General features: G+C 60.8%; 144 protein-coding genes. 54 read left to right on the plus strand and 90 right to left on the minus strand.

The genetic code is table 11. The features are described 5' to 3' along the window. Window positions 1-25: 25 nt before the first annotated feature. Genes V2I08_RS05360 through V2I08_RS05375 form a run of 4 tightly spaced genes read left to right on the plus strand, consistent with a single transcriptional unit; the run spans window position 26 to window position 6,886 of the window. A complete protein-coding gene (locus tag V2I08_RS05360; RefSeq protein WP_349634168.1) occupies window positions 26-1,399 on the plus strand; it encodes a TIGR03013 family XrtA/PEP-CTERM system glycosyltransferase in 1,374 nt (457 codons plus the stop codon). A gap of 12 nt (window positions 1,400-1,411) precedes the next feature. Then, window positions 1,412-3,478: an XrtA/PEP-CTERM system histidine kinase PrsK gene (prsK, locus tag V2I08_RS05365; RefSeq protein ID WP_349634169.1), complete on the plus strand. Its 2,067-nt coding sequence runs from the start codon at window positions 1,412-1,414 to the stop codon at window positions 3,476-3,478. Beyond that, on the plus strand, window positions 3,478-4,842 hold the full coding sequence (gene prsR / locus V2I08_RS05370; RefSeq protein ID WP_349634170.1) for a PEP-CTERM-box response regulator transcription factor: 1,365 nt from the start codon (window positions 3,478-3,480) through the stop codon (window positions 4,840-4,842). Before prsK ends, prsR begins: the two co-directional genes overlap by 1 nt. 4 nt (window positions 4,843-4,846) lie before the next feature. Beyond that, window positions 4,847-6,886 (plus strand): tetratricopeptide repeat protein, encoded by a 2,040-nt coding sequence (locus V2I08_RS05375; protein ID WP_349634171.1) that lies wholly within the window; start codon window positions 4,847-4,849, stop codon window positions 6,884-6,886. A 54-nt stretch (window positions 6,887-6,940) separates the two neighbouring features. On the opposite strand, the gene V2I08_RS05380 is transcribed toward V2I08_RS05375, so the two are convergent. Next, a complete protein-coding gene (locus tag V2I08_RS05380; RefSeq protein ID WP_069066382.1) occupies window positions 6,941-7,285 on the minus strand; it encodes a GntR family transcriptional regulator in 345 nt (114 codons plus the stop codon). Between the two features lie 72 nt (window positions 7,286-7,357). Further along, entirely contained in the window at window positions 7,358-7,936 is a 579-nt protein-coding gene (locus tag V2I08_RS05385) for a nitroreductase (RefSeq protein WP_349634172.1), read from the minus strand. A 139-nt stretch (window positions 7,937-8,075) separates the two neighbouring features. Between V2I08_RS05385 and V2I08_RS05390 the strand changes: the two genes are divergently transcribed. From V2I08_RS05390 to V2I08_RS05400, 3 genes are read left to right on the plus strand one after another with little or no spacing between them, the layout of a single operon-like run. Then, window positions 8,076-9,599, plus strand: coding sequence for a peptide MFS transporter (locus V2I08_RS05390; RefSeq protein WP_349634173.1), 1,524 nt, complete (start codon window positions 8,076-8,078; stop codon window positions 9,597-9,599). Beyond that, window positions 9,596-10,993, plus strand: coding sequence for an amidohydrolase (locus V2I08_RS05395; RefSeq protein WP_349634174.1), 1,398 nt, complete (start codon window positions 9,596-9,598; stop codon window positions 10,991-10,993). Before V2I08_RS05390 ends, V2I08_RS05395 begins: the two co-directional genes overlap by 4 nt. Next, on the plus strand, window positions 10,990-12,393 hold the full coding sequence (locus V2I08_RS05400) for an amidohydrolase family protein (RefSeq protein ID WP_349634175.1): 1,404 nt from the start codon (window positions 10,990-10,992) through the stop codon (window positions 12,391-12,393). Before V2I08_RS05395 ends, V2I08_RS05400 begins: the two co-directional genes overlap by 4 nt. A gap of 157 nt (window positions 12,394-12,550) precedes the next feature. Here V2I08_RS05400 and V2I08_RS05405 read toward each other — a convergent pair whose 3' ends face one another. Then, a complete protein-coding gene (locus V2I08_RS05405) occupies window positions 12,551-13,048 on the minus strand; it encodes an SH3 domain-containing protein (RefSeq protein WP_349634176.1) in 498 nt (165 codons plus the stop codon). 90 nt (window positions 13,049-13,138) lie between these two features. On the opposite strand from V2I08_RS05405, the gene V2I08_RS05410 reads away from it, so the two are divergent. The 4 genes from V2I08_RS05410 (at window position 13,139) to V2I08_RS05425 (ending at window position 16,393) form a co-directional block, all read left to right on the plus strand. Beyond that, a complete protein-coding gene (locus V2I08_RS05410) occupies window positions 13,139-14,137 on the plus strand; it encodes a D-glycerate dehydrogenase (protein ID WP_349634177.1) in 999 nt (332 codons plus the stop codon). A 65-nt stretch (window positions 14,138-14,202) separates the two neighbouring features. Continuing rightward, window positions 14,203-14,388, plus strand: coding sequence for a DUF1328 domain-containing protein (locus V2I08_RS05415; RefSeq protein WP_310224681.1), 186 nt, complete (start codon window positions 14,203-14,205; stop codon window positions 14,386-14,388). A 4-nt stretch (window positions 14,389-14,392) separates the two neighbouring features. Further along, entirely contained in the window at window positions 14,393-14,596 is a 204-nt protein-coding gene (locus V2I08_RS05420) for a DUF5818 domain-containing protein (protein WP_349634178.1), read from the plus strand. Window positions 14,597-14,638: 42 nt separating this feature from the next. Beyond that, on the plus strand, window positions 14,639-16,393 hold the full coding sequence (locus V2I08_RS05425) for a DUF885 domain-containing protein (protein WP_349634179.1): 1,755 nt from the start codon (window positions 14,639-14,641) through the stop codon (window positions 16,391-16,393). On the opposite strand, the gene V2I08_RS05430 is transcribed toward V2I08_RS05425, so the two are convergent. Then, on the minus strand, window positions 16,394-16,612 hold the full coding sequence (locus V2I08_RS05430; protein WP_349634180.1) for a hypothetical protein: 219 nt from the start codon (window positions 16,610-16,612) through the stop codon (window positions 16,394-16,396). It abuts the gene before it with no gap. A gap of 297 nt (window positions 16,613-16,909) precedes the next feature. Here V2I08_RS05430 and acnA point away from each other — a divergent pair, with 297 nt between their 5' ends. Then, window positions 16,910-19,579, plus strand: coding sequence for an aconitate hydratase AcnA (gene acnA, locus V2I08_RS05435; RefSeq protein WP_349634181.1), 2,670 nt, complete (start codon window positions 16,910-16,912; stop codon window positions 19,577-19,579). Between the two features lie 227 nt (window positions 19,580-19,806). On the opposite strand, the gene V2I08_RS05440 is transcribed toward acnA, so the two are convergent. Further along, entirely contained in the window at window positions 19,807-21,465 is a 1,659-nt protein-coding gene (locus V2I08_RS05440; RefSeq protein ID WP_349634182.1) for a M28 family metallopeptidase, read from the minus strand. Window positions 21,466-21,507: 42 nt separating this feature from the next. Beyond that, window positions 21,508-22,164, minus strand: coding sequence for a glutathione S-transferase (locus tag V2I08_RS05445; RefSeq protein ID WP_349634183.1), 657 nt, complete (start codon window positions 22,162-22,164; stop codon window positions 21,508-21,510). A gap of 127 nt (window positions 22,165-22,291) precedes the next feature. Between V2I08_RS05445 and V2I08_RS05450 the strand changes: the two genes are divergently transcribed. Then, window positions 22,292-23,515: a polyhydroxyalkanoate depolymerase gene (locus tag V2I08_RS05450; RefSeq protein WP_349634184.1), complete on the plus strand. Its 1,224-nt coding sequence runs from the start codon at window positions 22,292-22,294 to the stop codon at window positions 23,513-23,515. A gap of 52 nt (window positions 23,516-23,567) precedes the next feature. On the opposite strand, the gene hslU is transcribed toward V2I08_RS05450, so the two are convergent. Beyond that, window positions 23,568-24,869, minus strand: a complete 1,302-nt coding sequence (hslU, locus tag V2I08_RS05455) for an ATP-dependent protease ATPase subunit HslU (protein ID WP_349634185.1) — start codon at window positions 24,867-24,869, stop codon at window positions 23,568-23,570. A gap of 81 nt (window positions 24,870-24,950) precedes the next feature. After that, on the minus strand, window positions 24,951-25,517 hold the full coding sequence (gene hslV, locus V2I08_RS05460; protein ID WP_349634186.1) for an ATP-dependent protease subunit HslV: 567 nt from the start codon (window positions 25,515-25,517) through the stop codon (window positions 24,951-24,953). A gap of 173 nt (window positions 25,518-25,690) precedes the next feature. On the opposite strand from hslV, the gene V2I08_RS05465 reads away from it, so the two are divergent. Next, on the plus strand, window positions 25,691-25,879 hold the full coding sequence (locus tag V2I08_RS05465; protein WP_310224660.1) for a hypothetical protein: 189 nt from the start codon (window positions 25,691-25,693) through the stop codon (window positions 25,877-25,879). Between the two features lie 79 nt (window positions 25,880-25,958). Here the strand turns inward: V2I08_RS05465 and ilvC are convergent, their stop codons facing one another. From ilvC to miaA, 5 genes are all read right to left on the minus strand, one after another. Continuing rightward, window positions 25,959-26,978 (minus strand): ketol-acid reductoisomerase, encoded by a 1,020-nt coding sequence (gene ilvC, locus V2I08_RS05470; RefSeq protein WP_043152671.1) that lies wholly within the window; start codon window positions 26,976-26,978, stop codon window positions 25,959-25,961. A gap of 198 nt (window positions 26,979-27,176) precedes the next feature. Beyond that, window positions 27,177-27,692, minus strand: a complete 516-nt coding sequence (gene ilvN, locus V2I08_RS05475; RefSeq protein ID WP_037479805.1) for an acetolactate synthase small subunit — start codon at window positions 27,690-27,692, stop codon at window positions 27,177-27,179. Beyond that, on the minus strand, window positions 27,692-28,051 hold the full coding sequence (locus tag V2I08_RS05480) for a hypothetical protein (RefSeq protein ID WP_349634187.1): 360 nt from the start codon (window positions 28,049-28,051) through the stop codon (window positions 27,692-27,694). The genes ilvN and V2I08_RS05480 overlap by 1 nt, the downstream gene beginning before the upstream one ends. A gap of 10 nt (window positions 28,052-28,061) precedes the next feature. Next, entirely contained in the window at window positions 28,062-29,813 is a 1,752-nt protein-coding gene (locus tag V2I08_RS05485) for an acetolactate synthase 3 large subunit (protein WP_313923756.1), read from the minus strand. 101 nt (window positions 29,814-29,914) lie between these two features. After that, window positions 29,915-30,859: a tRNA (adenosine(37)-N6)-dimethylallyltransferase MiaA gene (gene miaA, locus V2I08_RS05490; protein ID WP_349634188.1), complete on the minus strand. Its 945-nt coding sequence runs from the start codon at window positions 30,857-30,859 to the stop codon at window positions 29,915-29,917. Here miaA and serB point away from each other — a divergent pair. Continuing rightward, window positions 30,858-31,736, plus strand: a complete 879-nt coding sequence (gene serB / locus V2I08_RS05495; RefSeq protein ID WP_349634189.1) for a phosphoserine phosphatase SerB — start codon at window positions 30,858-30,860, stop codon at window positions 31,734-31,736. The genes miaA and serB overlap by 2 nt on opposite strands. 78 nt (window positions 31,737-31,814) lie before the next feature. On the opposite strand, the gene V2I08_RS05500 is transcribed toward serB, so the two are convergent. Next, complete coding sequence (locus tag V2I08_RS05500; RefSeq protein WP_349634190.1) at window positions 31,815-32,558, minus strand: glutaredoxin family protein; 744 nt, start codon at window positions 32,556-32,558, stop codon at window positions 31,815-31,817. A gap of 70 nt (window positions 32,559-32,628) precedes the next feature. Here V2I08_RS05500 and V2I08_RS05505 point away from each other — a divergent pair, with 70 nt between their 5' ends. Beyond that, window positions 32,629-33,012 (plus strand): MerR family transcriptional regulator, encoded by a 384-nt coding sequence (locus tag V2I08_RS05505; protein ID WP_349634191.1) that lies wholly within the window; start codon window positions 32,629-32,631, stop codon window positions 33,010-33,012. Between the two features lies 1 nt (window position 33,013). Here V2I08_RS05505 and ruvX read toward each other — a convergent pair whose 3' ends face one another. Together ruvX and V2I08_RS05515 are read right to left on the minus strand one after the other, a co-directional pair. Beyond that, window positions 33,014-33,487, minus strand: a complete 474-nt coding sequence (ruvX, locus tag V2I08_RS05510; protein ID WP_405053623.1) for a Holliday junction resolvase RuvX — start codon at window positions 33,485-33,487, stop codon at window positions 33,014-33,016. Window positions 33,488-33,499: 12 nt separating this feature from the next. Further along, on the minus strand, window positions 33,500-34,618 hold the full coding sequence (locus tag V2I08_RS05515; RefSeq protein ID WP_349634192.1) for a DUF3089 domain-containing protein: 1,119 nt from the start codon (window positions 34,616-34,618) through the stop codon (window positions 33,500-33,502). Window positions 34,619-34,749: 131 nt separating this feature from the next. Here V2I08_RS05515 and gatC point away from each other — a divergent pair, with 131 nt between their 5' ends. From gatC to V2I08_RS05550, 7 genes are all read left to right on the plus strand, one after another. Next, window positions 34,750-35,037 carry an Asp-tRNA(Asn)/Glu-tRNA(Gln) amidotransferase subunit GatC gene (gatC, locus tag V2I08_RS05520; protein WP_349634193.1) on the plus strand — a complete coding sequence of 96 codons (288 nt, stop codon included), beginning with the start codon at window positions 34,750-34,752 and terminating at the stop codon, window positions 35,035-35,037. A 100-nt stretch (window positions 35,038-35,137) separates the two neighbouring features. Then, the gene (gatA, locus tag V2I08_RS05525; RefSeq protein WP_349634194.1) at window positions 35,138-36,619 is read left to right on the plus strand and encodes an Asp-tRNA(Asn)/Glu-tRNA(Gln) amidotransferase subunit GatA; all 1,482 of its coding nucleotides are present in this window, start codon (window positions 35,138-35,140) and stop codon (window positions 36,617-36,619) included. Window positions 36,620-36,683: 64 nt separating this feature from the next. Then, window positions 36,684-36,962 (plus strand): hypothetical protein, encoded by a 279-nt coding sequence (locus V2I08_RS05530; RefSeq protein ID WP_349634195.1) that lies wholly within the window; start codon window positions 36,684-36,686, stop codon window positions 36,960-36,962. A 64-nt stretch (window positions 36,963-37,026) separates the two neighbouring features. Next, window positions 37,027-37,167 (plus strand): AbrB/MazE/SpoVT family DNA-binding domain-containing protein, encoded by a 141-nt coding sequence (locus V2I08_RS05535; RefSeq protein WP_349634196.1) that lies wholly within the window; start codon window positions 37,027-37,029, stop codon window positions 37,165-37,167. Window positions 37,168-37,171: 4 nt separating this feature from the next. After that, complete coding sequence (gatB, locus tag V2I08_RS05540) at window positions 37,172-38,677, plus strand: Asp-tRNA(Asn)/Glu-tRNA(Gln) amidotransferase subunit GatB (RefSeq protein ID WP_349634197.1); 1,506 nt, start codon at window positions 37,172-37,174, stop codon at window positions 38,675-38,677. Window positions 38,678-38,770: 93 nt separating this feature from the next. Then, a complete protein-coding gene (locus V2I08_RS05545) occupies window positions 38,771-39,316 on the plus strand; it encodes a hypothetical protein (protein WP_349634198.1) in 546 nt (181 codons plus the stop codon). Between the two features lie 23 nt (window positions 39,317-39,339). Beyond that, the gene (locus tag V2I08_RS05550) at window positions 39,340-39,804 is read left to right on the plus strand and encodes a DUF2846 domain-containing protein (protein ID WP_349634199.1); all 465 of its coding nucleotides are present in this window, start codon (window positions 39,340-39,342) and stop codon (window positions 39,802-39,804) included. Window positions 39,805-39,958: 154 nt separating this feature from the next. Here V2I08_RS05550 and V2I08_RS05555 read toward each other — a convergent pair whose 3' ends face one another. The 4 genes from V2I08_RS05555 to V2I08_RS05570 all read right to left on the minus strand — a co-directional run bounded on the left by V2I08_RS05555 (window position 39,959) and on the right by V2I08_RS05570 (window position 47,172). After that, on the minus strand, window positions 39,959-43,162 hold the full coding sequence (locus V2I08_RS05555) for an autotransporter domain-containing protein (protein ID WP_349634200.1): 3,204 nt from the start codon (window positions 43,160-43,162) through the stop codon (window positions 39,959-39,961). Between the two features lie 99 nt (window positions 43,163-43,261). Then, entirely contained in the window at window positions 43,262-45,691 is a 2,430-nt protein-coding gene (locus V2I08_RS05560; RefSeq protein ID WP_349634201.1) for a TonB-dependent receptor, read from the minus strand. Continuing rightward, window positions 45,675-46,604: a FecR domain-containing protein gene (locus V2I08_RS05565; protein ID WP_349634334.1), complete on the minus strand. Its 930-nt coding sequence runs from the start codon at window positions 46,602-46,604 to the stop codon at window positions 45,675-45,677. The genes V2I08_RS05560 and V2I08_RS05565 overlap by 17 nt, the downstream gene beginning before the upstream one ends. Before the next feature lie 55 nt (window positions 46,605-46,659). After that, window positions 46,660-47,172, minus strand: coding sequence for an RNA polymerase sigma factor (locus V2I08_RS05570; protein ID WP_349634335.1), 513 nt, complete (start codon window positions 47,170-47,172; stop codon window positions 46,660-46,662). Between the two features lie 147 nt (window positions 47,173-47,319). Between V2I08_RS05570 and V2I08_RS05575 the strand changes: the two genes are divergently transcribed. The 6 genes from V2I08_RS05575 (at window position 47,320) to glgX (ending at window position 57,917) form a co-directional block, all read left to right on the plus strand. Further along, complete coding sequence (locus V2I08_RS05575; protein ID WP_349634202.1) at window positions 47,320-48,513, plus strand: serine hydrolase domain-containing protein; 1,194 nt, start codon at window positions 47,320-47,322, stop codon at window positions 48,511-48,513. 113 nt (window positions 48,514-48,626) lie between these two features. Further along, window positions 48,627-51,092 carry a glycogen/starch/alpha-glucan phosphorylase gene (locus tag V2I08_RS05580; protein ID WP_349634203.1) on the plus strand — a complete coding sequence of 822 codons (2,466 nt, stop codon included), beginning with the start codon at window positions 48,627-48,629 and terminating at the stop codon, window positions 51,090-51,092. A 25-nt stretch (window positions 51,093-51,117) separates the two neighbouring features. Continuing rightward, the gene (gene glgB / locus V2I08_RS05585; RefSeq protein ID WP_349634204.1) at window positions 51,118-53,277 is read left to right on the plus strand and encodes a 1,4-alpha-glucan branching protein GlgB; all 2,160 of its coding nucleotides are present in this window, start codon (window positions 51,118-51,120) and stop codon (window positions 53,275-53,277) included. Window positions 53,278-53,332: 55 nt separating this feature from the next. Beyond that, on the plus strand, window positions 53,333-54,592 hold the full coding sequence (gene glgC, locus V2I08_RS05590) for a glucose-1-phosphate adenylyltransferase (RefSeq protein WP_349634205.1): 1,260 nt from the start codon (window positions 53,333-53,335) through the stop codon (window positions 54,590-54,592). Further along, window positions 54,592-56,040 carry a glycogen synthase GlgA gene (gene glgA, locus V2I08_RS05595; RefSeq protein ID WP_349634336.1) on the plus strand — a complete coding sequence of 483 codons (1,449 nt, stop codon included), beginning with the start codon at window positions 54,592-54,594 and terminating at the stop codon, window positions 56,038-56,040. The genes glgC and glgA overlap by 1 nt, the downstream gene beginning before the upstream one ends. Continuing rightward, window positions 56,037-57,917, plus strand: coding sequence for a glycogen debranching protein GlgX (gene glgX, locus V2I08_RS05600; RefSeq protein WP_349634206.1), 1,881 nt, complete (start codon window positions 56,037-56,039; stop codon window positions 57,915-57,917). Before glgA ends, glgX begins: the two co-directional genes overlap by 4 nt. Here the strand turns inward: glgX and V2I08_RS05605 are convergent. Beyond that, window positions 57,898-58,467: an NUDIX domain-containing protein gene (locus V2I08_RS05605; protein WP_349634207.1), complete on the minus strand. Its 570-nt coding sequence runs from the start codon at window positions 58,465-58,467 to the stop codon at window positions 57,898-57,900. The genes glgX and V2I08_RS05605 overlap by 20 nt on opposite strands. Before the next feature lie 223 nt (window positions 58,468-58,690). Here V2I08_RS05605 and V2I08_RS05610 point away from each other — a divergent pair, with 223 nt between their 5' ends. Further along, window positions 58,691-59,020, plus strand: coding sequence for a hypothetical protein (locus V2I08_RS05610; RefSeq protein ID WP_349634208.1), 330 nt, complete (start codon window positions 58,691-58,693; stop codon window positions 59,018-59,020). Between the two features lie 693 nt (window positions 59,021-59,713). Then, window positions 59,714-61,027 carry a tyrosine-type recombinase/integrase gene (locus tag V2I08_RS05615; protein ID WP_349634209.1) on the plus strand — a complete coding sequence of 438 codons (1,314 nt, stop codon included), beginning with the start codon at window positions 59,714-59,716 and terminating at the stop codon, window positions 61,025-61,027. On the opposite strand, the gene V2I08_RS05620 is transcribed toward V2I08_RS05615, so the two are convergent. The 51 genes from V2I08_RS05620 to V2I08_RS05870 all read right to left on the minus strand — a co-directional run bounded on the left by V2I08_RS05620 (window position 61,015) and on the right by V2I08_RS05870 (window position 85,522). Further along, window positions 61,015-61,332: a hypothetical protein gene (locus tag V2I08_RS05620; RefSeq protein WP_349634210.1), complete on the minus strand. Its 318-nt coding sequence runs from the start codon at window positions 61,330-61,332 to the stop codon at window positions 61,015-61,017. The two genes, V2I08_RS05615 and V2I08_RS05620, sit on opposite strands and share 13 nt — an antisense overlap. 66 nt (window positions 61,333-61,398) lie before the next feature. Beyond that, complete coding sequence (locus tag V2I08_RS05625) at window positions 61,399-61,689, minus strand: hypothetical protein (protein WP_349634211.1); 291 nt, start codon at window positions 61,687-61,689, stop codon at window positions 61,399-61,401. Then, on the minus strand, window positions 61,686-62,033 hold the full coding sequence (locus tag V2I08_RS05630) for a hypothetical protein (RefSeq protein WP_349634212.1): 348 nt from the start codon (window positions 62,031-62,033) through the stop codon (window positions 61,686-61,688). Before V2I08_RS05630 ends, V2I08_RS05625 begins: the two co-directional genes overlap by 4 nt. Continuing rightward, window positions 62,033-62,242, minus strand: coding sequence for a hypothetical protein (locus V2I08_RS05635; RefSeq protein ID WP_349634213.1), 210 nt, complete (start codon window positions 62,240-62,242; stop codon window positions 62,033-62,035). Before V2I08_RS05635 ends, V2I08_RS05630 begins: the two co-directional genes overlap by 1 nt. Further along, a complete protein-coding gene (locus tag V2I08_RS05640; protein ID WP_349634214.1) occupies window positions 62,239-62,451 on the minus strand; it encodes a hypothetical protein in 213 nt (70 codons plus the stop codon). The genes V2I08_RS05635 and V2I08_RS05640 overlap by 4 nt, the downstream gene beginning before the upstream one ends. A 58-nt stretch (window positions 62,452-62,509) precedes the next feature. Continuing rightward, on the minus strand, window positions 62,510-62,803 hold the full coding sequence (locus V2I08_RS05645; RefSeq protein ID WP_349634215.1) for a hypothetical protein: 294 nt from the start codon (window positions 62,801-62,803) through the stop codon (window positions 62,510-62,512). After that, the gene (locus tag V2I08_RS05650; protein WP_349634216.1) at window positions 62,797-63,615 is read right to left on the minus strand and encodes a DUF6011 domain-containing protein; all 819 of its coding nucleotides are present in this window, start codon (window positions 63,613-63,615) and stop codon (window positions 62,797-62,799) included. Before V2I08_RS05650 ends, V2I08_RS05645 begins: the two co-directional genes overlap by 7 nt. Window positions 63,616-63,801: 186 nt before the next feature. Further along, on the minus strand, window positions 63,802-64,263 hold the full coding sequence (locus V2I08_RS05655; protein ID WP_349634217.1) for a hypothetical protein: 462 nt from the start codon (window positions 64,261-64,263) through the stop codon (window positions 63,802-63,804). 34 nt (window positions 64,264-64,297) lie between these two features. After that, window positions 64,298-65,746, minus strand: coding sequence for a nicotinate phosphoribosyltransferase (locus V2I08_RS05660; RefSeq protein ID WP_349634218.1), 1,449 nt, complete (start codon window positions 65,744-65,746; stop codon window positions 64,298-64,300). 14 nt (window positions 65,747-65,760) lie between these two features. Then, entirely contained in the window at window positions 65,761-66,885 is a 1,125-nt protein-coding gene (locus V2I08_RS05665; protein ID WP_349634219.1) for an NUDIX domain-containing protein, read from the minus strand. Window positions 66,886-66,932: 47 nt separating this feature from the next. After that, the gene (locus tag V2I08_RS05670; RefSeq protein WP_349634220.1) at window positions 66,933-67,364 is read right to left on the minus strand and encodes a membrane protease subunit; all 432 of its coding nucleotides are present in this window, start codon (window positions 67,362-67,364) and stop codon (window positions 66,933-66,935) included. A gap of 97 nt (window positions 67,365-67,461) precedes the next feature. Then, on the minus strand, window positions 67,462-67,842 hold the full coding sequence (locus V2I08_RS05675) for a hypothetical protein (protein ID WP_349634221.1): 381 nt from the start codon (window positions 67,840-67,842) through the stop codon (window positions 67,462-67,464). Next, window positions 67,842-68,237, minus strand: coding sequence for a DUF2958 domain-containing protein (locus tag V2I08_RS05680; protein WP_349634222.1), 396 nt, complete (start codon window positions 68,235-68,237; stop codon window positions 67,842-67,844). The genes V2I08_RS05675 and V2I08_RS05680 overlap by 1 nt, the downstream gene beginning before the upstream one ends. Next, entirely contained in the window at window positions 68,237-68,413 is a 177-nt protein-coding gene (locus tag V2I08_RS05685; RefSeq protein ID WP_349634223.1) for a hypothetical protein, read from the minus strand. Before V2I08_RS05685 ends, V2I08_RS05680 begins: the two co-directional genes overlap by 1 nt. Before the next feature lie 77 nt (window positions 68,414-68,490). Next, window positions 68,491-68,790, minus strand: a complete 300-nt coding sequence (locus tag V2I08_RS05690; protein WP_349634224.1) for a hypothetical protein — start codon at window positions 68,788-68,790, stop codon at window positions 68,491-68,493. 31 nt (window positions 68,791-68,821) lie between these two features. Beyond that, window positions 68,822-69,109 (minus strand): hypothetical protein, encoded by a 288-nt coding sequence (locus V2I08_RS05695; RefSeq protein WP_349634225.1) that lies wholly within the window; start codon window positions 69,107-69,109, stop codon window positions 68,822-68,824. Continuing rightward, on the minus strand, window positions 69,106-69,432 hold the full coding sequence (locus V2I08_RS05700) for a hypothetical protein (RefSeq protein ID WP_349634226.1): 327 nt from the start codon (window positions 69,430-69,432) through the stop codon (window positions 69,106-69,108). Before V2I08_RS05700 ends, V2I08_RS05695 begins: the two co-directional genes overlap by 4 nt. Window position 69,433: 1 nt before the next feature. Next, window positions 69,434-69,625 (minus strand): hypothetical protein, encoded by a 192-nt coding sequence (locus tag V2I08_RS05705; RefSeq protein WP_349634227.1) that lies wholly within the window; start codon window positions 69,623-69,625, stop codon window positions 69,434-69,436. Continuing rightward, entirely contained in the window at window positions 69,622-70,059 is a 438-nt protein-coding gene (locus V2I08_RS05710) for a hypothetical protein (protein WP_349634228.1), read from the minus strand. The genes V2I08_RS05705 and V2I08_RS05710 overlap by 4 nt, the downstream gene beginning before the upstream one ends. Before the next feature lie 70 nt (window positions 70,060-70,129). Next, the gene (locus V2I08_RS05715; RefSeq protein ID WP_349634229.1) at window positions 70,130-71,056 is read right to left on the minus strand and encodes a hypothetical protein; all 927 of its coding nucleotides are present in this window, start codon (window positions 71,054-71,056) and stop codon (window positions 70,130-70,132) included. Between the two features lie 57 nt (window positions 71,057-71,113). Beyond that, window positions 71,114-71,551 carry a hypothetical protein gene (locus V2I08_RS05720; protein ID WP_349634230.1) on the minus strand — a complete coding sequence of 146 codons (438 nt, stop codon included), beginning with the start codon at window positions 71,549-71,551 and terminating at the stop codon, window positions 71,114-71,116. Next, window positions 71,548-71,868 carry a hypothetical protein gene (locus V2I08_RS05725; RefSeq protein ID WP_349634231.1) on the minus strand — a complete coding sequence of 107 codons (321 nt, stop codon included), beginning with the start codon at window positions 71,866-71,868 and terminating at the stop codon, window positions 71,548-71,550. Before V2I08_RS05725 ends, V2I08_RS05720 begins: the two co-directional genes overlap by 4 nt. Then, entirely contained in the window at window positions 71,861-73,918 is a 2,058-nt protein-coding gene (locus V2I08_RS05730) for a hypothetical protein (protein WP_349634232.1), read from the minus strand. Before V2I08_RS05730 ends, V2I08_RS05725 begins: the two co-directional genes overlap by 8 nt. A gap of 1 nt (window position 73,919) precedes the next feature. Continuing rightward, window positions 73,920-74,141 carry a hypothetical protein gene (locus V2I08_RS05735; protein ID WP_349634233.1) on the minus strand — a complete coding sequence of 74 codons (222 nt, stop codon included), beginning with the start codon at window positions 74,139-74,141 and terminating at the stop codon, window positions 73,920-73,922. Then, entirely contained in the window at window positions 74,138-74,296 is a 159-nt protein-coding gene (locus V2I08_RS05740; protein WP_349634234.1) for a hypothetical protein, read from the minus strand. The genes V2I08_RS05735 and V2I08_RS05740 overlap by 4 nt, the downstream gene beginning before the upstream one ends. A gap of 409 nt (window positions 74,297-74,705) precedes the next feature. Beyond that, window positions 74,706-75,107, minus strand: coding sequence for a DUF2493 domain-containing protein (locus tag V2I08_RS05745; RefSeq protein ID WP_349634337.1), 402 nt, complete (start codon window positions 75,105-75,107; stop codon window positions 74,706-74,708). A 226-nt stretch (window positions 75,108-75,333) separates the two neighbouring features. Next, a complete protein-coding gene (locus tag V2I08_RS05750; protein ID WP_349634235.1) occupies window positions 75,334-75,597 on the minus strand; it encodes a hypothetical protein in 264 nt (87 codons plus the stop codon). A 58-nt stretch (window positions 75,598-75,655) separates the two neighbouring features. Next, the gene (locus tag V2I08_RS05755) at window positions 75,656-76,279 is read right to left on the minus strand and encodes a hypothetical protein (RefSeq protein ID WP_349634236.1); all 624 of its coding nucleotides are present in this window, start codon (window positions 76,277-76,279) and stop codon (window positions 75,656-75,658) included. Window positions 76,280-76,287: 8 nt separating this feature from the next. Beyond that, window positions 76,288-76,662, minus strand: coding sequence for a DUF1653 domain-containing protein (locus V2I08_RS05760; protein ID WP_349634237.1), 375 nt, complete (start codon window positions 76,660-76,662; stop codon window positions 76,288-76,290). 52 nt (window positions 76,663-76,714) lie between these two features. Further along, entirely contained in the window at window positions 76,715-76,936 is a 222-nt protein-coding gene (locus V2I08_RS05765) for a hypothetical protein (protein WP_349634238.1), read from the minus strand. Between the two features lie 67 nt (window positions 76,937-77,003). After that, window positions 77,004-77,264, minus strand: coding sequence for a hypothetical protein (locus V2I08_RS05770; RefSeq protein WP_349634239.1), 261 nt, complete (start codon window positions 77,262-77,264; stop codon window positions 77,004-77,006). Window positions 77,265-77,268: 4 nt separating this feature from the next. After that, complete coding sequence (locus V2I08_RS05775; protein ID WP_349634240.1) at window positions 77,269-77,448, minus strand: hypothetical protein; 180 nt, start codon at window positions 77,446-77,448, stop codon at window positions 77,269-77,271. After that, window positions 77,441-78,136, minus strand: coding sequence for a hypothetical protein (locus V2I08_RS05780; RefSeq protein WP_349634241.1), 696 nt, complete (start codon window positions 78,134-78,136; stop codon window positions 77,441-77,443). Before V2I08_RS05780 ends, V2I08_RS05775 begins: the two co-directional genes overlap by 8 nt. A 3-nt stretch (window positions 78,137-78,139) precedes the next feature. Beyond that, window positions 78,140-78,310, minus strand: coding sequence for a hypothetical protein (locus V2I08_RS05785; protein ID WP_349634242.1), 171 nt, complete (start codon window positions 78,308-78,310; stop codon window positions 78,140-78,142). After that, the gene (locus V2I08_RS05790) at window positions 78,310-78,558 is read right to left on the minus strand and encodes a hypothetical protein (protein WP_349634243.1); all 249 of its coding nucleotides are present in this window, start codon (window positions 78,556-78,558) and stop codon (window positions 78,310-78,312) included. The genes V2I08_RS05785 and V2I08_RS05790 overlap by 1 nt, the downstream gene beginning before the upstream one ends. A gap of 404 nt (window positions 78,559-78,962) precedes the next feature. Continuing rightward, the gene (locus V2I08_RS05795; RefSeq protein WP_349634244.1) at window positions 78,963-79,304 is read right to left on the minus strand and encodes a hypothetical protein; all 342 of its coding nucleotides are present in this window, start codon (window positions 79,302-79,304) and stop codon (window positions 78,963-78,965) included. Then, a complete protein-coding gene (locus tag V2I08_RS05800) occupies window positions 79,301-79,462 on the minus strand; it encodes a hypothetical protein (protein WP_349634245.1) in 162 nt (53 codons plus the stop codon). Before V2I08_RS05800 ends, V2I08_RS05795 begins: the two co-directional genes overlap by 4 nt. Continuing rightward, window positions 79,459-79,653, minus strand: coding sequence for a hypothetical protein (locus V2I08_RS05805; protein ID WP_349634246.1), 195 nt, complete (start codon window positions 79,651-79,653; stop codon window positions 79,459-79,461). Before V2I08_RS05805 ends, V2I08_RS05800 begins: the two co-directional genes overlap by 4 nt. Beyond that, window positions 79,653-79,889: a hypothetical protein gene (locus V2I08_RS05810; RefSeq protein WP_349634247.1), complete on the minus strand. Its 237-nt coding sequence runs from the start codon at window positions 79,887-79,889 to the stop codon at window positions 79,653-79,655. Before V2I08_RS05810 ends, V2I08_RS05805 begins: the two co-directional genes overlap by 1 nt. Then, complete coding sequence (locus V2I08_RS05815) at window positions 79,889-80,188, minus strand: hypothetical protein (RefSeq protein ID WP_349634248.1); 300 nt, start codon at window positions 80,186-80,188, stop codon at window positions 79,889-79,891. The genes V2I08_RS05810 and V2I08_RS05815 overlap by 1 nt, the downstream gene beginning before the upstream one ends. A 207-nt stretch (window positions 80,189-80,395) precedes the next feature. Next, a complete protein-coding gene (locus tag V2I08_RS05820; protein WP_349634249.1) occupies window positions 80,396-80,719 on the minus strand; it encodes a hypothetical protein in 324 nt (107 codons plus the stop codon). 27 nt (window positions 80,720-80,746) lie between these two features. Further along, window positions 80,747-81,484, minus strand: coding sequence for a hypothetical protein (locus V2I08_RS05825; protein ID WP_349634250.1), 738 nt, complete (start codon window positions 81,482-81,484; stop codon window positions 80,747-80,749). 78 nt (window positions 81,485-81,562) lie between these two features. After that, window positions 81,563-81,913: a hypothetical protein gene (locus V2I08_RS05830; RefSeq protein ID WP_349634251.1), complete on the minus strand. Its 351-nt coding sequence runs from the start codon at window positions 81,911-81,913 to the stop codon at window positions 81,563-81,565. Next, a complete protein-coding gene (locus tag V2I08_RS05835; protein WP_349634252.1) occupies window positions 81,904-82,071 on the minus strand; it encodes a hypothetical protein in 168 nt (55 codons plus the stop codon). Before V2I08_RS05835 ends, V2I08_RS05830 begins: the two co-directional genes overlap by 10 nt. Before the next feature lie 2 nt (window positions 82,072-82,073). Then, the gene (locus tag V2I08_RS05840; protein ID WP_349634253.1) at window positions 82,074-82,508 is read right to left on the minus strand and encodes a hypothetical protein; all 435 of its coding nucleotides are present in this window, start codon (window positions 82,506-82,508) and stop codon (window positions 82,074-82,076) included. Continuing rightward, entirely contained in the window at window positions 82,505-83,146 is a 642-nt protein-coding gene (locus V2I08_RS05845; protein WP_349634254.1) for a hypothetical protein, read from the minus strand. Before V2I08_RS05845 ends, V2I08_RS05840 begins: the two co-directional genes overlap by 4 nt. A gap of 26 nt (window positions 83,147-83,172) precedes the next feature. Continuing rightward, complete coding sequence (locus V2I08_RS05850; protein ID WP_349634255.1) at window positions 83,173-83,490, minus strand: hypothetical protein; 318 nt, start codon at window positions 83,488-83,490, stop codon at window positions 83,173-83,175. A gap of 76 nt (window positions 83,491-83,566) precedes the next feature. Next, entirely contained in the window at window positions 83,567-84,274 is a 708-nt protein-coding gene (locus V2I08_RS05855) for a hypothetical protein (RefSeq protein ID WP_349634256.1), read from the minus strand. A gap of 8 nt (window positions 84,275-84,282) precedes the next feature. Continuing rightward, complete coding sequence (locus V2I08_RS05860; RefSeq protein WP_349634257.1) at window positions 84,283-84,624, minus strand: hypothetical protein; 342 nt, start codon at window positions 84,622-84,624, stop codon at window positions 84,283-84,285. After that, window positions 84,621-85,208 carry a hypothetical protein gene (locus tag V2I08_RS05865; protein WP_349634258.1) on the minus strand — a complete coding sequence of 196 codons (588 nt, stop codon included), beginning with the start codon at window positions 85,206-85,208 and terminating at the stop codon, window positions 84,621-84,623. The genes V2I08_RS05860 and V2I08_RS05865 overlap by 4 nt, the downstream gene beginning before the upstream one ends. Then, window positions 85,208-85,522 (minus strand): hypothetical protein, encoded by a 315-nt coding sequence (locus tag V2I08_RS05870; protein WP_349634259.1) that lies wholly within the window; start codon window positions 85,520-85,522, stop codon window positions 85,208-85,210. The genes V2I08_RS05865 and V2I08_RS05870 overlap by 1 nt, the downstream gene beginning before the upstream one ends. Window positions 85,523-85,531: 9 nt before the next feature. Here V2I08_RS05870 and V2I08_RS05875 point away from each other — a divergent pair, with 9 nt between their 5' ends. After that, the gene (locus tag V2I08_RS05875) at window positions 85,532-85,657 is read left to right on the plus strand and encodes a hypothetical protein (protein WP_349634260.1); all 126 of its coding nucleotides are present in this window, start codon (window positions 85,532-85,534) and stop codon (window positions 85,655-85,657) included. A gap of 70 nt (window positions 85,658-85,727) precedes the next feature. On the opposite strand, the gene V2I08_RS05880 is transcribed toward V2I08_RS05875, so the two are convergent. From V2I08_RS05880 to V2I08_RS05965, 18 genes are all read right to left on the minus strand, one after another. Next, a complete protein-coding gene (locus V2I08_RS05880; RefSeq protein WP_349634261.1) occupies window positions 85,728-86,165 on the minus strand; it encodes a hypothetical protein in 438 nt (145 codons plus the stop codon). Further along, window positions 86,162-86,398: a hypothetical protein gene (locus tag V2I08_RS05885; protein WP_349634262.1), complete on the minus strand. Its 237-nt coding sequence runs from the start codon at window positions 86,396-86,398 to the stop codon at window positions 86,162-86,164. Before V2I08_RS05885 ends, V2I08_RS05880 begins: the two co-directional genes overlap by 4 nt. Before the next feature lie 93 nt (window positions 86,399-86,491). After that, entirely contained in the window at window positions 86,492-86,827 is a 336-nt protein-coding gene (locus V2I08_RS05890; protein ID WP_349634263.1) for a hypothetical protein, read from the minus strand. Further along, the gene (locus V2I08_RS05895) at window positions 86,824-87,132 is read right to left on the minus strand and encodes a hypothetical protein (protein WP_349634264.1); all 309 of its coding nucleotides are present in this window, start codon (window positions 87,130-87,132) and stop codon (window positions 86,824-86,826) included. The genes V2I08_RS05890 and V2I08_RS05895 overlap by 4 nt, the downstream gene beginning before the upstream one ends. Further along, window positions 87,129-87,440, minus strand: a complete 312-nt coding sequence (locus V2I08_RS05900) for a hypothetical protein (RefSeq protein WP_349634265.1) — start codon at window positions 87,438-87,440, stop codon at window positions 87,129-87,131. Before V2I08_RS05900 ends, V2I08_RS05895 begins: the two co-directional genes overlap by 4 nt. Beyond that, window positions 87,437-87,613: a hypothetical protein gene (locus V2I08_RS05905; RefSeq protein ID WP_349634266.1), complete on the minus strand. Its 177-nt coding sequence runs from the start codon at window positions 87,611-87,613 to the stop codon at window positions 87,437-87,439. Before V2I08_RS05905 ends, V2I08_RS05900 begins: the two co-directional genes overlap by 4 nt. Next, the gene (locus tag V2I08_RS05910) at window positions 87,610-87,861 is read right to left on the minus strand and encodes a hypothetical protein (protein WP_349634267.1); all 252 of its coding nucleotides are present in this window, start codon (window positions 87,859-87,861) and stop codon (window positions 87,610-87,612) included. The genes V2I08_RS05905 and V2I08_RS05910 overlap by 4 nt, the downstream gene beginning before the upstream one ends. Before the next feature lie 109 nt (window positions 87,862-87,970). Beyond that, window positions 87,971-88,576 carry an NUDIX domain-containing protein gene (locus V2I08_RS05915; RefSeq protein ID WP_349634268.1) on the minus strand — a complete coding sequence of 202 codons (606 nt, stop codon included), beginning with the start codon at window positions 88,574-88,576 and terminating at the stop codon, window positions 87,971-87,973. Next, complete coding sequence (locus V2I08_RS05920; RefSeq protein ID WP_349634269.1) at window positions 88,573-88,746, minus strand: hypothetical protein; 174 nt, start codon at window positions 88,744-88,746, stop codon at window positions 88,573-88,575. The genes V2I08_RS05915 and V2I08_RS05920 overlap by 4 nt, the downstream gene beginning before the upstream one ends. Further along, on the minus strand, window positions 88,743-89,192 hold the full coding sequence (locus V2I08_RS05925; RefSeq protein ID WP_349634270.1) for a hypothetical protein: 450 nt from the start codon (window positions 89,190-89,192) through the stop codon (window positions 88,743-88,745). Before V2I08_RS05925 ends, V2I08_RS05920 begins: the two co-directional genes overlap by 4 nt. After that, window positions 89,182-89,346 carry a hypothetical protein gene (locus V2I08_RS05930; RefSeq protein ID WP_349634271.1) on the minus strand — a complete coding sequence of 55 codons (165 nt, stop codon included), beginning with the start codon at window positions 89,344-89,346 and terminating at the stop codon, window positions 89,182-89,184. The genes V2I08_RS05925 and V2I08_RS05930 overlap by 11 nt, the downstream gene beginning before the upstream one ends. Further along, entirely contained in the window at window positions 89,343-89,735 is a 393-nt protein-coding gene (locus V2I08_RS05935) for a hypothetical protein (protein WP_349634272.1), read from the minus strand. Before V2I08_RS05935 ends, V2I08_RS05930 begins: the two co-directional genes overlap by 4 nt. Further along, entirely contained in the window at window positions 89,732-89,950 is a 219-nt protein-coding gene (locus V2I08_RS05940; RefSeq protein WP_349634273.1) for a hypothetical protein, read from the minus strand. The genes V2I08_RS05935 and V2I08_RS05940 overlap by 4 nt, the downstream gene beginning before the upstream one ends. Beyond that, entirely contained in the window at window positions 89,947-90,333 is a 387-nt protein-coding gene (locus tag V2I08_RS05945) for a hypothetical protein (RefSeq protein WP_349634274.1), read from the minus strand. Before V2I08_RS05945 ends, V2I08_RS05940 begins: the two co-directional genes overlap by 4 nt. Beyond that, a complete protein-coding gene (locus V2I08_RS05950; protein WP_349634275.1) occupies window positions 90,330-91,022 on the minus strand; it encodes a hypothetical protein in 693 nt (230 codons plus the stop codon). The genes V2I08_RS05945 and V2I08_RS05950 overlap by 4 nt, the downstream gene beginning before the upstream one ends. After that, window positions 91,019-91,699, minus strand: a complete 681-nt coding sequence (locus V2I08_RS05955) for a hypothetical protein (protein WP_349634276.1) — start codon at window positions 91,697-91,699, stop codon at window positions 91,019-91,021. Before V2I08_RS05955 ends, V2I08_RS05950 begins: the two co-directional genes overlap by 4 nt. Beyond that, window positions 91,696-92,262, minus strand: coding sequence for a hypothetical protein (locus tag V2I08_RS05960; protein ID WP_349634277.1), 567 nt, complete (start codon window positions 92,260-92,262; stop codon window positions 91,696-91,698). Before V2I08_RS05960 ends, V2I08_RS05955 begins: the two co-directional genes overlap by 4 nt. Further along, a complete protein-coding gene (locus tag V2I08_RS05965; protein WP_349634278.1) occupies window positions 92,259-93,122 on the minus strand; it encodes a hypothetical protein in 864 nt (287 codons plus the stop codon). The genes V2I08_RS05960 and V2I08_RS05965 overlap by 4 nt, the downstream gene beginning before the upstream one ends. 784 nt (window positions 93,123-93,906) lie before the next feature. On the opposite strand from V2I08_RS05965, the gene V2I08_RS05970 reads away from it, so the two are divergent. From V2I08_RS05970 to V2I08_RS06075, 22 genes are all read left to right on the plus strand, one after another. Further along, on the plus strand, window positions 93,907-94,266 hold the full coding sequence (locus V2I08_RS05970) for a hypothetical protein (protein ID WP_349634279.1): 360 nt from the start codon (window positions 93,907-93,909) through the stop codon (window positions 94,264-94,266). A gap of 3 nt (window positions 94,267-94,269) precedes the next feature. Further along, window positions 94,270-94,590 carry a hypothetical protein gene (locus V2I08_RS05975; RefSeq protein WP_349634280.1) on the plus strand — a complete coding sequence of 107 codons (321 nt, stop codon included), beginning with the start codon at window positions 94,270-94,272 and terminating at the stop codon, window positions 94,588-94,590. A gap of 85 nt (window positions 94,591-94,675) precedes the next feature. Continuing rightward, window positions 94,676-94,876, plus strand: a complete 201-nt coding sequence (locus V2I08_RS05980) for a hypothetical protein (protein WP_349634281.1) — start codon at window positions 94,676-94,678, stop codon at window positions 94,874-94,876. A gap of 9 nt (window positions 94,877-94,885) precedes the next feature. Next, complete coding sequence (locus V2I08_RS05985) at window positions 94,886-95,275, plus strand: hypothetical protein (protein WP_349634282.1); 390 nt, start codon at window positions 94,886-94,888, stop codon at window positions 95,273-95,275. Window positions 95,276-95,322: 47 nt separating this feature from the next. Then, on the plus strand, window positions 95,323-95,775 hold the full coding sequence (locus V2I08_RS05990; RefSeq protein ID WP_349634283.1) for a hypothetical protein: 453 nt from the start codon (window positions 95,323-95,325) through the stop codon (window positions 95,773-95,775). Further along, window positions 95,765-96,352: a hypothetical protein gene (locus V2I08_RS05995; RefSeq protein ID WP_349634284.1), complete on the plus strand. Its 588-nt coding sequence runs from the start codon at window positions 95,765-95,767 to the stop codon at window positions 96,350-96,352. The genes V2I08_RS05990 and V2I08_RS05995 overlap by 11 nt, the downstream gene beginning before the upstream one ends. Then, window positions 96,240-98,015, plus strand: a complete 1,776-nt coding sequence (gene terL / locus V2I08_RS06000) for a phage terminase large subunit (protein WP_349634338.1) — start codon at window positions 96,240-96,242, stop codon at window positions 98,013-98,015. The genes V2I08_RS05995 and terL overlap by 113 nt, the downstream gene beginning before the upstream one ends. 1,265 nt (window positions 98,016-99,280) lie before the next feature. Beyond that, a complete protein-coding gene (locus tag V2I08_RS06005) occupies window positions 99,281-99,592 on the plus strand; it encodes a hypothetical protein (RefSeq protein ID WP_349634285.1) in 312 nt (103 codons plus the stop codon). Further along, a complete protein-coding gene (locus tag V2I08_RS06010) occupies window positions 99,589-100,110 on the plus strand; it encodes a hypothetical protein (RefSeq protein ID WP_349634286.1) in 522 nt (173 codons plus the stop codon). Before V2I08_RS06005 ends, V2I08_RS06010 begins: the two co-directional genes overlap by 4 nt. Before the next feature lie 351 nt (window positions 100,111-100,461). Further along, entirely contained in the window at window positions 100,462-100,803 is a 342-nt protein-coding gene (locus V2I08_RS06015; protein ID WP_349634287.1) for a hypothetical protein, read from the plus strand. Then, window positions 100,803-101,078 carry a hypothetical protein gene (locus V2I08_RS06020; RefSeq protein ID WP_349634288.1) on the plus strand — a complete coding sequence of 92 codons (276 nt, stop codon included), beginning with the start codon at window positions 100,803-100,805 and terminating at the stop codon, window positions 101,076-101,078. The genes V2I08_RS06015 and V2I08_RS06020 overlap by 1 nt, the downstream gene beginning before the upstream one ends. A 146-nt stretch (window positions 101,079-101,224) precedes the next feature. Next, entirely contained in the window at window positions 101,225-101,503 is a 279-nt protein-coding gene (locus V2I08_RS06025; RefSeq protein ID WP_349634289.1) for a hypothetical protein, read from the plus strand. A gap of 3 nt (window positions 101,504-101,506) precedes the next feature. Then, complete coding sequence (locus V2I08_RS06030) at window positions 101,507-101,797, plus strand: hypothetical protein (RefSeq protein WP_349634290.1); 291 nt, start codon at window positions 101,507-101,509, stop codon at window positions 101,795-101,797. Window positions 101,798-101,946: 149 nt separating this feature from the next. Next, window positions 101,947-102,069 carry a hypothetical protein gene (locus V2I08_RS06035; protein ID WP_349634291.1) on the plus strand — a complete coding sequence of 41 codons (123 nt, stop codon included), beginning with the start codon at window positions 101,947-101,949 and terminating at the stop codon, window positions 102,067-102,069. A gap of 69 nt (window positions 102,070-102,138) precedes the next feature. After that, the gene (locus V2I08_RS06040) at window positions 102,139-102,651 is read left to right on the plus strand and encodes a hypothetical protein (RefSeq protein WP_349634292.1); all 513 of its coding nucleotides are present in this window, start codon (window positions 102,139-102,141) and stop codon (window positions 102,649-102,651) included. A gap of 162 nt (window positions 102,652-102,813) precedes the next feature. Continuing rightward, the gene (locus V2I08_RS06045) at window positions 102,814-102,996 is read left to right on the plus strand and encodes a hypothetical protein (RefSeq protein ID WP_349634293.1); all 183 of its coding nucleotides are present in this window, start codon (window positions 102,814-102,816) and stop codon (window positions 102,994-102,996) included. A 165-nt stretch (window positions 102,997-103,161) separates the two neighbouring features. Next, window positions 103,162-103,380 carry a hypothetical protein gene (locus V2I08_RS06050; RefSeq protein ID WP_349634294.1) on the plus strand — a complete coding sequence of 73 codons (219 nt, stop codon included), beginning with the start codon at window positions 103,162-103,164 and terminating at the stop codon, window positions 103,378-103,380. Further along, complete coding sequence (locus tag V2I08_RS06055) at window positions 103,377-103,904, plus strand: hypothetical protein (protein ID WP_349634295.1); 528 nt, start codon at window positions 103,377-103,379, stop codon at window positions 103,902-103,904. The genes V2I08_RS06050 and V2I08_RS06055 overlap by 4 nt, the downstream gene beginning before the upstream one ends. Before the next feature lie 77 nt (window positions 103,905-103,981). Beyond that, window positions 103,982-104,146, plus strand: a complete 165-nt coding sequence (locus V2I08_RS06060; RefSeq protein ID WP_349634296.1) for a hypothetical protein — start codon at window positions 103,982-103,984, stop codon at window positions 104,144-104,146. Window positions 104,147-104,415: 269 nt separating this feature from the next. Then, window positions 104,416-105,000 carry a hypothetical protein gene (locus V2I08_RS06065; RefSeq protein ID WP_349634297.1) on the plus strand — a complete coding sequence of 195 codons (585 nt, stop codon included), beginning with the start codon at window positions 104,416-104,418 and terminating at the stop codon, window positions 104,998-105,000. A gap of 307 nt (window positions 105,001-105,307) precedes the next feature. Further along, window positions 105,308-105,940 (plus strand): antitoxin of toxin-antitoxin stability system, encoded by a 633-nt coding sequence (locus tag V2I08_RS06070; protein ID WP_349634298.1) that lies wholly within the window; start codon window positions 105,308-105,310, stop codon window positions 105,938-105,940. Between the two features lie 167 nt (window positions 105,941-106,107). Beyond that, window positions 106,108-106,509, plus strand: coding sequence for a hypothetical protein (locus tag V2I08_RS06075; protein WP_349634299.1), 402 nt, complete (start codon window positions 106,108-106,110; stop codon window positions 106,507-106,509). The last annotated feature ends 289 nt before the right edge of the window (window positions 106,510-106,798 follow it).

Raw genomic sequence — 106,798 nt, forward strand, 5'->3', positions numbered from 1 at the left:
GTAGTGGTAACACTCGCGCCGGTGCATGCATCTCATTGAATCACAATGCCTTTTCCAAAAGCACTGTTCAAGTTGGGTCTTGCTTTTTGCGGCGGAAGGCGGCTGGATATTGCGGGCGCGCCAGATCGGCATGGACATCGACCATGTGATGACGCGCATGGGACCGTTGGTCAGCTTTGCCCTAGCCATTCAAACCGCCATGATCGCGGTTGGCGTCTATGGCACGGAAGCGCTTCAATCGATCCGATTTGCCTTTGCCCGCCTACTGGTGGCCGTGTCCTTGGGCGTAATCTTCCTGTCAGTTCTCTATTTTCTGTTGCCGGGCATGACGCTTTGGCGCTCCAATTCCCTTTATGCCATGGGCTTCGCCATAGCCCTGCTGGTTATTGTCCGCATCTTGTTGGGGTCGATGTTGGGTGGGGAAGCGTTCAAGCGGCGACTGGTGGTCCTTGGTGCAGGTAATCGCGCGGACCGCATCCGCGAATTGGAGAAAAAGCGGGGGGCGGGATATCTCGTCGTCGGCTATATCGCGATGAATGACGGGCCGCAGGTGGTGCAGGAAGCCATCAACCGCAGCGCCATCTACAATCTTTCCGACTTCGTCGTCCGGCTGAACGCCAGCGAAGTGGTGCTGGCGCTGGAGGAAAGGCGCAACGCCATTCCCATGTCCGATCTGCTGCGGATCAAGACCACTGGTGTCCATGTCAACGACCTGTCCACCTTTTTGGAACGCGAAACGGGTCGGGTTGATCTTGATAGCGTCAATCCTAGTTGGCTGATTTTCTCCGACGGCTTCTCGGCGGGCCGCCGCTTGTCCAGCATCGCCAAAAGACTGTTCGATATTCTTGCCAGCTCGCTGTTGTTGCTGCTGACGGGCCCGATCATCCTGCTTGCCGCCTTGCTGGTGAAGCTGGATAGCAAGGGACCGGCCTTTTACCGGCAACAGCGCGTCGGCCTCTACGGTCAGGAATTTTGGATCGTCAAGCTGCGGACCATGCGCCAGGATGCGGAAGTCGCGGGCAAGGCGGTCTGGGCTGAGAAAGACGATCCGCGCATCACACGCCTTGGCTATTGGCTGCGCAAGCTTCGTATCGACGAACTGCCCCAGACCTGGACAGTGTTGAAAGGCGAGATGAGCTTCGTCGGCCCCCGTCCCGAACGGCGTCAGTTCGTGGAAGATCTGGAACAGCATCTGCGCTATTATGCCGAACGGCACATGGTCAAGCCGGGCATCACCGGCTGGGCGCAGATCAATTACCCCTATGGCGCGTCGATCGAGGACAGCCGTCACAAGCTCGAATATGATCTTTATTATGCCAAAAATTACACGCCCTTTCTCGACCTGTTGATCCTTATCCAGACGGTGCGGGTCATCCTGTGGCCCGACGGCGCGCGTTAAGAGCGGCGGGCGATGGGTGTCCTGCTTCAATTTGTCGGCGACTGGGGCCATGCCCTGGCGGCGGTGCTGTTCGCGGCGCTGGGTATCTTCCTGTTTCGTCGGCGGAACGAAGCTGCGGAAATGCGGATGCTGGCGGTGGCGCTGCTGCTTACCTCCTGCTGGGCGCTCTATGTCTCGTTCGGCGGCGTCGCCAAGCCTTTGTCTGGCCTGGGCGAAAATATGCGCAACGCTGCCTGGCTGCTGACGATGTTCGTCATGTTGCGGCGTGGCCCGGTCGGGCGCAGCGGGAGGATCAAGGCTGTGGTCACCGTCTATGCCGCAGTCGCAGGCCTCATCCTGCTCCAGACCTTCACCGATCTCGCCTGGCATCAGCTTTCTCCGGACAGCGAGTTCCATCAGGCGCTCGTAACCGTGTCGCTGATCCTGCGCATGATGACGGCGATCGGCAGTTTGCTGCTGCTCCATCACCTCTACACGGCATGGCCGTTGCGGGAGCGGGGCGGCGTGACCTTGCTGTTCGGCGCACTGGCGGCGATGTGGACCTACGACCTAAATCTCTATGCCATCGGCTATCTCTTGCCGCATCGCGCCAGCGAACTCTATGCGTTGCGAGGCCTGCTGATGGCTTTGCTCGCACCCACCATTGCCATTGGCCTGCGCAAGGGGATGGCGGAACGGCTCACCTTGTCGCGCACACTGACGTTCCAATCGCTCTCGGTTTTTGCCGTCGCGCTCTACGTGGTCGTGCTGACCGCCGCGGCGGTCCTGATCGAACTGATTGCCGGACCCTATGCGCGGATGGTGGAAATCGGGGCCGTGTTCTTCACCGCCGTTACGGCGCTGGTCCTCTTGCCGTCGCCCCGCCTGCGCGCGCTGTGGAAAGTGCAGGTCGCCAAGCATTTCTTCCAGCATCGCTACGATTATCGGACCGAATGGATGCGCTTTGGCGAGACGATTGGTCGCCCCGGCCAAAATCCCGCGCCGCTGGGCGAGCGCGTGGCCAAGGCGATTGCCGACATCACCGATTCGTCCGCCGCTTTGCTGCTTTTGCGTGACGATCAGGGCGGGCTGGTGCTGGAAACCGACTGGAACTGGAGTGGCGATCTGCCCGAAGGCGCGACCGTTCCGCCTGCCTCCGTCGCGCGACTGGAACAAAGCGGCTGGATCATAGATCTCGGCAAGCGCCGCTCCGCGGACGCAACACTGCCGCTTCCAGAATGGATCACGTACGATCCGCGCCTTTGGGCGCTAGTGCCGCTCATTCATTTCGATCGTCTGACCGGCGCGATACTGTTAGGCCGCCCACCGATCGACCGTCGGCTCGACTGGGAGGATTTCGATATGTTGCGCGCCGCCGGGCGGCAGGTTGCCACCTATCTCAGCGAAGCGCAGGGGCAACAGGCGCTCGACGATGCCGCTCGCTTCGACGAATTTAACCGCCGTTTCGCCTTCATCATCCATGATATCAAGAATCTGGTGAGCCAACTCTCGCTGCTCGCGCGCAATGCTGCCCGCCATGCCGACAACCCCGATTTTCGCGCCGACATGATCCTGACCCTTCAGGAATCGGTGGGCAGGATGAATGATCTGCTCGCGCGCCTGTCCCAGCATAACAAGGGCCGTGCCGAAGATCCGCACCCTGTCGCGTTGCGCGGCCTGCTTGACCATGTGGCCCATGGCCGTGCGCGCCAGCACCCTATTCAGGTTAGCGGTGAAGCACCGCTCGCGCTCGCCGACCCTGGGCGGGTTGAACAGATCATCACCCATCTGCTCCAAAACGCCATTGATGCCAGTGCGGCTGATGTGCCCGTCGAACTGCGCCTGTCGGCCGATGCCAGCGATGTGCTGGTGGAGGTCGTTGACAGGGGGCGGGGCATGAGCGCCGAATATGTCCGCCGCGAACTGTTCAAGCCCTTTTCGTCGAGCAAGGTCGGCGGTTTTGGGATCGGCGCATTTGAAGCACGCGCCTTGGCGCAGGCAATGGGCGGACGGATCGATGTCGACAGCCGCCCTGGCGTCGGTAGCCGCTTCACTTTGCGCCTTCCATTGGCACCCCAGACACAGGAAAGGGCCGCCTGATGAGCGACATCCGTCCCAAATTGTTGATTGTGGAGGATGATCCGGGCCTGCAGCGGCAATTGCGCTGGGCCTATGAGGATTACCAACTCTTCATCGCGGGTGACCGGGAAGAAGCGGTCGAATTGCTGCGCGCTCACGCGCCTGACGTTGTGACGCTAGACCTTGGTCTCCCGCCTGACCCGGACGGCACGAGCGAAGGCTTCGCGACGCTCGCAGACATCCTCCAGATCAAGCCCGATACGAAGGTGATCGTCGCGTCCGGCCATGGCGCCCGCGAAAGTGCGCTCGACGCGATATCCGGGGGAGCCTATGACTTCTACCATAAGCCTGTCGATATCGATGAGCTTGGCCTCATCGTCCGGCGCGCCTTTCACGTCCATGCGCTGGAACGGGAAAATGCGCGCCTCGCTGAAATCGCGCCGACCGATCGGCGGGTGCTGGGCCGCGTGTTGACCGGCGCGCCTGAAATGATGAAGGTCGCCCGCACGATAGAGCGCGTCGCCAGCGCGCAGGTGTCGGTGCTGTTGCTGGGCGCGAGTGGCACCGGCAAGGAATTGCTGGCTCAGGGGCTGCACGACGCCAGTCCGCGTCGCCATGGCGCGTTCGTGGCGATCAACTGCGCCGCCATCCCCGAAACCTTGCTCGAATCCGAACTGTTCGGCCATGAAAAGGGTGCGTTTACGGGGGCCATCAAGACGACGCCGGGCAAAATCGAGCAGGCGCAGGGCGGCACGCTGTTCCTGGATGAAGTCGGCGACATTCCGCTTGCGCTTCAGGTCAAGCTGCTGCGCTTTCTGCAGGAGCGAGTGATCGAACGCATTGGCGGCCGTACGCCCATCGCCGTCGACACGCGCATCGTCTGCGCCACGCATCAGGATCTTGATGCCATGATCGGCGCGGGCAGCTTCCGCGAGGATCTCTATTATCGCCTTGCCGAAATCGTCATCCGCATTCCCGCGCTCAAGGACCGGCCGGGCGATCCGGCGCTGCTGGCGCGCCATTTCCTGACCCGCTTCGCCGCCGAGATGAATCCAGCGGTCAAGGGCCTCGCCCCCGATGCGCTCGCCGCGCTCGACGCCTGGCCATGGCCCGGCAATGTGCGCGAACTGGAAAACCGCATGAAGCGCGCCGTCATCATGGCCGATGGCAAGCTGGTGACGGCCGCTGATCTTGATCTGGACAAGGAGCGGGAAGAGGGCGGCGAACTGGTCAATCTCAAGGCTGCGCGCGAGATGGCCGATCGCCGGGCGATCAGGCGCGCCATCGCCCGCACCGACGGTAATATTTCTGGTGCTGCCAAGATGTTGGGGATCAGCCGCCCCACGCTTTACGATCTTCTCAAACAATATCAGATGCAGGGATGATGTCATGAGCCGTGCCCGCATCGTCCTGATCGTCGCAATCCTATCACTGCTTCTGGGCGCGGCTGCCCTGTGGCAATGGCGCGCGCATGAACGGGACGGCAGCGCCGCGCTCGCCCGTGGCCTTACCGCGCTCGATAAGGGGGATGCCCGTACCGCCCGCGTAGAGTTGATGAATGCAATCAAGGCGGACCCCCGCTCAGCCGTGGCGCGGGCGGCACAGGCACGGGCGCTGGTCGAGCTAGGCGATGGCGCAGGTGCGCAGGCCGAAATCGAGCGCGCGCGCAAGCTGGGCGCGGCGGCGGCTGAGACGCGCGAGTTGATGGCGCAGGCGCTGTTGCTACAGGGTGAAGCCGATGCCGCGCTACGAGAGGCTCGCGCGCCGGACGTTCCCGCCGCCCAAAGCTTGGCCGCTGCACGGACCATCGCGCGCGCTGCCATGGCGCAGGGAGATGTGGGCACAGCGCAATCCGTGCTGGCGCGCGCTCTTGATGGCAGCCCCAATGATGTTGAGAGCTGGGTCATTCTTGGTCGCTTGCGCCTCACGACAGGGGATCAGGCTGGCGCGATCGGTGCAGCCGATCGGGCGGTCGCTTTGGCCCCCACCAATGGAAAGGCGCTGACCCTGCGCGCGGAACTCACGCGCGGCCAATATGGTCTTACGGCGTCGCGCCCCTGGTTCGAACGCGCACTGGCCGCCAATCCTGAATCGGTGCCGACGCTCGAACAATATGCCGCCACGCTCGCCGATGCGGGTGAAGCCGGTGCGATGCTGTCGCTCACCCGCCGCATTCTCGCCCTCGAACCCGACAATCCGCGTGCATGGATGATGCAGGCCGTTATGGCGGCCCGCGCAGGCAAGGCCGATCTCGCCCGCGCGCTGCTGGCGCGGACGCAGGGGCGATTGGATGGTGAGCCAGCAACCATGTTGGTGCGCGGCGTGTTGCATCTGCAGGAGGGTAACGCCGTTCTGGCGGCAGAGGCGCTCGCACCGCTCGTTGCGATGCAACCGGACAATCGGCCTGGTCGGGTCTTGCTCGCCCGCGCCTATCAAATGGGCGGTGACATGCAAGCGGCCGCGATGACGCTCGCCCCCATCGTCGCTCAGCGGGATGCTGACCCTTATGTGCTGACTCTTGCTGGGCGAGTGCAGGAGGCGCTGGGCAATCGCGCCATGGCAGCCGACATGCTGGCCCGCGCCGCCTGGCCTGTGCGCGCATCTGCCGACCCGTTCGCTGGGCCTCGCGACAGGCAACTGGCCGATGGTCCGGCACCCGCCAACACGGGAACGGCGCGCGACAATATTCCCTATATCCGCGCCCTGCTCAGCACCAACCGTATCGACGCGGCGCTTGAGCGCGCGCGCTTGCTCAGTCGCGCCAATGCTGGCGCGCCCGATGCCTGGATTGCCCTTGGCGATACGCTGGGCGAAGCCGGGCGAGCGGGGGAGGCTGCGCGCGCCTATGAAAGCGCCGCCAATATCCGTTTCGATCGAGCGGTGGCACTGCGCCTCGTCGCAGCATGGAACCGTGCGGACGATCCGGCCCGTGCGACCCAGATCGTGCAATTATTCCTCACGCAAAATCCGGCCGACAGCGCGATGCGCCGCCTTGCCGCCGCTGTTGCAATGAACGCGCGAGACTGGCGTGGTGCCCGGCGAATGTTGCAGGCCGTGCGCACTCAACTGGGCGACAATGACGCGCTGCTGATGGCGGACCTTGCCCGCGCTGCAGTCGAAACGGGGGATCGGGCAGCGGCCCGCGCCTATGCTGCCCACGCCTATCGCCTGATGCCTGCCAACCCGATGATCGCGGACATATACGGCTGGACGCTGCTACAAACCGGCGAAAAGGGTCCGGCTGCGGTCGATCTGCTGGAAAAGGCGGTCGCCCGCGCCCCCGGCCATCCCATGCTCAACCTGCATCTGGGCCAGGCCTATGCCGCCGCAGGTCGGAAGAATGAAGCCAAGCTGGCGCTGGGTAGAGCGGTTGCAGTGAGAAATTTTGCAGGCCGTCAGGATGCCGTCAATGCGCTGGCTGCGCTTTAGCTAAGAACAGGATGAAGCAGCTCAATGGAGAGGGCAGGCCCGCAGGCTAAACCCTCAGGCCTTCTGCAAGTCCAGATCGTCCATCCGTATCCCCAGCCGCCTGATCTGCGCCGCCACCGGAGGCCATACCGTTTCCAGAAAATGCGCGCGTTCCGCTATGCGGAGCCGCCGGGTCGCGCCATCGGCCACGAACATACCGACCCCGCGCCGCACGACGACCAGCCCATCATCCTGAAAGCTCTGATAGGCCTTGGCGACCGTCAGCGGATTGGCCCCCTGCGTCGCGGCAAAGGCGCGCACCGATGGCAGCAAGTCGCCATCGCTATAGTCTCCGTCCAATATGGAAGCGGCAATGATCTCGCGCAGGCGGAGATAGACGGGTTTTGAGTCGTCAGCCATAGTGCATCACTGCCATAATACAGCCATGCGGGTCAAGTCAGACCATTGCGCGAATCATGGTTAAAGCGGCAATTATCGGTCCCAAACCGATACGATGGCGTCATAATCTGGCCGCGGACGCTCTTCCTGCGGCTTGCTCGGCGTACCGACGAAGACGAAGCCCGCAATCGTCTCGTCCCCCTGCGCAAAGGCCGCGCGCACATCGTCATTATAGGTCGGCCACCCCGTCAGCCAGCCACCGGCAAAGCCCAGCGCATGGGTGGCGTGCAGCAGGTTCATGATCGCCGCGCCCACCGACAATTGCTGTTCCCACACCGGAATCTTGCTGCCTGCAACCGGAGCGGAAAGCGCGACCACCAAGGTCGGTGCCTGATGCGCGAACTGGTGCATCGCCTCAATTTCCAGCCGCCCGGCATCGGGCTTCTCGGCGCGATAGGCGCTCTCCAGCAGCTCGGCCAACGCCGCCCGCTGCGCCGATGGCACGACGACGAATCGCCATGGTGCCAACTTGCCATGATCGGGCGTCCGCAGCGCCGCTTCCAATATCTGCCGCAACTGTGCGTCATCGGGACCGGGCGCGATCAGGTCGCGGGGTTTGCCGGACCGGCGGGTCTGGAGGAGGGCGAGCGGGGAGGAAAGGTCGTTGAACATCGCTGCGACAAATGACTCGCCTGCCGCCGCGACGCAAGGGCCTCCTGCGCTTTTGACAGACGCGAATTTGGCTCTACTCTCTGGCCATCATTCGGCCTCCGTTCGGCGGGCCGGTCAAACCATATGACAAGGGTTCCCGATGGCGACCTCGATTTCTGGTGTGGAGGCGGCGGGCAAGACCTGGCTCGGCCATCCGCGCGGCCTGTTTCTGTTATTCTTTGCCGAGATGTGGGAGCGTTTTTCCTACTATGGCATGCGTGCCATCCTGATTTTCTACCTCACCAAACATTTCCTCTTCGGCGAGGACCGCGCCTATCTTCTCTATGGGGCCTATACCTCGCTGGTCTATATCACCCCGGTTATCGGCGGCTATCTGGCCGATCGATTCCTCGGCCCGCGCAAGGCGGTGCTGGTGGGCGGCGTGTTCATCGCCATCGGCCATTTCCTGATCGCCATCACAGAGGGGCCGGGGGGACAGGACAGCTTCTTCCTCAATGGTTTCTACCTCGCCCTTGCCAGCATCATCGTTGGGACCGGCTTCCTCAAGGCCAATATTTCGGTGCTCGTGGGCGAACTCTATTCCCGCAATGATCCACGCCGTGATCCGGCTTTCTCCATCTTCTACATGGGCATCAACATGGGGGGCATGCTGGGGCCGATCATCTGCGGCCTGCTTGGCGAACTCTATGGCTGGAGTTGGGGATTCGGCGCGGCGGGCGTTGGCATGTTGCTCGGCCTCGTCATGTTCGTCTGGCTCAAGCCATGGCTGATGGGCAGGGGCGAACCACCCGCTCCCGTGCAGTTGCGCACCCCGGTTGCGGCGGGTCTAAGCCAGGAATGGCTCATCTATCTGGGCGCGGTGTTGGGTGTCGTGGCCATCTGGCTGGTGATCCGCTATGCCGAATTGCTGGGCTATGCGCTGATTGCCTTTGCCGCGCTGACGGTTCTCTACATCGTCTGGCGCACAGCAAGCACGTTGGGCAAGGTCGACCGTGATCGCATGTTCGCCGCGCTCTTCCTCATTGCCCTGAATCCCCTTTTCTGGGGCTTGTTCGAACAGACGGGGTCATCGCTCAACATTTTCACCGATCGTAATGTTGATCGCAATATTCTCGGCTGGGAAGTGCCAGCCTCGATGTTCCAGTCGGTCAACTCCTTCTTCATCATCATGCTTGCGCCGCTGTTCGCGCTGCTATGGACCATGCTTGACAAGCGTCGTCTGGAACCGTCTTCGCCAGCCAAATTTGGCGTCGGCCTGATCTTGTGCGGCGTGGGCTTTCTGGTGCTTGTCGCGGGTGCAGCCATGGCTGGCGAAGACCTCACCCCGGTTCTCTTCGTCTTCCTGATCTACCTGTTCCACACGATGGCGGAACTCTGTTTCTCACCCGTTGGCCTTTCGGCGATGACGCGGCTGTCCGTGCCCAGCATGGTCGGCCTCGTCATGGGCACCTGGTTTCTCGCCACGGCGGCGGGCAATTTCATCGCGGGCCTTATTGCTCGCGCAACAGGCAGCGGCGATGCGGCCGGCGTGTCCCAGGTGCTTGATGTGTACAGCCGCATCGGCTGGTTCTCGATCGTGGTCGGCGGACTTGTCCTGCTCGTCGCACCCTATGTGAAACGGATGATGCATCTCGACCTGATCGCTACGGAGGACAAGCCATGAGAAAAAGCGTTTCTACGCTGCTGGTTGCGGCTCTGCTGGCCGGAGTCGCTGGCCCGGTCGGTGCCAAGAAGAACAAGGATGCCCCCGCCCCAACGCAGGGCAGTTCGGCCGAACCGGACAATCCCTATCCGTCCACCTACAAAGCCTATCCCGGCACCGCCACCGCCATTCGCGGCGCGACGATCTTCGACGGGGAGGGCGGGCGCATCGACAATGGCGTGATCTTCCTGTCGGACGGCAAGGTCACGGCGATCGGCGGCCCGAACACGCCGATCCCTGCCGACATTGCGGTGTTCGACGGCACCGGCAAATATGTCACCCCCGGCGTCATCGACATCCACAGCCATTTGGGCAACTATCCCTCGCCCGGCGTCGATGCCCATTCCGACGGCAATGAAGCGACCGCGCCCGTCACCGCCCATGTCTGGGCCGAACATAGCATCTGGCCGCAGGATGCAGGCTTCAGCCGCGCGCTCGCCAATGGCGGCGTGACTAGCCTGCAAATCCTCCCCGGTTCGGCCAACCTGTTCGGCGGCCGCAGCGTCACGCTGAAGAACGTCCCCGCCCGCACCATGCAGGGCATGAAGTTCCCCGGCGCGCCCCATGGTCTCAAAATGGCGTGCGGCGAAAATCCCAAGCGCGTCTATGGCAGCAAGGGGCGCGAACCGTCGACCCGCATGGGCAATATGGCGGTCAACCGCGCCACCTGGATCAAGGCGCGCGACTATCAGAAGAAGCGCGCCGCCGGCAAAGACCAGCCCCGCGACCTCGGCATGGAAACGCTGGCCGACGTGCTGGAGGGCAAGATCCTCGTCCACAATCACTGCTACCGCGCCGACGAAATGGCCAATGTCATCGATATGGGCAAGGAATTCGGCTATCGCGTCACCGCCTTCCACCATGCGGTCGAAGCGTACAAGATCGCCGACCTGCTGCGCGACAATGGCGTCTGCTCGGCACTGTGGGGCGACTGGTATGGCTTCAAGATGGAAGCCTATGACGGCATCAAGGAGAATATCCCCCTCGTCCATCGCGCCGGTGCCTGCACCATCGTCCATAGCGACGATGACAATGGCATCCAGCGCCTGAACCAGGAAGCCGCCAAGGCCCTGGGCGCTGGTCGCCGGATGGGCATAGATATCCCCGACGAAATCGCCTGGACCTGGCTCGCCATCAATCCCGCGCGCGCCATGGGCATCAGCGAACAGACCGGCAGCCTCAAAGTCGGCAAGATGGCCGATGTCGTGCTGTGGAACGGCAATCCGTTCAGCACCTATACCCGGCCGGACAAAGTCTGGATCGACGGCGCGCTGCTCTACGACAGCGCCAACCCCAAATTGCGCCCTGTCAGCGACTTCGAAGTCGGCCAGATCGCCGCGGGAGACGTGAAATGAGTAAGCGCACCCCCAAAATTCCGTTCAGTTCGAGCTTGTCGAGAACCGTGTCTGGGCGCAGTTCTCGACCGACGCTTCTCGACTTCGCTCGAAGCTGCTCGAACCGAACGGCGGCAGGGATTGCCGCCTTGGCGCTGCTCTCCACCCCAGCCCTCGCCCAATCCCTCGCCATCACCGGCGCGACCCTCGCCATCGGGGACGGCTCCGAACCCATCCGCAATGGCACCGTGGTCATCACCGCTGGCAAAGTCACCGCAGCAGGCGCAGGCATCGCCATCCCACCCGGCACGAAAACCATCGCCGCCGCTGGCAAATGGGTGACGCCCGGCCTCGTCTCCGGCTTCTCCCGCGTCGGCCTGGTCGAAGTCCCGGCCGTCAATGAAACCAACGACGCCAGCGCCCGCTCGCCCTTCTCCGCCGCGATCGACGTTGCGCCTGCGATCAATCCGCTCGCCAACCCGGTCGCGATCAGCCGCACGGCGGGCATCACCCGCGCCGTCGTCGTCCCCTCGACCGGCACCGGCATTTTCGCCGGCCAAGGCGCGGTCGTGGACCTTGGCGCAGACATGAACCCGATCACCAAGCCGCGCGCCTTCCAATATGTCGAAATGGGCGAGGAGGGTGCCAAGGACGCCGGTGGCAGCCGCCCCGCCGCGATCCTGACCTTCAAGACCATGCTGCGCGAAGCCCAGGAGTTCGCCAAAGCCCCCGCCAGCTATGACGGCCGTTCCAAGGACGCGCTGCTCAATCGCATCGATGCCGAGGCCTTGGTCCCGGTCGTTACTGGGGCCATGCCGCTCATGGTCCATGTGGAAAGCGGACGCGACATCCTGGCGGTTCTTGCCCTGCGACAGGATTTCCCCGCGCTCAAACTCATCCTTGCCGGGGCGGCCGAAGGCTGGATGGTCGCCCCACAAATCGCCGCAGCCAAGGTGCCGGTAATCGCCGGTGGCCTCGACGATCTCCCCTCCAGCTTCGAAAAGCTCGCCGCGACCCAAAGTAATGTCGGCCGCATGGTCAAGGCGGGCGTCGCCGTCTCGATGGGCCTGATGGATCGCGACGAAGGGCTGCAACTGCGCCTCGCTACCCAGCAGGCGGGCAATATGGTCGCGCTGAACAAGGTGCCCGGCGCAACGGGCTTGAGCTGGGGCCAGGCGCTCCGCACCATCAGTTCCGCACCTGCCGAAGCCATGGGCTTGGGCGACCGCATCGGGTCGCTCAAGGCCGGATTGGCAGGGGACGTCGTACTATGGGACGGCGACCCGCTGGAAATGACCTCCGCCCCGCTCGCCGTCTGGATCGACGGCATCGCCCAGCCGCTCGACAACCGCCAGACCAAATTGCGCGACCGCTACGCAACGCCGGAGGAAGGGGAGTTACCCAAAGCCTATGCTTGGTGAAGCAGCAAATATTGCTGTCCTACAGGCCGGGTTTTCGCCATCTTGCGGCTGGCAATGGCACATTGCAGCCCGGCCAAAGTATTGTAACAAAGTTACGGGATTCTATATGATAATTTCAAGATGTGCGGGAAATATGCGAAGTTAAGCGCGTCCGATCCTATTGGCCAGTCGCGCCCCAGACGTCGCTGGCCTTCACATAGCCGCGCTGCCCCCGTACGTCGAAACTGCACCAGCCGCCCGAACAGTCGGACAGTCGGCCCACAACGCCGCGCTCGGCCCGAAAGACGGCCCGCGCGCCATCGCTTGCCGATTGCCGCAGCGGCGCGACCTCTGCCTTGACGATGCCGGTCGCGGTGTCGCTGAGCAGGCGGACATGCATCCACCCCTGCGCGCCGTCCGGGTCTTCCACCTTACGCCACAGCCCCAGCACCTGCACGACCTTCACGGGCAGGTCGCGGCGGCGATAGACCCAGTTGGACGGGTAATCCAGGCTCGGCCCCACGCGCATCCGCGCTTCGTCCTGCGCGATCGACGCCCAATAGGGCACCGGCTTGCCCGGCGCGGCGACACTCGCCGCCGTCATAGCCAGCGCCATCGCCACGCCTGCGCCCCGCATCAACAGCTTCATTCCCGACCCATTTCCCATGTCACCCATGATCATCCTTTAGCCTGCTGTGTGCTATTGCGACAGTCATTCCCGCATAACCGCTTGACCGACGCAGCAGGCAGGCATAGCGGCAGGGCCATGGCCAAGAAAATGCGCCCTGCCAAGCCGCGCGTCATCGTCACGCGCCGACTGCCGCCCAATGTGGAGGCGCGCATGGCTGAACTGTTCGACGCCAGCTTCAATGTCGGCGACGCGCCGATGAGCCGCACCGAACTGGCCCGCGCCATGGCCCAATGCGATGTCTTGGTGCCGACCATCAACGACAATATCGACGCTGCCCTGCTGAACGGTGCGCCGGAACGATTGCAGCTCATCGCCAGTTTCGGCGCCGGGGTCGATCATATCGACCTCGCCGCGGCGCAGGCGAAGCGGATCATCGTCACCAATACGCCGGGCGTCCTGACCGAAGACACCGCCGACATGACGATGGCATTGATCCTGTCCGTGCCCCGCCGCCTGGCGGAAGGGGAAAAGCTCGTCCGGTCGGGCCAGTGGCGCGGCTGGAGTCCCTCAGGGATGCTCGGCCACCGCATCGGCGGCAAGAAGCTCGGCATTATCGGCATGGGCCGTATCGGCCGCGCCGTCGCCCGCCGCGCCCGCGCCTTTGGCCTGTCGATCGCCTATCACAACCGCCACCGCCTGCCGTTCGAGGTGGAACAGGAATTGGAGGCGGAATGGGTGGGCGATGTGGATGCCCTGCTGGCCGCTTGCGACATCATCTCGATCCACTGCCCGCTCAATGCAGACAGTCGCGGCCTGATCGATGCGCGTCGGATCGCCCTCATGCGCCCCGACGCCTATCTCATCAACACCTCCCGCGCCGAAATCACCGATGAGGCTGCGTTGATCGTAGCGCTGGACGAAGGGCGGATCGCTGGCGCAGGCCTTGACGTCTATACCCATGAGCCAGCGGTCGATGCGCGCCTGTTCGACCTCGCCAATGTCGTGCTGCTGCCGCATATGGGCTCGGCCACTTTCGAGGGCCGCGACGCGACCGGCGCGCGGGTCATCGCCAACATTCGCAGTTGGGTCGATGGCCACCGCCCTCCCAACCAAGTGCTGGAAGGCTGGGTCTGACGGAACCCTCCGCGCCGTCGTCCGTTCGGAAATCATAGCATTTCCATCGAAAGGGACGGATCATCATGTTGAAACTCGCAGTCATCTCGCTCGTCATCGCCGCTGTGCTGGCGGTCCTCGGCTTCGGCGGCGCCGCTGGCACCTTCGTCGGTATCGCCAAGATTCTCTTCTTTATTGCGCTTGCCGTCTTCGTCCTGTTCCTCGTCCTCGGCATGCTGGCTGGCAAGGGCATCAAGGATGCGATAGATTGACCGCATGATAGAAACCGGGGCAGGCATAGATGAAACCGGGCGACTCGTTCGCGACGCCGCTGGTTTTCTGCTCCGGCGCGATCTTGGCGGCACCTACCGCCTCGTCCTGCTCCGCGTACCCGTCGATCTTGTCGAAAAACGGGTGCGCGTTCAGGGCTTTTATATGGGCGATGATATCGTCGAGGCCGATGGCGTAGCATCCGCCTGAAACCCCTTGCCAAACCGACGGGGACACGCGATCCCCGTCGCCATGCGCAAGATCCTTCTGCTTCTCCTCGCCGCCGCCACGCCCGTTCTGGCCCAGGCCCAAACGCCCAGCGACACACTCACGCAGGTCATGGACGATCATTGGAAGTGGTGGCTCTCCACCCACCCGGTCGAAGCGACCGCCCGTGGCGTCCGCACCTATGATGATCGCATCTACGACCTGTCGCTCACCGCTCGTGCCGCGCAGATCGAGGCCGAGCAGGCCTTCGTCGCGCGACTTGAAGCGATTGGCGAAACGACGCTCGATCCCGCCGACCGCGTCAACCGCGCCGTTCTGCTATGGATGCTGCGCGACGACATAGCGGGGGAGGCGCATCAGGCGGAAAGGCTGATGCTGTTCACCACCTATTATGGCTGGCATCAGGGTTTTGCAGGCATGGGGGACGGTCTGCCTTTCTACGACCGCGCCGACTATGACAGCTATCTCACCCGCCTGTCGCTCTACCCGAAACAAAATGGCGACGCGCTCACCATCATCCGGCAGGCGATAGAGGGCGGCTATGTTCTGCCCTGCTCTGTCCTCGGCAATTATGCGGCCACCATCAGCGGCATCGTCGCGGGCAAGCCGGAAACGACCCGCTTCTACGAGCCGTTCACGCGCCCCAAGCCCCGCACGATCAGCGACGCCGATTGGTCCGCGATGCAGGCGCGCGCCATCGCCCTGATCCGCGACGTCATCACGCCGGAATATGGCAAATGGCATGATCTGTTCGTGAAGGACTATCTGCCTGCCTGCCGCAAGAGCGACAGCGCCTCGACCCTGCCGGGCGGCGCAGCCTGGTATGCCAGCCGGGTTCGGACGTATACCACCACTGATCTGACCCCTGACCAGATTCACGCCATCGGCCTGTCCGAAGTCGCCCGCATCCGCGGCCGTATGGACGAGGTGGCGGCGAAGGCCGGTTATCCCAGCCGCGCGGCCTTTATCGCGCACCTGCGCACCGATCCGCGCTATTATGCCAAGACCCCGGAAGAACTGCTCCAGGTTGCCGCGCGTCAGGCCAAGGCGATCGACGGCCTGCTACCGCGTTATTTCAACACCCTGCCGCGTCTGCCCTATGGCCTCAAACCCATTCCAGAGGCTGAAGCGGAAGGCACGACCACTGCTTATTATATGCCCGGCGCTTCGGAGAGCGGCATCGCAGGCACCTATTTCGTCAACACGTCCAGGCTCGACCAGCGCCCCTTCTGGGAACTGCCAGCGCTCACAGCCCACGAAGCCGTGCCGGGCCATCACAACCAGATCGCCCTGCAACAGGAATTGCCGCTCCCGCCCTTCCGCAAATATCTCGCGGGCTTCACCGCCTATGTCGAAGGATGGGCGCTCTACACCGAATATCTGGGTGAAGAGATGGGTCTCTACGACACGCCCGAAAAGATGATGGGCCGACTGTCCTATGAGATGTGGCGCGCTTGCCGCCTGGTGGTCGATACCGGCATCCATGCCAAGGGCTGGGACAAGGCGCGTGCCGTCGCCTTCATGGCCGACAACAGCGCCTTGTCTGCGGCCAATATCGATGCAGAGGTCAATCGCTATATCAGTTGGCCGGGTCAGGCGCTGGGCTACAAGCTCGGCGAAATCAGAATCAGGGCGTTGCGCGCGAAAGCGGAACAGGAACTGGGCGGAAAGTTCGACCTGCGCCGCTTCCATGATGCGGTTCTGGCACAGGGCGCGGTGCCACTGACCGTATTGGAAAGTCAGGTCGACTCGTGGATCATGAGTGAAAAAGCGCGCTGATCAGGCGCGTAGCGATCGGGTGCGCGGCGAAGTCTTTACCATATCCAGCCACGCCCGATAGCCAAGATCCAGCGGCAAGGCAGCTTCGCAGCAGGCGCATTCCGCCATCATCCGGCCAATCAACCATTGGCTTTGCCCGCAATCGGGGCAACGCATCGCGCCGCCGGGACGATAAACAGTAATATTGTCGGCATTGGGCAGGGCTTGGAAAGGACCCATGTCGAAAATCCCCCATTGTCTCGTTCCAACGTTATTATAGGCGATTGTTTCCCTGCTCGCCGGGCTGCGCGCAATAAATGCACCTCCTCCAAAGGTGCAACGGTTGCTTTGTCCATTTGACTTGGGCGCGGCAGTCTGTATGGCGCTGCAACATCGGGACATACCCGCTTCGGCCGACGGTTGGGGCGCATCCCTCCACCTTGTCGCCCGGACCATCGGGCCGGTCGGCGAGAGACGGGTGGAAAGCGTCATCTTGCCTCCGCATGGCCGCGGCATTTGCGAGGAGACGCACAACTTATGACCGCCATCGGACAGGACACGCTCGGCACCCGCGACATTTTGAATGTCGACGGCAAGGACATCGCCTTTTATTCGCTCGAAAAGGCCGCCGCGAAATTGGGAGACGTTTCGCGACTGCCTTTCTCGATGAAGGTGTTGCTCGAAAACCTGCTCCGCTTCGAAGATGGCGTCACCGTGACGGTCGAGGACATTCAGGCGATCGTCGACTGGCAGAATGACAAGGGCAAGGCCCAGCGTGAGATCCAGTATCGCCCCGCGCGCGTGCTGCTTCAGGATTTCACCGGCGTACCATGCGTCGTCGATCTGGCCGCCATGCGCGACGCGATGAACGCGCTCGGCGCGGACGCCAGCAAGATCAACCCGCAGGTGCCCGTCCATCTCGTGATCGATCACTCGGTCATGGTCGATGAATTCGGCACGCCCAAAGCGTTCGAACAGAATGTCGAAATCGAATATCAGCGCAATATGGAGCGCTACGACTTCCTGAAATGGGGCAGCAAGTCGCTCAACAATTTCTACGCCGTGCCCCCCGGCACCGGCATCTGCCATCAGGTGAACCTGGAAAATATCGCCCAGGCCGTCTGGTCGAGCGAAGACGCCGATGGCGCGATGGTGGCCTATCCCGACACCTGCGTCGGCACCGACAGCCACACCACGATGGTCAACGGCCTGGGCGTGCTCGGCTGGGGCGTTGGCGGGATCGAGGCGGAAGCGGCGATGCTGGGCCAACCCGTCTCCATGCTCATCCCCGAAGTCGTCGGCTTCAAGCTTGTCGGCACGATGAACGAGGGCGTGACCGCCACCGATCTGGTGCTGACCTGCACCGAAATGCTGCGCAAGAAGGGCGTTGTCGGCCGGTTCGTGGAATATTTCGGCCCCGGCCTGGCTTCGCTCAGCCTCGCCGACCGCGCGACGCTGGCGAATATGGCCCCGGAATATGGCGCGACCTGCGGCTTCTTCGGCATCGACGACAAGACGATCGATTACATGCGCCTGACCGGCCGCAGCGACGAAAATCTCGCGCTGGTCGAAGCCTATGCCAAGCAGCAGGGCTTCTGGATCGACCCCGCCGCCGATCTCGTCTTCACCGACACGCTGGAACTCGACCTGTCGACGGTCGTCCCCAGCCTCGCCGGTCCCAAGCGCCCGCAGGATCGCGTCTCGCTGCCGGAAGTCGATGATGTGTTCAACGCTGACCTCGCCAACGTCTACAAGAAGGCGCAGCAGCGCGTTCCGGTCGAGGGCAAGGATTTCGACATTGGCGACGGTGACGTGACCATCGCTGCCATCACCAGTTGCACCAACACGTCGAACCCCGGCGTCATGGTCGCCGCTGGCCTCGTCGCCAAGAAGGCGAACGAACTCGGCCTCAAGCCCAAGCCCTGGGTCAAGACGTCGCTGGCCCCCGGCAGCCAAGTCGTCACCGACTATTTCAACAAGGCAGGCCTTCAGGAGCATCTGGACGCGATCGGCTTCAACCTCGTCGGCTATGGCTGCACGACTTGCATCGGTAACTCCGGGCCTTTGGCACCTGCGATCAGCGCTGCGATCAACGAAAACGGCCTGGTCGCGGCCGCCGTCATTTCGGGCAACCGCAACTTCGAAGGCCGCGTGTCGCCCGACGTGCGCGCCAACTTCCTCGCCAGCCCGCCGCTGGTCGTGGCTTACGCGCTCAAGGGCACGGTGATCGAAGATTTCATCACCACCCCGATCGGCGTCAGCACCGCTGGCAACGACGTCTATCTCAAGGACATCTGGCCCACCAATGCCGAGGTTGCCTCGACCATGGCAGGCTGCATGGACCGTGCGATGTTCCAGGCGCGCTACGAGAATGTCTATAAGGGCGACGCCCATTGGCAGGCGATCGACGTGACCGGCTCGGACACCTATAGCTGGCGCGCAGGTTCCACATATGTCGCCAACCCGCCCTATTTCGAAGGGCTGAGCATGACCCCGGCGCCGGTCAACGACATCATCGAAGCCAAGCCGTTGGCGATCTTCGGCGATTCGATCACCACCGACCACATCTCGCCCGCGGGTTCGATCAAGGCGAGCAGCCCGGCTGGCCAGTGGTTGAGCGAGCATCAGGTCGCCCAGGCCGACTATAACAGCTATGGCGCGCGCCGTGGCCATCATGAAGTCATGATGCGCGGCACCTTCGCCAATATCCGCATCAAGAACCAGATGCTGGACGGCGTCGAAGGCGGCATGACCCGCTATGAAGGCGAAGTCATGCCGATCTATGACGCGGCGATGAAGCATAAGGCCGACGGCACGCCGCTGGTCGTCATCGGTGGCAAGGAATATGGCACCGGCTCGTCGCGCGACTGGGCGGCCAAGGGCACCAACCTGCTGGGCGTCCGCTCGGTCATCGTCGAGAGCTTCGAGCGTATCCACCGCTCGAACCTGGTCGGCATGGGCGTGCTGCCGCTCCAGTTCAAGGATGGCGAGAGCAAGGACACACTTGGCCTGACTGGCGACGAAACCTTCACCATCCAGAATGTCGCGGGCCTCAAGCCGCGCCAGGACGTGGACGTCATCGTCAAGCGCGCCGACGGTTCGACCTTCACCTTTACCGCGCTGTGCCGGATCGACACGATCAACGAGCTGGAATATTTCCTGAACGGCGGCATCCTGCAATATGTGCTGCGCAAGCTGGCCGCTTGATCGGCGGATCAACTAGAGCCGGATGACTTGAAATCGAATCGTCATTACGAGCGCAGCGAAGCAATCCACCGGCACCACAATGGATTGCTTCGCTGCGCTCGCAATGACGAAGCGAATGTGCATCAAGTCATAACACTCTAAAAAAAAGGGCTTCTCCTACGCGGGAGAAGCCCTTTTTCTTATGCCCCGCCCCAGCGTCCGATCACCAATTCGCGCGCCTTTCGGCGTCAGCGGCGCGCCGCCGCGCTTTTGTCCCGCACCGCCTTGAACTCCGATCCCGGCTTCCATTGAGGCCACCGCGTCGAGGTGGCCAGATCACGGCCGATGTCCAGCAGCAGGTCGACATCCTGCGCCGCGCCGTCCAGCTTCCAATCCGGGCCGATCGCGTCGCAGGCCTGATGATAGCATTGGCCGGTATAGGCATCGACCCAGGCCTGCCCCGCCGCACGGCCGCCTTCCACCAGGTCGGACGCCCCGGCAATGCCCATCAGCAGCAATACGGGAACGCCGCGCTTGGCCATGGAGAAATGGTCGGCGCGATAGAAGAGACCACGTTCGGGCAGACTTTCCTGCGTGACGACGCGGCCTTGGGCGGCGGCGGCTTTCGCCAGATCATCCTCCAATGTGCTTTGCCCCTTGCCGACCAGGATGACGTCTTTCGCCTTGCCAGCGGTCTGGAGGATGTCGAGGGTCAGGTTGGCGACAGTGCTGTCCAGGGGCCAGACCGGGTTCTGGGCATAATGTTCGGAGCCGAGCAACCCGCGCTCCTCCGCCGTCCAGGCCGCGAACAGGACCGATCGATCGGGGGCAGGGCCAGCCTTGAACGCGCGCGCAATTTCGAACAGGCCTGCGATACCGAGCGCATCGTCATTGGCCCCGGCGCGATAGATGCGTCCCTGTGCGTCGGGCGCGCCCTTGCCATAGGCGTCCCAATGCGCGCCATACATCACCGTCTCGTCCGGCCGTTTGGTGCCGGGAATGCGCGCCAGGACATTGGCGCTCTGCACCACTTCCTGCGTCACCGGAAAGGCGGCAGAGAAGCGCGCCCCGGTCAGTTCCACCGGACGGAACGCCTTGCTGCGCGCCTGCTTGCGCAGCGCAGCCAGGTCAAGGCGTGCGCCAGCGAACAAGGCCTTGGCGGCGTCGCCCTCGACCCAGCCCTGTACCGCCAGGCTGGTCAACTTGTCGGCCGGACGAACGAGATCGTAATTTTCGCCACCGGGACTGACCACGACGTTCCAGCCATAGCCCGCCCCCGACGTATCATGCACGATCAGCGCGCCGATCGCCCCGCGCCGCGCGGCTTCCTCGAACTTGTAGGTCCAGCGGCCATAATAGGTCATGGCGCGTCCGCCGAATGCACCGAACGCTTCCTCGCCTTTGGTCGCTTCGAAATCGGGATCGTTGATCAGAAAAACCGCGACCTTCCCCTTGAGGTCCACGCCCTTATAATCATCCCAGCCGCGTTCGGGCGCGGAAACCCCATAGCCCACGAACACCAACGGCGCGGCGTCCACCGCAACCTTGTCCTTGGGCTGGAGGGTGGAGAGATAGACGTGTTTGCCAACGGTCCAGTCCGTCGTGACGCCGCCCTGCGCGATGCCCAATTTCTCCGCCTTGCCAAGGCGGGTGTGGAGCAGGGGCACGCTTTGCACCCATTGGCCATCGGGACCACCCGGCTCCAGCCCCAAAGCCTGAAACCGGCCGACCAGATAGCCGATCGTCCGCTCCTCCCCGACCGTGCCGGGCGCGCGCCCTTCGAACAGGTCCGATGCCAGAGTGCGGACGGAGAGCGCCAATTGCTGTGGATCGGTCGTCTGCGCAGCAAGCGGGGTGGGAAGGGCGGCAGTGAGGGCCAGAGCCAGGCCAAGCGTGCGTATCGTCATCAGCCGCTTCTATCCCCATGCCATCGCAGGGGAAAGGGCGTGTCAGAATTCGATATCGAGTTCCTCGACTTCATCCGGCTCGACCCGTGCTTCGTCGATCCACTCCCGCATCAGCGGCCAGCCATTGATCGTCTGGCAATAGGCGGCGGTGGTAGCGGACACCGGCACCGCATAGGTCAGGAAGCGTTCGGCGACGGGCGCGAACATCGCATCGGCGACGGTGGGCTTGTCCCCGAACAGCCACGGACCGCCATAGCTGGCCAGGCATTCGGCCCAAATCGCTTCGATCCGCTCGATGTCCGGCTTGGCTCCCGGAAAAATCGGGAAGCGCGCATGCCGGACCTTCAGGTTCATCGGCAGGGCTGATCGCAGATTGGCAAAGCCCGAATGAATTTCTCCCGACACGGACCGGCAATGGGCGCGGGCGATCCGGTCGGTCGGGTACATGCCGGCATCAGGATAAAGCTCGTGCAGATACTCCGCGATTGCCAATGTATCCCACACGCTTGCGCCCTCATGGGTCAGGCGCGGGACGAGGACGGACGGAGAGAGCAACAGCAATTCTGCCCGATTCTCCGGGTTATCGAGCGCAATTAATTTTTCTTGGACTTTCAGCCCGGCAATCCGGCATAACAGCCAGCCGCGCAGCGACCAGGAGGAATAATTTCTGCTGGATAAAGTGAGTTCCGCAATAGCCATGGCAATTACTCCCGTCTTTGGGGAACCTCCCATTTATGATGATGCGGCGCAACATAAAAAGCCTGTATAGCGTTTCATGATAAGACCGATTCGTTTGGCGGTGGAATAATAAGGCACGATTGGGATTATGCGAATGCTCTATAGCGGCTATCAGGCCTGGAACGACATGCTGGCTCCCGCCCGTTTCGGGGCGCAGATCGCCCTTGGCATGCGGGATACGATGGGTCCGATGGCGCAGTGGGCAATGCCCCGCCGCCTGTTCGCGCTGATGGATGTGTTCCAAGGCGCAAAGCTGACGCACAAGCGTCCCGCCTATGACATCACGACAGTGACCAGCGGTAACGCACAGGTCGCGGTGCGGGAGGAGGTGGCGCTGGATCTGCCGTTCGGCGACTTGCTGCACTTCGTCAAGGATGAGGTCGATACTGCCCAGCCCAAGGTGCTGGTGGTGGCTCCGATGTCGGGCCACTTTTCTACCCTGCTGCGCAGCACGGTCGAAACCCTGCTGCATGATCATGACGTCTATATCACTGACTGGAAGAACGCCCGTGACGTGCCGCTCTCGGCGGGGCGCTTCGGGTTTGAGGATTATGTCGACTATGTGATCCAGTTCTTCCAGCATATGGGGCCGGGCGCGCATATGGTGTCGGTGTGCCAGCCCTGCGTTCCGGCATTGGCGGCCGTGGCGCTGATGGCGGAGGATAAGGACAAGGCGACGCCAAGGTCGATGACGCTGATGGGCGGACCGATCGATCCCAACGCCGCGCCGACCGCGGTCAATGATCTGGCCAATGAAAAGCCGATCGAATGGTTCGAGAAGAATCTGATCTCGGTCGTACCGTTTCGCTATGCAGGCGGCGGCCGGGAAGTCTATCCGGGTTTCATCCAGCTTGCCGCCTTCATGGCGATGAATATGGAGCGCCACGGCGCGCAGCATCGCGAACTCTATCAGCTATTGGCCGACGGCAGGACGGTCGAAGCCGACAAGATCAAGAATTTCTACGAGGAATATTTTGCGGTCCTCGACATGACCCGCGAATTCTACATCGAAACCGTCGATCTGGTGTTCCAAAAGGCCTCGCTTGCTAAGGGCGAACTCATGCACCGGGGCCGCTTGGTCAAACCGGGTGCCATTCGCCATACCGCCTTGCTGACGGTCGAAGGCGAAAAGGATGACGTTTGCGCCGTAGGACAGACATCAGCGGCACATGGCCTATGCACAGGTTTGCGCCCGCACCTTAAACGCCACCATCTTCAGCCGGGCGTCGGCCATTATGGCGTCTTTTCCGGCAGCAAATGGGAAAGCCAGGTCTATCCCCAGGTGCGCAACATGATCCTGGCGATGAACTGATTGCGATCAGACAGCCGACCGATCCGCATAAGATCTGTCGGCGGCCTATGGATCACAGGACGTAGCGGCTAAGGTCGGTGTCGCGCGCGATCGCATCCAGTTGTTTTTCGACATAGGCGGCATCGACGACCAGCGTTTCGCCCCGCCTGTCCTCGGCCTCGAAGCTCACATCCTCCAGCAGCTTTTCCATCACCGTCTGCAGGCGGCGGGCACCGATATTCTCGACCTCGCCATTCACTTCCGCCGCAATCCGCGCCACCGCGCGGATGCCTTCGGGCGTCAGGTCGATGGTCACGCCCTCGGTCGCCAGCAGCGCGCGATATTGCGCCACCAGGCTTGCCTTGGTGTCCGACAGGATCGCGACGAAATCCTCCTCTGTCAGCGCCTGCAACTCCACCCGGATCGGCAGGCGACCCTGTAATTCGGGCAGCAGGTCGCTGGGCTTGGCGACATGGAAGGCACCCGACGCGATGAACAGGATATGGTCGGTCTTGAGCGGGCCATATTTGGTCGCGACTGTCGTTCCCTCGATCAACGGCAACAGGTCGCGCTGCACGCCTTCACGGCTGACCGATCCGCCACGCACATCGCTCACGGCAATCTTGTCGATCTCGTCCAGGAACACGATGCCATTCTGCTCGGCGCTGGTGATCGCGACGCGCGCGACATCATCCTGGTCCAGCCGCTTGTCCTGCTCCTCCTCGACCAGCTTGTCCCAGGCGTCGGCGACGCGCAGCTTGCGGCGCTTCTTCTGATTCTGACCCAACGCCTTGGACATCATGTCGGACAGGTTGATCATGCCGATCTGGCCGCCCATGCCGGGAATATCCATCGGCATTGACGGGCTGTCGGCAATTTCCACCTCGACTTCGACCTCATTCATCTGATGCGCTTCGATCTTCTGGCGGAACGACAGCCGCGTCGCCTCGCTCGCTTCCTTGCCCGTCAGCGCGTCCAGCAGGCGGTTCATGGCCGCCTCCGATGCCGCTTCGCGCACCGCTTCGCGGCGGCGGTCCTTCTCCAGCCGCACCGCTTCCTCGACCAGGTCGCGGACGATCTGTTCGACGTCGCGGCCGACATAGCCGACCTCGGTGAATTTGGTCGCTTCCACCTTTACGAACGGAGCATCGGCCAGCTTCGCCAAGCGGCGGCTGATCTCGGTCTTGCCGCATCCCGTCGGCCCGATCATCAGGATATTCTTGGGCGTCACCTCGTCGCGCAGATCGTCGGGCAAATGCTGCCGCCGCCAGCGATTGCGCAGCGCGACAGCGACAGCGCGCTTGGCATCCTTCTGGCCGATGATATGCGCGTCAAGCGCCGCAACGATGGCTTTGGGGGTCAGATTATCGTTCATTCCAAAACTCCCCCCTCCCTTTCAAGGGAGGGGCAGGGGGTGGGTGCGATTGCGCAGCAATCGCTTGCAACATGGGTGGGATCAGGTTGCGCTGTCCAGCGTCTCGATCGTCAGTTGATCATTGGTATAGACGCAAATATCCGCCGCAACGGCCATCGCCTTGCGCGCCAATGCTTCGGCATCCGCCTCATAGTCCACCAGCGCCCGCGCTGCGGCCAGCGCGAAATTGCCGCCCGATCCAATCGCCGCAACGCCGTTCAACGGCTCCAGCACGTCGCCATTGCCGGTCAGGATCAGTGTTACATCCTTGTCCGCGACGATCATCATGGCTTCCAGATTGCGCAGATATTTGTCGGTGCGCCAGTCCTTGGCTAACTCCACGGCCGAGCGCATCAACTGCCCATTATGCCGCTCCAGCTTGGCTTCCAGCCGCTCGAAGAGGGTGAAGGCGTCCGCCGTCGCACCAGCAAAGCCGCCAATAACGGAGCCGTCATGCAGGCGGCGCACTTTGCGGGCGTTAGGCTTCATTACGGTCTGGCCCATCGAGACCTGGCCATCGCCAGCGACGACGACTTTGCCGTTTTTGCGGACGGACATGATGGTGGTGCCATGCCAGACCGGCATGGCGTTGCGATGTTGGTCGTTCATGGGCGGCATATGGGAGGCGAGCGCGCCGGGTGCAAGCGGGTGTATGCGCTACGCCGAGCCGTGGCATTCACAAGACAATATTATGACAAATATTGTCGGAACCAATGTCGGTTAATTGACATTGTGCAGCGCAGCATCAACTATTGAGGTCCAACAGGAAGGGTAGGACTCGCATGTCTCTCAAGGCCATGGCTCAGGAAAAAGTCGAGCGAGCGGGAATTTCCAACTATAGTTTTGATCGCGATACGCTGGTCATGTGCGGTGTCCGCTACACGCTGGAAGCCTGTACCTGTGGTGAGCCGGATTGCGACGGCGTCCGCCTCCGCAAGAATGCGCCGATGATCCGGCCCGTCCTGCAATAGGGCTTATCGCCAATCACAGACGATGTCCTATCCCTTCGAACGAAGCTGTGCGCTTCGTTCGGAGGGATAAGACAAAAGATCAGTTCTTTTCCTGATCCACCAGCTTGTTTGCACCGATCCAGGGCATCATGGCGCGCAGCTTGGCACCCGTTTCCTCGATCGGATGGCGCTGGGCCGCGATGCGGCTGGCCTTGAGTTCCGGCTGACCGGCGCGGTTGTCGAGGACGAAGTCCTTGACGAAGCGGCCCGACTGGATGTCGGCCAGGACGCGCTTCATTTCCTTCTTGGTTTCTTCGGTGATGATGCGCGGGCCGGTCTTGATATCGCCATATTCGGCGGTGTTCGAGATCGAATAGCGCATGTTGGCGATGCCGCCTTCATACATCAGGTCGACGATCAGCTTGAGTTCGTGCAGACATTCGAAATAGGCCATTTCCGGCGCATAACCGGCTTCGACCAGCGTTTCGAACCCGGCCTGGACCAGCGCGGTCGCGCCGCCGCACAGCACGGCCTGTTCGCCGAACAGATCGGTTTCGCATTCCTCGCGGAAGTTGGTTTCGATGATGCCGCTGCGACCGCCGCCGACGCCGCTGGCGTAGGACAGGGCGATGTCGTGGGCGTTGCCGGTTGAATCCTGATGGATCGCGATCAGGCAGGGGACGCCGCCGCCCTTCACATATTCGCCGCGCACGGTGTGGCCGGGGCCTTTGGGCGCGATCATGATGACGTCCACGTCCTTGCGCGGCTCGATCAGGCCGAAATGGACGTTGAGACCATGGGCGAAGGCCAGCGCCGCGCCGGGGCGCAGGTTGGCATGGACGTCGTCGGCATAGATGGCGGCCTGATGCTCGTCGGGGGCCAGTATCATGAACACGTCGGCCCAGGCGGCGGCTTCCGCGTTCGGCATGACCTTAAAGCCTGCACCCTCGGCCTTCTTGGCGGAGGCGGACCCGGCGCGCAGCGCAATGGCGACTTCGGCGACGCCGCTGTCACGCAGATTCTGCGCATGGGCATGACCCTGCGAACCATAGCCCAAAATCGCGACCTTCTTGCCCTTGATCAGGCCGATGTCCGCATCGTGATCGTAATAAACCTTCATGACTGTCTCTTCCCTCGAACGTATCTCCTCGCCCCGCCGGGGAGAGGATATGAAATCTTGGCTCGGCGCAGCCGGGCCTAGATGAAGTTGGAGCGGGGGTGGGGACGCTGAAACGTCGTGCCCCCTCTCCCAGCTTCGACTAGGCAGCAAGCTGCCAAGTCTGCGCAACCCTCTCCCCGCAGGGGAGAGGGGAAGTGGTTACACCGGTTCCTTGCCCCGGATCAGGCCGACGACGCCGGTACGGCCGACTTCGACCAGGCCGATCTGGCGCATTAGCCCCACGAAATTGTCGATCTTGTCGGTGGTGCCGGTGATTTCGAAGATGAAGCTTTCGATCGTCGTATCGACCACCTTGGCGCGGAACACGTCGGCCAGGCGCAGCGCTTCGATCCGGTCTTCGCCCGTGCCCTTTACCTTGACCAGCGCCAGTTCGCGTTCGACGAAGGGGCCGACTTCGGTCAGATCGGTGACCTTGTGAACGGGGACCAGTCGGTCGAGCTGGGCGATGATCTGGTCGATCACCTTGGGCGGGCCGTTGGTGACGATGGTGATGCGGCTGACGCTATGATCGTCGGTGATGTCCGCCACGGTCAGGCTGTCGATATTATAGCCGCGCGCGGTGAACAGGCCCGCGATGCGCGCCAAAATGCCCGCTTCGTTCGAAACGGTCAGCGACAGGACGTGCCGCTGGTTCAATTCTTCCTGGATATGCATCACTTGGCTGTCCCGTCATTCCTATCGTCATGGGCGTCACTGGGTTCTGCCCGTTCCGAAATCATCGCCGTAAAGGCATAATGCCAGCCATCATCCTGCCGGTGCGCGACGCGGACGGGCAGTCCCGCCACCGCATCGAACATCCGGTGGAGATGTTCGCCGACATAGCGGGGACCGACCAGCAGCGTGCCGATATGCCGCTCGTGAAAGTCGAACCCTTCGTCCAGATGCACGACCCATTCGTCATTGGCCGGGTCGGCATGGTCGATGGTCCAGCCCGACAGCTCGGCCGTGCCCGCGATCCGCTCGAAATCCCACGGTTCGCTGACATGGACGCGCAACTGGAGGTGCTGCGTCACACCCCCATCCTCATACTAAGGCCTTCGCCTCATCCGACATGATGCCCGCGATCTGGTTGGGATCGAGCATCATTTCGGTATGGGCCGCGCCCGACGGGATCATGGGGAAACAGTTGGACAGTTTGGCGACGCGGCAATCGACGATCACCGGCCCCGGCGTTTCCAGCATCTGGCGGATGCCCGCTTCCAGGTCGCCCGGCTGTTCGATGCGGATGCCGGTCCAGCCATAGGCCTCGCCCAGTTTCACGAAATCGGGCAGGCTGTCGGAATAGCTGTTGGAATAGCGGCTTTCATAGGTCAGTTCCTGCCACTGGCGGACCATGCCCATATATTCATTGTTCAGGATGAACAGCTTGACGGGCAGGCGATATTGGCTGGCGGTGCCCATTTCCTGAATGTTCATCTGAACCGAGGCGTCGCCCGCGATGCAGATGGCGAGGCTGTCGGGATTGCCCATCTGCGCGCCGATGGCGGCGGGGAAGCCATAGCCCATCGTGCCGAGGCCCCCGGAGGTCAGCCATTTATTGGGGGCTTCGAAACCGAAATGCTGCGCCGCCCACATTTGATGCTGGCCGACTTCGGTGGTGATGATGACATCCTTGCCGGTCGCCTGACACGCGGTGTAGAGGTCCGCGATCGCGCGCTGAGGCATGATTTCGGTGCCGTTTTCGACATAAGCGAGCGACTTTTTCGTCCGCCATTCCGCGATCCGGTCCCACCATGCCGACAGGTCGGCCTGTTCATGGCCGCGCTGCTTCCACAGGGCGATCATGTCGTCGAGCGCGCTGGCGACGTCGGCCTGGATGGCGACATCGACATCAACGATCTTGTTGATCGAACTGCGGTCGATATCGATATGGACCTTGCGGCTGTTGGGCGCGAAGGCGTCGAGGCGGCCGGTGACGCGATCATCGAAACGCGCGCCGACGCACAGGATGAGGTCGGCTTGGTTCATCGCCCAATTGGCTTCATAGGTGCCGTGCATCCCCAACATGCCCAGCCACTGGTCGGACGATGCCGGGAAGGCGCCCAGGCCCATCAGGGTCGAGGTGACGGGCGCGCCGGTGAGCGCGGCAAGTTCGCGCAGCAGGGCGCTGGCCTGCGGGCCGGAGTTGATGACGCCGCCGCCAGTGTAGAAGATGGGGCGCTCGGCCGCGGCCAGCATTTCGACGGCCGCGTCGATGCCCGCCGCGTCCGCCTTGATCTGCGGGCGGTAGCTGGCATGCTGGACGGGTTCGGGACGCTTATAGGGCGCGGTCGCGATCTGGACATTCTTGGGAATGTCGATGACGACCGGGCCGGGGCGTCCGGTGGTGGCGATATGAAATGCCTCATGAACGACGCCCGCCAGCTTGCCGGGGTCTTTCACCAGATAATTATGCTTGGTGCAGTGGCGCGTGATGCCGACCGTGTCCGCTTCCTGAAAGGCATCGGTGCCGATCAGTTGCGTGGGCACCTGACCCGTGATGACGACCATGGGGATCGAATCCATCAGCGCGTCGGTGATGCCGGTGACCGCATTGGTCGCGCCGGGGCCGGAGGTGACCAGGACGACGCCGGGCTTGCCGGTCGAGCGGGCATAGCCCTCCGCCATGTGGGTCGCGCCCTGTTCATGGCGGACCAGCACATGCTTGATCGTGGGGTGATTGTAGAGCGCGTCATAAATCGGCAGCACTGCGCCGCCGGGATAGCCGAACACGACCTCGACACCGAGATCGATCAGGCATTCAACCAATATGTCCGCGCCGCTCTTTTCGGCCACGATAAATCCTTCTCAAATGATGCAAGCCCCGTCCTTTGCGACAGCGGACCTGCGATAGCAAGGTGGCAGCCTCTAATGGACATAAAATGACGGGTCAAGCGCTATCTTTGTAATATAATTGCCAATTTAGTGATGACCTTATTATTAATTTCTCGTATTTCACGCGGCCAGTGCGGCGGGGGCTGGTTGGTGAACCAGGTATATTGGCGCTTGGCATATTGGCGGGTGGCGAGCGCGCCGCGTTCGATCATCGTTTCCCGCTCGATCTCACCCATGATCCAGGCGCGAATTTCCGGCACGCCGATCGCGCGCATGACCGGCAGGTCGGGGTGGAGGTGGCGGGCGAGCAGCGCCTCGACCTCTTCGATCGCGCCCGCGTCGATCATCTGCACGAAACGCCGGTCGCACCGCTCGATCAGCCAGTCGCGCGGCGGACGCAGGATCATGGGGGCGAGGGTGATCTGGTCGGCGATGCCGCCGCTCTTATGCTGCTGCCACTGTTTCAACGGCTTGCCCGTGGACCGTACAACCTCCAGCGCGCGAGCGACGCGGGTGGTATCGGCCGGAGCCAGGCGAGCGGCGGCCTCCGGGTCTTCACGGGTCAGCGCGGCATGGGCCTCCGCAACGGGTAAGGCGCGCACCGTTGAACGTATGTCCGGGTCGATATCCGGCACCGGCGCGATGCCGTCGAGCAATGTGCGGATATACAGCCCCGTGCCTCCGACGAGGATAGGCAGGCGGCCTTGTTCTTTTGCGGCGGCGATCTGCGCCTTCGCCTCGGCCGCCCAGCGCGGCGCGGTGCAGGCCTGTGCCCCGTCGATATGGCCGAACAGCCGGTGGGGCACGTCGCCCATCTCGTCCGCGCTTGGCCGTGCGGACAGGATGGTCAGGTCGGCATAGACTTGGCTGGCATCAGCGTTGATGACGATGCCGTCCGTGGCTTTGGCAAGGGCGATGGCCAGCGCGCTCTTGCCGCTGGCGGTCGGCCCGGCAATAAGCGCGACCCGTGGGCGGGATTCGCCCTGCTGTGTGTCAGGAGTGTTCATGTTCGTCGCGACCTTAGTGGCAAGTGGCTCGATCGGGCAGGGGGATATTGCGGCGGCCGCCGATCGGCTGGCGCAGGCCGGGTGCCAGCCCGGTGAGAGCCTGTGGCTCGACCGCGACAAGGCGGCGGACCTGTTCTTCGCCGTTGATCCTGTGGCGGCGCGCGCGGCATTGGCCGATATCGGGCAGGGCATCGACGTGATCGTCCAGCCGGTCGCGGGGCGCGCAAAGACGCTGCTGATCGCCGACATGGATTCGACCATGATCACCGTCGAGTGTATCGACGAACTGGCCGACTATGCCGGGATCAAGCCGCAGATCGCCGAGATCACCGAGCGGGCGATGCGCGGGGAACTGGATTTCGAAGGCGCGCTGCATGGCCGTGTCGCGTTGCTCAAGGGCCTACCTGACAGCGCGATCGACCAGTGTCGGCAAGAGCGGGTGGTCATCATGGGCGGCGCGAAGGCGCTGGTCCGCACGATGAAGGCGCGGGGCGCGCGGACCTTGCTGGTGTCGGGCGGCTTCACCCGCTTTACCGGGCCGGTGGCGGCCGAGATCGGCTTCGACATGCATGTGGCCAATGTGCTGGAGATTGCCGACGGCGCGTTGCTGGGCACCGTCACCCGCCCGATCGTCGATGCGGCGCGCAAGCGGGCGGAGCTGGAAGCGGCCATCGCGGGCGGCATCGACCGGGCGCTGACCCTCGCTGTGGGCGACGGCGCGAACGACATTCCGATGATCGAAGGGGCAGGGTTGGGCGTCGCCTATCATGCCAAGCCGGTGACGCGCGCCGCCGCCGCCGCCGAGATCGTCCATGGCGACCTGTCAGTGCTGCTTTATGCACAGGGGATCGCGTCGGCCGATTGGGTTGTCGACTGAGGTCGGTAAGACCCTGGACCCTGGCATCACCCTGCGCGACCCGTTGGATGGATGCCTGTCAGCATCCGCGCCTTATGTTCAATGGATGCCTGCCACCATCCATAGGGCCATCGCCACCATCATCACATTTTCGGTGAGCGACACGAAGCCGAGCGGGACGTTGCTGCTGCCGCCGACGCAGGCGCATTTGAGCGTGCGCTTTTCGAGATAGACGGCCTTGAACACCGACACCGCCCCGATGCCGCCGATGGCGAGCGCGACGGGGATCGACAGCCAGTCGAGCGTGCGGGTGAGCATCAGCACGCCTGCGCCCAATTCCAGGAACGGGTAGGCGCGGCCATAGGGCGGTAGGCGGCGGGCGAGCAGGTCATAGTTCAGGAACATCGTCGCGAAGCGATCGACATCCTGCAATTTCAGCATGGCGAGCAGCATCATGGCGATGGCGATGAAACGCTCGACCGTGACGAAGGCAATGAGCGGGGCGAAGGTCAGCCAGTTGACCGCCAGCGCCAGCAGCGCGGCCACCGCAAAGACGGCGAGGACGGGTACATAGCTGGTCGCATCGGGATCGCGCACTTTAAGACCGAGAAAGCGGCGGAGGTCGTCATGACCGCCGATCCGTTGGCCATCGATGAAGATTTGCGGTGTCGTCTTGACGTCATGCGTCGCCTTGAACGCATCGGTTTCCGCACGGCTGGTGAGCCAATGGTCCTCCACCACATAGCCGCGTCGCTTGAGCAGCCAGCGCGCCTTGATGCCATAGGGGCAGATGTGGCCAGGCATCACCATGCGGTAGATGGCGGCGGATCGGGCTTGGGTCATGATGGCATATCCTTGGTCAAAGGGGGCATGCCACCCATATAGGGTGCGGACCATGGTACGGAGTCAAGGGATGAGCATGACGATTTCCGCACTCGCGCGCAGCAGCGGGGTCGGGGTGGAGACGGTGCGCTACTATCAGCGGCGCGGCCTGCTCGCCACGCCGGAGCGGGGCGCAGGCATCCGGCGCTACGGCGCGGCGGACGCGCGACGGCTGGGCTTCATTCGCGGCGCGCAGCGGGCGGGGTTCACGCTGGAGCAGATTGGCGAATTGCTGCATCTGGATGCCGGGCAGGACCGGGCGAGGGCGCGGGAATTGGCGTCGGAACGGATCGCCGCGCTGGACGCGAAGATTGCCGAGATGCAGACGGCGCGCGCGGCGCTGGAGCGGCTGGCGCGGCAATGCCATGCGTCGGACGAGGGACCATGCCCGATCATCGCGGCGTTCGAGGGGTGAGCTATTCCAACCCGGCGACCAACCCGTCAATGGCACCCTGAAGGATATAGCTCGCCGCCAGCTTGTCGATCAGCACGTCTCGGCGGGCGCGGCTGGCATCGGCCTCCAGCAAGGTGCGGGTCACGGCCTGGGTCGACCAGCGTTCGTCCCAGAGCAGGACCGGCAGGCCGAAATCCGCCAGATTATGCGCGAAGGCGCGGCTCGACTGGCTGCGTGGGCTGCTGGTGCCGTCGAGGTTGAGGGGCAGACCGATGACGATGCCCTTGACCTGCTGCTCGGTAATGAAGGCCGCCAGCAGCAGCTTGTCCTTGCTGAATTTACTGCGTGTGATGGTGTGGGCGGGACTGGCGATCGACCAGCGCGCGTCGCATAGCGCGAGGCCGATCGTCTTGGTGCCGACATCCATGCCGACCAGACGGCCACCCTGCGGCAAGGCCTCGCGAAAGGCCACGCGATCCGTCGTTACCAATGGCATGATGTCAAAATGTCATTTCTGTAAAAAGGCGGCGAGCCTTTGTTGTGCGTCGGCGCGCACATTGCCCCAGAACAGGCTGTAATCATAGACATGATAATTATTGCCGGGCAGGGTGAACGGCCCCATGTCGACCGGCTCGCCAATCATCAGCACGCCACTGGTGTCGCACCGCGCGGGGACGACGCCGGTCAGCAGCTTCGGCGGTTGCCCTTCCTCGCGTGCATCCAGCGTACCCTTGTTGGCGCTGGCCGGTGCCGCCCCGTTGAACGCGCCGGTGATGGGGTTGGTGCAAAGCATGTGGGTGCCCTTGCGCGGTTTGCCGGTATAGCCGGTCTTGCGTTCGAAACTCTCCACCACCGCCGATGGATCGGCGGGTTCGGCATAGCTTTGCCAACTGACGATGCAGTGCGCCTGGGCGGCATGGGCGCAGGCGGGCAGGCCCAGTGCCGGCAAGTCCGCTTCAACCGATACCGGCCAACCGACCGCATATACCGCCGCGACCCTTTCAGCGATGGGCTTGCCCGCCACTTCTTCCCGCAGCAGTTGCAACAGGTGACGGGAGCCTTGACTATGCCCGGCAAGCATCAGCGGGCCGCTGGGGTTTGCCGCGAGGAAGGCGGCAAAGGCCTGGACGACGTCGCGATAGGCAGCCGCCAGCGCCTTGTCACCAGCAGGTTTGCTGGTCAGGAACGCCCCATAATTGGCCTGTCGATAGCGGGGTGCCCACACGCTTCCGGCTGCATTAAAGGCACTGGCCTGGCTCATCACGAAGCGCCGGGCGGTAGCGTCGGCTTCCTTTTCGTCCAGCGACGCATTCCAATGGGCATCGCCAAAAGTGGTAATATAGCTGGTGGGATGGATGAAGAAGACTGCCGCCTTTTGGGGCAGAGCGGGATTGGTCACACCTGCCGGGGTCCAGAGCGCCGGGTTGTTCTGGATGATGTCGGGACGGGCGACCCACATTTTGGCGTCGGCATAGGCATTGGCGGGGAGCGGGGCGAGATCGGCAAATTCTTCGCGCGGTACCATCACGGCACGGATCAATTGCATGCCCCAGATCGCATAGATGGCGAACGCCGCGATCACCAGAACCACAAGGGTTGCGATGACATAGAGAAATTTGCGGGCCACCCGATGCTCTCCGAATTAAGGGGCGATGCGGCCCCCATTTGCGCGCCCCTGTCTTACGCAAGCTGCGCGCGCGCGCAAGAGGCGCGAAACCCGCTTGAAGCGGAGGGAAGCGGGTGGTAGCGGCATGGCCCATGTCGATAGACCTTCAGACCGTAAAAAAGATCGCCAGCCTCTCGCGCATTTCGGTGACCGACGCCGAAGCCGAGGCGATGGTGCCCGAACTCAACAACATCCTTGGCTGGGTGGAGCAATTGGGCGAGGTGGACGTCAGCGGCGTCGAGCCGATGACCGCCGTCATCCCCAATCGCCAGCGCTTGCGCGACGACGTCGTGACCGACGGCAATGTCCGCGACAAGGTGCTGGCGAACGCGTCCCAGGCCGAACATGGATTTTTTGCGGTGCCGAAGGTTATCGAGTGACCATCACTTTCACCGTTCGGGCTGAGCTTGTCGAAGCCCAGCCCTTTTTTGAAGTGAAGTACGGCCCTTCGACAGGCTCAGGGCGAACGGAAGTTTTTGCATGACTGACCTTACAGACCTTACCGTAGCCGAAATTCGCGACGGGTTCCGCGCAGGCGATTTTTCCGCGCGCGAAGTCGCCGAGGGCTTCAACGCCAATGTTGCGGCTGCCAAGGCGCTCAACGCCTTCATCGTCGAAACCCCGGAAAAGGCGCTGGAAGCCGCCGATGCTGCGGACAAGGCGCTGGCGGCGGGCGATGTGAAGCCGCTTTCGGGCGTGCCGATCGGCATGAAGGATCTCTTCTGCACGCAGGGCGTGCAGACCACGGCGGCCAGCCACATGCTCGAAGGGTTCGTGCCGACTTACGAGTCGACCGTGTCGGCCAAGCTGTGGGATGCGGGCGCGGGCATGCTGGGTAAGCTGAACCTCGACCAGTTCGCCATGGGATCGTCCAACGAGACCAGCTATTATGGCAACGTCATTAGCCCTTGGAAGCGCGACGGCGGCGACAATTCGGCCTTGGCCCCCGGCGGTTCTTCGGGAGGGTCGTCGTCCGCGATTGCGGCGCGGCTTTGCCCGGCGGCGACCGGCACCGATACCGGCGGATCGATCCGCCAGCCTGCCGCCTTTACCGGGATCAGCGGCATCAAGCCGACCTATGGCCGCTGCTCGCGCTGGGGCATCGTCGCCTTCGCCTCGTCGCTCGACCAAGCCGGGCCGATGGCGCGCACGGTGCGCGACAATGCGTTGCTGCTGGAAGTCATGGCCGGGTTCGATCCCAAGGATTCGACCTCGCTCGACCTGCCGGTGCCGCAGTGGGAAGCGGGATTGTCCAGCAATCTCAAGGGCAAGACGGTCGGTATTCCCAAGGAATATCGCCCCGATGGCCTGAACCCGGAAATCGCCGCGCTGTGGGATCAGGGGATTGCTTGGCTCAAGGACGCTGGCGCGAGTGTGGTGGAGGTGTCGCTGCCGCATACCAAATATGCGCTGCCGACCTATTATATCATCGCGCCCGCCGAAGCCTCGTCCAACCTCGCCCGCTATGACGGCGTGCGCTATGGCCAGCGCGACCTGCCCGATGGCGCAGGCTTGCAGGACATGTATGCCGCAACCCGCGCTGCCGGGTTCGGCCCGGAGGTCAAGCGCCGCATCATGATCGGCACCTATGTGCTGTCGGCCGGTTTCTACGACGCTTATTATACACAGGCGCAGAAGGTCCGGGCGCTGATCGCGCGCGATTTTGACCGGGCGTTTGAACAATGCGACCTGCTGCTGACCCCGACCGCGCCAAGCGCCGCCTTCACGCTGGGCGAGAAGCAGGCTGATCCGCTGGCCATGTATCTGAACGATGTCTTCACTGTGCCCGCGTCGCTGGCGGGGCTGCCCGCCATGTCGGTGCCCGGTGGCGTGGACAGTCAGGGCTTGCCGCTGGGCTTACAGATCATCGGCAAGGCGCTGGACGAGCAAACGGTACTGAACGCGGGATTGGCGATTGAAGAACGTGCGGGGTTCGTGGCGCGGCCGGACAAGTGGTGGTGAGATGAAGCTGTCTAGTGTCCAAGACTGGATTGCATGGGCGGGGATCGTAGTTCCTTTGCTGGCAATGGCTTGGGCCGCTGTGCAGTACGTCGCAACTCAGCGCAGAGAGCAAAAATATCGGGAATTTGAAAAGCTGCACAGACTGATGTGTGAGCTTGGAACTAGCGGGAAATCGGTTCTTGGGAATGTCGCTGTTTGTTATGAATTAAGAAAATTTCCAGATTATTCGGAAGTAATTATTCGTGCTCTGCGAGATATTGATGTTCGAGGAGCGCGCGCTGACTTGCTGCAAAATGAGATTGAAGAAACAATCTTGTTTTTGGGCGGGGGGCGTACAAGGTAGTTCACATATCGAAAAATGCCCTTGAGGAAAGGCCATCGCTATGCGTTGTCGCAAATCTACGATCATGGATCAGCAAGGGCATATCTTTATCCCGCTCGATATACGGCGCGCCATGGGATTAAAGGCTGGCGGAGCGGTTGAGTTTTTCATCAACGATTATGGACAGGCTGCTTTTCGCGCCGCCAAACCGAAGCGGAACAAGTAAATTCATGACTGAATCAACCTATCGCATCCAGGGCGCAACCGGCGAGTGGGAGGTCGTGATCGGCCTGGAGGTGCATGCCCAGATCACCACCAATGCCAAGCTGTTTTCCGGTGCCGCGACCGCGTTCGGGGCCGAGCCCAATACGCAGGTGTCGCTGGTCGATGCGGCGATGCCCGGCATGTTGCCCGTGCCCAATCGCGAGTGCATCCGTCAGGCGGTGCGCACCGGCATGGCGATCGAGGCGCAGATCAACAGATGGTCGCGGTTCGACCGGAAAAATTATTTCTATGCCGATCTGCCGCAGGGCTATCAGATCAGCCAGCTCTATCATCCGATCGTGGGTGAAGGGCAGATCGAGATCGTGCTGGACGAGAAGAACCCGGACACCAGCACCAAGGTTATCGGGGTCGAGCGGATCCATGTTGAACAGGATGCGGGCAAGTTGATGCATGATCAGCATCCCACCAGCTCCTATGTCGATCTCAACCGCTCCGGCGTCGCGCTGATGGAGATCGTGTCGAAGCCGGACATGCGATCGCCCGCAGAAGCAGGGGCTTATCTGGCGAAGCTGCGGACGATCCTGCGCTATGTCGGCTCGTGCGACGGCAATATGGACCAGGGGTCGATGCGCGCTGACGTGAACGTGTCGGTCCGCAAGCCCGGCGAAGCATTCGGCACCCGCACTGAAACGAAGAACGTCAATTCCGTCCGCTTCGTCATGGCCGTGGTCGAGCATGAGGCGAACCGTCAGGTCGATGTGCTGGAGGCGGGCGGCAAGATCGTGCAGGAAACCCGGCTCTACGATCCCGACCGGGGCGAAACGCGGTCGATGCGGTCGAAGGAAGATGCGCATGACTATCGCTACTTCCCCGATCCCGACCTGTTGCCGATCGAACTGGACGAGGCGTTTCTGGCCGAATGCCGCGCCTCGCTGCCCGAACTGCCCGATGCCAAGCGCAAGCGCTATGAGCAGGCGCTGGGCCTGTCGGCCTATAATGCCGCGACGCTGACGGCGGACGCCGACACCGCGCGCTGGTTCGAACTGCTGGTGACGCAGAGCGCCGCCGCGCAGAAGAAGAGCGAGAGCGATGTCGCGAAGGCAGCGGCGAACTGGCTGCTGTCGGACCTTTATGGTGCGCTCAACCGCCTTGGCAAAAGCCTGGAGGAAAGCCCGGTAAGTCCCTCACAGGCCGCCGAATTGCTGGCGCTGGTCGCCGACGGCACGCTGTCGGGATCGCTCGCCAAGCAGGTGTTCGAGATCATGCTGGAAACCGGCGATGCACCAGCCAAGATCGTGGAAGATCGCGGCATGAAGCAGACGTCGGACACCGGCGCGATCGAAGCGGCGGTGGCCAAGGTTCTCGCGGACAATGGCGACAAGGTCGCGCAATATAAGGGCGGCAAGGAAGCGCTGTTCGGCTTCTTCGTCGGCCAGACGATGAAGGCAATGCAGGGCAAGGCCAACCCGCAGGTGGTCAACGAACTGGTGAAGAAGGGGTTGGCGGGCTGATCGCTCGCTTCCCTCTATACGACTGTAAAGACGCGCGATAAGCATCTGTTTACGCCATAGCGAATCGGGGGATTGGCGGCGTGAACAGGGGGGATGATGCGGCGCACGGGGCGATTATTCGCTGCGGCTTTCGGGCTGGCTATTTCGATACCAGCCTATGCCGGGACCGACCCGATCGTTGCGACGCTCGCACCAACGGCGACAGCGGTGCCAGCCGGCACCTATGTCGATTTCGAGATACTTGACCCGCTCAATTCCAAATTGTCCAAGTCGGGCGACCGCTTCCGCATCCGCACGACCGTGCCGGTGGCTTTCAATGGGGCCGTCGTCGTGCCTGATGGTGCGCTGGGGGAGGGGGAGGTCATCCACGCCGCCCGCGCTCGCGCGGCGGGTAAGGCTGGCGAGTTGATATTGGCGGCGCGTTTCGTCGAGTATCAAGGACAGAAGATCGCGCTGCGCAGCTTCCGTTTTGCTCAATCCGGTGAAAGCCGCACAAATGAGGCTGTTTTGGTCGGCCTGGTTGCGGTGCCGGTCGTGCTTTTCATGGTAGGCAGCGAGGTGGTCGTGCCTGCAGGTACGCGAGGGCAGGCCAAATTGGTGGCCGACATTCCATTCGTTCTGCCAGACGGCGAACATTGAAATTCACAATGGGGGGTAATGTTATGAAGAGTCACATGTTTCTGGCATTGGTAATGGTCGGCTGCGGCACGTCTGCGATCGCGCAGGATGCGGCGGTTGACCCAGCCGTTCCGTCCGATCCGACGGCGGCGGCAGCGCCGGTATCCGACATGCCCGAAGGGAAGGGGAAGATCATCTTCTTCCGCAAGGGCGGCCTGGTGGGGGCGGCTATTTCCTGCGCGGTGCATGAAAAGGGGGAGCGTCTGACCAGCTTGCCGCCGGGTAAATTCGCCGTCGTCTATGCCGACCCCGGCATCCACGAATATTCGGTCAAGAGCGAGGCGACCGATACGCTGCGGCTGGAGATCGAGCCGGGCGAAACCTATTATTCCAAATGCAGTATTTCGATGGGAATCATGGCGGGGCGCCCCAACCTGTCGCCGGCCGACAAGGCCGGGTTCGACGCGCTCAGCGCCAAGTTGAAGCCGGTCGAGGTAAAGGCAGAATAATTTCCGCCCGTTCACAAGAATAAGGGGCGCCACCGGGTCTAGCGGTGACGCCCCTCTTTTGTGCCCGGTGCCCTTGGGGAGGGATATTGCCGGGGCGGAAAGGACGGACCGGGAGGGTCTGTGGGGTGTGGCCCGTCCTTTCATAGTCAGGACGTCACAGGACGAAGTTTACCGTCGCTCTAAACGATATGGCGACATGATTTTGTTGTTCTTCTGCGCCGAATTCGCCGCCCACGCGGAATGTTTCGGTGCCGCCATAAAGGCGGGCGCGGCCGGTCCAGCCATTGGTGCGGTCTTCCGCGCTCAGGGTGAAGCGGTCGCCATCCTTGAAATAGGCCACTGTATCGCCGAGCGATCCACCGATGATCTGGCGACGGCCGCCCTCCAGTTCCAGCCGCAGCCAGCCATCTTCCGGCTTGAGGCTGCCAAAGTCGTATCCCGCCGTGACCGTGCCGTTGGCCGTGGTTTCATCGCTGGTGCGACCAAGCACGGTGAGGTTGAAGGCATCGCCGCCGCCGGTCTCGCTATAGCCCTTTTCCGTCAAGCGATAATAGTCGATGCCAAGCGCTGGACGCAGGCTGAATCGGCCCATCTGCATCTGATAGGACGCGCCCGCAGTCGCCGAATAGAGTTTGCCGTTCCAGTCACCATCGGCGGTGCGGGTCACGTCGCCATTGGCGAAGTGACGGGTGCCGGTGAAGCCGATATGCGCGGCAGACAGCCGTGCAAAGGCCAACAAAGGCCCCCATTGCCCCCGCCAGTGGGCGGCCAGTTCATATTGGTCGGAATCGACTGCATTGTCCGCTCCGCCACCGGAATCGCTGCCGTGAATATAGGCAATCGAGCCGCCAAATGCGCCAAGATCGGTCAGATACTCCACGCCGCCGCCAGCGCCCCAGCCGTTAATGTCATAGGAGGCTGTGTTGCCTATGCTTTTGCTGCTACCGAAAGCCACCTGTTGCAGCCAGAAGCCAAGACGGCCGTCCTGCGTTCGATAGATGCCGTTGGGATCGGACAAGATGCGGGCGGTGGCACGCGAACCTGATGTGACCGCTTCGAACGTGCCCCCCGCATGATCGGGCAGCATCTGGCGCAAATTGGCGTTCAGCGTGTCGCCGTCGGTGATGGCAAGATAGGCGTCGGCAATGGCGGCATCATTGTCGAGCGCGTTGAAGATGGCGGAATAGGCTCGCGCCAACGACCCGGAAAGGCCAAGGTCCGTCACGCTCTTGGCCGCGACCGACAGCGTAACAGTGCCTGCCGTGCTGTCACCTGCAACGCTGCCCTTGAACATATATGGCAGCAGGGCCGCAGTGCCGAGCGTCGGCGCTCCGCTGAGTGTGCCGGCACGCAAGATGACATAGTCGCCCTCGGCGTTTCCGACTTGATTAAGCTGAACCTTGACCTGTGATCCGCTCGCAAAATTGGCCGCGCCAGCGACGTCATAAACGGTGTTGGTGCCTGTATTCCCGTCAATCGTAACCCCGATGGTCGATGTGCCGCTGGCTGACAGCGAACCGAGCGCGATGCTGCCTGTATTGCTGCTATTGAGCGTGCCGCCGTTGAGCGTCACCGCCATATTGCCGCTATTGCTGATCGCGCCATTCAGAGACGATGTCCCGTTCAAAGTCAGCGAACCAGCGCCCCCACCAAAATCCACATTTCCGATCAGACGGGCAGTGTCCGCCAGGGTCAGATCCACAGCCCCCGTTCCAAAGGCAACATTCCCGGTCAGGCTGGAACTGCCCGAAAGCGTGAGGGCATCGTTACCGGCCCCAAGGCTGACATTGCCCGTGATGCTGCCCGCCGATATGGTCATGACGTCATTGCCTGATCCCAGCCGAATGTCGCCCACAATCTGGGGCGTGCTGGCGGTGGCGGAGGCAAGCGCCTGGGTTACGGTGACTCCGCTGTCGTTGGCGCTGAGATCAATCGCGGTGTTGGTAAGGCCGCCGAGCGCGCTGATCCGGCCGGTGTTCGACAGGCTGGATAGCGTGCCCGATGAATCGATGATGGCGACCGCCGCTCCCTTCTCATCGTCAAGCGCAGAGGCAGCGACCGTGCCACTGATCTTGATCGACCCGACCGTCGCGCCGCTATCTATCACCAGGCCGCGCGCGCTGGTATTTTCCTTCGATGACCCCGTGGCGCCGATGGTGCCGCTGATGTCCACTATGTCCGCTTTGGCACCGGACCCAAGGCGCAGCGCCGTGGCGTCGCTGTCGTAGGAGATGGCGGCAACCGTGCCCTTGACGAGCATACCCTTGGCGATATCGACATCGCCACCAAGTCCCCCGATGACCAGGCCGTTGGCGGCAACCCCGTCATAAATGCCATAGCCCCCGATGCCGCCATTGACGATCAAGCCATAACCCGATGCGTTGGCGACCACCGCACCTATGTCCGTGTCGCTGTCCGCCGCCCCGATTTGCACCGCTGCGGCCGAGCCATAGGTAATGACTGAAGCGGAGCCTTCGGTGCTGTCGGTCAGACCGTCATCGTCAATGTCGGTATCCTTATCGTCCAGCGTGGGCGGCACATCAAATATGATGCCGCCGGTCACATTGCCCGCGATGACGACGGCCGATCCGCCTTGCAGCAGGTCGTCGGCATCCAATTTGGTGACGTCGGACGGCCGGGTTGTCGTGCGATAGCCGGTGCTGACGATGCTGCCCTGAATCTTGAGCGCGCCATTAATGTCGCCGAGCAGTGCCGCGCCGATGCCGTTCGCGCCGACCGCTGTCGTGGAGCCGCGCAGGGTGACGTTGCCGATGACGTCGTTCACTAGCACGCCATGGCCGTTGTCGCCGGTGACGCTGATCGTGCCGCTGGTGGAAAGGTTGCCGGTCAGTGCGCCGTCGAGGCGGATGCCTGAAGACTGATTGCCTTCGATGGTGATGGAACCACTATGGGTGAGGTCGCCAATATGCGGCGCACCTGTCTGGAGCCAGATGCCTTTCTTGTTTGTGCCCTTGGCGAAAGGCCCGTCAATGTCGCCGTCACTATCGCTATCGGTGGCGGTATAATCTTCGGTCAGGTTGATCGTGCCGCTGTTGGTGATCGCGCCGGTGGTGCCGGGCGTGATCAATATGCCAGTGACATCATTGGCATCGTTGATCGTGATCGTCCCCGCATTCGAAACCTTGTTGTTGCTGTCGATGGTGACCGCGGTGCCGCTGGTCAGGGTGATAGATCCGGCCGAACTGATGGTGATATCGTCGGGTGCCCCATTTGCAACGGTCGAGGTCTTGACGGCCGCCGTGGTGGCTGTGCCGATGGTGGTTTCCGCCATCGCCTGCGCCGCTGTGATAGCCACCAGAACGGATGCTATGGCCGTGCAGGCCAGTAGATGTCGCATATAGTCTCCTCTGCGTATCGCGCTTCATGTTCTGCGCGCGCGTGCGGAAGGGACGATGCCGAGGGGCGCTTTCCGTGGTGATTTGCGATGAATAAATATTCAGAAAGCGAAATCGATGCCCACGCGAACGGTGCGCGGGCGCAACGGCGTGGAATAATCCGTGTTGAGATCAAATGGGGTGCCGAGCGAGAAGCGGTTGCCGTTGCTGTCCAACACATTGATCAGCGATAGCGAATATTGCAGCGATCCGCGGGTCAGACTGGCCGACAGGCTGGTATCGACATAATCTCCCTGCGTCTGGCCCAGGACCGGCCCAACGCCGAGCCGCGACTTGCCCACATAGCGTGCGGAGCCGGAGAGGTGGATGCTGGTCTCATCGTCCAGGCGCGCGCGATAATCAAAAGCCATTCGTCCACCAAGATTGGCAACATTGGGGACTGAGAGCGACTTGTTGTCATAGGAAAGTGCCCGAATGAAAGCTGCTGGCCGAGTCAGGCGGCTGTCATTATAGATGATGCTGCCATCAAGCGTAAGTTGTCCCGTCGCGCGGGCGACGATACGGCCTTCGAGTGTATAGAGCCGTCCGTCACCGATATTGGCCGTGGTCGGCAGGCCGATCCGGTCGGTCACATCGGCCTGGATGTCGCGCCAGTCGGTATAGGCGATGTTGGCGCTGAGCGCGATCGTATCGCGGCCGGGCAGGCCCATGCGAAAGCCGCTTTCCACGGTCGATATACGGTCATTCTGGAAACGCCGCACCCGCTGGTCATCGACGGCGAGGCCGCCGGGGCGAAAACCCTGCTGAAAGCGGGCGTAGAGGGTGATGTTGGGGATCGCGTCGGTGAGCAAGGAGGCGGAGGGCAGGAAGATCGTCTCGCTGCGATCGGCCTGCGCTTCTGCCCGTGCGAGGTCGGCCGACGAGAGGGCGGCGACCGGATCGAGCGCCTCGCCGGACAGGCGGCTGTTGGTCAGGCGGCCGCCGAAGGTGGCGATCAGTCCTCGGACCGGCTCGAACGACGCTTCGCCGAACAGCGTCGCTTCCTTGACGCTGTTGCGCACGCCCGTCGCCGCCGCCGGTTGGCCCCGGCCGAAAACGGGTACGCCGGGTAGCACCTCCGGCTGGACCAGGGCGGCACCAAAGCCGGTGAGCGAGCGATAGATTTTCGATGTGCTTTGCAGGTAGGAGCCGCCCAATATCCAGCCCAACCCATTGTCGAGATCCCGCACCAGCCGGTTTTCGGTCGAGAAAATGTCGACTTCATTGCGCTGGCGGAACAGCGCTGGCGGGCCGCCGGGTTGGGTCGCGTCATAGCTTTCGGACAGGTCGTGCCGCACAAAGCCGGTGGACGAGACGAAGCGCAAACTGTCCCACTGCTTTTCGAGGCGGACATTGCCGAGCAGATAGTCGGATCGATAGGGTTGGGCGACAGCAGAGGCGCGCTCCAGTCGGCCGACAGAGCGGGTCGCATATTGCGCGTCATCGCCCTCTATCTGCTGGTAGACGCCATTGAGATCGATCGTCCAGTCATCGTCCGGGGCAAAGCGCAGCGCTGCGCGGCCGCCCCAGGTACGGGTCCGGTTGACGTCATCCTTCCCGCGATTGACGTCGTCGATATAGCCGCCGTCCTGCACGCCATAGCCCACGATCCGCAGCGCGAGTTTTTCCGCGACGATCGGCAGGTTGAGCGTTGCCGACAGATCGCCGCCAGGATCGCCATGCTGGGTCGCGGACAGCCCCGCCGATACTTGCCCGCCCATTTCGCCCAGATTGGGCGCGTTGGGCATGATGCGGATGATGCCGCCCAGCGATCCCGCGCCATAGAGCGTGCCCTGCGGCCCTTCCAGCACCTCGACCCGGCCGACATCATAAAGTTTGAGGTCGGGATCGGGCGCGGCATAATTGAGGCGCATGTCGCCCAGATATTGCCCCGTCGTGGCCTGGGTCGGCCCGGCGACGCCCGAATCGGCGATGGCGCGGATGAACAGCTTGTTGCGGCCCGCACCGGCATGGGTGGAACTCAGACTAGCGACCCGCGCCAGCAAGGTGGCGGTGCCGCCTGCCGCTTCGCCGCTGGAAAAGGCGCGGCTGTCGAGCGCTTCGACCATGCCCGCATAACGGAACAGGGGCGTTTCGCGCTTTGAAGCGGTGACGACGATCTGGGCTTCGGGCTGATCGTCGGCAGGGGCGGCGGAGATCGGGGCTGGCGCGGTCACGGGTGGCGCGGGCCGGGTGCGGACGATGCGCCATGTCGCGCCGTCGATGCGCCGCGCGGTCGCGCCGCTGCCCTTGAGCAACCGCTTCAACGCGGATTCTACCGAGAGATTGCCGGTAACGGCGGGGGTGCGGATGCCAGCGAGCGACTGGTCGGACATGCCGATGCTGGTCCTGGTCTGACGGGCAAGCGCGATCGTTGCCTCGCCCAGCCGTCCGGGGGCGATGCTGATGATCTGTCTGTCCGCCCCATGCGCGGGCGCTGCGCTCGTTATGGCAAGGGCGGTGACGAGGAAGAGGTCAGCTTTGCGGCCCATCCCCTTCTTTCAGCAGCCAAGTGTCGCCCTGGCGCACGGCGGAAAGGCCCATCAGCGGCGCGGCCCCGGCAAAGAAACGGGCCGGATCCTTGTCCAGCCGGATCGTGCCGGTGAAGCGCATCGCGCGCGCGCCTGGCGTGGTGCGGAGCGCGATGCCGAGCGATCGGCCGATATCTTCGCTGATGTCGCTGACGGCGGCATTGGCGTAGACGAGGCGACCCTGACGCCAACTGGCGACGGCCGCGGGTGCGACATCCATCACCCGCAAGCCTTGCGCATCATCGGCAAGGCCGCGTCCGGCGGGTAGGCTGATCGCCTCTGCGCCGGGATTGTAGATGACTTCGCCTTCCGACACGCCGATGCGGACGGCGCCGGGGGTGTGGACGATGTTGAAGACCGTCCCGGCATCTTCGAACACGGCATCGCCCACCGTCACGCGGAACGGATCGGATGCATCGTGGCGCACGGTGAAGGCGGCTTCGCCACTGTCGAGCGCGGCGAAGCGGGTGTCGTTGCGGTCGAGGCGCAGGCGGGTGCCGCCATTGACTTCGATGCGGGTGCCATCGTCCAGCGCGATGCTGCGCGTTTCGCCGGGGCGGGTGGTGACGGTATAGATGTCGGCCCGGCTCATCATGCCGACCGACACGGCCGCGACCAGCGCGGCGGCGATCGCGCCGCCGCCGATCCAGCGGAGCGGGCGGCGTTGCGGTACGCCCACATCATTGGCGGGAACGGGCATGGCGACGGGTTCGGGCGGGATGATAGCATCGAGGTCGGCATCGGCCGCCATCAGCACATCATAGGCCTCCGCGTTAGCAGGATCGCGCTCCAACCAGGCGGTGAAGCCGTCCCAGTCGGTAAAGGCGGGATCGCGCGTGCGGATGACCCACGCCATTGCCTCCTCGTTCGTCATTGCTCCAGCCCTGTTCATTTTTTGCCCCTTACAGAGACTGACGCCGCCGACCCCATCATTCCGTATCCAGTTTCTGCTTGAGGGCCAGCATGGCGCGATAGGCCTTTTGCAAGTCCTTCTCCACCGTCGTCAGGCTGACCCCCAATTCCTCGGCAATGACCTTTTGCCCCACGCCTTCGATGCGGAAGCGGCGGAAGATGAGTTCGACGCGCGGGCCAAGCTCGCGCAGGACGGCGCGCGCCTCGTCCAGCCGCTGGGCGAGGATCATCCGCTCGTCCACCGGCACATCGTCGGTCGGGTCGGCCATGACGCCGCCAGCCCCTTCGGCCCAATCCTGCTCGCGCCGTTCGCGCCGGATCGCCGAGCGATAGCGGTCGAGCATGAGGTTGTTGGCCATGCGATAGAGATAGGGCACGGGGTCGGAGACGGGGCCAAGATCCTTGGCCTCCAGCTTCATCCACATATCCTGTAAGAGATCTTCGGCATTCTCGCCTGCGCCGCGCGCGCGCAGGAACCGCAGCAGGGCCGCGCGGTTGGCCATGAAGATCGCGGAAAGGCCAGTGGCCATGCCTGTCGGGGTCCAGTGCTGAAATTGCTTGCCGTTCGGATAGCCTGCCATAGAGGGCGGGGTGGTCCCTTGGCAATCGCCAAGCTGTTGTCCTGCGCGCGTCGCTGCTTTAGCGCGGAGCCGGATAAGCATCGGAGCGGCGCGGGCATGACGAACGGCGTGGACAGGGTAGCGGCACAGGCGGCGGGGATGGACCCTGACCGGCTGGACGCGCTGGTGGATTTTCTCGACCGCACCTATCTGGCCAGCGGCCGCTTGCCGCATATGCAATTTCTGGTGTCGCGCGACGAGCAGCCGGTGGTGTCGCTGACGCGTGGCGCGGCGCGGGCGAGCGGCGAACCGCTGCGCACCGATGCCCTCTATCGGATCGCGTCGATGACGAAGCCGGTGACCTCGGTCGCCTTCATGATGCTGGTGGAGGGGGGCAAGGTGGCGCTCGATACGCCGGTTGTCGAGCTTATCCCCGAATTCGCGGATTTGCGCGTCGGCCGCGCCAATCGCGCGCGGTTGAAGCGGCCGATGCTGATGATCGACCTGCTGCGCCATACGTCGGGGCTGACCTACGGGTTGCAGCGACAGACGCCGATCGATGCGCGTTATCGCAAGCTGGGGCTGGACGAATTTCAGCAGCCGCGCACGTCGGATCAGTTCATTGCTGACCTTGCCAGCCTGCCGCTGGAATTTTCACCCGGTGAGCGGTGGAATTATTCGGTGGCGACCGATGTGCTGGGTGTAGTGATCGAACGGTTGGAGGAGCGCGACCTGGAAAGCGTGTTTCGCGAGCGCATCTTCGCGCCGCTGGCCATGGTCGATACGACCTTCGCTTTGCCCGATGCGAAGGCGGATCGCATGACCGATGCCTGGCGGCTGGATGAGCAGGGCGAGCGGCAGGTCGCCGATCTGGGTGCACGGAGCGGTTGGCGAAGGCAGGGGCGCTTCCTGTCGGGCGGCGGCGGGCTGGTGTCGGGGGTGGCGGACTATCACCGCTTTGCGCGGATGCTGCTGCGCGGGGGCGAACTGGACGGGGTGCGGTTGTTGCAGGCCGACACGGTGGCGCAGATGCGGTCCAACCAACTTCCGGGCGGCGGCGATCTCGCCAGCCTGTCGAGTGCGATGTTCAGCGAGGCGGATTATCAGGATGTGGGCTTCGGCCTGGGCTTCGCGATGGGGTTAGAGCGCGGCGAATATTATTGGGGCGGGGTGTTTTCGACCTGTTTCTGGATCGATCCGATCGAGCGGCTGATCGGGATATTCATGACCCAATTGCTGCCGTCGAGCGCCTATCCGGTGCGCGCGCAATTGCGGGCGGGGGTGACAGAGGCGCTGGTGCGCAGGGGGTAGGCCCAAGTCCCGCGAAACAGCCGAAATAATTGCTGCGCTGCAAAATTTGGCGTTGGCGCGGGCTTGTCGGCTGTGCCATCATCCCCTTCGATCAGACAGGGGGACCGTGCGCCATGAACCTCAAGGGCCAGACCAAACTTCCCAAACCCGCGCCGCGGCGGATGGACCCGGAAATTCTGGCGCATGAGATTGTCGAGCGGTTGACCTATCGCATCGGCAAGAATGCCGCCGCCGCCAAGCCGCATGACTGGCTGCACGCCGTCATCCTCTCGATCCGCGACCGGGTGATCGACGCCTGGATCACGTCCACCCAGAAAACCTATGAGGAAGAAGGGCGGCGGGTCTATTACCTCAGCCTTGAATTCCTGATCGGGCGGTTGATGCGCGATGCGGCGTCCAACATGGAAATGCTGGACGACATGCAGGCGGCGCTTGCCTCGTTGGGCGTCGATATCGACATCATCGCCGCGCTGGAGCCGGATGCGGCGCTGGGCAATGGCGGCCTTGGGCGGTTGGCGGCCTGCTTCATGGAGAGCATGGCGACGGTGGACGTGCCCGCTTATGGCTATGGCATCCGCTATGTGAACGGCATGTTCCGGCAGGAGATTTCGGACGGCTGGCAAGTCGAGCTGCCCGAAAACTGGCTGGCGCATGGCAATCCGTGGGAGTTCGAGCGGCGCGAGGCGAGCTATGAGGTCGGCTTTGGCGGGCTGGTCGATCCGGCCGAGGGCGAGGATAGCGGGCCGCACCAGATGCACTGGAAGCCCAGCGAGCGCGTGATCGCCACCCCCTATGATACGCCGATCGCCGGTTGGCGCGGCAAGCGGGTCAATACGTTGCGGCTATGGGAAGCGCAGCCGATCGACCCCATCCTGCTCGACAAGTTCAATGCAGGCGACCATGTCGGCGCGCTGTCCGAAAGCAATCGCGCCGAGGCGCTGACGCGGGTGCTGTACCCGGCCGACAGTTCGGCCGCTGGCCAGGAATTGCGGTTGCGGCAGGAATATTTCTTCTCGTCCGCGTCGCTGCAGGACATTGTGCGGCGGCACATTCAGTATTTCGGCAGCATCGCGACGCTGCCCGACAAGGCGGCGATCCAGCTCAATGACACGCATCCGGCGGTGGCCGTGGCGGAATTGATGCGGATATTTCTGGACGATCATGGCTTCGATTTCGACGAGGCGTGGGACATTACCCGGCGCACGTTCAGCTATACCAACCACACCTTGCTGCCCGAAGCGCTGGAAAGCTGGCCCGTGCCGTTGTTCGAACGGCTACTGCCCCGGCATATGCAGATCGTCTATGCGGTCAACAGCCGCCTGCTGGCCGAAGCGCGGCGGGCGGGGCAGTTCGATGACGCGGCGATCGGGGCGATCTCGCTGATTGACGAAGGCGGCGATCGGCGCGTGCGGATGGGCAATCTGGCTTTCGCCGGATCGCACAGCGTCAATGGCGTATCGGCGCTGCACACCGACCTGATGAAGGTCACGGTCTTTGCCGATCTGCACAATCTCTATCCCACCCGGATCAACAACAAGACCAATGGCGTCACCTATCGCCGCTGGCTGATGCAGTGCAATCCGGGGCTGACCGGCCTTATTCGCGAAGCCATCGGCGAGGCGTTTCTGGACGATGCGGAAGCGTTGCGCGACCTCGATGCCTTTGCCGACGACACGGCGTTTCAGGAGAAATTCATCGCGGTGAAGCGCGCGAACAAGGCGGCACTGTCCGACCTTTTGCGCAAGCGGTTGAATGCGCGGATCGACCCGTCGGCGATGTTCGACATCCAGATCAAGCGCATCCATGAATATAAGCGGCAATTGCTTAACATCGTCGAGGCTGTGTCGCTTTACGACCAGATCCGCTCGCACCCCGAACGCAACTGGGTGCCGCGCGTCAAGCTGTTCGGCGGCAAGGCGGCGTCGAGCTATCATAATGCCAAGCTGATCATCAAGCTGGCGGGCGATGTCGCGCGCGTGGTCAATCATGATCCGGCGGTGCAGGGGCTGCTCAAGGTACAGTTCGTGCCCAATTACAATGTCTCGATGGCCGAGATGATGATCCCCGCCGCCGACCTGTCCGAACAGATTTCGACGGCGGGCATGGAAGCGTCGGGCACGGGCAACATGAAGTTCGCGGTCAATGGCGCGCTGACGATCGGCACGCTGGATGGTGCCAATGTCGAAATGCGCGATCATGTCGGGGCCGACAATATCATCATCTTCGGCCTCACCGCGCAGGAGGTGAATGAGCGGCGGGCCAAGGGCTATGTGCCGATGGACGTCATAAGCGGCAGCCGGGAGTTGAGCCAGGCCTTGAATGCGATTTCCAGTGGCGTCTTTTCGCCCGACGACCCGGATCGCTACAAGGGGCTGATCCAGGGCATTTATGACCATGACTGGTTCATGCTGGCGGCGGATTTCGACAGCTATTCGGCCGCGCAACGGCATGTCGATAGGCTCTGGACGGACGAGGCCTTGTGGGCAAAGATGGCGATCCACAATGTCGCGCGCATGGGATGGTTTTCGTCCGATCGAACCATCCGCGAATATGCGCGGGACATCTGGAAGATCGGCTGAAGATGGGAGGCTGGGTGACAGGATCGTGCTGACAGGCGAGCAGATCGACCGGCTGGTCGAGGGCCGCGATGACGATCCCTTCGCCACGTTTGGCGTGCATCCGGCCGACACGGGTTTTACCGCCTGCGTCCTGTTGCCTGGAGCCACATCTGTCGTCGCGCAGACCCTCGATGGCAAGGCCGTGGGTGAGCTGGCTGCGCTGCACAAGGCTGGGTTGTTCCATGGCAAGGTCGCCCTTCGCAAGCGGCAGCCGCTGCGTTACGTCGCGCGCTATGCCGATGGCAGCGACTATGCGCTGATCGACCCTTATGGCTTCGGTCCGGTGCTTGGGCCGATGGACGATCATTTCCTGGCCGAGGGTGCCCATGCCCGATTGTTCGACAAGATGGGCGCCCATGTCATGACCCATGAAGGGGTGGCGGGTGTGCATTTCGCGGTCTGGGCACCCAATGCCCGGCGCGTGTCGGTGGTCGGTGACTTCAATCAGTGGGATGGCCGCCGGGGCGCAATGCGCCATCGTGTCGATAGCGGGGTGTGGGAAATCTTCCTGCCCGCGATCGAACCGGGCGCGCCCTATAAATTTGAGATTGTCGGCGCGGATGGCGTGACGCTGCCGCTCAAGGCCGATCCGTTCGCCTATAAGAGCGAATTGCGGCCTTCGACTGCCTCGATCGTCGCTGCGCCGCTTGATCATAGTTGGGGCGACGCGCGCCACCGCGACTATTGGCAGAAGGCCGATGCGCGGCGCGAGCCGATCTCCATCTACGAAGTCCATGCCGGGTCGTGGCAGTTGACCGATGAGGGCGGTTTTCTCGACTGGGACGAGATGGCGCGGCGGCTCATTCCCTATGTCGTGGGCATGGGCTTTACCCATATCGAATTTCTGCCGATCAGCGAATATCCCTATGATCCAAGCTGGGGCTATCAGACGCTGGGGCTTTACGCGCCGACCGCGCGCTTTGGCGATCCGGCGGGCTTTGCGCGCTTCGTCGATGGCGCGCACCGGGCCGGAGTCGGCGTCATCCTCGATTGGGTGCCGGCGCATTTTCCGACCGACGAACATGGGCTGGCGCATTTCGACGGCACGGCGTTGTACGAACATGCCGATCCGAAAAAGGGATTCCACCCTGACTGGAACACGGCCATCTATAATTTCGGGCGGCGCGAGGTAGCGCAGTTCCTGGTCAATAATGCGCTGTTCTGGGCCGAGCGCTATCATGTCGACGGGCTGCGCGTGGATGCGGTCGCGTCCATGCTCTATCTCGATTATTCGCGCGAGCCGGGCGAATGGATACCCAATGACCATGGCGGGCGCGAGAATGTCGAGGCGGTCGCTTTCCTGCAGGAGATGAACCGGGCGCTTTATGCCGCGCAGCCCGGCATCATGACGATCGCCGAGGAATCGACCAGTTGGCCCAATGTGTCGCATCCGGTGGATAGTGGCGGGCTAGGCTTCGGCTTCAAATGGAATATGGGCTTCATGCACGACACGCTGCGCTATTTGCAGCGCGACCCGGTGCATCGCGCCCATCATCATGACGACATCACCTTTGGGCTGCTATACGCCTTTACCGAGAATTTCGTGCTGGCGCTGAGCCATGACGAAGTGGTGCATGGCAAATCATCGCTGCTGCACAAGATGGCTGGCGATGATTGGCAGAAATTCGCGACGCTGCGCGCTTATTATGGCCTGATGTGGGGCTATCCGGGCAAGAAGCTGCTGTTCATGGGGCAGGAATTTGCCCAGCGCGGCGAATGGAGCGAGGAGCGGGCGCTTGACTGGCATCTGCTCGACCATGCCGCCCATCTAGGCGTGCAGCATCTGGTGGGCGATCTGAACCGCCTCTATCGCAGCCGCGCGGCGCTCCATGCCCGCGATTGCGAGCCGGACGGTTTCGAATGGGTGCTGGTCGACGGCGCGGCGGATAGCGTGTTTGCCTGGCAGCGCCGGGCACCCGGCGCGAAACCAATTGTGGTGATCAGCCATTTCACCCCGGTTCTGCGCCACGGTTATCGCATGAGGCTGCCTTCGGGTGGGCGCTGGCGCGAGATATTGAACAGCGACGCGGCCGACTATGGTGGTAGCGGCGCGGGGAATATGGGCATGGTGATGGCGGATGAGACGGGCTGGGCGAACATCACCCTGCCGCCGTTCGCCACGCTGATGTTCGAACTGGATATGTGACGACAAGCCGACGGGCGCAGGTAGGCGAACGCGGGCAGCAGGAGAGAAGCCCATAATGCAGATAAGACACCAGCCGATCGCGCGCGATGCCATGGCTTATGTGCTGGCGGGCGGGCGCGGCAGCCGCTTGGCTGAACTGACCGACAAGCGCGCCAAACCTGCGGTCCATTTCGGCGGCAAGGCGCGGATCATCGATTTCGCACTATCCAATGCGCTCAACAGCGGCATTCGCCGGGTCGGTGTTGCGACGCAATATAAGGCCCATTCGCTGATCCGCCATTTGCAGCGCGGCTGGAACTTCCTGCGGCCTGAACGCAATGAGAGTTTCGACATCCTGCCCGCCAGCCAGCGCGTGTCGGAAAGCCAATGGTATGAAGGGACCGCCGACGCGGTGTTCCAGAATATCGACATTATCGAAAGCTATGCGCCCGAATATATGGTGCTGCTGGCGGGCGACCATGTCTATAAAATGGACTATGAGCTGATGCTGCAGCAGCATGTGGACAGCGGTGCGGACGTCACAGTCGGCTGCCTGGAAGTCCCGCGCATGGAGGCCGTCGGCTTTGGCGTCATGCATGTCGATGAAAAGGATGTCATCACCGCCTTTATCGAAAAGCCCAAAGACCCGCCCGCCATCCCCGGCCAGCCTGACGTGGCGCTGGCGTCGATGGGCATTTATGTGTTCCAGACCCGCTTCCTGATCGAACAATTGCGGCGCGATGCGGACGAGCCGGGAAGCAAGCGCGACTTTGGCGGGGATATCATCCCCTATATCGTCAAGCATGGCAAAGCGGTCGCGCACCGCTTTTCCGCCAGTTGCGTGCGGGCCGAAAGCGAGTTGGAACCCTATTGGCGCGATGTCGGCACGATCGACGCCTATTGGCAGGCGAGCATCGACCTGACTGACGTGGTGCCCTCGCTTGACCTGTATGACCGTAGCTGGCCGCTATGGACCTATTCGGAGGTCACGCCGCCTGCCAAGTTCGTCCATAATGAGGATGGCCGGCGTGGGTCGGCGACATCCTCGCTGGTCGCAGGCGGCTGCATCGTGTCCGGCTCTTCGCTCCATCGCAGCCTGTTGTTTTCTGGCGTCAAGACGCACAGTTTTTCGTCGGTGACCGATAGCGTCATCATGCCCAATTGCGAGATCGGGCGCGGCGCGCGGTTGCATAAATGCGTGCTGGATTCCGGCATCATCATTCCGCCGGGGCTGGTCATTGGCGAAAATCCGACGGAGGATGCGCAACGCTTCCGGCGGACCGACAGTGGCATTTGCCTGGTGACGCAACCGATGATCGAACGTCTGGTCGCCTGATCGCCATGCAATTGCTCTCGGTCGCGTCCGAAATCTATCCGCTGATCAAGACCGGGGGTCTGGCCGACGTCACGGGCGCGCTGCCCGGTGCGCTTGCCGGAAAGGGCGTGGCGACCCGGACGCTGGTGCCGGGCTATCCCGCCGTCATTGCGCGGGTCGGCAAGGCGAAGGTCGTGCGCCGCTATGAGGCGTTGTTCGGCGTGCCCGCGACGGTGCTGGCTGCGCGAGTCGATGGGCTGGATCTGCTGGTGCTGGATGCGCCCGATTTCTTCGCGCGCGAAGGCGGGCCTTATGGCGACCATGCGGGTAATGATTGGGGCGATAATTGGCGGCGTTTTGCCGCGCTGTCGCGCGTCGGGGCGGATTTGGCGGCGGACGGGGTCAAGGGCTGGCGGCCCGATGTGGTGCATGTCCATGACTGGCAGGCGGCCCTGACGGCGGCCTATATGCGCTTTGGCCCGGCCCATGCGGTGCCTAAGATCGTGACGATCCATAATCTGGCGTTTCAGGGGCGCTATGGCGCGGATGTATTCGGGCAATTGGGCCTGCCACCTGAAGCTTGGGGCGTGGATGGTGTCGAATATTATGGCGGGGTGGGCTATCTGAAGGCCGGGCTGGTGTCGGCCGATGCGATCACGACGGTCAGCCCGACCTATGCCGAGGAAATTCGTTCGCCCGTTCACGGCATGGGGTTGGACGGCCTGATCAATGGCCGGGTGGAGCGGCTGCACGGGATATTGAATGGGGTCGATACCGCGATCTGGAACCCGGCGGACGATCCACTGATCCCCAAGGCTTTCAGCGGTCGGGCGCTGGCGGGGCGGGCCGCCAATCGGCGGGCGTTGGAGCAGCAGTTCGGGCTGGATGCCGATGCCGCGCCGATCTTCATCATCGTCAGCCGCCTGACTTGGCAGAAGGGCATGGATTTGATGGTCGATGCGCTCGATCATCTGGTGGGGCTGGGCGCGAAGCTGGCGCTGCTGGGGTCGGGCGATCATCCGCTGGAGGGCGCTTTTCTGGGCGCGGCGGATCGCCATCGTGGGCGCATCGGCGTGCGGATCGGCTATGACGAGCCGCTCTCGCATCTGATGCAGGCGGGGGGAGACGCGATCCTGATCCCGTCAAGGTTCGAGCCGTGCGGGCTGACCCAGCTTTATGGGTTGCGCTATGGCTGCCTGCCCGTCGTCGCGCGGGTCGGCGGGCTGGCCGATACGGTGATCGACGCCAACGCGGCGGCGGTGGCGGCGGGCGCGGCGACGGGTGTGGTGTTCGCCCCGTCGGACCCGCTAGCCTTGCACGGCGCGATTGCGCGCACGGTGCGGCTGCATCGCGATCGGCCGGTGTGGCAGGCGATGCAGCGGGCGGCGATGCGGACCGATGTGTCATGGGGCCAGAGCGCGGCGCGCTATGCGGCGCTCTATCGCAGCCTGCTAACGGAAGCGGCGTGAGCGCAGGCCCGGCCGCACCGCGACTAAGCGCAAGTGGCGCGCATTTTTCGGTCTGGGCACCGGAGGCGAGCCATGTCTGGCTCTGCCTGTTCGATGCGGATGATCGCGAAACGCGAATGGGGATGACGCGCGGCGAGAGCGGCGTCTGGCAGGGCGAGGCGACGGGCGTGGGCGCAGGCGCGGGCTATGGCTATCGCGCCGATGGCCCTTATGATCCGGGGGCAGGGCTGTGGTTTGATCCCGACAAATTTCTGCTCGATCCGTATGCGACCGCGATCGACCGCGCTTTCGTCTATGACCCCGCCTTGGCCGCGCCGCGCGGGGAGGGGGCGGACACCGCGCCGCTGATGCCCAAGGGCGTTGTCGAAGCGCCCTTGGCGCCCTTGCCGGGTGCGCCGCCCTGTTTCTGTCCCGGTGGCCTGATCTACGAACTGCATGTGCGCGGTTTCACCATGCTGCATCCTGATGTGCCGGAAACGCAGCGGGGGACGATCGCTGCGCTCGCCCATCCGGCGGTGATCGCGCATCTGCAACGACTGCATGTGTCGGCGATCGAACTGATGCCGATCAATGCCTGGATCGATGAGCGGCATCTGGGGCCGCTCGGCCTCACCAACTATTGGGGCTATAATCCGGTCAACTGGTTCGCGCTCGACCCGCGCCTGGCCCCCGGCGGTATCGCTGAACTGCGCGAGACGGTGGCGGCGCTCCATGCGGCAGGGATCGGCGTCATCCTCGACATGGTCTATAATCATGACGGGGAAAGCGATGCTCACGGGCCGACGCTATCGCTGCGCGGCCTCAATGCGCGCGACTATTTCCGGCATGCGGCCGATGGGCAACTGATCAACGATACCGGCACCGGCAATGCGATCGCTTGCAACCAGCCGATGGTCCGCCGCCTGATCCTCGATTCGCTGCGCTATTTCGTGACGCAGGCTGGGGTGGACGGGTTCCGCTTCGACCTTGCACCTGCGCTGGGGCGGATGGCCGATGGATTCGATCCGCGTGCGCCATTGCTGGAGGCGATGCGCGCCGATCCGATCCTGGCCGACCGGGTGATGATCGCCGAGCCGTGGGACATCGGGCCGGGCGGCTATCAACTGGGGCATTTTGGCGACAATTGGCTGGAATGGAATGACCGCTATCGCGACGATATGCGCCGGTTCTGGCGCGGCGATTTGGGGATGCTGGGCGCTATGGCGACGCGGCTGGCGGGATCGTCGGACATTTTCAGCGGCGCGGCGACCAGAACGGTGAATTTCCTCGCCGCCCATGATGGCTTCACGCTGGCGGACGTTACATCCTATGCACAGCGGCATAATCACGCCAATGGCGAGGACAATCGCGATGGCCATGGCGAGAATTTGAGCTGGAACAATGGCGTCGAGGGGCCGAGCGATGACGCGGACGTGCAAGCGGCGCGTCGTCGTGATCGCATCGCACTGCTCGCCACGCTCTTCTGCTCGCGCGGGACGATCATGCTGACCGCAGGCGACGAGTCTGGGCGGACGCAGCAAGGTAACAACAATGCCTATGTGCAGGATAATGCGATCGGCTGGGTCGACTGGGCAGGGCGCGACACCGCGCTGGAGGCGGAGGCTTTTGCGCTGGCGGCCTTGCGGGCGGGCAATGCGGATCTGCGTGGCACGGCGATCCTGCGGGAAGCGGAGGTCGCCTGGCTGGACGAGAGCGGCGCGCCGTTGAGTGTCGCGCAGTGGGAAGACCCGCAGCGGCGTCGTTTCGCGCTGCACTATCGCGGCAGTGGGTTAGCGATCTGTGTCAATGGCGACGGGGAGGCGTGTCGGTTCCTGCTGGAGGGGCAGGCGGTGAACGTTGCCGCCCGCTCCGTGAGGGTCATTCCACCGGCACGCTGAACAGGTCGGGACGTCGCAGGCGCAGCGCCATCAGCGTGATCGCCAGCTTGCCATCGCCGATCTGCTTGTCGGCCATCATTTTCCAGAGCGTATCGAGCGGCAGTTCGTGGACGGTGATATTCTCCTGCTCTTCGTCCAGGCCGCCGCCTGCCGCGATCCGGTCTGCGGCGCTATAGTCGGCGAGATAATAGTCGATCTTTTCGGTGACGACGCTGGGGATGCTCCAGATTTGCCCCAGATGGATGAGCGTCCCCAGTTGCACGCCCGCTTCCTCCATCGCCTCCCGCCGGGCGCAGTCTTCGGGTTCATCTTCCAGCAGACCGGCAATCGCTTCGAGCATGTCCGGCAGCCCCGCCATCATCACGGGCGCGCGCGGCATCGATACGGTCAGCGCGACACGGCGCACCGGGTCGAAGGGCAGCAACGCCACCGCGCGGCGCATCTCTACCACATGCCGGTCGCATTCCTGCCCATCGGGCGCGCGCATCCGCACCATCAGGAGGTCGAGCCAGTCCTGGTAGATGGCTCTGCTCGCGATAATACTGGTCATGGCTTGCTCCCTGGCGTCGATCTGATGAAAATCCGTGCCTCGATGGCGGGGAGGCTATGGAGTGTCCAACTGGGTTCGAACCAGCGACTTAACAATCATAGCTTGATAGAAAATCAATATGTTGTCTCCTCTGTAAGTGCTACTATCCTGCAGTGTAGCCGAATTTATTGAAATAAAAAATGACGGCATGATAAAGGAATCTGACTGAATTTTGGAGGTGAAAATGGGACCGCTTGCTACAACTATCTCGGCTGCGGGTTTTGTAATCATAGGATTGGCGGGCGCAGCTTATTTTGATGAACTCCATCCAATCATTCGAATTGGCGCGATTTTGATTGGAATTGCGCTTGCCGTCGTTGCTATCTTACATTCAAGATCAAAGACTTCTAATGAATCGGCTGCTGTCTACAATACAAAATTACCATCGGTTCGGATCAGGAACGCAACCAATGCAAAGCTCGAAGATTTTCACTCTACGTCTGATGCTCCGTTACTCGATATCTCAGATGGCACTGGCGCGAGGATCAAAGGTATGTTCCACAAACCGCGATAAGCACCGATCGATAGATGCTAAATCAAAATATGCTACCAATTCTAGCAACGCGGCGGCCATTCTGATCGAAGGTCCTGACGCAGCTTTGCATATGAGTAACGTGCGAATCATTAATGCGCCAATAGGATTGGGAGGGTTTCTCAATCAAGCTAACCTAGCAGACTTGGAGTTTAATAACGTCACTCAGCCTATAGATGTCGATTCTGCGGAAGATGCCTATATTCGCCGCATCAGAATTGATGATTAACAATTTGACGCAAGGAATTATTTTGAAGAGGCTGTGACATTTTCGACAGATATGGGCAGCTTGCGAGTAATGAAAATAGCGGAGGCACGTAGTGTGCCGCGGCATTTGTCGATTAAGAATCGCCCGGTAGGGCGTTAGCAATCCACATTAGTCGAAATGAATGTCGAAACGCGCAAAAACACCACGGCAGAAAACCCAATGATAACAAGGGTTACGGTGGTGAGTCCAGCTGGGTTCGAACCAGCGACCTACTGATTAAAAGTCAAACCATTGTTGACCGAGAGTGACACACAGTGACTTTTTGATACGTCATATTCGTTTCAAAATATACAGTCACGGTCAGTAGTGATGGTTTTTCCTTGACTTCTGCGGTTTGTGTGACATTGAGGTGCAGACTAAATGCAGACTAAATTCGCTCTGTAACGCCTTACCGACACAGGAAACCCATGCAGAAGCTCCTCACCGACAAGTTCGTTCAAGGCATCAAGGGCACTGGCAAGCTCCAGCGCTTTGCGGATACGTTGGCTCCCAACCTCATGCTCAAGGTGCAGCCTACCGGGACGAAGGTATGGGTGTGGTCGGGGCGCGTTGACGGTAAGATGACGGAGAAGACGCTCGGTCGGTATCCTGCTCTCGATCTCGCCGACGCTCGCGAGCAAGCGAATGAACTGACTGTCCGACGCGACACCGGCGGTGAGGTCACCACGCTCAAGGAGGCCCGTCAGGAGGCCGAACGAAAGAAAGAAGTTGAGCAAGCTGCTGCCGCGTTCGAGGAGCAGGTGCGCTCTATCCGCACCTGTCAGTGGTTGTTCGAGCTTTATATGGAGCACGACGGTGGAGCTAAGAAGACTGCGGCCGAGAAGTGGCGCGTCTGGAACGTGGACATCAAGCCAGTCGTCGGTCACATGCCTGTCGAGGACGTTGACCATAACATCCTGATGGACATCATCACCGCGAAACATAAAGTCTCCCCGATCTCGGCGCGGAACTTGGTGGCGCATATTAAGCGCACCTTCCGCTGGGCAGTGACCCATGGACGGCACCTTACGAAGATGACGGTGAACCCGGCGGTCGATCTCTTCAAGATCGCTCCCAAGGCGGAACGGAAGCGTTTCCTCAACGAGTTTGAGATCGCTTGCTTCTTCGAGGCTGTGGCAGAGATGGGAACCTCGGCCAAAGAGGGACTGATCCTCGTTGCCTATACCGGGGTGCGGCAGCAGGAATGCTTTGCGGCCAAGTGGAAGGAGTTCGATCTGACCAAAGGCTACTGGATCATCCCGGCGGATCGCACAAAAAATGGTGTCGAGCATTTGGTCCCGCTTCCGGCCACCATGCTCAGTTTGGTGAAGGCGTTGAAAGCCGGTCAGAAGGTGAAGTCGGATTTCCTCTTCCCGCAGGACAGCGACCCGACGCAGTGCCGTCCCAAGACCTCGTTCTCGAACATCATCGAGAGCATGAACATCAAGACGGCGCGGATCGCCGCGAAGAAGCAGCCGGGAGTCGAGGTCGAACACTTCACGATCCACGACCTGCGGCGCACGATGGTGTCACATATGAACGGGATGCTAGACGACGAAGATGAGCCGATGATCCCGCAGGACATCGTGGAGCGCTGCGTCAACCACACTATCACCGGTGTGGCGGGCACCTACAACCGGCACGCCTACCTCAAGGAGAAAAAGCGTGCCTTCCGGCTGTGGGCTGAGCAACTGAATAAGATTCGTGGGATCAATGTGGTGGAGATCGCTCAGGCCGCGTGACGCGCCAGCTTCCATCTCACATATTCGGTTCGATCATAGCGAGGCGACTTCCCGATCATCATCACCGGCGGGAAGTCGCCTTCTTTGCGAAGACGCCAGATCGACATGCGGGACAACTGTAGGTCGGCCCGGATGTCTTCCAGCGTGAGGGTAGGGGGCAGGGAGCCCTCCTGAATGGCCCTCAGATCGTCAAGGAGTGATGTGTTGCCAGTGATGAGGGCAACATGCTCAGCGGACAGTTCGAGCCCCTTGCGGGTGTCTGAGGCGGTGTCCAAGGCGATGATAAGGTCGGCGATCGTGCTCATGCAGATGTGTTACCTGCTGAGACGTTTGGTGTCAATCTAAACTGTCATTAGAGTCATGGGTGACAGCTAAGGTAGAGGGATGACTTCGGCCCCATAATATTGCTTGTCTTCGTCCGTCTCCGGTCGGCAACGTGGGCAGCGAGGATCATCGCATTGATGCACCTCCCGCCTCACCCAATTGAGTGCGTCAGTGACGGTATCTCCGTTATCGCGGTCGAAGCCCTTGCTGTAGCCGTCAGAGCAGCGGCCGTAGCGGTTCCAGCCCTTGGCGAGTTGGACCATGATGAGATCACCGCCCTGCTCGATGGTGACCTCCCGGACACGCTTGTGGCTGCGGATGGTGTCGATCGTTTTCACGACTCCGGTTCCTCTTCCAGATCGTCAAGGATAGCGATGATCTCTTCGAGCTTCTCCTCGTCGAAATCTTCGTCGATGTCCTCCAGCATGGTCCCGGCCTCATCGAGCGCGTCGATCCAAGCCCGCACAGACGTGCCGGTGTCGCCTTCCTGCCACTTCTCCGACTTCTCGTTATAGTCGTCGTCGAACGCGCCGACCAAATCATGGTTGATGAACTCGCGAGCCGTCTCGATCTCCTCGTTGAAGGCTTTGACCGCAGCGATGATCGCTAGGCCTTTTTCGCGGAGCTTGGTCGTGATGGCGTCGCGCTGCTTCTGCTTCGCGGCGGTGATCTTGAACGCCATCAGATGTCTCCCTTTTCAATCCCCAGAGCCTCACGGAGCTTGCGGCCCTTTTCGGTCCAGCAATAGGTGTGATCGATGAGACCAGCGGCTTCGAGTTTGATAAAGGAAGCCCGGCTGAAATCACCACGGCCGTCAGCGGCGTGGAGGGCTTTCAGGATCGGGCGCGGGAGCACGCTTGCGATGGCGCTGCGGAGGAGGGGGTCGCTCAAAGTTCAGTCTCCTGCATGATCTCACGCATCTGCGTGGCATCGATGTAGCGCGGCAAAATGGCTTCAACAAGCTGGAGGCGCTCTGCGTCGTCCAAGAGCTTGCGGAGAAGACCGGCCCGCACCATGGTGCTGTCATAGTCACCGTCGCGGGCGGTCGTGTTGCGAATAAAGCGTATGTCTGTGATGCTACTGGCGGCTAAAAGGGTCATGAGTTTGTCTCCCGATTCGGTTGCGGTAAAATCCGTATAGGAAGAAACTTCCTGCTCGTCAATTCTTCATTTTATCGACGAACTCCTTCGCCTGTCCCATCCAATATGGAGGAGCCATGCCGAGGACATTAGCAAGGATGATCGACAGCGCGTAGATTTGCCCGTCGAGGACATGTCCGTCACGCTGCGTCTTGAGCGGCTGGCTCCGTTTGTCGGTATAGGTCAGCAGCCACGACCATACCGTGGTGGCGGTTTCATCAAACTGCCAACCGCCGGGCGCGGGGAGGGGTTTCGGTCCGGAGATCGTATCGAGTGTGAGGGTCTGCATTCGGTGATCGTCGAGGTTCACCATCCCATCCTCCCCGCACAAATCGGTCCGATGCCGTCATCGATCGAAGCGTGATTGGTAAGCCCACGACCACAGACGGAGCAAGCACCTTCCCGGCGGCCGTAAGCGATGGCGGCGGCGTGCGGATCGGCCGCAGCGGTGAGGATAGCTTCCTCATGCTCTGGGGTGCATTCACGCGACTTGAAGAACTTACCACCCTCAATGCGGCCGAAATAGGCTTCCACCTCCTTATCGGCGAGGCGGATGTAGATGACGCCCTTGTCCGGCTTGTAGGCGAAGCGGTAACGGTCGAGGCGAAGCATCGGAGCCTTCACCTGATTGGCGGCGGCATTATCGAACGCGGTCATGATCTTCCCAAGGTCGATGACCTTCGCGGTCTCGATCGATTTGACCTTCGCCTCGGCGCGAGCGATGTCCTCTGCCATAAAGCGACGGATGAGGGCAACCTTGCCCTCGGTGAGGTCGCCGAACTTGGATAGATCGATCATCAGGTTCGAGGCGATCTGGAAGCCGCGAGCGATGGCCGCCGTCAGCCACGCAAACTCCTCCTCGTGAGCCGCCTTCCACGCTTCGATCTGCACCTGCTTCTTGTTTGCCTTGGCGTTGCGGGCGGCAGCGCGCTTCTCTGGCGACTGCTTGTAACCGATCTTTCCCTCGCCTTTGCACTTGAAGCAGGAACCGACGACGCGGCCGGTGTAGCTGCGGAACACCTTGGAGCCATTGCAGGCCTTGCAGGTGTCATAATGCAGCGCTTCGATCGCGGCTGCTGGAATCTCGCGGAGCGGTGCGCCGGGCTCCAGCTTCTCGCGATCCATGTCCGAAAAGATGTCGGCGCTATCGAGATCGTCCGAGAGATTTGCGAAGGCATTGCACATGAACTTTACTCCCGATTCGTTCCGTTGATAGCTCCTGATAGGAATAAACTTCCGGTTCGTCAATGAGAAAGCCACGCACAAAAAACCCGGCCATAGCCGGGTGGTTTGACAACAACTTCCTGAACGTCACCGAGCAAGCGGGTCATTGGCTCCCTTGGCGCATTGCGTGAGGGCATAAACCGGATCGTTCGATTGCGGCGTCATAGCGAATAGCTTCACCCCCTCGACTTCGAAGCCGATCGTATCGCGCATGAACATTGACCGGATCACCGATCCCCGATCGACATCTATGAGGATCGAATGGACACCATTCTGTTCAGAACCCCGTCCCGTGACCTGCACCGGCTTGCCCTTGAAGCGCACCACAAGATTGTAGGTTTGACCCTCTCGGATCGAACGCCACGCCGTGTTTCCGATCGACACTCTGGCGTTCTTCTGCCCCGGTAGGAGAAAGACCATGAACAGCGAGTCGTCAACAAACTTCGCGGCTGCGCCGCACTCTCCGCCGCTGCCTTTCATCATTTCCCAGCCAGCAACGAAGCCAGTGGTTTGAAGAGAAGCAGCGACGAGGAGTGAAAGTGCGATCATGGTATCTCCTTGGCAGAGGTTTCCTAACGAAGGGTTACGAGGCGCTCACACGAGCGGCACGGGCCATTTCCCGCACTTCGGCAAACGACCGGGTGTTGACCACCTTACCGTCGCGGAAGACAGGCTGGAGGTAGTTGTGGCGGCCCTCCAGTTCCTCTTCGGCGATCGTCTTCCACTTGTCGTCCTCGCGGATCACCGCGAAACGACCCTTCTTCGACGCCTTGCTGGGATCAGTCTTGACCAGCTTTTGGATTGCCCGCGTTTCGCCGCCCACGATGACCTCTGACGACTTCATGGCGAAGCGGTGGGTGTCGCGCTCGGCAGCATGGACCAGCAGGCCGCCGCCGGAGCCGAAGTTCAGGTTATCGAGCGACCATTTGTGATAGACGACGCGCTGCATGATGCGGCGCAACGTCTCCTCATTGATGCCGTCGCCCTGAATGACCCGGACATATTCCGGCAGGACGCGGAAGCCCTTCTCGTTGACCGTCCACCCGAAATATTTACCGAGCAAGTCGAGGACGTGAACGACGTTGATGATCGGATCGCCGCTGTCCGGCCGGGTGACCAGCGTCATGTGACTGTTGATCAGCAATTCCTTGAGCGTCGTGCCCCACATCTTGATGTGTTCGTCCTGATCGGTCGTGTCGTTGACGATCGAGACGGCATTGCGCCCGCCGGTGATGGGATTGGGCTTCGAACCGAAGCGCACCAGTGCCTGCCGACACAAAAGCTCTTCACGATCCATCCCGACGCCCCATGCAGTGGTGACCGAGTGCTCGGACGCCGGGATCGAGAAGCCGGGCATCCCCGTCCATGGATAGGCGTGCTTGGCAAAGCGAATGCCCATCAGGTTGTCGGTCACCTGAAAGTTCACGAGATGGGCCATGCCACCGATCGCCGCGCTTTCGGTCGAGTGAGCGCCACGCGCGCCGAAGTCAACCAGCTTGAAGTCAGCCGTCGAAGGGTCGCCGCTCACGTCGAGATAGCGCTTGATCAGCCGCCACCAGCGCATCGACCGGGTTGCGATCGTCGTGGGGTAGGAGGCCCGCATGTTCGACGCCTCGAAATAAGGTGCGATCCCGGCGAGGTCCTCGTCGTCGGACTGGAAGGTGGAAAGAACGGTGCCCTGCGGCACGATGACACCTTCGGGGAGCGAGGAGATCAAGATCGGTGCGACGCCATCATAGCGGTTGACGATCCGCACCCACGGCTTGCGATCCATCTCGATGCCGTGGTCGGCGAGTTCCCCGTAGGTCTCGTCGATCATTGCGTGGGTGACGCGCTGCCCCTGATAGTAGCGCATGATATATTGCTGGCCGAACCACATGACCTCATCGAACTCGCCGCCCTTGCGAGCTTCGAGGTAGCCGTAGCTGCTCGTGAGTTCATCGGGCGCGAACGAGTGATGCGTGGTCTTGTAGGTGTCAGTGTTGAGGATGGGCTGCGTGAGAAGCTCGCCGATGTTGTCAATGAAATGCATGGTGGCGACCCTCCTTAAATCACGATATTGCGGAACTGGTCGGCCCAATATTGGACCTGATTGAAGTGATCCTCGAACATCATCGAGCGAGTGATCTCATCATCGGCCCACCAGCGGGCTTCACGGGCATCATCAGCCCCTTTGACGATTGGTTGGCGGGTGCCCGGCAGCAACGCGCCATGCGACATCGAGAATGTGGTCTCGCGGGTGGAGCGCCATGGGTCGTCGAACATCTTCTCGCCACGGATGCAGAGGTTCATGAACTCGCGATCGATGTCCTCATTGAGGTCATAGATACCAGTCTCCTGACCGACCTCATCGAGCGCCGCACCACGGAACGTTTGCTTCGCCAGTTTGTGGCCGCCGGGGACCGCCCACAGGCCTTCGCCGGGCATCCGGTCGCGACGGACAAGCAGGGTGTATCCGGCCTGCTTGACGACCATATCGGAGGTGGGGAACTGCTGGCGCTCGCCGGTGAAGGGGTTACGTTCGAACAGGTCGAGATATTCCGCCATGAAGAGATACTCGGCGCGCATCTGTTCGAAGTCGGATGAGTGGACCCATTCGCGGAGAAAGAGATAGGGGCCGATCGGAATGCAGGGCACGTCTGCGTGTATTTTGCGGACATATTCCGTGGGGTCGGCGGCCCGATACAGGTCGTTGCGAAGCGTCGTTGCGTCCAACCCTTTATGCTTCACCGTGGCGGCGATCGACGCCCACTTCGGAAAGAGCTTGAGGTAATAGGACGAGGCGTCCTTGGCATGACCGATCAGGGCAATCTTCGCTTCGCGATCCGGGAAGAGCCGCGCCGCCTGCGTTGCGACCGTCTTCTGGACGGTGCGGACCCACGCCATATCGCTCTGCTGATCTTCGATGCCGAAGATGAAGACACGATCGTTCTGCATCGGTGTAAGCGAGGCGCGAAGCATCGCATAGACCTGTTCGAACGTGAACGGGTTGCGGAAATTGATAGGCTCGTTGACCGAGCCGACCGTCACGAACACATATTGGGCGTGCTCCAGACCTTCGACGATGACTCCAACATGGGCCTCGGTCACCGGGCGCATCCGGCCGTTGAAGAGGCAGATGTCGTGATCGTGGACGGCCGACTTACCGCTTATCTCATACTGTCCGAACATGGGTGTCTCCCTATGGTTGGCCGGGCCGAAGCCCGGCGTTGTTGGAATTATTCAGCGGGCTTGAGCAGTGGTCGGCGGCTGGATTCCGTGATCGGGATACCGGCTTCCGTGGGGACGTAGATCACTTGGTTCTGCGTCTCCTTGAAGGCCTCGATCTGCAGGTAGCGGAGATAGCCTTCCGGACCGCCGAGCTTGCCCATCACGATGTCATTGGCTTCCGCCGTGCCGCGAGCGCGGGCGACCTCAGCTTCCGCTTCATAGATCGCGCTCTCCTTCTTCGCCTTGGCTTCGAGGGTCTTGATCTGGCGGTTCTGGGTGGCCTCGGCCAGCGCGGCGCGCCCGGCGGTCGTCGCGTTCCAGACGCGGGTCGAATTATAGGCAGCGCAGCCGCCCAGCCCGCCGCCGACCACGACGAGAAGCAAAATCAGAATGGCACCAGCGATAGCAAGAATGTTACGCGGGGTTTCGGCACTGGACATGGGTGTCTCCCTAACTGTTGTTGATGACAGTCTGGCTAGACACCTACCTGATTCGCGTCAAGCGAAAATGGCTAATAGTGACAATAAAAATCGGCACTCAACTTGGGATGTGTGACACCTCAATGCCAAAGGTCTCGACCTTGTATGCAAGACTCCGCAGCGCGGTCGTCGCTTCCGTCTTCATGGCCCGGCTGAGCGAGGCGCGGTCATAGCTGTCGAGCCACGAGGTGTTCGACACGCATAGCTCCAGAATGTCAGCCTGCAGTTGGGTGTAGGGGCCTTTGAGAACATGTCCCTCCAGATGGTCGAAGAACCATGCACAGGCGGTCACGATGTCCGGGCGTTGATGGCCGCGTTGGAGGAGGATGAAAAGCGGATCGGCCGGACCGTCAGTTTCACGGTCCGGCACGTCGCCGATCTGGGCGAGGCCCCACATGATGGCCTCGACCTCTTTGGGAGTGATGGTGACGCGGGTCATCAGCTTTTCATGCGCTTCTCGTGCATCAAAGCCGTCGAGATGCTCCCGCCGTGTTTCGTCGCAAGCGTCGCCCATTCACCCACGGTGTGATCGGTGTGGAAATGCAGATCGCGTTCGACCGGGAGGCCGAGCTTTCCGCGCACGGTTGCGATCTCTTCAAGGCTGGCAGACCCAAGCTCTGCGAAGCCCAGCCCAAGGTCACACAAGCCGAAAGCGAAGTCAGGCATGTCAGGGTCCACCTCGGACAGTAACCACGTCGCACCGGCGTCCGGTGTGAACAGCTTGACGACCGGAACGTGATCGATCCCACCTTCGTTTGCGGCCGACGCGCGGCCGTTTTCGAGCAACTTGTCGAGTATGTCTTGCGGGAGCGGCTTCATCTGGATGTTCTGCATTATTCCTCCTCTGGATGTTGTGCAGCCATGGCGTTGCACCATTGCATGTGGATGGGGATGGGCATCTCGAAATTTGGCACCTTGATGGCACCGAAGGCATCCTTGCCCAAGGTCTGGTATCCGGTGATCACGATCAGTCCCTTGCGGAGCATGGAGTCCTGCAAGCCCGGCGTCATCCTTGGCTGGGATTGGCCGCAACCGATCTCGTCAAGGACGCGACGCTCGGCCTTCGTGGTGCCGGGATGTTTTACCTTCACCGGACGACGCAGACGCGGTAATAATCGAACTGGTCGTAGAGTTCGTTCAGCGCTCCTCGGATTTCGCAAACCTCCGGATCAACCATCTCCAGATCGTCGAGGGCGCGCTCGATGTCGTCGATCATGTCAGCGGTCGCTTTGGTATTTTTGAGAACGGCCTTGGTCCGATCGATGATGACCCGGCGCGTGTCCTCGATCTCGCTGACCGGCGTGACGCCTTCCTCCCAATCGCCGATCTGCTCGGCGAGCCCGCTGAATGAAACTTGGAAGCGCCAACCGCGTCCAAAGGCTCGCATCCCGGACATTGCAGCTTGAGACATCGGCATATCATTCACTCCCTTTGATGAAGAAGGCGTCGGACACCTCCGGCTCCCTCATGATGTCTTCTTCAAGCAGCTTGAGCTTGATGTCGCGCCGTTCAAGATCGTCCTCGTCCGGTGCCCAATCTCCCCGGTCGATCCACTCCATCATCTCAGGGAGATAATGGCTGGTTGCGATCTTTTCGAAATGAGCGCGGGCGGCGTCGCGCGCTTCTTCTGCATGGCGGCCGATCGCGAGGATGTCTCCTTGGGCGTATTGAGCGAGGGCTTTGCTCGACCAGCGGAAAATTTTCACAGCGTCAGGTCCCCATAGTTGGTCCCGGCCTGCACGATAGCGCCGGTGCGCTCATCCCAGAAGATGCGGGTCAGCATGATCTTGCGGCCGGAGACCTTGTGAGTCCACGTCATGTCGCAGGTGATCATGTCGTCGAACACGACTTCGGGATCGCCATAGCGCGTCCAGTCGATGTCATATCCGTCGAGGTAGTGACGCTTGGCGTCGCGGATCATCCGCTCCAGCTTGCGCCGTGCGATCGAGCCGCCAATCTGCTTGAGAGGAAGGTGACCATAGAGGTTGACCTGTCCCATGATGTCGGTGGTGTAATTTTGGACCTGCATGTCAGAGCTTCTCCGCCATGGCGTCATCGATCAAGCGACGGACTTCGGCGCGAGTTTCGCGGCTGCTGGTCTCGTAATGGACGCCGAAGCCCTTGTAGAGACCAAGGCGGGTCGCGATCACCGCGTTCCCATAACGCTCGCACTCGACATATTCCTGAGGGACTGCGATCAGATGCCAGTTGGTCGCCATCATACGTTACTCACCTTGGTGATGAGAGCGGCGAGGCGGTCCATCTCAATCTTCACGTCGTCGTCGGCCTTACCGGTGCGGTCAAGATACTGGCTCTGGACGGTCAGCAGCTTGGAGTGTCGATCCTGCAGAGCGATGCGGATGTCACTCAGTTCGCTGACTGCAAACGACACGGAAGCGGCCGTGATGGTGCGTGCCCATCCGCTGGGCTCCGCCGCTGCCCGGTCTTCGTCGAACGCACGGACTTCGGCCGCCACCGCGTCAGCTTCTGCGATCCAATTTTCGAGCGTCAGATCATTGAGACGCGGAACCATGACCATGGTCTGCTTACAGACTTCGGTGCCCGCACCGGCGAAATAGAAATACTTGTCGCCCTTGACCAGTTCTAGGCCGGGGTGTTTGTGCGCTATAGCTTTGTTGACAAAGGAAAGTTTCATGCGGCGTCTCCCTGATTCGTTGCGGTAATCTCCTAATAGGAAGATTTTTCCGGTTCGTCAATCAAGAATCTCACGGTTCCCCTTCCACGAAGTAATCCACCTTCTTGGATGAGATGAAGGACTCTGCGACTGCCAATTTGTCCTTGATGGCGTCGCGATATTCCCATGGCAGGTGGACGCAGACAACGTGATAGTGAGCGTTGCGGTCGCGGACAGATCGGGGCAGGTCGCTGTCGTAGCTCTCGCGAACCATGACCTTGCCTTCATAATTTGCCTTGGCCCACACCTTGAGGCGCTCGATCCGTGCTTTCTTCTCCGCGTCCTCCTTCTCAAAGAAGGCCCGGCGCTCTTCGTGGCTCGCTTCATTCGAAGGCCAGTCGAGGGTGGTATAGAAGGTGATCTTGAGCTTGCCCGGCTTGGCGTCGCGGGCGGCCTTGATCTTGGCACGCTCTTCCATGGCGTCAGCCTCGACGGGATCATAGGCTTTGCGGAGAGCGCGTTCGCGGCCGGTGGCGCGCACGTCGATGCCGACGATCTGGCCGCGCTTCCATGCATCCACTTTCTGCTGGAGAAACTCGGCAAAGCGGATGTGATGGTTGTGCCGGGCGATAGCGGTTTGGATCGCAGACTGTAGTGTCCTATCCCAATGGGCGTGACCGGGCGTCACCTCTTCGGATCGGGTTTCGTTGCGCCGCGTGTCGGGGTTATATTCGTCCCACCGGCGCGTCAGAGGGCCAGCGTATCCCAGCGTCGAAAGCTCGGACTTGCGTTTTTGCTGCTTGTCGGCGTTTTGGTGATGACGGACGATGATCGTCTTGGTCAGTTGAAAGTCATACTCGAACGGCGCGTGGTCGTGACCCTCACAGTTGCCGAGGATGAAACCGATGCCCGGCCGCTGGTAGCCGTGGAGGACAATGAGCTTCGATGCCTCATTGACCTTGAACTCGCCGAAGCAGGCTTGGCAGGTGCCGATGAAATCTTCCGTCACTTTACGCATAGCCTGTCTCCCGATTCGTTCCTGTTGAACTCCTCATAGGAAGAATATTCCGGTTAGTCAATTCTTATACGACTTCGGCTTCATCATCTCCACGCGAAGGCGTTTCTTTATCGCCAGCACCTCAGGCAGGTGATTTACCTCAAGCTGTGCCTCTTCCAAGGTAGTTGCCTTTAGCGGGAACATCTCGGTGCGGGTGCCGCCGGGCTCTTTAGTCGCTTTGATCCAGAAGAACTTCATTTTGGTGATGCCGTGGAGGGCGAGAGCGGCCGTCCCGGTCAGCGTGAAATTCCTCGTGACGATGCCTTCTACCACCGTCGCCTGCAGCGCGCCGATGATATTATCCGGCCCAGCCAGCATCGCCATCATCTGTGCCTTGACCGCATCCTTGTGGAGGATCGGATCATCGACAAGATAAAAGCCCTGAAACTCGTTCAGGGCTGGGAGAACCACGGCACCATAGCCTATGGTATGTTCGGATATTTCGGTCATCATCATCCCCGTGCAATTGGATGCTTCTCCCAGAACTCGGAGCTATCGACAAGTCGATAGTCCATTCCATAATGGGCGCACAGCAGCGGCATGATCTTGGCCAGCATGGCGTCTGTGTCCTTCCCATATAGCGATCCGGTCTGGATTTCGAGCGCACCGTCGAGACCGTAGATGTCGAAGTCGATCTCATGCTCGATTGCGGTGATGGGGCCGGTATTGTGGTAGACCGGCATCTTGACGTAACCCTCGCCCCGGCGCTTCGGGACGAGGATCGCGATGCAATGATCGATGGCGTCGAGGCAGACGAGGAGGGTTCTATCCAAGGATGATCCCCGGTCCCTTGTGGAAGTCCCGCACCTCTCCCGCCGGAGCAGTATAGTTCTTCTGAATATGCGAGCGGGCACGCTTGGACAGGTAGATGCGAAGGCTGAACCGCATCTGCTTCCACGGGTTTGTCGCAGCCCAATGAAGGGGATCAATGCGGTCGAGGATGTGATTGCCGACATAATCGCGCTGCAGGTCCCAATGCTGTAGAATATCGGGAAGCTCTTCGACAGGGACGCCGGTCAGGAGGCACAAATGCTCGATCGTCCGAGGCGTGAAAAGGAACTCCCATGACGCGGCCGTGTCGTTCATGAAGCATCGCGCCGGGTTCCAACCTTTGTGGAGGGAAATCTGAGCGAAACTTGCCCAACCGAAAGAGTGGTGGTCTTTGCTTTTCATGCTCTCGACGGACGCGATCTGCTGCACGGTGTTCGCGTCCGATCGCATATAAAGTGCATCGGGGACGATCAGAGGATAGATGTTCTCAATGTTCGCGCGGACACGCTCCTCGAACCACTTCTCGATCTCTTTCTTCCGGGCATGATATTCCCGGTCGGCCTCCATTTGCAGCGCTCGTGCGAAATTATAGCGGGCGATGAACTTGCGATCGGCGTCGAGCCTCGCAGCAGTGCCAAAGCTGGTGCTATCTACTTCTCGGATCGAATACAGCGTGATGCCGTCACGCTCCCGGTTGTTGAAAAACTGGAAATTTTTGAACTCGCCAGCCTGCATCGACTGCACCTCGTCGATCACGGTAAGGCTTTTCCCATTTCCAAAAGTGTCTGGCTTGACGCTGTTAGAGGAAAGGAACCGGACCTTGTTGTCGGGTGCGGCAATGCAGTTGAGCGCAGCCTCGCCCACGAGGTGGGAGTAACGGTCCTCCATCCACTGGTTGTGACCGGCCCCCTTCTTTCCGATCGAGTCATCGTCGAGTGCGTCCGTCTTCACATCGGCGACAGTGAGGCGTGGCAGGTTCAGCGGTTGATAGCCGACGACCGGGAGGTTGGAGCGGGCGGCTGATACCAGCGTCTTGCTCTGGTTTTCTAACCGGATCATCTCGCCGGTGTAGGAAAGCTCCTTCCGGGGGATCGGATTTTTCCAGTAGCGGTCGAGGATGAGGTCCATCATCAACGTCGTCCACACTGCCTGTGCGGGGTCCAACTTGTTCAGCGCCGCGATCTCGATGTGATGAGGCTGGTGCGGGGTGAGACCCTTCTCCTTGGACTCACGATATTTGTCGTGGAAGGGGTTACCGTCCTCGTCGTAGGCGATTTTGAGGAACTGGTATGGGAACCAGTTTTTCCCCGCGCGCGACGCAAACTCCCGGTCCGGGCGGCGAGACATATCGCGCCCCATAGGATGTGCATATTCAGGAACGTCAGTCAGGGTGATAACGTTCGCGCCGTTGCGGATGCCGATGGTGAAGTAGCTGAAAAGCTCGTCCGGATCGCGGATGAGGTTGAGGGAAATACCGGAGGGCATTCCGCACAAGTGATCGACCATCGAGTTGACGTTCCAGTAGGAAAAGACCTTCTCGTTGTAGATGGGCTTGATCGCTTCGTGGTCCACGTCGCCCTGCAGGAAGTGGTCCGACCGCAAGCGCTTTGCTGACAGGAGGGCGTCACGACGCAGGAACGCCACATGGTCTCGGCGATCGAGCACCTTATGGATGTCGGCGGCTGCGAAGCCATAGGATAGCATGGCGAGACGGAGGCGCTCGATGAACTCGTCACCGGCACGCATGATCTCCGGTGCGCGGATGAGCTTCTTGAACTCCCGCACTTTCGCCATGTAGTCGAAAACCTTGTCCTCGTCCGCATCGAACTCGGCGATCGTGATCTTGGCTTCCCTGAAATACTGCCCAGAGAAGGCGTCGAGGAGGAAATAGGTGGTCAGGAGGGTAGGGTCCAGTTCCATGGACTCCTTCATCTCCTCGGACGCGCGCCGCCACTCCCAATCGCCGAACGTCATGCTCTTGGCGTTGGGGTCCAGCCCGGTAAGCTCGAACCATAAGGTCATGGCGCGGTTGAAGGATGCGGCGTCGATCATGTCAGAAATAGCTTTCGGTCAAAAGGCGAACTGCCAACATCTCAAGGGTGGTAGGCTCATCGCCCAGCGCCTTGCGGATAAACATGCGCTCGATGTCGTCGATAGCGTCCTGCACCTCTTTCTCGGTCACCTCCATGAAACCCGTATTCGGGCGAATCAGGACAGGTCCTCCCTCAACTTTGGGGCGAAAAGTGGCGCGGAGGTGAGCTATAGTCATGGTCATTTCCGCACTCCTTCGTCGATCATGAACAACTCGCCATCTTCGATCTGCACGATCTGCCACCAGTCGATGCCGTCCATTTCGGCAACGCAGCGGATGGCGTCGTTATAGTTCTTGAATCGACCGACACCATCCTTGAGGTCCTTGAGACCGCCCAACGGGTGGTAGGTCGATCCGGCGAATATGATGTAGATGAGTGCCTCCTGCGATTCGTTCCTGATGAACCTTTGATAGGAATAAACTTCCGGTCCGTCAACACGTCACCGTCATGGTCCACCAGTTCGGCCATTAACATGGATCAATCCGGAAGGCCTATTCGTTCTACCAGAAGGTTCAACAACGGAGCGTTCAACATGCAACTCTATGAGATTATCCTGATGGTCGGCGGCGGGTTCAGCCTGCAGGGGCTGCTCGATCTTACGAAAGCAGCCTATACAGCCATGGCCGTCGTTCGATAGCAGCGGTCAGCCAGTCCAGTATCAAATCAATCTTGAGGGCTTCCCGCAAGGCGGCGCGGAACGCCCGGAGAGCGCGGTCCATCTCTTCATAGGGATCATGTGTCATGCCTCAGCCCCATGCCGTAGCGTCCGAGAACGGATCGTCGTGAAGATTGAAGAAGACCCGTTCGATCGCCATCTTGCGCGCCGTCCGAGTGCAGTGTTGGGTGCCGGTGCCGCCGGGGAAGACCAGAAGGATGTCAGGCTTGAAGTCCTCCAACATCTCCTCGTTGCGGATACTGCCCGCTGCGTCTCCCCAACGGTCCCAATCGGCCTCGTAAGGGATTACCGGAACACCGGCGCGTTCGGCCCAGAGGCGACAGAATGTGTCAACGCCAGCAGCTTCGCCCTCTGCAAGCGCGCTGATCTGGCCCCACCGCTCTTCGAACCGATTGATGCCGCGCCAGACAAACGCTTTATCCTTCCACGCTCTGCCGCCGGTCACCGCCACGCGCCACTGATCTCGTGGCACCAAGTCCGATGAGGGTATGACGAATGGCGGAGATGTGATTTTTGACACCTCGAAAATCTCCGCAGGATGAAGGGAAGACGACAAATCGGGTTTTGTCCCGATAGGATAGGTGGAGGCGGTTGTGCTTCTTGCCGCGCTCAACCCGTGCGATCGATACGCCGGGCCAGTGCCGGACCTCGCGCGTGGCTTGTTCCGTAAAATCGAGGGTGGTCCCCATCGAAGTAGCTCAGTTGATCCGCCAAACGATCGCGCGCTTGCCGCTGTCGTTCAAGCGTCGCAGGCCGCTGTCGGCGATCTTACCTTGGCTCCGCAATTCGGTGGTCCGTGGACGCACATTGAGCCGATCGGTGTCGATGAAGACGGCGCACTCGTCGGCCGTCAGACCGTCTTCGCCCGCCTCGCGGAGGGCAGCGAGCACCATTTCACGAACAATCGGAGCAGTGGGTTTGATCGCCGTCAGGGCAGCGGCAGAGGTGTCGGTGTGGTTCATAGGGCTACACTCGGTATCAGGATGAAGACGAGGAGGGCGGCGGCGCAGGCGATCCGTTTCATGCGAAGTTGTCGTCGCCATGCCACCACAGGTTCCACGAGACGAACGTGATCCGGAACCAGTCGGGGAGGGCTGTCAGCTTCGTGATCAGCCCGGCGGTCAGTGCGGCGGAGCCGAGCAGCAGGAAGTAGAGCGGGAACAGGAACGTCGTGACGCGGCGCAGCAGCCGAGGCCACGCGATCGGCGTCTGCAGGTGGCTCAACAGGCCGTCCAAGTAATGGAGGATGCGGTCGAGAATGCTCAAGCGAGGCGGGGTCGCGAAATAGGCATGAAGACGCTGACAGGCCTCCATGTCCATCTGGCTATAGGTGTAGAACGGCGAGGCAGAAGCGTGCAGTCCCGATTCAAAATCGAAGCTGGTCACCCCGGCGACACGCTTCCCATCCACATACACCCCGGATAGGTGGGGCGTGTCGGAGAGGTGCGGCGTGGATAGGTCGGTGAAAAGACTCTGCCCCGGCTCCAGATAGAGCAAGCCGCAGTCGATGACGGTTACATCTCCGAGGTAAGCGACCATGCCCAGACGAACGGCGTCTTCGCTCGCCTTCTCGATCCGTATGGTGTCCCCGGATGCAAACTCGACGTAGAGGTAGGGGACCATGTTGATGATGTCTTGGGTCATTGGACCTCCTATGCGGCCACGGCCGCGTAAATTTCGATGCGGCGAACAGCCGTGAAGCGCTCGGTCTGGACCGGCGTCCCGCCGGTTTCGATCGTCACGGTTTCACGCCACTCATCCACCGGACGGTGAAAAGAGAGCCCGGAGAGATCAGGTTCGCCCATGTGGACACGTCGCAGGCCGTGGTAGCGATCTTCCTCCAGCTTCTCAGCCGGGCGGTAGACCACCTCAACCTCGCCGGTAGATTCCCGGACGGACATTCCAATGACCTCGTAAACGTCACCGGATGTGTGTCGCCAGAATGATCCGACTGGAATTTTCATCGCGGCTATGCGGCACGCGGCTGCAAGCGTGTTGAGTGACGGACGGACAGGCTTGTCAGCCATTATCAATCTCCTCTATGTTGGTGAAACTGTCACGGCTGGACGCAATTATGCCTCAGCTTGCCTTGGTTTCATTGAAGTCGAGCGTCGCAGCCGCGACGAGATAGGCCTCGATTTCCTCATCGCGGGAGGTCGTCTCCTGCTTGATGTTGTTGGGCATCCGGTCGCCGAACACCGACTTCAACTTATTGTTTTCGGCCTGCAAGGACGCAGCGAGCGCCCGCAAAGCCTGAGCGGCCAAGAAAGACTGGCGGGTGGAAAGCGTGGTGTTGGTCATGGTGTCTCCCGATTCGTTTCGTGTGAATCCTGACTACCACACGCAGTGCTGGTGTCAATTTAGAATGTCACTCGGTGCGACGCATAAGCTCGAAAAGAGTGATTGTGGACGCGGTAGCATCGGCCGCCGCCTGCTTCGCGACGCCGGACGGTTCGCCGAACATCTTGACGTGGAGGGCTTCGAACTTCTTGCAGGCGTTGACGGCACGCTTGTGATGCACGGGATCGTTGAACACCGCGTCGGCGTAGCTCTCCCGCTCCTCGATCGCGTGGTTCAGGGCTTGACGGATCGTCTGCCAGTCGGCGTCGGTGAGGCGCGGGCGCGTCATACGGTCAGTCCTCCATGTCCGGCAGAGGGCGGACCCAATCGACCTGCTGCTCGCGAAAGGCGTCGCGGAGAGACGTGCCCGTGTCGAGATCGGTGGCGAAGGCCTCGGCGTCTTCCGCGTCCTCGGCTTCGATCTCGAAGAAGTGCTCGCGGGTCTCGATCACGCAGACCTCAAACTTAGGCATCGCTGCTATCCTCGATCTGGAGAGGCAGGACGCCGCCGGTGAGTTGCTCCAGCCCCGCGCGTTGGATCATGCCGAGCATGTAGCCCTGCACCTCCTGCTTGCCACGCTCGACCGTCTTTTCCATGTGCTTGTCGGCGCTCTCGACGATCCATGGTATGCTGCTGGTCAGGGTGGAGCGAGCGGAGCGGACCTTCTCTCGCAGCGCCGCCGCTTTCGTCTTGGACAGGCCACTCTCTTCGATCAACTTGTCGAGGGCGTCCATCTCGGCGACAGCCTCGGCGAGGTCTTCCTTGATCTCGCCCGCATATTGATCATGTCGTGCGATCGGCGCAGGGATGCTGGGGATGATCTTACCGTCGAAGCGCTGGAGAGTGCATGGCACACCGCCTCCCATGTTGAGCGAGGAGACCAAGGTGGCCCATTGAGATTCTGACATCGCCACTTCGATCATCGGGTTATGCCCGGAGTGATGCCAATCCTTGTTCAGATGGCGCATCATGCGGCTCGGCTGGACGCGCAAGACCATATAGTGGTTATGCTTGAAGTCGCTGTCGTAAAGCGTGACGTTCCCACCAGAGACGCGGCTGACCTCGATCTGGGCGTAGGCAGGATGGGTATATTCCAATTCGTCCGAGTTGCCCGGACCTTTTCTTGGCGTGATGGTCGGTTCTTCCACGGTTCTACTCAAGGGTCAGTCCTCCCATGCCTGTGTTTCGGCCCATGCCATACGCTCTTCCTGATCCGTGCGCTCACCGGCGTCACGGAGCTTCTTCTCCTCGATGCGGCGGGCGGCGTCGGCCTGCTCCGCGTCTAGTCGCCGCTGCTCCATGTCGAGGCGACGATCGTCGGTCCAGTAGGCCATCAGAAGAACACAATCGGTGAGTTGTCGGGGATAGCAGGCTCTTCGATCTTCTCGATCTTCAACTTCCCATCGACCTTGGTTACCTCGGCCCAGCCAGACAGGTCGTTGCCAGAGAACAGATTACGGGCCAGCTTCTTACTCGCCCAGCCCGAATGATCATAACCATGTTCGCTCAAATACTCGAAGGCCTCGCCCCAATACTGAACGAAAAGCGGACCGTCGTGGCGAAGGCTGTGATCGATGCCCATATCCTGTGTGTCTCCCGATTCGTTCCTGATGATCTCTCATAGGAATAATCTTCCGGTTCGTCAACTTTTCCGTGACATCTTCCGCGATCTGGATGTTGCGGGCTGATGCATGAAGGTGACTCCCGCCCCGTGACAGCACGGACACGGCCAATATTCAAGGCCGCGTGCGAAGGTCACAAGGTTTCCAGCACCTTTGCAGACGGGGCACAGCGTCATATCAAACGACCTGCTCCGCTGGTTTATAGTCAGGACAGGTCGTGTGGAGTGGTGACATGCTGACCGGCGCGCCGGGACCTCCCCACCACCGGTAAGCGGCCTGACGCTGGTCTTCCGTGAAGTTTCGGCTGCAATCCAGCACCGAACAAGGTGCGGAACAGAAGGTCTGATCGCGAAAGCACATCATGTCAGAATCCTCTCGCAGTGAGATAGTCCCGCCCTTTTTGAGTGATTTGGTAGGAGCCAGTCGCGTAGCCGTGTGCTTGGAGCCACGAGCAACAAGCGTTCATAGCTGCCCCACTGGACCACCCGGTGATCGTCTCACCGTTGAGGATGCGGAGAACCTCTTCCTCATGCTGCGTCATTTCAACCGGCGGCGACACCGGTTCTGGTATCGGCACCAGCCCGATGTGCGTCATGTCGATCATCTCGCCGTGGATCGCGTGATCGTATCCGGCTTCCCGCAGCTTCTTCTCGATCCACGTATATACAGCGGCCGGGACGGGGAGGGTGGCGACGGTATAGGTCACAGCAGCAGTTTCGCGTTGCAAGCCGCACCGGCGAGCGCGGCGGCGATGAAGGATGCCTTGATGACAATGTTGACAGCGCCATGCGAGTTCCAGCACCCGGCGGCGAACCCCAGCAGGAAGGTGCTGATGATCAGATAGATGGTCAGAAGTTCGTTCATTCGATGAAGATCCGTTCAAGGAGTTTGGAAAGGACGCGCCGAACGTCGGAGATGTCTTCAATGTCGGCGATCTCGTATTCGAGGTTCTCACGCGCCATGATGCGGTTGATTTCCCATGTCCCCTTACCTTCGGCGCGAAGCTGGGCGGCGCGCTGCGAGGGGAAGGGACGGAGGTGGCTGGGACCGGACATCAGTAAATCTGCTCGCGGCGCATGAAGCAGCGGATGCGGCCGATCAGGCTGACATCTTCGAAAATAAGGAGACCATGATCACCGATACCGGCAAAACGCCATCCGTTGCGGTGTATGTCGCGCGCTCTCTGGCCGATCGCGCTGTGTGGGTGAGCCGTAAGGGTGGTGGTCCGGTTGCGGCGTTGCGGCTCGCCGATGCGATTGCGGCGGTAGAAGAACAGCAGTCGGTATAGCATCAGGGTTCCTTTCCCCATGAAAGACGCTTGCCGATCGCGTCATGGAAGCCGGATACGCCGGACGAAATATTCCCTCGCGGCGCGCCGGTCTCCGGATCGAAGCAGGCCGACACGCGGCCCATGGCGACACCCTTGTGCCCGATGGGCAGGACAAGACGTTCGGTCACATCTCGACCGGTGCGTCCGGGTGACAGCGGGCCATCCCATGTCGTCATATCGACGACGATGCAGGCGATGTCGCGGGCGGTGGCGATCGACGGGATGCGGACTTTCGCCTTGCCCATATAGGTGACGGGCATCAGGTGGCTTCCTCTGGTTGCAGGATCAAAAATCCCGGCACGGCAGTTATGGCGCTGGGACATGGATGCGGACTGATCTTGGTCCACAGGTCCTGTAGCGCCAAGACAGCGCCCATCTCGGACTCCGCTACCACGGTGCCCAGATAGAAGGGTTTGTGGTCCCTGTAGCTACAGTGACCGACCCACCGGCGGAGCAGTGGGCGCATGTCAGCCGCCGATCGGAGCCCACAGCGCCTGCACGAGCTTGTAGCGCTCCTGCAGATATGCCGTGATGGCGGGTTCGTCGTCGGGCGTGATGTTGACCGCCACCTGCGAGATGCAGCCCCGGCGCTGCTGAACGAAGAAGAGATCGATGTTCAGCACCGCGTCTGCATCATCAGGATCGGGCTGGATCACGTCCCACCGATACAGATGGTTGTAGTCTGGGTCCGCGTCGGCCCAATCGAAAATGAAATCTTCCCAGCTATCATAGTGTTCGGAAAATTCTCCGGACCCATAATAGGGGTGATCGGCGGTGAGCAAACCAGCCATAGTGTCGTATCTCCCTGAAAATGTTGGTTAAACTGTCTCATGCAGACAAGCGAGAGGGTCTTGAGCGCCAGCCCGGCTCTGCACGTCGATCAGCGTCAGATTCCTGATCCGCGCTTTCTTGGACACGGCATTGTTGAGCTTGTTCACACCCATGACAATCGGTCGATCGCCTTCCCATCCCGTCACCACGACGACGGAGTTATGGAGGCTGCTCCGCTCGTTGCTATAGTGGCAGATGTCGCCCTGCTGGGGTTGATAGGCGTGTTCGAGCGCTCGTGCGGGCAGGTCATGGAACATACCGCCGTTGATCCAAGTCGGACCGTCGAGGAAGATGCGATACCGATCGCCGCGAACGCTTTTGATCCGACCGGTCTTCCCGTTCGCCGGGCTTTGGCTGTCAACGATCCGGACATGATCCTCTGGCATGAAATCCGATGCGGAGGTCGTGTGGGTTGTCATGGCCCGGATGTGATCGCTCACCGAATAAGGGGCGGGGACTTCGACCTTGTAGGCGGTCTTCTTCTTGACCACCGCGAACTCGACGCCCGGATACGCGACGGCCAAACGCTGCGCTTCCTTCTCCGCCTTGATGCGGCTCGGATGCTCGTGGCGCTTCTTGTCAATCTGCGGTCCGTTCATGTCGGTGCGAATGACATAGTAGGTGCCGCGCTCTTCGCCGAACGTCCGCTGCAGGTTCGGGGTGGCGGGTGGTTGCGCCACCGCCAGCAGCCGGTCTATCACGGCGTTCGTGTCGTCGATCGTCATTATGGTCACAGGAACAAGCCCTCTCTTGCGATACATCCGAGAACGGTGTTGGTGGCACATACGCCCTCCGATTCGTTGTTAAGCTGTCACCGTGGTAGTCAAACTGTCACTTGGTGACAAGCGAAAATCGCAGTCGCCGTGAATGAGGTCACCTTCAATGTCGAACACGATGATGCGTTCGCCCCACATTTCGTAGGCAGGGCGCAGGATACCGTCCGGGCCGCCGGGCTGGACGATCCTGACAGGGATGCCCAAGAACCTCTGCACGCCCCCGACTCCAAAACCCGGCACAAGGTGCTGCGTCATTGGATGCTCGGCGATAGCCGCGAGGGTGGTTTGGTTCATCTCCCAATGCGTGATACGGAAGCGTTTGCGCTCCGCTTCCTCCACCCACCGGAGCATCTCTTCAAACGGATTGATCAGCGGCACAGGTTGCTCCGGATCGCTTTGAGCACGAGATGCGCGTCTGACAGAGGTATCGCGAGATACACCCAATCAGAATCAAGCTCCTTGGCTTCATTTGCAGCAAGCCGGATGCGGGCGGCAGCGCTCTTGAGGCGCTTGCGGCGCGGAGTGCGGTCAGCCATATCTACTCCCGCCCGCTGATAGTCGTTTCCAAATCGACCATTCGCCTCTCTGGTTGTGTGCGTCGAAAAGCGCGTTCATCATCGGAGCGGGAGTTGAACTTGACCGTCGCTTCGATGCGATCTTGTTCCTTTTGGATGACCCACGTCCAATGCTGGAATAGCCACTCATGGTCGAAGTGGGCTTTACCCGGCCGCAGGTGGCCAACATCGATCCGGTTCATCTCTTGCTTGGGATCGTGGACGATCGTCTTGATCTTCTTCCCCGCGCGACGCGCCATGTCCTGATAATGCAGGCCCATGAAGTTCTTATCCACGATGATCACGTCGCCATCTTCGATGGCGTCGATGAGTGCAGTCGATCGCCCAGAGGCGCGAGCGCTATGCTCGAACATGCGAAGCGCGAGCTTGAGGGCAGCAGGATAGCCAAAGTCGTTCATGCGGAGAGCCTCGATTGTGGGTGGTTGCGGTCTGGCTGGCGCGCCGCGACAAGCGGTCCAAAGGCCAGCCGATGGTTGACGGAATTGCCGATCAGGTCGTAGCGGTCGGTCGAGATGGAGACTTTGACGAAGGTCCTCATGCCCGGCGCGAAATCGACCGGCGAACGGTGGATCACGGACTGGTCAAGACGCAGCAGATGCTTGTCCGGAAACGTCGTGTGCTCGAAGTCGATTGGACCGACGCACTCGGTCCAATAAGCGAGCCGCTCCATCTCTCGCATGGACTCGCAGCAATCCGATGAGAGCGGGCGGGGCGGGTCCAGATGGAGGAATTGTGTCGGCGCGCGGTCGCACCAGATATAGTTGATGTCGTCCGTGCCGAAGCCGTCTGAATGCCAGCCCGGCCGGTTGCCGATATATGCGCCGGAGACGAAGAGGGTCTTGGCCGTGACGTAGACGTAGTGATCCTTGAGCGCGCGATCCGGATAGGACTTGGTGAAGTCCCGCGCCGCGTCGATGATGATCTCGGCCGACCATTTGAGGTTTTCCGGGATGTAATAGAGACCACTGCCCGGCAGCTTGACCGGGCAATAGAGCCAGAACATCATCTCGTGGTTCGTGATGTCGATGAGGCCCAAGTCCTTGGGCAGGTGACCGTAGAGCATTACCAAAGGTCTTCCGAATAGAGACGGCGCGGGCAGCGTGAGGGATGGTCGATAAGAGGTTGCCCGGCCGCGACGGCGATCTTCAAAGCGTGCTCCCGGCTGACGAAGCGGCCGGTGCTCGTGAGAAAGCCTTGATCGTCAGGAGCCGTGCGGTGACCGGAAATCTCGGCGAACGGGTGCATCATCTGGCCATGCCGCATGGGCGGCGGTGCTGAGATGGTAAGGAACTCCGGGAAGAAGGGCTTCCCCTTCCATTCAATCTTGCGGAACTCGTCGGACACCCGGACGCGGATCGCTGCTGCGACAATGGTTTCCATCAGCTTCCTCGCCGACATGTGTTAGTTATTCAGCCATAGTGCTTATTCAAACTGTCACTATAAGGCAAGCGAAATGTCAGTAGGGGCGAGCGCGGCGCGCGTGCGGGTCGCGATGTTTCCCCTTGATCTTGTTGTGTCGGAGGTAGGTCTCGCGATGAGCGGCCTTCTTCTCCTTCTCGGTGGGCTCCGGCTTGTGATCCGACCAATCGCACATATAGAGGTCGCGCCACGTATCGACGGTCGTCGTCAGTGCGAGCAAACGGAGTTCGATGTCCGCATAGTCGGTGGGCCAGAGCCTGTCGCTCCAATAGGCAAGGCTGTTTGGGGAGAGGGGTGGGTCACATTCGTCGATGATGACGTGCCCGGTCCGGCCGGTGACGCCGCCCTCCTTACCGTAGAGCATGGAATGGATCGTCTTGGCGGCCTTTCCGGTCGGTGCGCTGATGAACATCGGTTGGTGCGGTTCGGACTTGGCCAGCCGCTCTTCCATGAGCCGATGATAGTAGCTCAAGGTCTTCCGCTCACCGGTGCCGCAGTTGGTGAATTGGAGCTTCCCATCTTCGAGTTCGATGCCTTCCACCCATGACTGGACATCGGCTCCCCACGCCGGGTCGATGGCGAGGAACCGGCGGTTTCCGTTATCGACATCGATCGGGTCTTTGTCGCCGGTTGCGATCCACCATGTCCCGCTGCCGGGAATGGCCTCGGCGGTGATCCGCGTGCCTTCCGGCAGGCTCTCGAAGTGGGCATCGGACAGGGATAGGTAGGGAATCTTCTCGGTCATGATGTCTCCTATGGACAGCAGCGCGGCGAGCCGCCGCAGACATTGTGGGGATCGCCGAACACGAAGTCCTCAGGTTCGCCATGCCATTCGGTCGTGTAGCCGCATGAACCACACTCGTAATAGAAAATGCCGTCACGTTCCCACAGGCCGTCTGGGAGAGCGTCTCCGATCTCGATGTCGCTCTCGGTGACCATGCTGACCTCGGTGGTGGTGTCACCGGTGACGACCTCACAGGCGTAGAGGTCGGCATCAATATGGCCGGTGATGATGATCACCTTGCCATAGTGCCGGTGTCCCCGGTTGATCACCGTGGCGTTGGTGTCGTTCTCGATCATGGCGGGCGTCTTCATACGATTTCCAGTTGATGCGGTTCAAAGTTGATGGTGACCTCGCCCGGCGGGGTCTGATCCGGGTCGGGGAGGATCACCATGACATTGCCGGATTTCGGGTGGATGCCTTTGACGATACCCTCATCCCCCAAGAACAACTGCGACGACGCTGTGACGCGGACCTTGGTCCCGGCGGGGAAGCGGCATTCCCACACGACATCGGCTGGGATGTTGAACATGCCGGTGAGATCGTCGTCGGTGATGTTCGGCGCGGTGTCGATGAGCCGGTTGCACCACAGGACACGAAGCTCGCGATCGTATTTGGCGATCTGCTCAAGCTGTTCAGGCGTCATGTTGAGCTTTGCGATACCGATGAGGTGCTGCGTGATGTGGTGGTAGCTCTCCAGATATTGGAGGCGGCTGGCGTCGTCGCTCATCTGTTCAAGCAGCCGCAGGCCGTGGAGGCGGACGTAGTGATGGAAGGCCATTCCCAGCGCCTGCACGCGGTCCCGGTTGGCTGGGCTTGGGTCGCCGTGCATTGTGGTGATAGCTTCCCGGTAGGCGATCCCGGCGGCGCGCATGGCAGCGATCTCTTTCTCGGACATCAGTCTTCTCCGTCCGCCTTGCCATTGAGAAGGCGAACGACCATTCCCTTCCTCCACAGGTCAAGAAGGTAGCCTTCGTTGCGACAGACGACTGTATAGGCGTCGCCGACCGGTTGGGCGGTGATCCACGTCCGCGTCGATTTATTGGCACCTTCTCCAACGGTGTCAGACGTTATTTCAATGATCCGCACCGGCGCGCCGTGACAAGCATCCATTGGGTCGGCGAGCGGCGCGGCCGCGATTTCCTTCACGGTCTTGTATTCGACCGTCTCGATCCGCTGGACCTTCTTTGCGACACGGGTGACCTCCGTCACCTTCTGGACATGCTCGACGCGCGTCTCGGTCCGCAAGACGTGACCGGTCAAAGCGCCGCCAAGAACGCCACAGAGCAGCGCTATGCCAAGCAGATAGGCGATGAGCGTGCGATCAATCCGATCGCCTTCGCTTAGTGTTTTCACGGGTGACCTTTCACGAGATTGTCGGTGGCGCGGCTCTCCGGATATTGGAGGCGACTGGCGCTCATAGGACGGGGTATTCCGCCGCTTCCTTGATCGTGGCGGCCGTGGTGGCTCCCCATTCTCGCAGTTCGTTTGGCGTCATATACTTATGATAGGCCTCGCTCAGCGCGATCAACTTGTCGCTGGGCGCGGCGTTCTCTGGGAGAGCAGGGACCGGCGGGCGGCTGGCCTGCAGCCATTCATAGGCGGCGCGGTAGCTCTCCTTTCCATCGCGGCGACATGTCATGCAATGGAGGATGAAGTCAGGGTTCGCCGTCAGGCCCGCTTCGTCGCCCAGCTTCCACGCGACGTAGGCGGTCCAGCTTTCGAGGTCCGAGTAAGACGCAAGGGGCGCGTCCCCTTCGGGCGTGATGTTCTGCTCGGCAAACCAACCGACTTCATCGCTGCTCATGCCTAGTGCCCGGCGCTTGAAGGTGGGCGGGGTGATGAGGTCGCTCATAGGGCGCGGTGACCTTTCACGAGGTTGCCGACGATGCGGCGCAAGGATACGAGCGAGATCAAGACGATGCCGCCAAAGCCGACAATGAACGACCACAGGCCAAGAGTGATCATCGCCAATGGGAACACCATCAGCAGGAGCAGGCGGCCCCAGAGCGGGAGGTTGTATGCCCACTCGAACGGAACGTCGAATAACCACCGCGTAACGGCCTCGAAGATGTCGTCGGTCGTCATTGTGGGGTCATACACGGTCATAGGGCTCCTGTTCCTGATTCTGTCAGCATGTCTATTCAAACTGTCACAACAAGGCAAGCGAAATCGCTTAAACTATACAGGGCCGTCCATCAGGGCGGCGAAGTAGGCGTCCGTCATGGTGGACACTTCCTTGGTGCCGAAATTCGGCTGATAATATTGGAACACGATGTCGAACAGGCTTGGTTCCGGGGAGGTTGCTCCAAGGTCCGGCCGCCGGTCGGCCAGATCGGCGACCAGTTCGAGCGCTTCCTTGATCGTCACCTCTTCGGCGGTCCGGATTGGCGAATGGACGATCGGAGCGCCTTCGGCTTCAAGGCGGTCGCCGAGGTCCTGCAGGGCGTCACCTTCATAGATGCCGGTCTTGCGCCATGACAGGATTTCGTCGCAGCGGGTGGAGAGGTTGGTCATGCTGTTCGTTCCAGTCGGTCGAGTTCGTTCCGCAGGAAGAAGTGACGCTTGTCGCGTTCTTCATAGAGCAAGCGGTCGATGATGGGGTTGAGCTTGGCCGCGTCCTCGTCGCTGAGCGCGAGGTTGTGGTTGCCGGTGTGGGAGATCGTGACGCCGCGCCAGTCTTTCCAGCGCTTGACCCAGATGTCGCCGGGCTTACCGTCTGGATAGGTGAGGTTGATTTCACATTCCGGCCCGGCGTGCGGATGAACGGCACATCGACCAGCTTCGAGAAGAGCCGCGATCCGGTCGATCGTGTCGGTCATGCTGTTAGTGCTCCGATGATCTCGTCGGCGATCTCGCCAGCGCGCTCTTGCGTGGGATGAAAGTCGTTGGCCGTCATTGTGCCGTAGCTCCACGCTTCCCAGACGCGGGTGCAGTCATAGACGCTGTTCAGGCTGTCATAGAGGGCGTCAGCCAGACGATCGCGGTCGATCGGCGTCCGGTTGTCGGCGATGAGCCGGGCGATCCTGCGAAGCTCCTGCCGCTCGTGTCCATTGATGGCACGCCAGTCCGGCGATTTACCCATGATGACCTTGGCGAGACGCCATTCGGCTTGGTTCGGGGTGTTCACCTGTTCCTCCATGGAGCGATAATGCTCTCGGAAATCTCGTCACTGATGCGGCGCAGGAGTTCAGCATTTGACATGCCTTCCAGTTCGCGTTCGATACGCTCATGATAGTCGGCGACCGGGAGTTGTGGACCCTCCGCGCCGATCTGTTCGCGGACGCGCTCTTCCAGTGTCATGCGATACCTCCGCCGCGACGGGCGAACGGGTGGACATAATCCTGCCCCGCATGGTGCTTATAGAAGAGGGCGACGTGACCGAAGCAATCATCCCGGCGGCCGATCTCCCTGCGAGCTTCCGGCGCGCCGGGCGACCGGTCCGGTAAGATGCACTGGTTGGCCATGGTGCCGAGCGCGCCGACGCAGAAGGCGGTGTCGTCATCGTCTGGACCAGAGTCGCGGAGGTGGCAGGCGGGCGCTTCGTTCATCTGCACAGCGTCAGCATAGAACTCAGGCGTGACACCTCCCAGCCAGCCTGCCGGAGAGGCTTTGCGCCAAGGACATTCGTTGCAGGGTGTTTTGTGGTGAAGCTGCATGTTAGTCCCGCATCGCCGCTTGATAGGTAGCACCGGCCAATCGGGTCAGTTCGTCTTCATCTACGACCGGCGGCTTATGTTTGAACCAACGCTTCATCGCCTCAGTGTGCGAGGAGAAAACAAGCTCCTCCGGCTCATAGGCGACGCGGACGGCGAGCGCCTCGCGGTTCGGCTTGAAGAAGATCAGTTCGTCGATCGACAGCGCGACCGGGCAGCGCGAGAAGAGCATGATGATGCCGCCGGGTGTGATCTCCGAGTAGAAGAGTTCGCCGTTGTGGGTGACGATGCCGGTCTCTTCGTCAGACTCGCGGCGCGCCGCCGTCTCCGCTGAATCGTCGGTGTTCTCGATCCAGCCGGACGGGAAGGCCCATCCCAAATTGTCGCCGCGCTGGATAAGCAGCAAGCCGACGCGATTATTTTCATCGAAGATCGGCTGGAGGTGTGCCGCAACCGGTTTGGGGTTGTGATAGACCGGGATGTCCAGCGCCGCGACGGCGATGTCGAGCGCCTGCTGGAACAGCTTGTAAGCGGGCGTCTTGCCGTTGGCGCAGGTTCCCAGATTGGCAATCTGGATGAGTGCTTCGTGATGGGTGGTGGGCTTGGTCATGCGGCGGGTGTCCGATCGAGAATTTGGTTCGTGCGAGTGATGAGGTTGTTCAGGCTGTAGGTGCCCTCGGCTTCAAGTTCCCGGCGTGCCTGTTGGCTGGCCGCGCTGCGGCGGGTGCTCTCGACGGCTGCGTTCTCACGCATGTCGCACCAGTCGGCCCATTCGCTCATGCCGGTTCTTTCCATTCAGGGATGATGGACCAGCCGACGATCCGGGATGGATCATGACGCTCGAAGCTGCTCCCCATTCCGCTGACCCACGTTAGCTGATCGATCGGCGCGCCGTTCTGGAATTGGGTGTGGGTCAACACGCAATCGGTGACCCGGAAAGGTCTTCCATAGAGGCGTGCGATCCAGAGATCAGCACGCGCCCCTTGGTTGGTCGGAAGGCTATTCACCGGCATGACGCCGGAGGCAGCGAAGCCCTTCACGGACTTCTGCACGCCATAGCTGATCGATTGCTGGATCAGCTTGTTCAGCGCCGCCGCGAGGGGTTCGGTGTCTTCCATCCAGAACTTACCGTCACGGCCTCGGCTCCACGCGGTGTAGAGGATGTCCTTCGCGGTGATCTCGCGGCTGTCGGCGTAGACCGGCGCGGCCATGATTTCACTGTCCATTCTTTTCCTCCTCGATCTTCTTACTGATCCACGCGATCTGGCTCCGGCAGGTGCTTATCGCAGCGGTGTTGGGGTTCTTTTCGGCGAGTAATTGTTCCAATTTGGTTTCCCAAATGGACAGCGCCTGCTCGAACGTGAGTCTCTGCGGCTTCATGGCGCGCCGTCCAGAATGGCGAGCGCCCGGCGGCCGGTGGCGATCATCTCCTCATAGAAAGGATCGTCCTTGCGGCGCTGCCGCTCGACCGGCGTGTCGAAAACGCCCATGAAGTTGCGAACGGTGTCCGCCACTGGATCGCTCGGCGGGATGAAACCGGCGGCGCGGCGCTTCCCCGCCGGTGTCACTCGGAAGGCAGACGTGAAATTGGAAAGATTCTCGAACAGGTCGGGACGCGCCGTCAGCGCTTCCCGCACCGCGAGGCCGTAGGTCGGGTTATAGGGCAGCTTCAACTTGAGCATGACGTGCGTCACCGAGAAGTGACTGTAGCCGTGAAACTCGTTGATGATCGATTGGGTGAGGGGCGGGAGGTCGATCGGATCGGTCATGCGAACGCCATCCTCACCCAAGTGCCGATATAATAGCAGGGCAGGGCGATCACGAACACGATGAGCACAAGGACAGCCGCGCCGAAGACGAGTGCCGCGATCCATTTGATCGCTTCGCCGATGATCGGCCATACTTCCTCGCCCAGCTTGGCGATGAGGCAGAAAGCGAAGATGGCTCCCATGCCGATGCTGATAGTGATGAGGGTATCGGTCATGCGGCACCCGTCATCAGCGCCGTCACGACCCAAAGCATGGCGCATTCAACGGACGGGAACTCCAGCGAGGGGCGCGGGAACGGGCGTGTGTAATCCCACCGCTCGTCGCGGAGATAGATTTCACCCGGCTCGCCGCGAATGGCGAACGCTCGCTCCTTACCGCCGTCACGCATCGGATAGGCAACGGTGTCCGGGTTCTCGCTATAGAACCACTGGACATAGCCGGGGCGGCGCTCGGCAAAGATGTCGAAGTGGTGCGTGTCGCGCTGGCCGACCGAGAATGATCCGGGCACGAAGGGTCCCGGTATGTAGGGCAAGGACTCCGCCAGTTGTGCGGCGCGTGCTTCCGCCCGCCGGGCGGATTGTTCGTCGATGACGCTCATGAATTGCTCTCCTCGGCAGCGCGACGGGCGGCAAGGACACGGCGTGTCTCGTAGCGGCGCATCAGCATGGATGGTTCGTAGGTGACGCCTTCTTCGAGATAAGGTTCAGGCTTAACGCCGAAGAAGTCGGCCCATGTGTCAGCATCAATGAGGGCACGATCGCGCGCTTCTTCCACGGACAGGCCGACATGGTTGTTGTAGACGCTCCCGGTGACGTGCGCCGCGACCGTGTTGGTGAAGCCTTCCGATGACACCAGATCGACATAATAGGTTGTCCGCTCGCAGGATTCATACATGCGAGTGATGCGGATGGCGGTGACGGCATGAGCTTGAGGGAGAGTGTTCGCCTTCCTGATCGCAACTTCCTGTTTGAAGCCGCCTCTTCGCAGGTGATTAGCAACCCCCAACCGCGTCAGGTTCCCCCAGCGCCAGTCTTGCAAGACCCGTGTTTCCACGTCGGCAAGGCTTTCGGCCTTGATTGGGTTCTCCATGGTCAGCTTCTGGAGCGCCCCGTTCACCGCCTCGAAGGCGCACAAGAGACCGCGATCGAAATCCTGCCCGCGCTGGCCGGAGAACTCCGGGGTGAAGTTTGCAGCAACGTGGGCGCGCTTTGCGATGATTGGCGCGAGAACAGGATGCTCTTCTGCGTAGGGCGGATTGAGTGCCGGGATGATGATGTGGTCGGTCATGCGATGGCCCTCACATCGACGACCGCCGGGCGGTCGTAGCCTTCACCGATCTCCTTGATCAGAAGGGCGAACACCTCCTCGACCATACCGAACGGGACGCAGATCGACGTATCGGTGCCGTGAAAGTGGATGATGTCATCAACCGATGGCTGCGGCACGCCGGGGAGCGTCCCATGCGAACCACCGTAGGTTCGGTGGTAGCGGAACCTGTCGCCGATGGGATGATAGGCTCCAAGATAGTGACACTCCTTTGCCCGTTTCACCGGGTCAGCGTGCCAACAGTCGAGCGCATGGTCGCCTTCCACCCACTCATCAGCAAGATACCCGGCCGGTTTACCGCCTTCGCAGGTGATCCGATTGACCTTTGCGAGGTTGATGGCGATGACCGCCTTACTGTTCTCGTGAATGCCTTTGCGGGCAACGAACAGGGTGAGGAAGTCTCCGAAACGCACCGGCTGAATGGAGAAGCCGTCACGATGGCGGGCTTCTTCTTGGGCGTGATGGAAGATGATGTCGTCGCGATGTTCCTTGAGCACAGCAGACACAGCCGACAGCTTCTCGTCGAACAGATCGTGCGGCGTCTTGGCTGTTTCGCGCGGCGCGGCCGGTGGTGGTGGTGGAGCGCCAGCCAGTTCAGGGGCGGGAGCAGCGGGCGGCGAGCGGCGGAAGATGTTCATGCGGCGTCTCCCAATCGCTCGTAGACAGCGGACTGTAGAAGGTAGTTCATCGTCGGCTCCTGCGGCGCGGCGAACGTCATCCGCCGGTGGCGCATGAACTCGGTGACGCCTTGGGCGAAATAGGCTTGGTCGCGGGCGGCGCTGGTTTCAGCGGCGAAGATCGCGGCTGGTGCGTCTAGCCCCTTCGAGAAGATGGCGTCGGCCGCGCGCTTGGCCAGTTCCTCCACATATTCCAGATCAATGACCCGGCCGCCCGAATAGAAGAGCATGTAGAGCATGGGCTTTATCGCCTCTCTCACCGGCAACCAGCAGGTCGTGAAGGCGCAATCCTCCTTGTCCTTGAAGGTCACCTTGGCAAAGGGCACGGCGGTATATTCGGCCTGCTGGATGGTGATCGTCCAACCCAGACTGTCCGACAGCGCGGCCAGCATCTTGATGGTGCCAAGGATGCGGCGCTCCTGATGAGCGTGCTTCCAGCCGGATGCACCGCAGTTCAATATGCGGCGCAGCGCGTCGTGCGGGCCATAGGTCTTGATGACCTTGATCTTGTCGTCGGCTATCATACAGGCGGGCTCCAGTTGCGGCCGACCAACCGCTCGGCGGCGGCGATGGCGGAGATGATGTGACCGAAGCGTTCCGGCCGTTCTTCGAAAGTGGGGACGCGATCGAGCTTCTTCGTCCGCTCCCAATCCTCATCCGACATCAAGGCCGGGCGCGAGGAGAGGAGGGGCTTGGTCCGCTGCGCCCAGACCGGGCGGTTGAATGCGGGGAGCCACAGGATGAAGGGCGTCTCGCGGGGCTGGTTCTCAGGATCGAAAAGAACCTGCACCTTCTCGTTTGCAAAGACGATCGGCCCCAAGCGGAACTTGTCGTCCTCGTTACCGGTGGACCACAGGTGCAAGGCATATTCGTCAGCCTCCTGCCAGAAGCGGAAGACGCGGACCCGGCCGTCTTCTTCCCGCACCGGCTTGTCGAGCATCAGGACAGCGCACTCACCCACCGCATGACGAACAGGCGTCTGCTTGGGGGCGCGACCATCAGCCCGGCGGCGGCCGACCGGACGCTTTGATCCAGCCAGCGACGTGCATTGCCAGACCTGTGCGATCGAATTGGCACAGATGCAGGTGAAGTGGGTGGTCGAGAAGGGCTCCAACTCGATCTTCGGGGCCTCGCATACTTCCACCGGCGGCCCCGCGAGCTTGTGCGCCAAGGCAGGGGCGGTAGCTATAGCGCGCTCCGTCTGCTCTTGGCCGGTGGCGATGGCTTCATCCAAGGTGGTGCGGCGGCGGTAGAAGGAGGGCGCGTGCTTATGGTTCCGCACGATATAGGGCATCGGGTGGCGATCGGTGGCGACCCGGACGAAGTGGATACCATCACTCCAACCGCCGCGAGGGACGACTGGCGCAGGTGATCCATCACTCATCACTTGTCGTTTGCGTCGGGCGGGGTTCGTCATGTGGTCCTGTCAGTGAGTCGGTTGGTGTCGATGGAGACTGTCTATCGATCATCACTGTCAGAGGCAAGCGCAAAAGTTGGTAAAACTGTCACCTAAATATTTTGGCTGTTTTCCAAGGGGTTCGGTCGTCTGGGAGACATTTTGCCATTTTATTCGGTAGAACGGTTGGGCGTGATGACTGGTTGCCCATGTGAAAGTGATGGAAAGAGAACAGGTTGGCGTGATGAGAGGTTGGGCGTGATGGAGGTGGGTGTGATGATGGTTGGGAGAGGGTGATGGGGAGGAGTTGAGGAGGAGTTGGGAGTGATGAGGGGCGATTTGGGCGTGATGCGGGCAGCTTTTTACCCTCTCCAGACAGCTTAAAAACAACGGATCGATAAGTTTTTGGCGGAAAACCGTCGTTTTTTTCGCCAGACTACTTTTTGGCCAACTATTCTAAAAATCCGCAGGTGCTGGGCGAATGGGTGTGCTGGGCTGTCACACCGGCGGCTGCTGTTCTCTGGTTTCTCCTTTTCTTTTAATAAAAGTATATAATATACATACACAGGGAACTGAGACCATCGGAGCCCAGCATCCACGGGGCGTTTCGGCTCGCGACCCTTTTCAGGATGTTTTAGCCCATTTTATCAAAACCGTGTAAAATCAGCTAGTTAGCAAAAAGACGCTGCCAAGTGCCATTCTTACTTGCCACACAGTGACAGTCTAGCTAACCCTTGGGGTGTCAAGAGAGACACACAGACAAGGATTCGCAATGGACGCTCACGGTTACATCTTCAAGGGCAAGGCCAGCAAGCTCGACCCCTCCTACATCCCCAGCCTCATCGGTGTGAACCTCAACCGCCCGATCACTATCGCGGACGCGGCCTATTTCGAGCAGATCGAGATCACCGACCGCCGCATCACTTCCATCGAACGATCGCCCTATGTCGTCTATGATGAGGTGACCGAAGAGACGCCCGCTCCCGAAGGCAACGCCACCATCGTTGTCGTGCGCTCGCCCGGCGGCGACTATTACATCCCCAGCAACGAACTGGCCGAGATCGCCGCTGCCAATCAGGACGACGAAACCTTCGAACTGCTGGGAGCCTTGTTCCCCGCCTACAGGGTCTGAACCATGATCGCGATCGAAGAGGTCGTAAGGGTCGCCGCCGAAGTCGAGTTGCTCAAGCTGTTTGGTGAAAAGCAGTGCCGGGCCATCACGATCGACTATCTCCCTCAACGCGGTAGCCTCTGGGCGGCGCGCGATCCGGACGAGGCACCTTCCACCATCGGCGGGCCGGACGGATATTCGCTGACATACATGTTGGAGGACCAGATGTTCGGTGGGGTGACCTACGCCGCCGTCACCTGCTCAGGGCACGTTGTCGTGCGTCCCTTCCGATGGGTCAGCTACCACGAGCTATTAGGCAGCAGCATCAATGTCGCAACGAACTAACCTGACCAAGGCCGAGATCAAGCATCTCTTCCGCGAAGCCCGTGGATTGCACAGGTTTGGCGACCTCCATCAACCCCAACTCCGTATGACCTACCTCGCCCCACCACCGATCGGATGGGGGCATACTGACCCTAACGAGCCGGTGGAGTTCATCGACCTCATCTTCACACTGGAGTATTTCCACATCTGCCGGGAGCAGTGGGCCTGCATCCACTGTAACGGTCATGTCATCGTGCCGCCGTTCGAATGGCAAGGCTTCGAGTTCCTCTCCTCCCACGTTTGGTAATCACCCTCCATGTTCAGTATCCCCATCACCCTCATCTACAAGGGTGACGAAGGCGTCATCGACCTTCCATCATCGGTCAACATGGACGACATCGCGCTGGTCCGCAAGATCGTCCTTGACAAAGTTAACCAAAAGAGTGTAGAGTCATACTATCACTTGGATATGGTTCCGCACACTGAGATTGTCCTTAACGACGGTCGTGTGATCCCCATTGTCGAGCGCTACGATGCGATCCGCATGTATCTCGACACCTACCGACAAATCGACGCCGACTTCTCCACCATGAACGTCCCGTCGATCGCGTCACCGAGTGAGCCCATCCTCCGTCTCATTCATGGTGACAAGTGCGCTACATCGCAGGTATCGACCCCGGTCTCACAGGGGCTCTCGCAGTCCTAGACTTTCAGGATTTCCGTCTTCACATCTGGGACACCCCGACTGTCTCTGTGAAGACGGGAGCCACTGTCCGCAAGCGCTGCGATCCGATCGCCTTCGCCGAAGCGGTCAAACACTTCCCCCTCGATTTCGGACAGATCGAAAATGTCCACTCAACGCCCAATGACGGTCACGTCGGGGCGTTTTCCTTTGGCAAGGTCACCGGCATCGCGATCGGTATCTTCGCAGGCGCAGACATCGAGCTTGGCTCTGTCTCCCCGGCCAAGTGGAAAATGGACATGCAAGTCCCGGCGCACAAGGAAGCCTCCAAGGCCCGCGCCTCCCAACTCTTCCCCCACTGCACCGCAGGTTGGGCACGCGCCCTCGACCATGGCCGCGCCGAAGCGGCCGTCATCGCGCTCTACGGCGGCATCAAGCTCGGCCTCAAACCGACGCAGCCTTTCCAACTCGGACTGATCAACGGGGAAGTCCCCAAGCCGAAGAAGACAGCCCATGCCAAATAAGGGCGAAGCCGTCGTCCACGACACGCGCAAGATCGTGCCGACCGTCAGTCAGCAGCTTCCCAGCAAGAAGCACGAACTGTTCGCGCGCTATCTGGCCGGAGGGGAGACCCAATCACAGGCCTATGAATTGGCAGGCTACCAGCCGTCCACTTCCAACGCCTCGACCTTGGCGAACCGTCCCGAAATCCAGCGGCGCGTCGCCGCGCTGCGACAGGAAGCCGAAGAGCGCGAACTCGCATTGCGCGTCCGCCTCGTCGAGGCTGGGATCGACCCGGACGATCCTGACACCGGTAAAGCCGTCATCACCACCGTGACCGCCGACGACGTGCGGAACCTCCTGCGGGAAAATGCCCGCCTTGCCCAGATCGCGGGCGAATACAAAGCCGCGACCGAGGCGCTCAAACTCCTTGGAGACAGCTTCGGCATGTTCTCCGACAGCACCACCGGAAAATCAAATGGAAAGCCTGCGGGAACGCAAGTGTCGGTTGCACTCATCAACCAAGCTCTTGGCGGAGATCAGGACAGCGGTGGAGACGGTGCTCCACCACGGCGGAACCCTCTCGCCCCGAACGTATGATCAACTGGTAGCCATCAGCGGCTCCCACGACTTCGAGACCCAGATGAATGCGCTCGACGCCCTTGAAGAGGCGGCGACCATGGAACTGGAAGATGCGTGGGCCGAGCTTGCTCGCACCAACTACATCGACTTCTACGAATATATGAACCGCGAGGAAGGCTATGTGTGCTCGCCACACCAGCTTCTGATCGGTGACCTGCTCATGGCGTCGGCTTCCCGGCAGACCATGCGCTTCATGCTGTCCATGCCGCCGGGCCACTGCAAATCCACCCATAGTTCGCACCACTTTCCGGCGTGGTATTTCGGTGGACACCCCAAGGACCGCTATCTGCAGGCGGGGCATAGTCAGGACTTCGTTGCCAACGAGCTTGGTGCCCGCGTCAAGCAGATCATCGACAGCGACGATTATCGCCGCGTCTTCCCTGACATCCGTCTCCGCAACGACATGCGCGCCAAGGACTATTGGGGCCTGTCGAACGGCAAGGGCAAATATGTCGCCAAGGGTGTAGGGCAGGGCATCTCCGGTTTCCGTGGCAATTACGGCGGCGTGGACGATCCCTACAAGAGCCGCAAGGACGCTGAATCCACGACGATCCGCGAAGCCACTTTCAAATGGTATTCGGACGACTTTTCCACTCGACTGCTGCCGGGGTCGCCGCTGGGCATTGTCATGACCCGCTGGCATTCGGACGACATCTGCGGACGCATCAACGATCGCGAAGACGAGGAAAGCCGTGCCGAAGAAGAACGCCGTATTGAGGCGCAGGAGCGCCAAGAGGCGGATGAAGCGGCGCGTCTCAAGAGTATTGAGGAAGATCAGGACCAGATTGTCGAGGCTTTTAAGGAAGTTGACGGCAACCGCCGCACTTACCGCTTCGAGATCGTCAACTTGCCAGCCATCGCCGAGGAAGACGACGTTCTAGGACGCGCGCCGGGCGAAGCATTGTGGCCAGAAGTTTATGACCTCGAAGCATTGGCCAACCTAAGAGTGGACATGACCGCGCCGTCGTGGAACTCCCTGTATCAGGGAACACCGATGGACGCCGCCGGTGGCGCTGTGTCGGCCGAGTGGTTCCGCCGCTACGACGCCTTGCCGCAAAAGGCCAATGCCGAGACCAACCAGCCCAACCAGATCAAGCGGACCGTGGTCTCGGTGGACGCGGCCAACACCCAGAAGGAGCGATCGGACTACACCGTCATCACGGTCTGGATCGAGGACCTCCACAAGAACCACTATCTGGCCGATGTCATCCGCAAGCAGATCGAGTTCACGGAGCTTTGCACCGAGATCGACAAGACCTGTAAGCGCTGGGCGAAAATCACCGGCAGCGTCGATGCCCTCCTTGTCGAGAGCAAAGGCAATGGTCTTGCCTATGTGCAATTGAAGCAGACCGGCGGATCGCCCGCGCCGCTGATCCCGATCGAGGTCGGGAACAACTCGAAGGAGTTCCGCTTCGACAAGGTGACGCCGATGTTCGAGGCCGGGCAGGTCTTCTTGCCCAACCGGGCGCTATGGCTGGCCGACTACGAGAAGGAGCTTGTCGCCTTCCCACAGGGCAAGCACGATGACCAAGTGGACAGCACCAGCCAGTATCTCGATTGGGCGAAGAAGAAGGGTCGCCGAGGCACCAAGAAGGCGTCGGGCGCGGGTTATGGCTCGTAGCCACCGCGTTAACCATATCCGTTATCCTTAACAGACCGGAGACCCTTGTTAACCATTTCCATAAAGGTTAACGAGGGGCCTATGGCGAAGTCTAGCAGATCGACCGAGGGTCCCCAGCATATTCGTGCCGGGGACCCTTCTCATTTTGGGACCGGGGACCCTCTGGGAAATGGGATGCCGCCCCATGATCCCGAACGGGGTCATATCGGCCGCCAGAGCCTCGTGGAGCGCCATATGACCCCGTTCGGGATCATGGGGAACTAGGGACCAGAACGCCGCGCTACGGGGCCGCAGACGATTCGTTGTAGAAAAGCCCCGAAACATACCCTCCAGATTTTCTACCCCGTTCAGAACTCGTAGAGGTTGTCAAGAGCCTAGCTCTATTCTGAAAAGGTAGAGTTTCAGGCTTATCTAGTCGTGAAAAAAGTGACGGATTCCTGCGGATTCGCGGGGCGATTCCCTAGATTTCGGGATGGAGGTAGACTTCGGGGATGGCAAGATGCCGATCTCGTGGAGGCGCAGTTGGCCTCTGGTGGAAATGTCAAGCGGAAATAGAAGGGCACATCTGGTGCCACCTCTGGCAACCACTGATCGAGGCAGAAGGGGAGGAGAGGGTGGGCAGAGCCAGACCAGAGCCAAGAGGCGATCGAGAGCCCGCCGGGCCGGTCATCACGCCCAGCCCATCACCCATCACTCCCAACCCTCAAGCCGCTGTCACCAACTCGGCAAAAGTGACGCATTCTCAAGGGTTTCAGGGACCAATGCGTCAAATCTGGCGCATCGACCAGAAAAGCTATGCCAAGAAGTCATTTTGAAGTAAAAATGCTATGCCAAGAGGCCATTTTCTTGAGAATACTATGGAAAAAATTGATTTTGAGGCTAAAAAGCTATGCCAAAAGGTCATTTTGCCGCCAAAAAGCTATGCCAAAAGGTCATTTTGAGTGTTATTTTACCGATTTTTCAATATCTCGGTCATTTTTACTGTCATTTCGGTTGTCGGTGCGTTAACCATCCCGTCGCGACCCCGCACCGTGAGCGATCGACTTGGTGCCGTTAAGGTTAACGCCGACCACCGCATCCGTTAACCTTAACGCGCAGTAAGGTTAACTATCCGTTAAGGTTAACGCGGTGGACCATCTTGTTAACCTTTACGAATATGGTTAACGCGATAAGGTGGAATATTAACCATCATTATGTGTGGAATAACTCTTGCCCGATTCGGTGGACTATGAAATAGAAGAATCACCGCAACGGGAGACGCCCAAATGTATCAAGTCACCTCGATCGACCTATGTGCAGCAGGATATGAACGCTTGCGCTCGCATAGCGAAATCATCCTCCTCGCCTATCCGACACTGGACGAAACGCCATGGGATGTCCGCGATCAATGGCTGGACGATATGCGCCAATCCGACCATGGCGACGCTTTCGACTGGAACGCGGCGGAAGAGGCCGTCCGCTCCTACTGCGCTGACAACTGGCAGCAGATTAACGCCACTATCGCGATGGACGCGCCAGAGTCGTGGACGGACGACATGGAAGGCGCTTATTACCTCTATTTGGAGACGGAAGCATGACCGGCACAATGTGGGATAAGGTCCAAGAGGCCAACGAACTCCGCGCCAAGCTGGGCGAAACGCCTTGGCTCTATCTGGGCGATGCTTCCATCCGCGAAGGCGGCTTGGCCGTCACGGTCGATCGGACTTTCGGCTTCGCCACCATAGTGGAAGCAACAGACTTGGACTCCGCCACCGGCTGCGCTGGCGCTGTCTTACTCCAGCGGGGCACCGTCATTCTCGACCGGCTGAATCTTCGCCAGCGTCGTAATCTCCGCTCCGCAATGCAAACCGTCGATCAAACGATGGCCGCGCTTCGCGCTGAATACCAAGGCGACGAAAAATGGAAGCGTATGGCGCTCCTCGCCTACGCCAAATGGATTTACGGCGAACGGGATGAAGATAGCCCGCGTGTCCTTGTCCATGATCGCGAGGCCTTTGATGAGGCGTGCGAGACTGGTCGCTTTGAGGGGTGGCAGCAGGATGCCGAGGATTGTGATAGCGTCCGTGAAACCTTCATGGAGGAACTCTATTCATGATCGCGGGCCTAGTCCGTATCATCGCCGGGCTTTTGCTCCTCCTCCTTGTTTCGGGACTGGCCTAGCGCCAGTCCTTTAACAGGCCGCAGCAGCTTGTTAAGGTTAATGCCCAGCCGGTGGAAATTAAGACTCTTTTCTCGTAGATTATCTCTTGCCCGAATCGATGGATTATGAGAGATACGAATCACCGCAAGGGAGACAAACCATGAAGCCTTTCGCCATCTACTTCGCAATCTCGCTTCCTTTGAAATTGGACCTGTTCATGCATGGTCCAATCTCTTCCGCCTTGTCGTTCGCGATGGGCCTGCCAATCTCATGAGGCGGAATATCGGCTATCATACGCGCCTAGCGTTGAACAACTCGGTCAAGGTCGTGGGCGGGAGCTTCGGAGGCGCTTTTGATATGGAAACCGTCAATCGCCTTGTCCGGGCGCATTTCACAGTGGTGGTTAAGCCATCCGGCAGGTCAGTGTTTGTGGATCGCGACGGCCGCGCCGTGTCGCTCTATTTCACCGTCGATCCTGAGACGACGGAAGCAGGTAAGGAGGCCCTTGCGACTGACCGGGCAAAGCGTGCGAAAGACAGCGAAGCGGAAGCGGTCAAGCGTGCGGAAATCGAGCGTCTTTTGGACAGTATGAGCCCAGATGAAGCCTTAGAGCTTCTGACAAGGGAAGAAACTAAGGAGGTCGAATAATGGAAATCACAAAGGCGCTTTGCCTGTCCACATCGCATATCACAGCCGCAACCGCTCAATCGATGGAAGAGCAAGACAGCGGCTTTCCTATAGCCGTATGGCGGGGCGACTATGGCTTCTTTGTATCAGTCCACGCTATCAGCCGAGACGGCGGCGCGGGATTGCCCGGCGACCTCATCGATTGCATGGAACGTGCCGTCACCTATGACTGCGAGTTTCTCCGGCTCGATAGCGACGGCCCTGTCATGAACGGACTGAAAACCTATGATTGGTAAGGGGCTCCGGCCTCTTTCCTTTTCACGGAATATCTCGTTAACCTTAACACCCAGCTAGTGGAAATTAAGACTCTTTTCTTGCGGATTATTTCTTGCCCGAATCGGTGGACTGTGCCAGAAACGAATCACCGCAAGGGAGACATTCCATGACCATCTGGACCGAACAACTCTGCATCACCACCCGCGACCTTGGCCGCATCATGAAGTGGCGCGAAGCCGGTGAAGTGGACAGCACCCGCCAGTCACTGGCTATGGACGTTCGCAGCCGCGCCAAGGAAGTGAATGAAGCGATCCCGACCCTCGGCGTGGAACTGACCACCATGCAGGACGAATATCTCCGGCTGATCTATTCACGCTGCTGCGACTGTTATCTGGCCCAGCACCCGCTGGTCGCTGCTTGGCTCAAAGCGTATCGGGAGGCCTGACACATGGGAAAGTGGTATAAGCAAGGCCTACAGGACGCCCTAGACGGCATCTGTGACCCGCCATGGCAGGAAGGGCACCGCGACCATACAAGCTATATGGAAGGGCAGGGGGAGGGTGAAACGCATCTGGAGCGGGAAGCCTATCTGATGGATAGGCAGGACACGCAGACCGTCACCCGCTTAGAGCCGGGCCGTTGGGAAGTGGTGGACGACGCAGGGGCGAACATGACCGGCGATTATCGCCAGCTTGTCGAATGGCTCGACGCTGGCCTAGATGACGGGGAAGGGGCTTAGGCCCCTTTCTTTTTGCCCGGCGCGCTGCATTAACCTTAACACATCGCCCCAACCTGTTAACCAAAGAAAAATGGATTATCTCGCGGATTAACTGTTGCCCGAATCGGTGGACCATGCCAAAAGAGAATCACCGCAACGGGAGACAACGAATGACCGAGTTTGACCGCCTCTTGATCAACGCCGCGAACGCCCTTGGACGGGCGCAACACGCGCGCCGCATGGCCAATGCCAGCCGCTACATGCCCAGCCGGGACAAGGCGGTTCGGGCATGACCAAGCGCCAGCAAAAGCGCGTCGCCCGCATCGCGGCACTTTCGGCATGGATCAATAAGGGGAAGCGCAATGCGTGACATTCCAGACAACAGCGAAGACACCCTTGACTCGCGTGACATCGTAGCACGAATCGACGAACTGGAAGAGCAACGGGGAGACCTCGAAAGCGAACTGGAAGAAGCGCAGGACGCTTTGCAGGACGCTGCAACGGAACTTCTGGACGCCGACCCCATCGCTCAGCACAACGGCCCGGACCCGTCCGGCGAACTGGCGGCGGCGATCGATAAGGCCCGCGCCGCACTGGCCGAATGGGATGCCAGCGACGAAGCGGAAGAGCTTAAAACGCTAAAGGCCTTTCGCGACGAACTAACAGACTATTGCGATGATTGGTCCCACGGCGTGACGCTAATCCGCGACTCCTATTTCAAGGAATATGCCGAACAACTGGCCGACGACATCGGCGCAATCAACGGGGATGCAAAATGGCCGGTCAACTGCATTGATTGGGAGAAAGCTGCCCGTGAATTGCAGATGGATTACACAAGCGGCGAATTTGACGGCGTGACCTATTGGGCGCGATAAGGAGAGGGGCGAAAGCCCCTCTTTCTTTGAGCGTATCCGCCTATTAACCTTAACGAACTGGTGGAAAAAGTTAACGAAATAAAGTGGATTATCTAGTGGATTAACTATTGCCCGAATCAGAGCTAGGTGCCAAAAGAGAATCACCGCAACGGGAGATACACAATGTTCATGGTCACAGTCGAAAATCAGGGCAACACTTTCTGGCTCAAGTCCACAACGTGGGCGTTCCAGAAAGATCGCGGCGACACGTTCGCGACCAAGGATGATGCCACGGCGGCGATCGAACGCGCCAAGCAATTCATGGTCCCGGCGATCCGCCGCAAGGTCCAGATTGTTGAGGCATAAGACAAGGGAGGGCTTTGGCCCTCCTTAATTTTTCCCATAGTGTTTGTTAAGGTTAACTAACTCGCGTCCATATATTAACCGTCAATGTAGAATAACTTGTGGATTATCTCTTGCCCGAATCGGCGGACTATGCCAGAAACGAATCACCGCAAGGGAGACAAGCAAATGCACGAACTCATCGAAACCAACATGCACGGTCGCCGCACCGTCATCGGGACCGCGCCGTCCTTCGCCGATGCAAAAGCAAAAGTAGAGGACATGGGCGTGGCGTTTATGGAAGATGACTCCGACTATCCCGAATGCGCTGATGCCTATCTGACCGATGGTCGCGTGGTCGCGATCCAGCCCGAAGGCTTCACCACCCATAAGGAGCTTGGCTTGTGACCGATCTATTCCAATCCCCTGCCGATCTGAGCGAATATCTCTTTCGCATAGTGGATAACAACGGCGCGACGCTCGACCAAATCACTGTCATCTTTTCCGATGGCGACTATCTCGGCTTGTCCATAACTGGCGCGGGTTTCTCCCAATGGGGCGATGGGATCGATCCGGCGGATATTGCCGATCGCGTGGAAGAAGGATTCGAAACTGACCTTACTTGGTCGAAACTCGACCCTGCTTTGCAGCGGCATATCCTCTATCGCCTAAACGAAGCATGGCGCGACTTTGTGGAAGCGGAAAAGGCCGCGCCATGTCGCGATAAGGCCACGCCAAACGATGGCACGTATGATTCAGCAGGGAAGGGCATCTATCGCCACGAAGGGGCTTTCTGGATGGCCCACGACAATGGACCGGAGGATGATGCCGGACCGTTCTCAACCTATCGCGAAGCCGTTCTAAGGACGCTCCCTGATGCCTATAGCCTATCTGGGCCGGAATATCATCCGCCGGTCAATGTGTTAGAATAAGTCTTTTCTAGTGGATTATCTCTTGCCCGAATCGGTGGACTATGCCAAAAGAGAATCACCGCAACGGGAGACACGAAATGACGACCACCACCCTCCGCCCTACCCTCACTGGCAATCTGATCAACTGGCGCAAGCAAAAGCGCCTTGCCAAAAAAGCAGGCAGCTTAAAGGCGGTTAAGGCGATCATCCGCCGGGACAAGGGGGACTATCCGGGCGTCGCCCGTATCGGCAACTGGATTTAAGGGAGGGGCTTCGGCCCCTTTCTTTTTGCGTCTGACACCTCGTTAACCTTACCAATCGCACTGCAAATCTTAACTCTCTTTTCTCGTGGATTATCTCTTGCCCGAATCGGCGAACCATGCCAGAAACGAATCACCGCAAGGGAGACAAGCAAATGCCGAACGAAGTCCGCAAGATTATGGAAACCCGCAACCTGTCTGAGATTGACGCCTATCGCGTCTATTACCGGTCGCCTTGCGCGCCGCGCCGTTCGCGCTAAGGAGTTAGAGCAATGCCTGAATTTATCGCCGACACCGATGGCACCGTCTGCAACCTGCAATGGAGCGACCTCGCCGACTTCACGCAAGGCTATCTGGAAGCCATGCTATTCACTAACACGTCGTGCATCCCCATGACGGAATGGCATACGGAAGAGTCCCGCGAACAGGTTCGCGAAGGGCAGGCCGATGGTGACCTCCCAAACGATGCCGGTTTTGGGGACTTGTTCCCTGAGTCATTTGAGGCAGCACAGATGGATTGCATCGCCTTTGAGCATAAGGCTCATGACCTGCTAATGCAGGCTTATGCCCAAGACTATGACCGCAAGCAGGCCGGGCGCGATTTTTGGTTTACCCGCAACGGGCATGGCGTCGGGTTCCTTGACCGCAAGGAATTGGAAGGGCCGGACTGTTGGAAGTCATTTGGATCGCCAAAGGTAGGCGATCCGCGCTGGCAAGAATATGTGACCGCCCGCGATGATGATCTAGCGCACAAGCTGGATGCCGTGGCGCGTAATTTTGGGGAAGTCTATGTTTCTTTCAGCGAAGAAGATGATGACTCCAGCCCGACCGGTTACGGCTTCATCTATCTGCAATAAGGGAAGGGGCTTCACGCCCCTTTTCTTTTGGCTGGGCACCACATTAACCTTAACGCGCCGCCTCAATTCCGTTAACCATAGAAAAGTGAATTATCTAGTGGATTATCTCTTGCCCGAATCGGTGGAAGGTGCCAGAAACGAATCACCGCAATGACGCGGAACAAGGGAGACACCGACATGAAGACGCTTTTCACCGACCGCCGCGTGGTGCAGCCTCACAAGCGCGAATATGCCGCCGCCCGCCGCAACAAATCCGCCCGTCGCGCCGTAGGCGCATAACTGCTACAACGCCACCGGGAGACAAACGATGGCCATCACTGTTACGCGCACCCTCTACCAATATTCTGAGCTTTCCGAAGACGCTAAAGAAACCGCCAAACAGTGGTGGCTCGACGCTCGCGACGAGACCGATTATGAGTATGTCATAGAGGATTTTGTGCAGACGGCTGCTAAGCTGGGCATCACGATGAAGACGCGCCCGGTCACCCTTATGGGCGGCGGAACCCGGCATGATCCGTGCGTATGGTGGAGTCTTGGTTATTGCCAAAGCGACTACGCCGCCTTTGATGGCTCCTATTCCTACGCCAAGGGCGGCGCGGCGGCCGTTAAGGCATATGCACCGCAGGATGAGACCTTGCACGCCATCGCCGACCGGCTGCAAGCCATTCAGGCGAAAAACTTCTACGGCCTGTCCGCGACGATCAATCATCATCATTATTATGGGCTGCAAGTCGAAACCCGGAACGATCGCAACGAATACGGGGATGCGTCGGAAGAAGCGGAAAGCGAAGTCAAGGAAGCGATGCGCGACCTATGCCAATGGCTTTACCGCCAGCTAGTGACGCAGGACGAATATTTGCGATCCGACGAACAAATTACCGAGGCTATGGGGGCGAACGAATACACATTCTCGGAAAACGGGAAAAGGGAAGACCCCTAAGATTAAGGGCCGATACGGCCCTTTTTCTTCGTTCCGCACGCTCGTTAACCTTAACAAGCTGGCGGAAAATCTTAATCCCATAAAAGTGGATTATCTCGCGGATTATCTCTTGCCCGAATCGGTTGACCTTGCCAAAAGGGACTCACCGAAACACGGGAGACACCGAAATGACCGATCAAATCTGGGCCAAGCTGCCGGAACGCGCCGAAAACCGCACGGCCTTCCTTGCCGCGCGTATCATGGAACGCTGCAAGGTTCCTTCCGAACTGTCACCGCTTATCAAGCTGCCACGCTTCAATCCCTATCAGGCGCAGCGGCTGGCGTCTTACCTCGTCCACTATGCCGAAATCATCAAACGACTCTGCGAGCGGGAATGCAGCGAAGAACTCGCGCCGCACCTCGTCCGCCGCAAGGACAAGGCAGAAGCGGACTTCGCCGAAATTGCCGATTTTATCGGCATGGATTGTCGCACCGGCGGCGATCCTCGCGGCGCTTGCGCCTATCTCATCGATCGCGACGATCCCCGCGCCGGTGACGGCTGGGCAAATGGCTGGGCAGTTTACGCTTGATTGAGGGCATAGTCCGATCAATCGGCGGCCTGCTAATCCTCCTTATGGTGGCGGGCTTCTAACCTCAAACAGGGCCGGATTTATCCGGCCCTAATGCTATGCCAGAAACTCGTTTCGCGCGTAGGGGGATCAATAGGCCTGTCATTTTTGCCCGATCCAAAGGCCGCAGCGTGGGCGCTGGACGCGACGACGGGCAGACGGCAGGGCATGACAGCCCGACACGCTGGACGCCCTGAAAAGGGCTTAAAATGCGTCGCTTAGAAAAACGTGCAAGTGGATTATCTAGTGG

It is taken from the genome of Sphingobium sp. MK2 (assembly GCF_040170545.1).
Lineage (GTDB): Bacteria > Pseudomonadota > Alphaproteobacteria > Sphingomonadales > Sphingomonadaceae > Sphingobium.

Excerpts from the sequence above, each read along its gene's own strand:
- V2I08_RS05360 (WP_349634168.1), top strand. The coding sequence starts at position 26 with ATGCATCTCATTGAATCACAATGCCTTTTCCAAAAGCACTGTTCAAGT.
- prsK (WP_349634169.1), top strand. The coding sequence starts at position 1,412 with ATGGGTGTCCTGCTTCAATTTGTCGGCGACTGGGGCCATGCCCTGGCG.
- prsR (WP_349634170.1), top strand. The coding sequence starts at position 3,478 with ATGAGCGACATCCGTCCCAAATTGTTGATTGTGGAGGATGATCCGGGC.
- V2I08_RS05375 (WP_349634171.1), top strand. The coding sequence starts at position 4,847 with ATGAGCCGTGCCCGCATCGTCCTGATCGTCGCAATCCTATCACTGCTT.
- V2I08_RS05380 (WP_069066382.1), bottom strand. The coding sequence starts at position 7,285 with ATGGCTGACGACTCAAAACCCGTCTATCTCCGCCTGCGCGAGATCATT.
- V2I08_RS05385 (WP_349634172.1), bottom strand. The coding sequence starts at position 7,936 with ATGTTCAACGACCTTTCCTCCCCGCTCGCCCTCCTCCAGACCCGCCGG.
- V2I08_RS05390 (WP_349634173.1), top strand. The coding sequence starts at position 8,076 with ATGGCGACCTCGATTTCTGGTGTGGAGGCGGCGGGCAAGACCTGGCTC.
- V2I08_RS05395 (WP_349634174.1), top strand. The coding sequence starts at position 9,596 with ATGAGAAAAAGCGTTTCTACGCTGCTGGTTGCGGCTCTGCTGGCCGGA.
- V2I08_RS05400 (WP_349634175.1), top strand. The coding sequence starts at position 10,990 with ATGAGTAAGCGCACCCCCAAAATTCCGTTCAGTTCGAGCTTGTCGAGA.
- V2I08_RS05405 (WP_349634176.1), bottom strand. The coding sequence starts at position 13,048 with ATGGGTGACATGGGAAATGGGTCGGGAATGAAGCTGTTGATGCGGGGC.
- V2I08_RS05410 (WP_349634177.1), top strand. The coding sequence starts at position 13,139 with ATGGCCAAGAAAATGCGCCCTGCCAAGCCGCGCGTCATCGTCACGCGC.
- V2I08_RS05415 (WP_310224681.1), top strand. The coding sequence starts at position 14,203 with ATGTTGAAACTCGCAGTCATCTCGCTCGTCATCGCCGCTGTGCTGGCG.
- V2I08_RS05420 (WP_349634178.1), top strand. The coding sequence starts at position 14,393 with ATGATAGAAACCGGGGCAGGCATAGATGAAACCGGGCGACTCGTTCGC.
- V2I08_RS05425 (WP_349634179.1), top strand. The coding sequence starts at position 14,639 with ATGCGCAAGATCCTTCTGCTTCTCCTCGCCGCCGCCACGCCCGTTCTG.
- V2I08_RS05430 (WP_349634180.1), bottom strand. The coding sequence starts at position 16,612 with ATGGGTCCTTTCCAAGCCCTGCCCAATGCCGACAATATTACTGTTTAT.
- acnA (WP_349634181.1), top strand. The coding sequence starts at position 16,910 with ATGACCGCCATCGGACAGGACACGCTCGGCACCCGCGACATTTTGAAT.
- V2I08_RS05440 (WP_349634182.1), bottom strand. The coding sequence starts at position 21,465 with ATGACGATACGCACGCTTGGCCTGGCTCTGGCCCTCACTGCCGCCCTT.
- V2I08_RS05445 (WP_349634183.1), bottom strand. The coding sequence starts at position 22,164 with ATGGCTATTGCGGAACTCACTTTATCCAGCAGAAATTATTCCTCCTGG.
- V2I08_RS05450 (WP_349634184.1), top strand. The coding sequence starts at position 22,292 with ATGCGAATGCTCTATAGCGGCTATCAGGCCTGGAACGACATGCTGGCT.
- hslU (WP_349634185.1), bottom strand. The coding sequence starts at position 24,869 with ATGAACGATAATCTGACCCCCAAAGCCATCGTTGCGGCGCTTGACGCG.
- hslV (WP_349634186.1), bottom strand. The coding sequence starts at position 25,517 with ATGAACGACCAACATCGCAACGCCATGCCGGTCTGGCATGGCACCACC.
- V2I08_RS05465 (WP_310224660.1), top strand. The coding sequence starts at position 25,691 with ATGTCTCTCAAGGCCATGGCTCAGGAAAAAGTCGAGCGAGCGGGAATT.
- ilvC (WP_043152671.1), bottom strand. The coding sequence starts at position 26,978 with ATGAAGGTTTATTACGATCACGATGCGGACATCGGCCTGATCAAGGGC.
- ilvN (WP_037479805.1), bottom strand. The coding sequence starts at position 27,692 with ATGCATATCCAGGAAGAATTGAACCAGCGGCACGTCCTGTCGCTGACC.
- serB (WP_349634189.1), top strand. The coding sequence starts at position 30,858 with ATGTTCGTCGCGACCTTAGTGGCAAGTGGCTCGATCGGGCAGGGGGAT.
- miaA (WP_349634188.1), bottom strand. The coding sequence starts at position 30,859 with ATGAACACTCCTGACACACAGCAGGGCGAATCCCGCCCACGGGTCGCG.
- V2I08_RS05500 (WP_349634190.1), bottom strand. The coding sequence starts at position 32,558 with ATGACCCAAGCCCGATCCGCCGCCATCTACCGCATGGTGATGCCTGGC.
- V2I08_RS05505 (WP_349634191.1), top strand. The coding sequence starts at position 32,629 with ATGAGCATGACGATTTCCGCACTCGCGCGCAGCAGCGGGGTCGGGGTG.
- ruvX (WP_405053623.1), bottom strand. The coding sequence starts at position 33,487 with ATGCCATTGGTAACGACGGATCGCGTGGCCTTTCGCGAGGCCTTGCCG.
- gatC (WP_349634193.1), top strand. The coding sequence starts at position 34,750 with ATGTCGATAGACCTTCAGACCGTAAAAAAGATCGCCAGCCTCTCGCGC.
- gatA (WP_349634194.1), top strand. The coding sequence starts at position 35,138 with ATGACTGACCTTACAGACCTTACCGTAGCCGAAATTCGCGACGGGTTC.
- V2I08_RS05530 (WP_349634195.1), top strand. The coding sequence starts at position 36,684 with ATGGCTTGGGCCGCTGTGCAGTACGTCGCAACTCAGCGCAGAGAGCAA.
- V2I08_RS05535 (WP_349634196.1), top strand. The coding sequence starts at position 37,027 with ATGGATCAGCAAGGGCATATCTTTATCCCGCTCGATATACGGCGCGCC.
- gatB (WP_349634197.1), top strand. The coding sequence starts at position 37,172 with ATGACTGAATCAACCTATCGCATCCAGGGCGCAACCGGCGAGTGGGAG.
- V2I08_RS05545 (WP_349634198.1), top strand. The coding sequence starts at position 38,771 with ATGATGCGGCGCACGGGGCGATTATTCGCTGCGGCTTTCGGGCTGGCT.
- V2I08_RS05550 (WP_349634199.1), top strand. The coding sequence starts at position 39,340 with ATGAAGAGTCACATGTTTCTGGCATTGGTAATGGTCGGCTGCGGCACG.
- V2I08_RS05555 (WP_349634200.1), bottom strand. The coding sequence starts at position 43,162 with ATGCGACATCTACTGGCCTGCACGGCCATAGCATCCGTTCTGGTGGCT.
- V2I08_RS05560 (WP_349634201.1), bottom strand. The coding sequence starts at position 45,691 with ATGGGCCGCAAAGCTGACCTCTTCCTCGTCACCGCCCTTGCCATAACG.
- V2I08_RS05565 (WP_349634334.1), bottom strand. The coding sequence starts at position 46,604 with ATGACGAACGAGGAGGCAATGGCGTGGGTCATCCGCACGCGCGATCCC.
- V2I08_RS05570 (WP_349634335.1), bottom strand. The coding sequence starts at position 47,172 with ATGGCCACTGGCCTTTCCGCGATCTTCATGGCCAACCGCGCGGCCCTG.
- V2I08_RS05575 (WP_349634202.1), top strand. The coding sequence starts at position 47,320 with ATGACGAACGGCGTGGACAGGGTAGCGGCACAGGCGGCGGGGATGGAC.
- V2I08_RS05580 (WP_349634203.1), top strand. The coding sequence starts at position 48,627 with ATGAACCTCAAGGGCCAGACCAAACTTCCCAAACCCGCGCCGCGGCGG.
- glgC (WP_349634205.1), top strand. The coding sequence starts at position 53,333 with ATGCAGATAAGACACCAGCCGATCGCGCGCGATGCCATGGCTTATGTG.
- V2I08_RS05605 (WP_349634207.1), bottom strand. The coding sequence starts at position 58,467 with ATGACCAGTATTATCGCGAGCAGAGCCATCTACCAGGACTGGCTCGAC.
- V2I08_RS05610 (WP_349634208.1), top strand. The coding sequence starts at position 58,691 with ATGGGACCGCTTGCTACAACTATCTCGGCTGCGGGTTTTGTAATCATA.
- V2I08_RS05615 (WP_349634209.1), top strand. The coding sequence starts at position 59,714 with ATGCAGAAGCTCCTCACCGACAAGTTCGTTCAAGGCATCAAGGGCACT.
- V2I08_RS05620 (WP_349634210.1), bottom strand. The coding sequence starts at position 61,332 with ATGAGCACGATCGCCGACCTTATCATCGCCTTGGACACCGCCTCAGAC.
- V2I08_RS05630 (WP_349634212.1), bottom strand. The coding sequence starts at position 62,033 with ATGGCGTTCAAGATCACCGCCGCGAAGCAGAAGCAGCGCGACGCCATC.
- V2I08_RS05640 (WP_349634214.1), bottom strand. The coding sequence starts at position 62,451 with ATGACCCTTTTAGCCGCCAGTAGCATCACAGACATACGCTTTATTCGC.
- V2I08_RS05645 (WP_349634215.1), bottom strand. The coding sequence starts at position 62,803 with ATGGTGAACCTCGACGATCACCGAATGCAGACCCTCACACTCGATACG.
- V2I08_RS05650 (WP_349634216.1), bottom strand. The coding sequence starts at position 63,615 with ATGGATCGCGAGAAGCTGGAGCCCGGCGCACCGCTCCGCGAGATTCCA.
- V2I08_RS05655 (WP_349634217.1), bottom strand. The coding sequence starts at position 64,263 with ATGATCGCACTTTCACTCCTCGTCGCTGCTTCTCTTCAAACCACTGGC.
- V2I08_RS05660 (WP_349634218.1), bottom strand. The coding sequence starts at position 65,746 with ATGCATTTCATTGACAACATCGGCGAGCTTCTCACGCAGCCCATCCTC.
- V2I08_RS05665 (WP_349634219.1), bottom strand. The coding sequence starts at position 66,885 with ATGTTCGGACAGTATGAGATAAGCGGTAAGTCGGCCGTCCACGATCAC.
- V2I08_RS05670 (WP_349634220.1), bottom strand. The coding sequence starts at position 67,364 with ATGTCCAGTGCCGAAACCCCGCGTAACATTCTTGCTATCGCTGGTGCC.
- V2I08_RS05675 (WP_349634221.1), bottom strand. The coding sequence starts at position 67,842 with ATGACCCGCGTCACCATCACTCCCAAAGAGGTCGAGGCCATCATGTGG.
- V2I08_RS05680 (WP_349634222.1), bottom strand. The coding sequence starts at position 68,237 with ATGCAGAACATCCAGATGAAGCCGCTCCCGCAAGACATACTCGACAAG.
- V2I08_RS05685 (WP_349634223.1), bottom strand. The coding sequence starts at position 68,413 with ATGACGCCGGGCTTGCAGGACTCCATGCTCCGCAAGGGACTGATCGTG.
- V2I08_RS05690 (WP_349634224.1), bottom strand. The coding sequence starts at position 68,790 with ATGCGAGCCTTTGGACGCGGTTGGCGCTTCCAAGTTTCATTCAGCGGG.
- V2I08_RS05700 (WP_349634226.1), bottom strand. The coding sequence starts at position 69,432 with ATGCAGGTCCAAAATTACACCACCGACATCATGGGACAGGTCAACCTC.
- V2I08_RS05705 (WP_349634227.1), bottom strand. The coding sequence starts at position 69,625 with ATGATGGCGACCAACTGGCATCTGATCGCAGTCCCTCAGGAATATGTC.
- V2I08_RS05710 (WP_349634228.1), bottom strand. The coding sequence starts at position 70,059 with ATGAAACTTTCCTTTGTCAACAAAGCTATAGCGCACAAACACCCCGGC.
- V2I08_RS05715 (WP_349634229.1), bottom strand. The coding sequence starts at position 71,056 with ATGCGTAAAGTGACGGAAGATTTCATCGGCACCTGCCAAGCCTGCTTC.
- V2I08_RS05720 (WP_349634230.1), bottom strand. The coding sequence starts at position 71,551 with ATGATGATGACCGAAATATCCGAACATACCATAGGCTATGGTGCCGTG.
- V2I08_RS05730 (WP_349634232.1), bottom strand. The coding sequence starts at position 73,918 with ATGATCGACGCCGCATCCTTCAACCGCGCCATGACCTTATGGTTCGAG.
- V2I08_RS05735 (WP_349634233.1), bottom strand. The coding sequence starts at position 74,141 with ATGACCATGACTATAGCTCACCTCCGCGCCACTTTTCGCCCCAAAGTT.
- V2I08_RS05750 (WP_349634235.1), bottom strand. The coding sequence starts at position 75,597 with ATGAACCACACCGACACCTCTGCCGCTGCCCTGACGGCGATCAAACCC.
- V2I08_RS05755 (WP_349634236.1), bottom strand. The coding sequence starts at position 76,279 with ATGACCCAAGACATCATCAACATGGTCCCCTACCTCTACGTCGAGTTT.
- V2I08_RS05760 (WP_349634237.1), bottom strand. The coding sequence starts at position 76,662 with ATGGCTGACAAGCCTGTCCGTCCGTCACTCAACACGCTTGCAGCCGCG.
- V2I08_RS05765 (WP_349634238.1), bottom strand. The coding sequence starts at position 76,936 with ATGACCAACACCACGCTTTCCACCCGCCAGTCTTTCTTGGCCGCTCAG.
- V2I08_RS05770 (WP_349634239.1), bottom strand. The coding sequence starts at position 77,264 with ATGACGCGCCCGCGCCTCACCGACGCCGACTGGCAGACGATCCGTCAA.
- V2I08_RS05775 (WP_349634240.1), bottom strand. The coding sequence starts at position 77,448 with ATGCCTAAGTTTGAGGTCTGCGTGATCGAGACCCGCGAGCACTTCTTC.
- V2I08_RS05785 (WP_349634242.1), bottom strand. The coding sequence starts at position 78,310 with ATGGCCTACTGGACCGACGATCGTCGCCTCGACATGGAGCAGCGGCGA.
- V2I08_RS05790 (WP_349634243.1), bottom strand. The coding sequence starts at position 78,558 with ATGGGCATCGATCACAGCCTTCGCCACGACGGTCCGCTTTTCGTTCAG.
- V2I08_RS05800 (WP_349634245.1), bottom strand. The coding sequence starts at position 79,462 with ATGAACGAACTTCTGACCATCTATCTGATCATCAGCACCTTCCTGCTG.
- V2I08_RS05805 (WP_349634246.1), bottom strand. The coding sequence starts at position 79,653 with ATGTCCGGTCCCAGCCACCTCCGTCCCTTCCCCTCGCAGCGCGCCGCC.
- V2I08_RS05810 (WP_349634247.1), bottom strand. The coding sequence starts at position 79,889 with ATGCTATACCGACTGCTGTTCTTCTACCGCCGCAATCGCATCGGCGAG.
- V2I08_RS05815 (WP_349634248.1), bottom strand. The coding sequence starts at position 80,188 with ATGCCCGTCACCTATATGGGCAAGGCGAAAGTCCGCATCCCGTCGATC.
- V2I08_RS05820 (WP_349634249.1), bottom strand. The coding sequence starts at position 80,719 with ATGGCTGGTTTGCTCACCGCCGATCACCCCTATTATGGGTCCGGAGAA.
- V2I08_RS05825 (WP_349634250.1), bottom strand. The coding sequence starts at position 81,484 with ATGACGATCGACGACACGAACGCCGTGATAGACCGGCTGCTGGCGGTG.
- V2I08_RS05835 (WP_349634252.1), bottom strand. The coding sequence starts at position 82,071 with ATGGCTGACCGCACTCCGCGCCGCAAGCGCCTCAAGAGCGCTGCCGCC.
- V2I08_RS05840 (WP_349634253.1), bottom strand. The coding sequence starts at position 82,508 with ATGAACGACTTTGGCTATCCTGCTGCCCTCAAGCTCGCGCTTCGCATG.
- V2I08_RS05850 (WP_349634255.1), bottom strand. The coding sequence starts at position 83,490 with ATGGAAACCATTGTCGCAGCAGCGATCCGCGTCCGGGTGTCCGACGAG.
- V2I08_RS05855 (WP_349634256.1), bottom strand. The coding sequence starts at position 84,274 with ATGACCGAGAAGATTCCCTACCTATCCCTGTCCGATGCCCACTTCGAG.
- V2I08_RS05860 (WP_349634257.1), bottom strand. The coding sequence starts at position 84,624 with ATGAAGACGCCCGCCATGATCGAGAACGACACCAACGCCACGGTGATC.
- V2I08_RS05865 (WP_349634258.1), bottom strand. The coding sequence starts at position 85,208 with ATGTCCGAGAAAGAGATCGCTGCCATGCGCGCCGCCGGGATCGCCTAC.
- V2I08_RS05875 (WP_349634260.1), top strand. The coding sequence starts at position 85,532 with ATGCTCGACGCGCGTCTCGGTCCGCAAGACGTGACCGGTCAAAGCGCC.
- V2I08_RS05880 (WP_349634261.1), bottom strand. The coding sequence starts at position 86,165 with ATGAGCGACCTCATCACCCCGCCCACCTTCAAGCGCCGGGCACTAGGC.
- V2I08_RS05885 (WP_349634262.1), bottom strand. The coding sequence starts at position 86,398 with ATGACGACCGACGACATCTTCGAGGCCGTTACGCGGTGGTTATTCGAC.
- V2I08_RS05890 (WP_349634263.1), bottom strand. The coding sequence starts at position 86,827 with ATGACCAACCTCTCCACCCGCTGCGACGAAATCCTGTCATGGCGCAAG.
- V2I08_RS05895 (WP_349634264.1), bottom strand. The coding sequence starts at position 87,132 with ATGACCGACACGATCGACCGGATCGCGGCTCTTCTCGAAGCTGGTCGA.
- V2I08_RS05905 (WP_349634266.1), bottom strand. The coding sequence starts at position 87,613 with ATGACACTGGAAGAGCGCGTCCGCGAACAGATCGGCGCGGAGGGTCCA.
- V2I08_RS05910 (WP_349634267.1), bottom strand. The coding sequence starts at position 87,861 with ATGAACGAAGCGCCCGCCTGCCACCTCCGCGACTCTGGTCCAGACGAT.
- V2I08_RS05915 (WP_349634268.1), bottom strand. The coding sequence starts at position 88,576 with ATGACCAAGCCCACCACCCATCACGAAGCACTCATCCAGATTGCCAAT.
- V2I08_RS05920 (WP_349634269.1), bottom strand. The coding sequence starts at position 88,746 with ATGAGCGAATGGGCCGACTGGTGCGACATGCGTGAGAACGCAGCCGTC.
- V2I08_RS05925 (WP_349634270.1), bottom strand. The coding sequence starts at position 89,192 with ATGGACAGTGAAATCATGGCCGCGCCGGTCTACGCCGACAGCCGCGAG.
- V2I08_RS05930 (WP_349634271.1), bottom strand. The coding sequence starts at position 89,346 with ATGAAGCCGCAGAGACTCACGTTCGAGCAGGCGCTGTCCATTTGGGAA.
- V2I08_RS05935 (WP_349634272.1), bottom strand. The coding sequence starts at position 89,735 with ATGACCGATCCGATCGACCTCCCGCCCCTCACCCAATCGATCATCAAC.
- V2I08_RS05940 (WP_349634273.1), bottom strand. The coding sequence starts at position 89,950 with ATGACCGATACCCTCATCACTATCAGCATCGGCATGGGAGCCATCTTC.
- V2I08_RS05945 (WP_349634274.1), bottom strand. The coding sequence starts at position 90,333 with ATGAGCGTCATCGACGAACAATCCGCCCGGCGGGCGGAAGCACGCGCC.
- V2I08_RS05950 (WP_349634275.1), bottom strand. The coding sequence starts at position 91,022 with ATGACCGACCACATCATCATCCCGGCACTCAATCCGCCCTACGCAGAA.
- V2I08_RS05955 (WP_349634276.1), bottom strand. The coding sequence starts at position 91,699 with ATGAACATCTTCCGCCGCTCGCCGCCCGCTGCTCCCGCCCCTGAACTG.
- V2I08_RS05960 (WP_349634277.1), bottom strand. The coding sequence starts at position 92,262 with ATGATAGCCGACGACAAGATCAAGGTCATCAAGACCTATGGCCCGCAC.
- V2I08_RS05965 (WP_349634278.1), bottom strand. The coding sequence starts at position 93,122 with ATGAGTGATGGATCACCTGCGCCAGTCGTCCCTCGCGGCGGTTGGAGT.
- V2I08_RS05970 (WP_349634279.1), top strand. The coding sequence starts at position 93,907 with ATGGACGCTCACGGTTACATCTTCAAGGGCAAGGCCAGCAAGCTCGAC.
- V2I08_RS05975 (WP_349634280.1), top strand. The coding sequence starts at position 94,270 with ATGATCGCGATCGAAGAGGTCGTAAGGGTCGCCGCCGAAGTCGAGTTG.
- V2I08_RS05980 (WP_349634281.1), top strand. The coding sequence starts at position 94,676 with ATGACCTACCTCGCCCCACCACCGATCGGATGGGGGCATACTGACCCT.
- V2I08_RS05985 (WP_349634282.1), top strand. The coding sequence starts at position 94,886 with ATGTTCAGTATCCCCATCACCCTCATCTACAAGGGTGACGAAGGCGTC.
- V2I08_RS05995 (WP_349634284.1), top strand. The coding sequence starts at position 95,765 with ATGCCAAATAAGGGCGAAGCCGTCGTCCACGACACGCGCAAGATCGTG.
- V2I08_RS06005 (WP_349634285.1), top strand. The coding sequence starts at position 99,281 with ATGTATCAAGTCACCTCGATCGACCTATGTGCAGCAGGATATGAACGC.
- V2I08_RS06010 (WP_349634286.1), top strand. The coding sequence starts at position 99,589 with ATGACCGGCACAATGTGGGATAAGGTCCAAGAGGCCAACGAACTCCGC.
- V2I08_RS06020 (WP_349634288.1), top strand. The coding sequence starts at position 100,803 with ATGGAAATCACAAAGGCGCTTTGCCTGTCCACATCGCATATCACAGCC.
- V2I08_RS06025 (WP_349634289.1), top strand. The coding sequence starts at position 101,225 with ATGACCATCTGGACCGAACAACTCTGCATCACCACCCGCGACCTTGGC.
- V2I08_RS06030 (WP_349634290.1), top strand. The coding sequence starts at position 101,507 with ATGGGAAAGTGGTATAAGCAAGGCCTACAGGACGCCCTAGACGGCATC.
- V2I08_RS06035 (WP_349634291.1), top strand. The coding sequence starts at position 101,947 with ATGACCGAGTTTGACCGCCTCTTGATCAACGCCGCGAACGCCCTTGGA.
- V2I08_RS06040 (WP_349634292.1), top strand. The coding sequence starts at position 102,139 with ATGCGTGACATTCCAGACAACAGCGAAGACACCCTTGACTCGCGTGAC.
- V2I08_RS06045 (WP_349634293.1), top strand. The coding sequence starts at position 102,814 with ATGTTCATGGTCACAGTCGAAAATCAGGGCAACACTTTCTGGCTCAAG.
- V2I08_RS06050 (WP_349634294.1), top strand. The coding sequence starts at position 103,162 with ATGCACGAACTCATCGAAACCAACATGCACGGTCGCCGCACCGTCATC.
- V2I08_RS06060 (WP_349634296.1), top strand. The coding sequence starts at position 103,982 with ATGACGACCACCACCCTCCGCCCTACCCTCACTGGCAATCTGATCAAC.
- V2I08_RS06065 (WP_349634297.1), top strand. The coding sequence starts at position 104,416 with ATGCCTGAATTTATCGCCGACACCGATGGCACCGTCTGCAACCTGCAA.
- V2I08_RS06070 (WP_349634298.1), top strand. The coding sequence starts at position 105,308 with ATGGCCATCACTGTTACGCGCACCCTCTACCAATATTCTGAGCTTTCC.
- V2I08_RS06075 (WP_349634299.1), top strand. The coding sequence starts at position 106,108 with ATGACCGATCAAATCTGGGCCAAGCTGCCGGAACGCGCCGAAAACCGC.